The following is a 114,673-nucleotide window of genomic DNA, read 5'->3' as shown; positions in this document are numbered from 1 at the left end:
CCGACGCCCATTCATCAACGACTTGGTGTGCATGGCCCGAGGCTGAACGGCTTATGGCACTACCGGGGGCTGTTATGGCGGACGGATCGTTGGCAGCCGGCGTGCCGGAGAACACCCCATGTACCGTCTTGCCGAGGAAGCCGCCGATGCCTTCGCCGATCAATTCGCCGATCTCACCGCCGTACTGCTGGATCCGCTTGTTCTTGGTCAGGCCTCCCAACAGCTGCGTGCCGAGGTTCCCCATCGCACCGCCAAGCGCGGATCCGACTGCTTCAGCTTGGTCTTCGCCGCTGTCCTCAAGCAGGGCCAAGCCCAAGTTACCGATCAGCTTGGCGCCAGCTTTGCCAGCGCTCTCCCGCAGACCGCCAGCGAGTCTATTGCGCCGCTTACGTGGCAGACGCGAGTAAGCTTTATGGGCTTTGCGTCCGGCCATCGCGACCGCTGCGGTACCAACGAGGGCACCGCCTATGACCAATCCCCTGTTGATGCCTTCCCGGCTGCTTGTCTGCGGCCCCTGAGAAAACGCCCCTTGTTCCGCGGGTTGCTGCGATAAGGCCGGTGACGCCTGCACTGCGCTGTCGTCAGGCATCTCGTTGGCGCCCGCCGTGTCAGAAAACCAGCCTTGGAATGTCTTGCCGATAAAGCCGCCGACACCCTCGCCTATCAGCTCACCGATCTCACCGCCATGCATTTGGATCTGCTTGTTCTTGGTCAAGCCACCCAGTAGTTGCGCGCCCATGTTTCCGAGCGCACCGCCGAGAGCTGCACCCACCGCCTCGGCCTGGTCCTGGCCACTGTCCTCCAACGTCGCCAACCCCAGTTTGCTGACCAGCTTGGCGCCCGCCTTGCCAGCGCTCTGCCGAACGCCACGGGTGATCTCACGGCGCCTTTTAAGTGATTGGCGCTTATACATCCTGTGCGCAGCACGCCCAAGCGCAGCAGCGGCAACGCCTGCGCCGACGGTGGCCGTGCCGATCATGCCGGCCTTGACTACCGTCAGACCACTGTTCGCCGACTCCAGAGGGATGAATCCCTGTTCCGAGCTACGCGGCTCAGGCGAATCACTGCCCATAGGCCGCTGTACAGGCTTCATCACGACGCTCTGGCGCGGCGCCTGCGTGGAGCCAATCTCGCTTGCAGACAGGCAAAGCTTGCGCAGGCGCTCGATCTCATCGGCCAGGCGCCGCACCTGGTCGACCTGCGCCTTCAAGGCCCATGTCTGATCGCTGGCCAGCCGTCTTTGGGCCTGTGCCGTCTTGTCGACCTCCAACCCCAGACGGCTGATCTCGCTGATGTACGGCTCGACTTGCATGCCCTCAAGCGGCATGCGCAAGCGTTCGAATTGAGCGCGCAACGTATTGAAGGTACTGCCCAGTGCCCGATCGCTGGTGACGCCGACGGTGAGCACCGATGTGTTCTCCATAGGTTCCTCCTGATCACTCCGCCAGCCACCAGACCATGTCGCTGTACGACATGGTCATGATTTCGCTCGCGGAAAAGTTCAGCTCCTTGGCCAGCCGCCGGGCGGCGGCCTTCTGCCGGGCAGGGTCAAAGCTCGTCGTCCTGCACCAGGCGAAAGTAGCCGCTCTGAAGGCGGCTGTAGTCCTTCAGGGCCAGGCCTTCCAGATCCTTGACACCGACTTCGGCGAGGGAGGCGAACAAGTTCAGTTCGCGCTGCTCGTCGTCATGGGCGCCGCCTGCCTGGGCGTTACGGATGTCGCGCACCGTCGGGGCGCGCATCGACAGGCTGTCGACCTGCACGCCATTGGCCTCACTGGGGCGCGAAAGCCGCACGGTCACGCGGTCGGCACTGAGGGTCAGCCATTGCGGAAGCTTTTTCGCTTGAGCCATCGTCAGGCCTCCTTACAAGCCAAGGGCCGCGCGCTGGGCGGCCAGTTGATCGACACCGTTGATCACGCGCTTCATGCCCAGGGCGTCGATCTCGTAGACCGGGCGGCCATCGACTTCGAGCTTGTAGAAGGTCACGGCGATGCTGTGCTTGATCTCGGCTTTTTCAGCGGATTTCCAATCGCCCATCTCGACCTCCTTGAGCGCACCACGCAGAGTGACGACCACTGGGGTGATCTTGCCCTTCAGGCCCTTGAAGGCCCCGCGGAAAGTACCGTTGAAGGCGCTGGCATCGGCCAGGCCGAAGAACTTCAGCGCCTCGCGACGCACGCCGGTGGTGCTGAAGGCCGCTTCGAGTTTTTCCATGCCCAGGTCCATCTCGACCGGCATGTCCATGCCGCCTGGGCGGTGCTCCTCCATTTTCAGGGTGAGCTTGGGCAAGGTCAGGCTGGGGACATCGCCCTGGAAGCTGACGCCATCGACGAACAGGTTCAGGTTGGCCAGGGTTTCGGGAATCATTGCCATGTAATGCGCTCCTTAAGCAGCGGAATCGAGAACTTCGGTCAGCCACTGGTTGGTGACTTCGACGCGGAAGTTGGGGTTTTCGGCGGGCGGGACGTCGGTGAAGCGGATGTTCCAATACACCTTGCCCTGCTCCAGCTGGCTGGCGGTGTTCAGCTCGGGGTCGGCATAGACCTCGAAGTTGATGATCGCGCCTTGGTTCTTCAGGTCGCGCATGAAGGCCTGCAGGCCTTCGGTGACGTCCTTGACGTAGGTGGCGGTGATGGCACGATCGACGGCCCATTTGTGGCCGTACAGAATCGCGTCCATGACGATGTCCAGGGTCCGCACGCGGGTGACGAAGGCCCATTTCGGGTCGCTCGACAGCGTACGGTTGCCCCACAGACGGAAGCCGTCGTCGCGGATGATGGTGGCGACGTTGGCGTTGTTCAGCAGGTTGGCGCGGCAGCTGTCGTCGCCATCGAGGAACTCCACCGGGCGACCGGTGCCGGTGATGCCGACGAACTCCTTGTTCGAAGGCGAGGCCCAGAAGCCGTATTCGTTGTCGGTCCAGGCGAACAGGCCGGCGACCCAGGCCGAGCCCGGCGCGTCGACGGTGGCTTCGCTGTCGTTGTCCCAGTAACGCACGCCTGGGTCGACCATGAAGGCCCGCTTGGCGCCAAAGTTGCCGGCGTAGGCGATGGCCGCCTCGTCAGTGGTATTGGGGCCGTCGATGATGGCGATGCCGCGCAGCTTGTCGGCCAATGCCACCAGGGCCGTGCCGACTGCATCGGTGGCGCTGTGCTTGGGCGCCACCAGCAGGCGTGGCTGGGCATTGAAGCGGCTCTTGCCATCGAGCAATGCCTGAAGGCCGGTACGCTTGCCGTCGTTCTGGACAGTGCCGATGATGGCGGCGGTCTGCTCGGCAGCGTCTTCGACCTTGGCCACGCCGCAGGCGACGATCACCGCCTTGGCGCGGGTATAGACGGCGCGGCAGGCCTTGGTGATCGCCGCGTCCTTGCCGAATGCCGCGACCGCTTCGCGCTCGCTGGTGATCAGTACCAAGTCGTTGGCCTTGGCGGTGACACCCGGGCCTTCAGTGAAGGTGTCGACCAAGCCGATGATCGAAGACGACGGCAGCGCGATGCTGCGTGCGCCGGTGTCGACGTTGGTCACGGTGACGCCGTGGAAGAATCCAGTCATAGGTATTTTCTCCATTTAGATAAAGAAAAGGCCTTGCGTGGTGGCAAGGCCTTCAGGGTTGCGGGAGCATGGCGCCGAGGGTTTCATCAGGGCTGCTCGGCGCGAGTTTGGTCAGGGCTCGTCGGCCATTTGAAAGACAAGGGATAACCTGGTTGCTGGCTCACTCGGCTGAGGTCGATCCGATAGCGCTTCCAGGCCAGCAGAGTGGCCTGCTCTTCTTCGGACGCCTCACCGATATCTGCGGCGTCTTCCAGCGGCATGATGCGCACGGCAGCTTCGCTGAGCTTTCTGTCACACAACGCGATCGCTTCAGCCATAGCTTTGTCGTATTGGGCCTCAGCATCCGCGACCCACTGGCTTCCGTTCCAGATATGGAAAGGACCTGGATATGGCAAACGAGTCAATTCAGCCGGCAGAGGTCCTAACGTGAGATGATCGCGAGCCTCGCCGGTAGCAGTCAGATAAACCGTGCCACGGTTGTCTTCGACCAGCTCCCAGGCTTCGAGGAACTGGTTACGTACAATTGCGTAACCAGTACGTTGTTCTGGAAGCGCGTCGGTATAAGCGAAAGCCGGTATGAGCCATTTCCCTTCCTCGAGTGGGCTCGGATCGGCAAATCCGTTACCGATATACTCCAGCGTGTCCGGGTGAACATAGTAGATCGTAGGGGCGTCCATTGTTGCCTCGTCAGTATTTGATGCATGCGAGCAATGCCATGTTGCGCGGGCGCGCTTCGTTGCCGCCGTTCGCGGCAATCGTAACGACGTGCGTGTGATCGCCAGCAGCTGCGGCAGTACCGGAGATCGAATGAGTGTGGGCACCGGCAGCGTGGGTAGGGGCCGTGGTGCCATTGAGCAAATTCGCGGTGGTGAAGTTGGGTGAACCACCACCTACGTCGTTGTTCTGAGCACGAGGTGCAGTGTGGGTGTGCTCACCCGCAGTCAGCGCTGTACCGCTGATGGTGTGCGTATGAGCGCCAGCAGCGGCAGCAGAACCAGTATGGGTGTGGCTGAGGTTCTGCCCGGCTTGTATCGAGCCCAGGACCCGGCTGGGATCCATGCCACGACCATCATCCAGGCCACGGATAAACTCGCCACGCAAATCCGGTACGTTGAAGGTGGTACTACCATCGCCGCCCCCGAATGTCGTACCAATCTGGGCGAACAGGCCGGCATAGGCGACGCGTCCTACTGCTGCACCGTTCGCCTTGATGTAGCCCACCGGGGGTGTCGATCTGGCGACATAGATGATACTGCCAGGAGGTACGCCGTTATCGAGTCTCGCCCAAGCGGTCCACTGGCTTCCATAGAAGCTCCGCGCATAAACCGCATTCCCGCCGTTGTACTGAATCGCCAATTGCGCACGATTCGATGTAGCAGCAACTGCGACATAGAACGTCGTCGTGATGTGCCAGAAATAGGTCGGGTCCGGGGTGTTCGCATGGTTCGAGAGAATTACATGGTCGGCTGCAAGATTGGGGTCCTGGCCCGTGGATCCTTGGGCAAGACCATAGGCTGCATTCAAGGCAGCGGCCAGGCCCGAAATTTCAGCGATGGAATGACCATGCGATGCCTGCGCCGCACCTAAGGTGGCACGAGCCGCTGCGGCATCACCATCATCCAACAACGAACGGATGAACGCCGACAATGGCGTCGTCGCGAACTGGTCGGTGGCCGTGCTGTAGATCAACTGGTTCGCCGACGTGTTAACACCTGCCAACGCCGTCAAGGTCGCATCTAGTGGCTGCTTGCCCGCCAGCGCATTGGTCATGGTGGTGGCAAAGTTCGGGTCGTTGGCCAATGCTCCGGCCAGTTCCTTTAATGTATCGAGTGTCCCGGGTGCCGAATCGACAAGACCCGCAATTGCCCCCTGGACAAAGGCGGTCGTCGCCAGTTGCTGGGTATTTGTGCCCTTCACCGCAGTCGGGGCGGTAGGCGTTCCACGAAAGATCGGTGAATCGGTGAGACTCAGCTCGGCCCACGTCGACCAGTTACCTGAATAACACGAACGGCTGTACACGCGCCCATTGTTGTAGGTGATGTAGAGTTGCGTGCAGATAGTTGCGGAAGCGGCCTGCACCAATAAAGTACCCGCCACCGGCTCCGGGTAATTGAGGATTAGAGTGGCTTGGGCATTGGCTGTCTGTCCGTAAGAACCCGGCTTCGTCACACTGTTAAGATTGGTTCCGCTGGGTAGATTGCTACCGCTGATGCCACCCTCACCCCAACCAAACGCACCCAATAGCTGTCGAGCAAACTGAGTTGTGGCAATGCTCGTATCGTTACTGTTGATCGCCGGCGTGGGTGATTTCGGCGTGCCGCTCAGAGTCGGAGAAGCGAGATCGGCCTTGAGGTCCAGCGCCGTGTCAACTTGAGCCTTGGTGTAAACGTCGGTCAGGCCATAGCCTGCAACCGTGGTGGGGTTGGTAGCCGCTGCCACTCGGCCATATTTGTCCACGGAGACGCTACGATAGGTGCCCGCGAGAATTCCGGTACGGCCAAACGCCATTTCGAAGACCAACGCTGTCACGCCCAGCGAGATCACACCATCGGTGACCAGCTGCCATGCACTGTCACCGTTGACTGTCCCCTGCTCGACATGCACCAGAAGCCCTGGCGTAACCTTGGCGGACGTATTGGCATCTATGCAACGCGTCCAGGCGCCAGTAGCCATTTCATAAAGGCCGTTATCCTTCGCTTGCGCCTGGTTCTTCACCAGTACCCGCGCTCCTGCCACCAGCGTCACACCATCGATGGGTTGAACGCCACTGAGCGAGATATTCGCGGTGGTCGCCGCCTGCACTGAGTGTTTGAAGTCCTGCCTCGCAAGTTCCTCGGTCACCCACTCACGAGTGGCAAGCACCACGCTGGGGTCGATCTTCAACTGCACATTGGCAGCGCTACTGACTACAAGGTTCATGCGCACCACCTGGGTTCGCCCCGAGCCTTGGCTCAACAATGGCTTGAAGGTGGGCGCACAATTGGCCACGGCAATCATGTCGCCGTCTGCGTCGTAAAGTGCGATCTCACGAATCCAACGGCCGCCAACATCTGCCGGAATGACTTGTTCAGCAACAATGATGGCGCTGTTCTTATCATCCACTTTCAGCTGGTTCAGCGGAGCCCGACGCCACTCGTTGATTAACTTGGTCTGACTGGCGCTGGGAGTCGGGTCCGCCCCGTTGGCGTCACCGACTCCCATCTGAGTGATTTTCCATGGGATACCCAAGGCATCCGCATTTGCCTGTTTCGCTGCGCCCACATTGGTGAGAATCGCGTAGAACTGTGAATTCTGGTCAACCATGTGCAATATCCAAGGTATCGATTGTATGTTCACGGCCGCCGCGGCTGATCAGGCCGACGACCTCAAGATCGCGCTCTGCCAGCGGGTAGATGTCCAGTTCATCGCCGTCCTGGCATGCGCAGCCAAAATGGAACTCGCCACGGCTTTCAAGGCTGATGGTCAAGCCGGTCAGGTGGCGGCTGACAGGCCTGGCGTCGTCGATCAATGACGACAGCTGCTCATAGGTGTCTTCGTCGATGCCGGCATCGGACACTCCGATCATCAGGGCAAACGTACCGGGGACCTCCGGCGGCTCGGACTTCCACCATTCCTTGACCTCGATCAGATAACCGAATGGCTCGACCACCCTGCGCAACGCGCCGAGGGTGCCTTTGTGGGCATGGACGAAAAAAGCCGAGCGGATCACCGCACGCTTGATGGTGTCGCTCCAGCCGTCATCCCAGCGGTCTACCGACCAGGTCCAGGCCAGTTGATAAAGCAGGTGTGATGGACAGTTATCCGGGCTATAGAGCAGACGAAGATCGACACTCAGGTCTTCCTCGCCGGCCCGCTCGATGGCCCGTTCCAGAGGTGTTTGATTAAGGGGAAGCAGACTTGGCATGTCAGGCTCCCCGCTTCACATCGATTCCCGTGCACCAAGCCGCCTGGGCTTTGGTCGGGCGCAAATCAATCCATCCGCCCAACTCCACCCGGCTGACACCGTCGATATGCAACTGGGCATCGATGCCGGAACGTGCCACCTCCAGGCCCAAGCGACGACGCGGATTGACCCAGGCATTCAGGCGGCGCTTGCACTCGGCCAGAACGGCCTCAGATTCCGGCCCCTTGTCGGTCATGTAGACCACCGCATCGATGCGATACGGCAGCACCTGTGCACTGCGCACGTTGACCCTATCGGCCACCGGGCGGATGTCGTCGTCGTTGAGATACACCCTGACCTGCTCCAGCAGTTCAGCGCTGGCCACGCCGTCACCCTCAAGGCTCAGCACGGTGACATCTACCACCGCTGGAGACGGACTTTCAGCGGTCGCGTCAGCGACCAGCCCCGAAGCGTTGCGGGCATGCAAGATGTAGCTGTTGCGCGGGCCGGCGGTGGTCAGACCTTCGTAGACCAGTTGCACCCGCTCGCGCAGGGCGTCGTCGGCTTCCAACACCTGCGCCAGCGGTGGAACCGCCTGCAGGTCCTCGGCCTGGACCACCAGGCGCTGGAGATTGACGTTGGCCGCCAGTTGGTCGAGGTCGCTCCCTTGAGCGTAGGCCAGCAGCAGCGCCTTGGCCGCGTCGTTGATACGGGCGCGGTTGAGCAGCTTGCGGTAGGCCCCGACCTCCAGCAGCTTGGTTACCGGATCGCTTTCCAACTGGGCGGTCCAGCCGTCGCCCATCTGGGCGCGGAAGGTCTCCAGGTCGGCTTGGTACAGCGCCTCGTAGTCAAGGTCTTCGAGCAACTGAGGCGCAGGGAGTTTCGACAAGTCCACCTGGCTCATATGCTGACCTCCACCAGGGCGTCATCGCCCAGGTAACGGCCGCTGAGGGCGAGGTTGACCTGGCCGTCGAGCACCGACAGCACACGCACCCGCTCAAGCTTCAGACGCGGCTCCCAACGCCCCAAGGCGCGGGCGACTTCCGCTTGCACGGCGCTCTTCCAGCCGTCGTTGACGGGCAAGTCGACGTAGCGACGCAACTGGCTACCGTACTCGGGGCGCATGCGCCGGCTGCCTTGCGGGGTGGAAAGGATGTCCTCGATGGACTGACGAAGGTGGGCGATGCCGGCCAAAGGTTGGCCGGTGCGGCGGTCCATGCCGATCATGGTGCGCCTCCTGTTGCAAGGTGCGAGGTCCGTTGGTGGAATCGCATTTAAGAGTCTCTCCTGGTTAAGGCCTGCACCTGTTCGCGGCTAAACCCGCGATACAGACGCCACGGAGCAGGAAACCTGCTTGTCAGCGCCGGCATTTCCGATGCAGGGGGGCCTCAATCAATGCTTGTGGTTAGCGGTGTTGCCAGCGGTGTCGATGATCCTGCCGCCGCCGTTGATGTCGCCGCTGACGGTCAGCGGCCCGTTGATGGCGACCTGGCCGGTCAGGGTGATAGCCGTGGCGTCGAGCTCGATGGCACCCTCGCTGACGCGTAGGGTGCTGGCGCCTACCTTGATGCTGGCGTTGCCGGCAGGCAGGTGGATGTCGTAGCGCTTGGCCTGCCAGTCATAGGCGAGCGAGCCGCCGTCCTCGAACCGCCACACCTCCACATGGTCGCGGTTGTCCGGCGCGCTGCCGGCATTGCCGTAAAGACCCGGCACGAAAGTGCCCTGGGCCGGCTCACCGCTGGGGCTGATCAACACGCCCTGCTCGCCCAGGCTCGGTGCCCGCCAGTGACGTGCCTTACCGGCGGCCAGGCAATGCCAGCGCAACCAGGCACTGGTCCAGGCTCCATCGGATACCCGCACCCGAGCTGCGGCCAGGTCTACCGCAACAACGCGGCAAGGGATGACCAGGCTGGCCAGCATCCGGTCATGCATCGCGCTGGCGTAGCTCATGGGATGTCCTCTGCAGCGATATAGCGGTGCTCGTTGCCCGACCCGGTGTCCGGGTCGATGCCCAACATCAGCATGCCGGGCGGCTGATCAGGCCAGTGCCACTGGGGCTCGCCCAACAGCACCGGCTGCTCCCAACGGACAATCCAGTGGCCACCCTCGAACTGCGCCAGCGCATTGCGGCTGGCCTCGACAAAATCCAGGCCCCAATACTGCTGGCGCAGCAGGTCCATCAGTTGTGCGGCCAGCAGGCTTCCCTGCAGGCGTGCATCGGGGTCGCCGAGGTCGGGGGTGATATCCGCCTCGAAGGTGGTGACCAGCACCGAGCGCCCATCCCGTGGCGCGGCGTCCGCGGTCATGCGCACGATGCCATGGCGCAGCGACGGCAGGACGGTGCTGCTCTCGACATCAGAAGCGATATCGACTGACGCAAGTTCAGGAATCGCCTCACGAATCGTTGCGGTCAGGGCCGCATGCAAAGTGGCCAGTTCGCTCATTGCAATGCCTCCTATCGCTCATCGGCCTGGGGCACATCACGCAACCCCAGGCGTTTGGCCGCCCAGCGCTCGTAGAGCCCGATAGCTACGTCGGCGCCTGCCATGGCAGTCATGCAGCCAAAGGCGCTGGCGCTCCAGATCGACATGCCGCTGGCGTACAGCAGCATCACCGTCGAGACCCCGCAGACCATGCAAGCCCCGGATCGCAACGCCAGCCGGCGCACCAGCGCCCATCCTCGCGCGCCAGCCTTGTCGGCACGCCACATCTCACCGCTCAGGCCGCCCAGCAATGCCAGGACGATCACCAGCCAGAGCGGTATCTCCAGCAACGTCTGTTGCTCGTTCGTCACTGTCCTGCCTCCTGTATGAATGCCCGCCGGTGCTACCGGCGGGACGGTTGTGTATGAACTCGGCATTCCAAAAAGCCCGGGCTGCCAGGCTTTTCAGTAATGCGTTGTCGAACCGCCGGCCACATCTGGTGACGCCTGGCGGTTCCGCTTCGAATTGGTGTCTCCGACCGCGGCCACCTGCCCGCCGGATAACTGTTCGTGGTGCTTTACGCTGCACACCCGGGCCAGTTGCCAACCCTCTGAACAGTCGAGGCCTGTTCATCGCTGCCTGTGTAACAACCGGTGTCGACCGGCTTGAGACACAGATTATGCACTTATGCATATTCAGTCAATGCATAAATTCATATTTCTAACGAATAAAATTTGCTGAAATGCATGAAGGCTATGCACGACGTGGCTTGTAGGGATTTTCTGCGGACGAAAAAAAACCCGCCGAAGCGGGTTTTCTTGAAAAGGAGATGCCTCAGCGAGCGTACATGCCCCACCAGAACACATGGCCCAACAGGCTGATCTGCTCTTCCTGCATCTGCTGGAAGCTGTAGTCCTCGTCAGGGTGTTCATCGCGATTGAAGCTGCGCAAACGAATACCGGTGGGCAGACGGTAGACCTGTTTCACACGTAACTGGCCATTGTGGTTGATGGCGTAGAGGTCACCATCGATGATGTCGCCGATCGCGCATTTGCCGGTGTTGACTCCGACCGTCGCGCCATCACGCAGTACCGGCAACATACTGTTGCCGCGCACGGTCACACACTTGGCCTGGTCGAACTGGACGCCATTGTGGCGCAGGCTGCGCTTGCCGAAGCGCAGGCGGGCCTTCTCGCTTTCCTCGATGACGAATCTTCCTGATCCTGCTGCCAATTCAACCTCTCGAAGAAAAGGAACGGATACCTCGTCATCCTCGACGGGGGTTTCGTCGTCCCACAGGCTGATGTCGCTCAGGTCCGCATGGCCATGGGCCGGCTGCGCCGCCTCGCGGGACTCGCCCAGCTCGACGCGCCCGCGCAGTTGGTCGGTACTGACGCCGAAGTACTCGGCGATCTTCGACACATGCTTGTCGGACGGGTCGACGATCTTCTCGCTGAGGATGCGCGACAACGTGGATTGGGGAACGCCCGTGCGCCGGTGCAGCTCCGTCGGTGACAGGCCGTGGCGGTCGAGCAGTGCTTTGAGTACGGTGGCTACGTTGCGTTTTTGCATACCGTGCATAATGGATGTGCCGCAGCGCAAATGCAATCCGTGCGCGTGCTTTCTCTTATACCCATCGCCCGACCGTGGGGATTTCCTTGTACTCTCATGAGCCCTACACCGCGGGAAGACTCCCCGCGATAGCGAGGTCAAGACAACAATGATCGGCTTTACCTTTCGCCAGCTCGAGTACTTCGTCGCCACCGCCGAACAGGGCAGCGTCAGCGCCGCGGCGCGAGCCAAGCACATCTCCCAGCCCTCGGTGTCGCTGGCGATCTCGCAGCTCGAGGCCATCCTGGGCGAAAAACTGTTCCTGCGTCAGGCCAGCCGGGGCCTGGAGCTGAGCCCGGCGGGGCGGCAACTACTGGAGCAGGCACGCGAGATCCTGGCCATGGCGGCCGGCATACGCAGTGCGGGGGATGAGCCACAAGTGCTGCGCGGCAATCTCAGCCTGATCTGCTTCCAAGACCTGGGCCCGTGGTACGCGCCGCGCCTGCTCAGTGGCTTTCGCCAGCGCCACCCGGAAGTCGCCATGACTTTGTTCGAAACCGACCTTGCCGGGGTCAACCGGCGCTTGAACGAGGGCAAGGCAGAATTGGCGCTGACTTATGACGTGGGCCTGGACCCACAGATCGAGCGCCGAGTTCTGGCACAGGTGGCGCCGTATGCCCTGTTGCCGGCGGACCATCCCTTGGCCCGCCAGGAGCAGGTATCGTTGGCCGACCTGGCCGAGGAGTGCCTGATCCTCGAAGACATCGCGCGAACCCGCGAGTACTTCCTCTCGCTGTTCTGGGCCCACGACCTGCAGCCACGCGCCCAGCAACTGACCCAGACCTTCGAGATGCAGCGCGGGCTGGTCGCCCATGGCTATGGCGTGGCGCTCTCATGCACACGGCCTGCGGGCGACCAGAGCTACGATGGCCGGCCACTGGCGTGCCGGCCTCTGCGTGAAGCCGTCAGCCCGCAGTCGGTGGTACTGGCGCAATCGAGCGCCATGCGCCCCTCCCCTGCGGCCCAGGCATTCCTGCGCTGGGCCAGCGAGCTGTTTTCCGTCTGACTCAGGCGTTGACCGGCGCCTGGCGTGGCTGGCGCGCCACCCACAGCCAGTAGCCGACCGACAGCAGGGCCAACCAGCCCAGGCCGACGTACATCGCGGTGCGCGTATCCGGGAACCAGCCCAGCACGCCGAAGATGAACAACATGAACACGATCGCCAGGGCCGGCCCGACGGGCCACAACGGCACCGGGAAGTCCAGCGCGGCGATTTCCTCGCGGTTCATGCCACGACGCATGGCCACCTGAGACAGCAGGATCATCAACCACACCCAGACGATCGAGAAGGTCACCACGGCGGCAAGGATCAGGAACAAGTTCTCCGGCGCCAGGTAGTTCAGCACTACACCCAGCAAGAGTGCGACACCCATTACCAGCACGGTCATCCAGGGCACGCCGAAGCGCGACAAGCGGGAGAAGCCGACCGGTGCCTGGCCGTTCTGGGCCATGCCGTACATCATGCGTCCGGCGCTGAAGATGTCGCTGTTGATCGCAGATACCGCCGCTGAAATCACCACGATGTTGAGCAGGGTTGCCGCTGAATCTATGCCCAGACCACTGAAGATCTGCACGAACGGGCTGCCCTGGCTGCCGATGTTGGTCCAGGGGTAAATCGCCATCAGCACCACCAGCGTGAGCACATAGAACAGCAGGATACGCAGCGGCACCGAGTTGATCGCCTTGGGTAGCACGCGCTTGGGGTCCTTGGCTTCGCCGGCGGTGATACCGATCATTTCGACGCCGCCGAAGGCGAACATCACGACCGTGAAGGAGGCGATCATGCCGCCGATCCCATTGGGGAAGAACCCGCCATGAGTCCACAGGTTGGACAGCCCCGTGACCGTCTCGGCGCCGTTACCCAGCTGGATGCCGAACAGCAATACCGCGCCACCGGCCGCGATCATCGCGATGATTGCGGTGACCTTGAGCAACGAGAGCCAGAATTCCATCTCGCCGAACACCTTCACGCTGCACAGGTTCAGCGCGCCGATGAAGCAGACGATCCCCAGTACCCAGATCCAGCGCGGTGTGTCGGGGAACCACAAGCCCATGTACACCCCGAATGCCGTGACATCCGCCAGGCACACCACCAGCATGGAGAATGCATAGCTCCAGCCGGTCAGAAAGCCCAGGTAGCGCCCCAGGTATTGGCTGGTGTACTGCCCGAAGGAGCCGGACACCGGGTTGCGCACCGCCATTTCACCGAGGGCACGCATCATCATGTAGATCGCCGCGCCGCCGATCAGGTAGGCCAGCAGTACCGACGGCCCGGCCAGCTTGATCGCCGACGCCGAGCCGTAGAACAGCCCGGTGCCGATCGCCGATCCCAATGCCATGAAGCGGATATGCCGGGTACTCAGGCCTCGTCGCAAGTTGTTGTGATCGTTCATCCCAGGGACTCCTCATTGTTCTTGTTCTTGGCCGGCAGTCGCGCTGCCGTTGAAGGGTTCTCGCAAGGCCCGGAAAACGCAGGGCGCAGGGCTATTAACCGGCCAATCGCAGGGCAAGACAACAAGGTGGGGCATACAGAATAGCTATAGTGGCGCATAGGAATTCTGTGATTTACCCGGCCCTCGGCGGCACCCGATGCTGGTGCCACGACAACAACAACGAGAGGGCTGCCCCATGAATCCCCACATCGAAGATTTCCAGCGAGACGGCGCGGTGATCCTGCGCGGCGTGTTCAAGGACTGGATCGAACGCCTGCGCGAAGGCTTCGAGCAGAACCTGGCCGAACCCAGTGCCTTCGCCATCGAGAACGTCGGCTCCGGCGAGAGCGGCCGATTCTTCGAAGACTATTGCAACTGGCAGCGCATCCCGGCATTCACTGACTTCGTGCTGAACTCCCCGGCCGCAGGGCTTGCCGGCGAGTTGATGGGCTCGCAGCAGGTACAGGTGTTCCACGACCACATCCTGGTGAAGGAGCCCGGCACCGCCAAGCCCACCCCTTGGCACCAGGACCTGCCCTACTACTGTGTCCAGGGCCTGCAGACCGCCAGTTACTGGATCCCGCTGGACCCGGTTACCCGTCACAATACCTTGAGCGTGGTGCTCGGCTCGCACCGCTGGCCCAAGCCCGTACGCCCCAAACGCTGGGCCAGCAATCAGGACTTCTATGGTGCCACCGACGCCGATGGCCAGAACCTGTTCATGGACATGCCGGACGTCGAGAACGGCGAGTACCAGATCCTTTCCCCTGAAATGGAACCTGGCGATGCCATCGTTTTCGATTTCCGCACCGTGCATGGCGCCGCCGGCAACACAGGCACGAACCGGCGCCGCGCCTTTTCCACCCGCTTTTTGGGAGATGACGTACGCTACGTGCAGCGTCCGGGGCGCACTTCGCCACCCTTCCCTGGCATCAATTTGAGCGACGGCGAACGCATGCGCGAGGACTGGTTCCCGGTGGTCTGGCAGCGCCGCTAACCCCTACCTGACACGCTCAAGCCCCGCGCCTTGCTAGGCGGGGCTTGAGCGCTTTCAACGAGGCCGAAGTGGCCAAAGCGGCCTGTGCCCGGCTGACAAGAACCTGTAGACTTGGGCGTTTCGCATTTTGTCTGAGACAGCTTCAAGGCCTTGAATGTCTGACCTTTCCGCACACACACCAATGATGCAGCAGTACTGGAAGCTGAAAAACCAGCACCCAGACCAGCTGATGTTCTACCGCATGGGCGATTTCTACGAGATCTTCTACGAAGATGCCAAGAAAGCCGCCAAACTGCTGGATATCACCCTGACCGCCCGTGGCCAGTCCGCCGGCCAGTCGATCCCCATGTGCGGGATTCCCTTCCACTCGCTGGAAGGCTATCTGGCCAAGCTGGTCAAGCTGGGCGAGTCGGTGGTGATCTGCGAGCAGATCGGCGACCCGGCCACCAGCAAGGGCCCGGTGGAACGCCAAGTGGTGCGGATCATCACCCCCGGCACGGTCAGCGACGAAGCGCTGCTCGACGAGCGCCGCGACAACTTGATCGCCGCGCTGCTCGGGGACGAGCGTCTGTTCGGCCTGGCCGTGCTGGATATCACCAGCGGCAACTTCACCGTGCAGGAGATCAAAGGCTGGGAAAACCTCCTGGCCGAACTCGAACGCATCAACCCGGTGGAACTGTTGATCCCCGACGACTGGCCGCAAGGCCTGCCGGCCGAGAAACGCCCGGGCTGCCGCCGCCGCGCGCCCTGGGACTTCGACCGCGACTCGGCGCGCAAGAGCCTGTGCCAGCAATTCGCGACCCAAGACCTCAAAGGCTTTGGCTGCGACAAGCTGACCCTGGCCATCGGCGCCGCCGGCTGCCTGCTGACCTACGCGAAGGAAACCCAACGCACCACCCTGCCTCACCTGCGCAGCCTGCGTCATGAGCGCATGGATGACACCGTAATCCTGGATGGCGCCAGCCGTCGCAACCTGGAGCTGGACATCAACCTGGCCGGGGGGCGCGAAAATACCCTGCAATCGGTGATCGACCGTTGCCAGACCGCCATGGCCAGTCGCCTGTTGACCCGTTGGCTGAACCGCCCGCTGCGCGACCTCAAGGTGCTCAAGGCTCGCCAGGATTCGATCCGCTGCCTGCTCGACGGCTACCGCTTCGAGAAGCTGCAACCGCAGCTCAAGGAAATCGGCGATATCGAACGGATCCTCGCCCGCATCGGCCTGCGTAACGCCCGCCCACGAGATCTGGCGCGCCTGCGCGATGCCCTCGGCGCCCTGCCCGAGCTGCAGAACGCCATGGCCGAGCTCGAAGCGCCGCACCTGGCACGCCTGGCCGCCATCGCCGGCACCTACCCGGAGCTCGCCAGCCTGTTGGAACGGGCAATCCTGGACAACCCGCCAGCGGTGATCCGCGACGGCGGCGTGCTCAAGACCGGCTACGACACCGAGCTGGACGAGCTGCTGGCCATGAGCGAGAACGCCGGCCAGTTCCTCATCGATCTGGAAGCCCGTGAGAAGGCCCGCACCGGCCTGGCCAACCTCAAGGTCGGTTACAACCGCGTGCACGGCTACTTCATCGAGCTGCCCACCAAGCAAGCCGAGCAGGCGCCAGCCGACTACATCCGCCGCCAGACCCTCAAAGGCGCAGAGCGCTTCATCACACCCGAGCTCAAGGCCTTCGAGGACAAGGCGCTGTCGGCCAAGAGCCGCGCCCTGGCCCGGGAAAAGATGCTCTATGACGCCTTGCTCGAGACTTTGATCGGCCACCTGGCACCGCTGCAGGACAGCGCCGCCGCCCTGGCCGAGCTGGACGTGCTGAGCAACCTGGCCGAACGCGCCCTGAACCTGGACCTGAACTGCCCAAGCTTCGTCGACGAGCCGTGCCTGCGCATCGAGCAGGGTCGCCATCCGGTCGTCGAACAGGTACTCACCACACCATTCGTGGCCAACGACCTGGCGCTGGACAACAGCACACGCATGCTGATCATCACCGGCCCGAACATGGGTGGTAAATCCACCTACATGCGCCAGACCGCGTTGATCGTGCTGATGGCGCACATCGGCAGCTTCGTACCGGCGGCGCGCTGCGAGCTGTCGCTGGTCGACCGCATCTTCACCCGCATCGGCTCCAGCGACGACCTGGCCGGCGGCCGCTCGACCTTCATGGTCGAGATGAGCGAAACCGCGAACATCCTGCACAACGCCACCGACCGCAGCCTGGTGCTGATGGACGAAGTGGGCCGTGGCACCAGTACCTTCGACGGGCTTTCCCTGGCCTGGGCTGCGGCCGAGCGCCTGGCCCAATTGCGTGCCTATACCCTGTTCGCCACGCATTACTTCGAGCTAACCGTGCTGCCGGAGAGTGAGCCGCTGGTGGCCAACGTGCACCTGAACGCCACCGAGCACAACGAGCGGATCGTCTTCCTGCACCACGTCCTCCCGGGCCCTGCCAGTCAGAGCTACGGCCTGGCCGTGGCGCAGTTGGCTGGCGTGCCTTCCCCGGTGATCCAGCGTGCCCGTGAACACCTGGGCCGCCTGGAAACCACCAGCCTGCCCCATGAGCAGCCGATCAAGGCTGCCAAGGGCGAGCCGCAAGTGCCGCATCAGAGCGACCTGTTCGCCAGCCTGCCACATCCGGCCATCGAGAAGCTGGGCAAGCTGGACCTGGACAACATGACGCCGCGCCAAGCTATCGAAACGCTATATCAACTGAAAAACCTGTTATAACGGCGCCCACTACAAACTGGTAGAATCCGCCGCGGTTTGCTGGTGCTGCAGGTTATTAGCCTGGCCTGCAGCCAATGCCTGTAAACCGCGCGGCCCTGATGAGGAAGGGCCGCCGCCGTCGCCTGAGGAGAGAATTAGAAATGACCTTCGTCGTCACCGACAACTGCATCAAATGCAAGTACACCGACTGCGTGGAAGTCTGTCCGGTGGACTGCTTCTACGAAGGCCCGAACTTCCTGGTCATCCACCCGGACGAGTGCATCGACTGCGCCCTGTGCGAACCGGAATGCCCAGCTCAAGCCATTTTCTCGGAAGACGAAGTGCCTGCCGGCATGGAGAACTTCATCGAGCTCAACGCCGAACTGGCGGAGATCTGGCCGAACATCACTGAGCGTAAGGATCCCCTCCCTGACGCTGAAGAGTGGGATGGCAAGCCTGGCAAGATTGCAGATCTGGAACGCTGATAGCGTCCGGATACGAAAAGGCCCCAAACGGGGCCTTTTTCATTTCTGGAAATGCGCCATACAAACTGCCAAAGCCGGCGATGGACTGCAAAGCAGCCCAAGGGACAGGACCACTTCGTTCGAGGCCAAGCGGATATAGCCCCTGCACGCCACATGAAGCGCAGCCTCTGCCATTGAATTCAAGGCAAAAAAAAGGGGCGGTTTGACCCGCCCACATTTTTTCCGTAGTCCCTGCTTGTCCTAAACATCATCCTGATGAATCGCATCTTGCGATGTCCATGACCTTCATCCGTGAAGGCTGTGCCGGTCCGTCGACACAGTTCGAATACTAGCCACTCCAGCACGGCGAGCAAGGGCTAAACCTCTCAAAACGCTACAGCTGACACATCTTTTAATGCCTAAAAAGGCATTACTTTTCAGTTACTTACATAAATAGATAGCTTAGAAACGACAATGATTTACTGATCCTTACGGGGAAGTCTTACACCACGAGTAAGCGATCTCTTACACGCAAAGCAACGTAGGTAGCGAAATAAACAATCCTCTCAGATACAAAAACGCCCCGAGATTATCGGGGCGTTTTGTGTTGCGGTTGCGCTTACTGGAACAGCGACTCACTCGAGAGGCCGTTCTTTTCAAGGATTTCACGTAGACGCTTGAGCCCCTCGACCTGGATCTGCCGCACGCGCTCTCGGGTCAGGCCGATTTCCAGGCCTACATCCTCAAGGGTGCTGCTTTCGTGGCCCCGCAAGCCGAACCGACGCACCACCACCTCACGCTGCTTGTCGGTCAACTCACCCAACCATTGGTCGATGCTCTGGGAGAGGTCGTCGTCCTGCAGCAGCTCGCACGGGTCGGTCGGGCGATCGTCCGTCAGCGTGTCGAGCAGGGTCTTGTCGGAGTCCGGGCCGAGAGAAACGTCCACCGAAGAGACACGCTCGTTGAGCCCAAGCATGCGCTTGACCTCGGCCACGGGTTTTTCCAAAAGCCCGGCGATTTCTTCCGGGGAAGGCTCGTGGTCGAGCTTCTGGGTCAGCTCCCGCGCGGCACGCAGGTAGACGTTGAGCTCCTTGACCACGTGGATCGGCAGGCGGATGGTGCGGGTCTGGTTCATGATCGCCCGTTCGATGGTCTGGCGAATCCACCAGGTCGCATAGGTCGAGAAACGGAAACCGCGCTCCGGATCGAACTTTTCTACCGCGCGGATCAGACCGAGGTTGCCCTCTTCGATCAGGTCGAGTAGCGACAGGCCACGATTGACGTAGCGGCGCGCAATCTTGACCACCAGGCGCAGGTTGCTCTCGATCATGCGCTTACGGCCAGCCGGATCGCCTTTTTGCGACAGGCGTGCGTAATGCACTTCCTCTTCGGGGGAGAGCAGCGGAGAAAAGCCGATTTCGTTGAGATACAGCTGGGTGGCGTCGAGCGCCCGGCTGTAATCGATGTACTTGTGCTGTTTGAGCGATGAGCCTTGTTTGGCCTTGGTCCGAACCGAAGGTACAGCAGGTTCGTCTGACACCACATCCGTTTCCAAAACGATGCCCGTCTCCATCAACAGGAGGTCATCGTCGATGTCAAACTCCGGCACTTCTTTGCTGAGAGCCATTGTTATAGTCCTTTGCTGAGTTCGAACTCAGACTCGAGCGGCACCTGTTTCCCTGGCAGCGCTGGAGCCTGTCCCCTCTACGTCAGCAGGAACAGGCTGGGTGCAAAGATCAACGACGTGGCAAGAACTGGAGCGGATCGACGGGTTTGCCCTGGCGGCGAATCTCGAAATGCAGCTTCACCCGATCAGTGCCCGTGGACCCCATTTCAGCGATCGTCTGCCCTGCCTTGACCTGCTGCCCCTCCCGAACCAAAAGCCTGCGGTTATGACCGTAGGCACTGACGTAGGTATCGTTGTGCTTGATGATGATCAGCTCGCCGTAGCCCCTCAAGCCACTTCCGGCATACACCACTGAACCACCAGACGCAGCAAAAACAGGCTGTCCCAAATCACCGGCGATATCAATGCCTTTATTCAAACTACCGTTTGAAGCGAATTTTCCAATCAGCACACCATTGGCAGGCCAGCTCCAGCCCCCTACCGAACGCTCGGCGGCAGGTACCTGGGTAATCACTGGGGCAGTCGTCGTCGCAGGTGGGGTGACCGGTTTACCGCCATTGCTGGCAGGCGGCGTGGAGGTGCTTGCCACCGGGCGGCGGGTGACCGTGGTCTTGCTCGAGGAGGACGGGCTGGACACTACCGTGGTGCTGCCACCGCTGCCGCTGCTGAAGCGGATCGGCTGGCCGGGGCGAATGGTATAGGGCGCCGCGATGCCGTTGCGCGCGGCCAGCTCTTTGTAGTCCCAACCGTAGCGGAAGGCGATGGAATACAGGGTATCGCCGGGCTTGACCACATATTGGCCTGAGGTAACGGTCGGGCGCTTGGGCACGGTGTTGTTGCGATCCACCACGCGAGCGCCACTCGAACCGGTGCTGGAGCAGCCCGCCAGCGATGTCGCCATGGCCAGCGCAATCACCAGAAGCTTGAAAACCGACCGATCCTTGCGTTGCCGCATGATTGTGTGACCCACCCGCGCTCCCCTCATGGTGCCGAAAAACGATATGACGATACGAAATGCAATATTGTTGCAATTATAAACGAGACAGACCGGCTTGGGTGGCTGGCTCAGGTGCCGCGGCAAGCGCGACGAAACCCCGCACGATAGACAGGTTCGAGGCTGAAGAATTCGTCGACGACGCAAATATTCAGCGCGCCCTCACGCCACCGGACCGTTGAGCAGCGGTACGAAACGCACGGCGCCCAGCACACGACGGGAGAACCCATGTTCCTCGCGTACGATCAACATCAACTGTTGGGACTCGCCGGCAGCGCCCACTGGAATCACCATGCGTCCACCCGGCGCCAGCTGGTCCAGCAAGGCTTGGGGAACCTCCGGCGCCACGGCTGTCACGATGATGCCGTTGTAAGGCGCCAGCGCCGGCCATCCTTCACAGCCGTCGCCCCAACGAAACACCACGTTGCGCAGGTTGAGCTCGACCAGGCGCTCCTTGGCCCGGTCCTGCAGGACCTTGATCCGCTCCACCGAGAACACCCGCTCCACCAGTTGCGCGAGAATGGCGGTCTGGTAACCCGACCCCGTGCCGATCTCCAGGACCTTGTCCAACGGCCCGGCCTCCAGCAGCAGCTCACTCATGTGCGCCACCATGAACGGCTGGGAAATGGTCTGGTTATGCCCGATCGGCAGCGCGGTGTCCTCGTAGGCCCGGTGCGCCAGGGCCTCGTCGACAAACAGATGACGCGGGGTGCGACGGATGACCTCGAGCACCTGGGTGTTCGAGACGCCTTCCTCGTACAGACGCTGGATCAACCGCTCCCGGGTACGCTGGGAGGTCATGCCGATGCCTCGGCGCAGCAGATCGTCCTGTTCACGCATCAGAGCAGATCCTCCACCCAGCCATCGAGACGCTCGAAGGCTTCGTTGAAGGTGCGGTCCAGTTGCAGCGGGGTGATCGACACGTACCCCTGCATCACCGCGTGAAAGTCGGTCCCCGGCCCGCCGTCCTCGGCGTCACCGGCCACGGCGATCCAGTAGCCTTCCTTGCCACGCGGGTTGACCACCTTGGTCGGCGCCGCTGCCCGCGCCCGATGGCCGAGCCGGGTGAGCTGGATGCCACGAATGTGTTCCAGAGGCAGGTTTGGGATGTTCACGTTGAGCACGGTGCGAGGCGGCAGCTCCAGGCGCGACTGGGCTTCAACCAGGCGGCGGGCGATGTAGGCCGCGGTCGGCAGGTTGTCCGGCAGGCGCGACAACAGCGAGAACGCCAGCGATGTGCCGCCCAGGAAGCGCCCCTCCAGTGCCGCGGCGACCGTACCGGAATAGAGCACGTCATCCCCGAGGTTGGCTCCCAGGTTGATACCGGACACGACCATATCGGGTGTCTCGGGCAACAACCCGTTGAGCCCTAAATGCACGCAGTCGGTGGGCGTGCCGTTCAGGCTGATGAAGCCGTTGGCCAAGGTCTGCGGATGCAGCGGCCGGTCCAGTGTCAGTGAACTGCTCGCACCGCTTTTGTCTTGATCCGGGGCAATCACCACGCACTCGGCGTAGTCCGCCAGCGCAGCATGCAGCGCGGCAAGGCCGGGTGCGGTAACACCGTCGTCATTCGAAATCAGAATACGCATGGGCTGTCCGTCTGCCCTGCCGGCACCAGATCGACGAGCTCGCGCACCACCACGGTGGCGAAGCATCCGGCCGGAAGGACGAATTCCAGTTGCAGGATATCAGGCTCGGGATAATGCCACGTCAGCCCGCCAATAGGGAGCCGCAGGATGCGTCGTTCGTGATTCATGCCTGCTCGTGCCAACCACTGGCACAGCGCCAGATGCCGATCGCCGATGGCTGTTTCCAGCATAGACGTATCGCCGCGGGTCGGTGAGACGCCTTCGCCCCAGAGCGGCCCGGTGGGATGCAAGTCAAGAATCGCCAGTCGTGGATCGGTACATTCCTGCTCACCCGCCGGGAAGAAACTGCGGCTTTCTGTGAAGGCCAGCAAATCACCGACCTGCGCTGTGTTCCAGCTGCCATTGGCGACACGCGCGGCCAGTACCTGGTTGAACACGTAGCTGCGCGCGGCGGACAACAGCCGCGAGCGGACATTGCGCTGCTCCGGCAACGCGTTTCGCTCGGCCCACTGGCGGGCATCATGCACGTTGCCGCCCTCGTGGCCGAACCGTTGGCTGCCGAAGTAGTTGGGTACCCCGTGCTGCTTGAGTTGTTCCAGGCGCGCATCGAGGGCTTGGTGATCGGCCGCAAGGGCCGTGAGGCGCAAGGTGAAGCCGTTAGCCGAATGGGCCCCGCGCTGGAGCTTGCGCTGGTGACGCACCTGCTTGAGTACGCGCAGGCTTGCATCTTCGGCACGGGACAGGTCAGGGTCGGCCTTGCCCGGCAGGTGCAGACTGAACCACTGACGGGTCAGGGCCTGTCGGTCCTTGAGGCCGGCATAGCTGATCGAGCGAACCGGCACGCCGGCGGCACGCGCCAGGCGACGGGCCGCTTCCTCGGTGTTCAGGTCACGTTTTTCGACCCACAGCCAGAGGTGCTCGCCCTGGCCAGAAAGTGGAATGTCCAGCACTTCGTCGACCTGAAAGTCCTCAGCCACTGCCTTGAGCACCGCCTGGCCCAAGGAGCCCCCCCAGGCCCGTGGGCCCAGCAGTTCCAGTTCGGTCATGCTGGCAGCAACAGGGCCACCGCATGCACGGCGATGCCCTCCTCACGGCCGGTGAAACCCAGCTTCTCGGTGGTGGTGGCCTTGACGTTGACTTGGTCGAGTTCGACCTGCAGGTCTTCGGCGATCAACTGGCGCATGGTCGGGATATGCGGTGCCATCTTGGGTGCCTGGGCGACGATGGTGGTGTCGACGTTGCCGACCTTCCAGCCCTTGGCCTGAACGATGCCGACCACATGGCGCAGCAGCGCCCGGCTGTCGGCCCCTTTGAACTGAGGGTCGGTATCGGGGAAATGCTTGCCGATGTCGCCCAACGCCGCAGCGCCAAGCAGGGCATCGCTGAGCGCATGCAGCAGCACATCGCCGTCGGAATGGGCCAGCAGGCCGTATTTGTGGGGTATACGCACCCCACCCAGGGTAATGAAATCACCGTCGCCGAAACGGTGCACATCGTAGCCGTGGCCAATACGCATAAGAAAAAGCCCTGAATGAGTCAGGGCTGGATTCTACCTGCTTTGCTGGATATTGGGGCTGCTTTGCAGCCCCTTTACCGCAGCGACCCCGCTGGTGCGAAGCGGCCGCAAAGAAGCCCCTGGATCAGACCCTGCCCAACGCCACCGCGTGATGGCGCAGGTGTTCATCGATGAAGCTGGCGATGAAGTAGTAGCTGTGGTCATAGCCAGGCTGCAAACGCAGCGTCAGCTCATGCCCTCCCTTGCGCGCCGCCTGCTCCAGCGCCTGGGGCTTGAGCTGCTTCTCGAGAAAGTCATCCCGGTCACCCTGGTCGATCAGCAGCGGCGGGCATTGCCCGGCGGCTGTCTCGGCCAGCAGTACGCTGGCATCCCACTCGCGCCAGCGCGCCCGGTCGTCCCCCAGGTAACGGGAGAAAGCCTTTTCCCCCCACGGGCAATCCATCGGATTGCTGATCGGCGAAAAGGCCGACACCGAGCGATAGCGCCCAGGGTTGCGTAGGGCGCAAACCAAGGCACCGTGCCCACCCATGGAGTGGCCGCTGATACTGCGCAGGTCGGAGGCCGGAAAATGCGCCTCGACCAAGGTGGGCAGCTCCCGCACCACGTAGTCGTGCATGCGGTAGTGCTGAGCCCAGGGCTGCTGGGTGGCGTTGAGGTAGAAACCTGCGCCCAGACCAAAGTCCCAGGCGCCATCCGGGTCACCCGGCACCTGCTCGCCGCGCGGGCTGGTGTCGGGGGCAACGATGATCAGGCCAAGCTCTGCGGCCAGGCGCTGGGCGCCGGCCTTTTGCATGAAGTTCTCGTCCGTGCACGTCAGGCCACTGAGCCAGTACAACACCGGCAGTTTCTCGCCCTGCTCGGCCTGCGGCGGCAGGTAGACGGCGAACACCATGTCGCAACCCAGGACCTTGGAGGCGTGCCGGTAGCGCTTGTGCCAGCCGCCGAAGCTTTTCTGGCAGGAGATGTTTTCCAGGCTCATGGGCAAACCTCAGAAATGGATCACGCTGCGGATGCTCTTGCCTTCATGCATCAGGTCGAAGGCTTTGTTGATGTCCTCCAGGCCCATGGTGTGGGTGATGAAGGTATCCAGCGGGATCTCGCCTTTCTGCGACATTTCCACGTAGCTTGGCAGCTCGCTGCGACCACGCACACCGCCGAATGCCGAACCACGCCAGACTCGGCCGGTCACCAGCTGGAACGGACGGGTGGAGATTTCCTGCCCGGCGCCGGCGACACCGATGATCACCGACTCACCCCAACCTTTGTGGCAGCACTCCAGCGCCGCACGCATCAGCTGGACGTTGCCTACGCATTCGAAGGAGTAGTCCACACCACCGTCGGTGAGATCGACGATGACTTCTTGGATCGGACGGTCATAGTCCTTCGGGTTCACGCAGTCGGTGGCGCCAAGCTGGCGAGCGATCTCGAACTTGGCCGGGTTGATGTCCACGGCGATGATGCGCGAAGCCTTGGCCTTCACCGCACCGATGATCGCCGACAGACCGATGCCGCCCAGACCGAAGATGGCGACGGTGTCGCCAGCCTTGACCTTAGCGGTGTTGAGCACGGCACCGATACCGGTGGTGACACCGCATCCGAGCAGGCAGACCTTCTCCAGCGGCGCATCCTTGGCGATCTTGGCCACGGAGATTTCCGGCAACACGGTGTACTCGGAGAACGTCGAGGTGCCCATGTAGTGGAACAGTTGCTGGCCTTTATAGGAAAAACGGGTGGTGCCGTCCGGCATCAGGCCCTTGCCCTGAGTGGCGCGGATGGCCTGGCACAGGTTGGTCTTGCCCGAGCGGCAGAATTTGCATTGGCCGCATTCGGGGGTGTACAGCGGGATCACGTGGTCGCCGACAGCGACCGAGGTGACACCCTCGCCCACGGCTTCGACGATCGCACCGCCCTCGTGGCCCAGGATCGAGGGGAAGATACCTTCCGGGTCGGCGCCCGACAGGGTGTAGGCATCGGTATGGCAGACACCGCTGGCCACCACACGCAGGAGCACTTCACCCGCTTTGGGCATGGCCACGTCGACTTCGACGATTTCCAGGGGTTTCTTGGCCTCGAAGGCAACAGCGGCGCGGGACTTGATCATCAACGGAACTCCAGACAAGGGATGATTGCTTCGGCTCAGTGTAATTCAAGCACTTTTGATGAATAATCCGGCGCAAGTAAAAACATTATTGCCACACAGGGATAATCAATGAGCAGTCGCTGGGAAGGCATCGACGAATTCGTCGCGGTGGCCGAGTCAGGTCAGTTCACCGCCGCCGCCGAACGTCTGGGTGTTTCGTCCTCGCACATCAGCCGACAAATCGCTCGTCTGGAAGAGCGCTTGCAGACACGGCTTCTGTACCGCAGTACCCGCCGGGTGACCCTGAGCGAGGCAGGGCAGACCTTCCTGCAACATTGCCAGCGCTTGCAGGACGGACGCGAAGAAGCCCTGCGCGCCATGGGCGACCTTGCCAGCGAGCCCAAAGGGCTGTTGCGCATGACCTGCGCGGTGGCTTATGGAGAACGCTTCATCGTCCCCTTGGTGACGCGCTTCATGGCCCTGTATCCGCAACTGCGCGTTGAGGTGGAACTGAGCAACCGCACCTTGGACTTGGTGCATGAGGGAATGGACCTGGCGATACGCCTCGGGCGTCTGCAGGACTCACGCCTGGTGGCTACGCGCTTGGCTCCCCGGCGCATGTACCTGTGCGCCTCCCCCGCCTACCTTGAGCGCTATGGTCGCCCCCACAGCCTGTCGGAACTGACTCGGCACAACTGCCTGATCGGCAGTTCCGACCTCTGGGTGTTGCAGCAGGATGGGCGGGAGTTGAGTCAGCGGGTGCAGGGCAACTGGCGCTGCAATAGCGGGCAGGCCGTGCTGGATGCAGCATTGTTGGGCATGGGGTTGTGCCAGTTGCCGGACTATTACGTACTTGAGCACCTCAACAGCGGTGCGCTGGTATCGCTGCTCGAAGCGCACCAGCCACCGAACACGGCTGTGTGGGCGCTGTACCCGCAGCAAAGGCACTTGTCACCGAAAGTGCGGCGGCTGGTGGACTTTCTGAAGGAGGGGCTGGCGGGGCTGCCAGAGTATCGGCAAAACTGAGGATTCCGATGACCTCTTCGCGGGAGCACTTGCGAAGAGGTGGACGCAGGCGTTCGGTTTCAGCGACGGGCGGCCCAGCGCTGGCGCAACCATTCCAGGTCTTCCGGGCGGGTGACTTTTATGTTGTCGCTGCGCCCTTCAATCAAGCGCGGCGCCTGACCGGACCATTCGATGGCCGAGGCCTCGTCCGTGACCACCACATCGGAGACCAGGCATTCGGCCAGGGCCCGGTGCAAGGCCCCCAGGCGGAACATCTGCGGCGTGTAGGCCTGCCAGATGGTGCTGCGATCCACCGTGGCACTGACCCGTCCATTGGCATCGGCACGCTTGAGCGTGTCGCGAGCAGGCACCGCAAGTAAACCTCCGACAGGATCGTCGGCCAACTCCGACAGCAACCGATCCAGGTCGCTGCGCGCCAGGTTCGGTCGCGCCGCGTCATGCACCAGCACCCAGTCGCTGTCCGCCGCCCCTTGGGCATGCAAAAGCAATAATGCATTGAGCACCGAGTCGGCCCGCTCACGCCCCCCGGCCGCACGCTGTATGCGTGGGTCGTTGGCACAGCGTAGGCCAGGCCAGTAGGGATCATCGGCGGCAATGCTGACCACCACGCCCTTGAGCGAGGGGTGGTCGAGAAAACAGTCGAGGCTATGCTCGAGAAGGGTCTGCCCGCCCAATTGCAGATACTGCTTGGGACGATCGGCAGCCATGCGGGCACCGACGCCCGCGGCGGGAATCACGGCCCAGAAAGCCGGTAGCGTCTGCGTCATTTCTGCGGCAACTGGTAGAGGGTTTCACCCTCCTTGACCATCCCCAATTCGTGACGAGCCCGCTCTTCGACGGTCTCCATACCTTTTTTCAACTCCAGAACTTCAGCATCCAGCACGCGATTACGCTCGAGCAGCCGCTCGTTCTCGGCATGCTGTTCTGCGATCTGCTGCTTGAGCTCGGCCACTTGCGCCAGGCTGCCGTTACCCACCCAAAGGCGGTACTGCAGGCCGCCGAGCAGCAGGAGCAGGACGAGAAACAACCAATAGGGACTGCGCATCAAGATATCCAGAGGTAAAAGGCCGCCGCAGCGAGCTTCCAATAGCACGAAGCCTGGCCGAGGCCAGGCTTCGTCGACAGAAACCCGTAAGAGGCGTCTGACAGCTCAGTACGAACGTTCAGACGGCCTCGGCTGCTGCCTTTTTACCATCTCTTGCTCAGCCGCGAAACTCGGCACGACCGCGGTACACGGCCTTGGCGCCCAGTTGCTCTTCGATACGCAGCAGCTGGTTGTACTTCGAGACGCGGTCGGAACGGCACAGCGAACCGGTCTTGATCTGGCCAGCAGCGGTACCGACGGCCAGATCGGCGATGGTGGAGTCCTCGGTTTCACCCGAACGGTGGGAGATGACCGCGGTGTAGCCGGCAGCCTTGGCCATCTGGATGGCTTCCAGGGTTTCGGTCAGCGAGCCGATCTGGTTGAACTTGATCAGGATCGAGTTACCGATGCCCTTCTCGATGCCTTCCTTGAGGATCTTGGTGTTGGTCACGAACAGGTCGTCGCCGACCAGCTGTACCTTGGCACCGATCTTGTCGGTGAGGATCTTCCAGCCAGCCCAGTCGGACTCGTCCAGGCCATCTTCGATCGAGATGATCGGGAAGCGCTCGGTCAAGCCCTTGAGGTAATCGGCAAAGCCTTCGGCATCGAACGACTTGCCTTCGCCAGACAGGTTGTACTTGCCGTCTTCGTAGAACTCGGAAGCCGCGCAGTCCAGGGCCAGGGTCACGTCGGTGCCCAGCTTGTAGCCGGCCTTCTCGACGGCCTCGGCGATGGCGCCCAGGGCGTCTTCGTTGGAGGTCAGGTTTGGCGCGAAGCCACCTTCGTCACCCACAGCGGTGTTCAGGCCACGAGCCTTGAGCACGGCTTTGAGGTGGTGGAAGATTTCGGTACCCATGCGCAGGGCATCGGAGAAGGTCTTGGCGCCAACCGGCTGAACCATGAACTCCTGGATGTCGACGTTGTTGTCGGCGTGCTCGCCGCCGTTGATGATGTTCATCATCGGAACCGGCATGGAGTACTGGCCTGGGGTGCCATTGAGGTTGGCGATGTGTGCGTACAGCGGCAGGTCCTGATCCTGGGCAGCAGCCTTGGCGGCAGCCAGGGAGACGGCCAGGATGGCGTTGGCGCCCAGCTTGGCCTTGTTCTCGGTACCGTCCAGTTCGATCATGGCGCGGTCCAGGGCCTTCTGGTCGGCCGGGTCCTTGCCCAGCAGCAGGTCGCGGATCGGGCCGTTGATGTTGGCAACAGCCTTCAGCACGCCCTTGCCCAGGTAACGGCTCTTGTCGCCATCACGCAGCTCCAGCGCTTCACGCGAGCCGGTGGAAGCACCGGACGGCGCGCAGGCGCTGCCGATGATGCCGTTGTCGAGCAGAACATCGGCTTCCACGGTGGGGTTGCCACGCGAATCGAGAACTTCACGACCTTTGATGTCGACGATTTTTGCCATTGTTGTAAGCACTCCAGAATTGACGAAAACAACGCAGCTAAGGAAATCTGGGCGTTCGCCAGGCAGTTCGGAAACGGGCAGGCCTGGCGAAGGCGACCCCTGACCGTTCGGTCAGGGGTGAGGGCGGTACTTTACCGGAGAAATGAGCTTTACGCGGTCTCTACCGTCGGAAAACTTTTCACCAGGTCGTCCAGTTGCTTGAGCTGGGCCAGGAACGGCTCCAGCTTGTCCAGGCGCAGGGCGCAAGGACCATCGCACTTGGCGTTGTCCGGGTCCGGGTGGGCTTCCAGGAACAGCCCGGCCAAGCCTTGGCTCATGCCGGCCTTGGCCAGGTCGGTGACCTGGGCGCGACGACCACCGGCGGAATCGGAGCGACCGCCCGGCATCTGCAGGGCATGGGTCACATCGAAGAACACCGGATACTCGAACTGCTTCATGATGCCGAAGCCGAGCATGTCCACGACGAGGTTGTTGTAGCCGAAGCTCGAACCACGCTCGCAGAGGATCAACTGGTCGTTACCGGCTTCTTCGCACTTGGTCAGGATGTGCTTCATTTCCTGAGGCGCGAGGAACTGAGCCTTCTTGATGTTGATCACGGCGCCGGTCTTGGCCATCGCCACGACCAGGTCGGTCTGGCGCGACAGGAAGGCTGGCAGCTGGATGATGTCGCACACCTTGGCGACGGGCTCGGCTTGGTAGGGCTCGTGCACGTCGGTGATCACCGGCACCTTGAAGGTCTGCTTGATCTCTTCGAAGATCTTCAGCCCTTCTTCCATGCCCGGACCACGATAGGAGTTGATCGACGAACGGTTGGCCTTGTCGAAGCTGGCCTTGAACACGTAAGGGATACCGAGCTTCTCGGTGACCCGCACGTAGGCTTCGCAGACCTTCAGGGCCAGGTCACGGGACTCCAGGACGTTCATGCCGCCGAACAGGACGAACGGCTTGTCGTTGGCGATCTCGATGCTACCGACGCGAATGATCTTCTGGGTCATGGATCAGGCCTTGTTCTTCTGGGCCAGGGCCGCCTTGACGAAACCACTGAACAGCGGGTGGCCGTCACGTGGGGTCGAGGTGAACTCGGGGTGGAACTGGCAAGCGACGAACCATGGGTGGTCCTTGGACTCGACCACTTCAACCAGCGCACCGTCCTCGGAACGACCGGATACCACCAAGCCTGCCTCGACCAGCTGTGGCAGCAGGTTGTTGTTCACTTCGTAGCGGTGGCGGTGACGCTCGGTGATCACATCCTTGCCATAGCAGTCATGGACCTTGGAGCCGGCCGCCAGCTGGCAGTCCTGAGCACCCAGGCGCATGGTGCCGCCCAGGTCGGAAGCTTCGGAACGGGTCTCGACCGCGCCGGTGGCATCGGCCCATTCGGTGATCAGGCCGACGACCGGGTGGCCGCTGTTGCGGTCGAACTCGGTGGAGTTGGCGTCTTTCCAGCCCATCACGTTACGTGCGAACTCGATGACCGCGACCTGCATGCCCAGGCAGATGCCCAGGTACGGCACCTTGTTTTCGCGCGCGTACTGGACAGCGGTGATCTTGCCTTCGACGCCGCGCAGACCGAAACCGCCCGGGACGAGAATGGCATCGGCGCCTTCGAGCAGGCTGGTGCCCTGGTTCTCGATGTCTTCGGAGTCGATGTAGCGCAGGTTGACCTTGGTGCGGTTCTTGATGCCCGCGTGGCTCATGGCCTCGATCAGCGACTTGTACGCATCCAGCAGTTCCATGTACTTGCCGACCATGGCGATGGTGACTTCATGCTCAGGGTTCAGCTTGGCATCGACGACCTGGTCCCACTCGGACAAATCGGCGCTGCTGCACTGCAGGCCGAAGCGCTCGACGACGAAATCATCCAGGCCCTGGGCATGCAATACACCTGGGATCTTGTAGATGGTATCGACGTCTTGCAGAGAGATCACCGCACGCTCTTCGACGTTGGTGAACAGGGCGATCTTGCGGCGCGACGACGCATCGACCGGGTGGTCGGAACGGCAGATCAGCACGTCCGGCTGCAGGCCGATGGAGCGCAGTTCCTTGACCGAATGCTGGGTCGGTTTGGTCTTGGTCTCGCCGGCAGTGGCGATGTAAGGAACCAGGGTCAGGTGCATCAGCATGGCGCGCTTGGAACCCACTTCGACGCGCAGCTGGCGGATCGCCTCGAGGAACGGCTGCGACTCGATGTCGCCGACGGTGCCACCGATCTCGACCAGGGCAACGTCGGCATCGCCGGCGCCCTTGATGATGCGACGCTTGATCTCGTCGGTGATGTGCGGGATGACCTGGATGGTCGCGCCCAGGTAGTCGCCACGGCGCTCCTTGCGCAGCACATGCTCGTAGATACGGCCGGTGGTGAAGTTGTTGTTCTGGGTCATGGTGGTGCGGATGAACCGCTCGTAGTGGCCCAGGTCGAGGTCGGTCTCGGCGCCATCGTGGGTGACGAACACTTCACCATGCTGGAACGGGCTCATGGTGCCGGGGTCGACGTTGATGTACGGATCCAGCTTGAGCATGGTGACCTTGAGCCCCCGCGCCTCCAGGATGGCCGCCAAGGAAGCCGAGGCAATGCCTTTCCCCAATGAAGAAACAACACCGCCCGTGACGAATATGTAGCGCGTCATGAAAAACCCTAGAAGTCTGCGTTAAAGCGGTCAGCGCCGCCGGAGAAAGCGAAGGAAGGCCGAAGCCCCCGATCACCTGCGTCAATCACAGTGCATCTCGAACAACTGCCGCGTCTGTACAAACCAGGGATATCCCCGGCATGGAGCTCGCTCGTCATTTTAAGAATCAGCCCAGCAAAAAACTGCTTGGTAATCGGCAACTGCTGTGTTTTCGAGGAACCCACAGAAGCTGTATCAAGAAGGGAGGGTAGTCTACCGGAATGTACCCTTCAGCTCAAACCTTGCACGCTCGTCGGCGGCCGCCAATGCAACTGGATACCGCCCTGCCCTGCCAGCGGCAGGTTGGCCACTGCCAGCAGGCGCTCGCCCTGCCACAGCAGTGGTAAACGCGAGCGCACGAAATGCGGGACTTGCAGCTCGTTCAGCAAGCGCTTGAGGTCACGACGGCCCCGTCCTGGCACCTCGAGCATCTCGCCGCCCTGACGGTAGCGCACCTGCACCTCACCTGGCGGACAATCACCCTGCACGGACACGCAACCATTACCGGGTAACGTCAGAGGCACGCTTGGGTCCGCCCAGGCCAGAACGCCCTTGACCGGCACCAGCCACTGCCCCTTCAACCACCAGATGCGCCCATGACTGCGCTGCAACTCACCATCGCCCAGCCGCCACACCGGCTGGGCATCGACGACTGCGTCACGCAGGCTGTCCCAGCCGGCCCAATGACGGGCGTCGGGTAACCGAGTCCGACGGCTCAACCAATATTGCAGGGCATTTCGCTGGCGCGCTGGCGATAATGCCTCAAGCGCGGCCAGATCGAGAGAGTCCAGGCCGAGCCAGGCAAACGGTGCCTCTTGTGCGGCTCCCGCCAGATCATCTGCCGCCAGCTCGTCCAGCAAGCCCAGGGCCTCGCCCAAATGCCCAGCACTGCGGGCAAGATTGCTCGCGGCCTGAGGCCAACGATGATTCAGCACAGGGAATACCTCGCCGCGCAGGTAGTTTCGGGCATAGGTGGTATTGGCGTTGGAGGGATCCTCGATCCAGCAAAGCCCCTGTGCATTGGCCTGCGCGAGCAACTGCGCCCGCCCGACCGCCAGCAGGGGCCGGGCCAGCCACCCCTGCCCCAGGGGGCGTGCTGCCGGCATGGCCGCCAGCCCGCGCAGTCCGGCACCGCGCAACAGACGAAAGAGCAAGGTCTCGGCCTGGTCCTCGCGGTGCTGACCTGTGAACAGCACCTCCCCAGCCCCGAGCACTTGCGCGAATGCGGCATAGCGGGCATCCCGGGCCGCCTGTTCCAGGCTGGCACCGGGCGTGACCTGAACATGGATGACCTGGAGCTCGAGACCCAGCCCATCACAGATCGACTGGCAATGTTGCGGCCAATCATCAGCAGCGGCTTGCAGGCCATGATGGATGTGCACGGCGCGCAGTGGCGGGGCGCGATGACGACGGGCGTAATCGGCCAGCAGCTGCAGCAGGACGGTGGAGTCGAGGCCGCCGGAGAAAGCGACGTACCAGGCGGGGGCATTGAGCCAGGGGGAAAGTTGAGCGGTGAGGTTGATCATCAGGACCTCACATGACGGAGGATCATCGCAGATGCTTCGCGCCCCTTTCGCGAGTGAACCCGCTCCCACAATAGCACTGCGATCTAAAGCAATGCCGTCGTGGAAGGAGCGGGTTTATCCGAAGATAGGCGCGACGCCCCCGAATGGGTCAGACGCCGTAGCTCATCAGGCGATCGTAACGACGGGCCAGCAGCGCATCGTGATCGAACTTGCCCAGCATCTCGAGCTGCTCGACCAGGTCGGCACGGATGCTTTCGGACATCTTCGCAGGGTCACGGTGGGCGCCGCCCAGAGGCTCGCTGATGACCTTGTCGACGATGTTCAGGCTCTTCAGGCGCTCGGCGGTGATGCCCATTGCCTCGGCAGCATCGGCAGCCTTGTCGGCAGTCTTCCACAGGATCGAGGCGCAGCCTTCCGGCGAGATCACCGAGTAGGTGGAATACTGCAGCATGTTCAATTGGTCGCACACGCCGATGGCCAGCGCACCACCGGAACCGCCCTCACCGATGACGGTGGCGATGATCGGGGTCTTCAGGCGTGCCATTACCCGCAGGTTCCAGGCGATGGCCTCGCTCTGGTTGCGCTCCTCGGCGTCGATACCAGGGTAGGCACCCGGAGTATCGATGAAGGTCAGGATAGGCATCTTGAAGCGCTCGGCCATTTCCATCAGGCGGCAGGCCTTGCGGTAGCCTTCCGGACGCGGCATGCCAAAGTTGCGGCGCACCTTTTCACGCACTTCACGGCCCTTCTGGTGACCGATGACCATGACCGGCTTGCCGTCCAGGCGCGCGGTACCGCCGACGATCGCAGCATCGTCAGCGAAGTGACGGTCGCCGTGCAGCTCTTCGAACTCGGTGAAGATGTGGTCGATGTAGTCCAGGGTATAGGGACGACGAGGGTGACGGGCCAGACGGGCGATTTGCCAGCTGGTCAGGTTGCCGAAGATGCTTTCGGTCAGGGTATTGCTCTTGTCTTGCAGACGGGCAATTTCATCGCTGATGTTCAGCGAATTGTCGTTGCCCACCAGGCGCAGCCCTTCGATCTTGGCTTGCAGGTCGGCAATCGGCTGTTCGAAATCGAGGAAATTCGGGTTCATAGGCATCCGTCTTGGGTCTACGGCCAGGCGGCCGGCCGGTTGATCCGTTTGGCGCCCTACCTTAAGGGATCAGGCGCATTCAGGTCGAGATTAAAATTCGTCGGTTCAGCGGTATTGCAGGAAGACGTTCTCACGTCCGAACTGGTCACGCAGCGCTTGAATCAGGCCGTCGGCGGGATCGATCGACCACTCGTCGCCAAACTGCAGCATCGCCCGCGCCTCGCTCCCGGTGTACTCCAGGGTGATCGGGCAGCCACCGCGATGACGGGTGATCAGCTCGCCCAGCCAGGCCAGTCGGTCGCCCTTGAGGGCCTCGTGGGCCACCTTCAGGCGCAGACTCTCGGCCAGCTTGGTGCGGGCATCCTCCATGGTCATCACCTGCTTGACCCGCAGGCGCAGGCCGCCGGAAAAGTCGTCGTGACTGACCTCTCCCTCCACCACCACCATCGCATCCGTCTGCAACAGGGCCTGAGCCGCCATGAACGCATCGGCAAATAAAGAAGCCTCGATACGCCCGGAACGGTCGTCGAGGGTGACGAAGCCCATCTTGTCGCCTTTCTTGTTCTTCATCACCCGCAGCGCAATGATCATGCCTGCCACGGTCTGGGTGTCGCGGGACGGCTTGAGATCAATGATGCGCTGGCGCGCGAAGCGGCGAATCTCGGTCTCGTACTCGTCGATCGGGTGGCCGGTCAGGTACAGGCCCAAGGTGTCCTTCTCGCCCCGCAGACGCTCCTTCAGGGTCAGCTCGCGCACCTTGCGGTGGTTGGCGTAGACGTCGGAGTCCTGTTCGACGAACAAGCCGCCGAACAGATCCACGTGACCGCTGTCGGCAGTACGAGCGATCTGCTCGGCAGCCTTGATCGCCTCCTCCAGGGCCGAAAGCAGCACCGCACGGTTGCGGTCGATGTTGGCCTGATAAGCCTTGATTTCGTCATGGAAGTACGGGCCCAGGCGGTCAAGCGCGCCACTGCGGATCAGCGCATCGAGCGTTCGCTTGTTGATACGCTTGAGATCGACGCGCTCGCAGAAGTCGAACAGGTCCTTGAATGGCCCGCCCTCGGCACGCGCTTCGACGATGGCCTCGACCGGGCCCTCACCGACGCCCTTGATCGCCCCGAGCCCATAAACGATGCGGCCATCGTCGTTGACCGTGAACTTGAAGTCGGAGTTGTTCACATCCGGCGCGTCCAGGCGCAGCTTCATGCTGCGCACTTCTTCGATCAGCACCACCACCTTGTCGGTGTTGTGCATATCCGCCGACAGGACCGCAGCCATGAAAGGCGCCGGGTAGTGGGTCTTGAGCCAGGCTGTCTGATAGGACACCAGGCCATAGGCGGCCGAGTGGGACTTGTTGAAACCGTAACCTGCGAATTTCTCCACCAGGTCGAAGATGTTGCCCGCCAGGTCTGCATCGATACCGTTGTTGGCGCAACCTTCGATGAAGCCGCCGCGCTGCTTGGCCATTTCCTCGGGTTTTTTCTTACCCATGGCGCGACGCAGCATGTCGGCGCCGCCCAAGGTATAGCCGGCCATGACCTGGGCGATCTGCATCACCTGTTCCTGGTACAGGATGATGCCGTAGGTCGGCGCCAGTACCGGCTTGAGGCCTTCGTACTGGTAGTCCGGGTGCGGGTAGGCCAGCTCGGCGCGGCCGTGCTTACGGTTGATGAAGTCATCCACCATGCCCGATTGCAGCGGGCCGGGGCGGAACAGCGCCACGAGTGCGATGAGGTCTTCCAGGCAGTCGGGCTTGAGCTTCTTGATCAGCTCCTTCATACCGCGCGATTCGAGCTGGAACACGGCCGTGGTCTCGGCCTTTTGCAAAAGCTCGTAGGTCTTCTTGTCGTCCAGCGGGATGAAGTCGATGTTGACGTCGGGCAGGTTCTTCTTGGCCTGCTCGCGGTTGATCGTCTCCATCGCCCACTTGATGATGGTCAGGGTACGCAGGCCGAGGAAGTCGAACTTCACCAGGCCCGCAGCCTCGACGTCATCCTTGTCGAACTGGGTCACCAGGCCGCCACCCTCTTCATCACAGGCGATCGGTGAGAAGTCAGTGAGCTTGGTCGGCGCGATCACCACGCCCCCGGCGTGCTTGCCGGTGCCTCGGGTAACGCCTTCGAGCTTCAGGGCCATGTCCCAGATTTCGCGGGCATCCTCGTCGCTCTTGAGGAAGTCGCGCAGGATTTCTTCCTGCTCGTAGGCCTTCTCCAGAGTCATGCCCACTTCGAACGGGATCATTTTCGACAGGCGGTCGGCCAGACCATAGGACTTGCCCTGGACTCGGGCCACGTCCCGCACCACCGCCTTGGCCGCCATGGTGCCGAAGGTGATGATCTGGCTGACTGCATTACGCCCGTAGGCCTCGGCCACGTAGTCGATCACCCGGTCGCGGCCATCCATGCAGAAGTCGACGTCGAAGTCGGGCATGGAAATACGTTCTGGGTTGAGGAAGCGCTCGAACAGCAGGTCATAGGCCAGCGGGTCGAGGTCGGTGATCTTCAACACATAAGCCACCAGCGAGCCCGCACCCGACCCTCGGCCAGGCCCCACCGGCACCCCGTTGTTCTTGGCCCACTTGATGAAGTCCATAACGATCAGGAAGTAACCGGGGAAGCCCATCTGGATGATGATATCCAGCTCGAACTTCAGGCGGTCCAGATAGACCTGGCGCTTCTCTTCGTAATTGGGCGTGGTCTCCTTGGGCCAGAGCACCGCCAGGCGCTCTTCCAGGCCTTCGTGGGAGACGTGACGCAGGTAGTCGTCGATGCCCATGCCGTTGGGCGTCGGGAAATCGGGGAGGAAGTACTTGCCCAACTGCACGGTGATGTTGCAGCGCTTGGCGATTTCCACGGTGTTGGCGATGGCGTCCGGCAGGTCGCTGAACAGCTCGGCCATTTCCTCGGCGGACTTGAGGTACTGCTGGTCGCTGTAGGCACGGGGCCGGCGCGGATCGTCGAGGGTCCAGCCCTCGCCGATGCAGACGCGGGTCTCGTGGGCGTCGAAGTCGGACTGCTTGATGAAACGCACATCGTTGGTCGCCACCAAGGGCGCACCGAAGCGGTCGGCCAGCGCCACGGCGGCATGCACGTACTCTTCGTCACCGCTGCGATTGGTCCGCTGCACCTCGACGTAGAAACGGTCGGGGAACATGCCCATCCAATCGCCAAGCAGCGCCTGAGCCTCGTCCTGGCGCCCCGCCATGAGCGCCATGCCGATGTCGCCTTCCTTGCCAGCGGACAGCGCGATCAGCCCTTCGCTGGCGGGGGCGATCCACTCGCGCTGGATGATCACCAAGCCGTTGCGCTGGCCTTCGGTCCAGCCGCGGGAAATCAATTCCGTGAGGTTGCGATAGCCCTTGGGGTTCATGGCCAGGAAGCAGATCCGCGAGAGCGGCGCTTCCGGGTCGCTGCCAGCCAGCCACAGGTCGGCACCACAGATCGGCTTGATGCCGGCGCCCATGGCGGTTTTGTAGAACTTCACCAGGGAGCACATGTTGCTCTGGTCGGTAATCGCCACCGCCGGCATGTTCATTCCGGCCAGTGCCTTGGCCAGCGGCTTGATCCGCACCAGGCCGTCGACCAGCGAAAATTCGGAGTGCACGCGAAGGTGAACGAAGGAAACCGACATGGAAAATCCTATAGCAGTGCCAGACAACAAGAGCGGGATTGTAGCGTAAAAGCCATGAAAGTTTGGGGCCGCAAAGCGGCCCCAATCGATCAGATCAAAGAGTCGGTGATGCCCTCACGGGCCTCCCACGCCGCGCGCACCGGGGCGAAGGAACGCCGATGTATCGGCGTCGGCCCCAGACGCGCCAACGCCTCAAGGTGCACAGGCGTCGGATACCCTTTGTGCCCGCCGATCCCGTAGCCCGGATAGATCAGCTCGAACGCGCTCATCTCACGATCACGGGTGACCTTGGCCAGGATCGAGGCAGCCGCGATGGCCGGCACCTGGGCGTCCCCTTGAATCACAGGCGCCGCCGGCACCGCCAGCTTGGGGCAGCGGTTGCCATCGATCAGGGCGAGCTTGGGCGTGATGCTCAGCCCCTCGACCGCACGTTGCATGGCCAGCATCGTGGCCTGGAGAATGTTCAGTCGGTCGATTTCCTCGACCTCCGCCCGGGCGATGCAAAAGCTCAAGGCTTTTTCGCAGATCTCGTCGAACAGCGCTTCACGCTTGGCCTCGGTGAGCTTCTTCGAATCGTTGAGGCCAAGAATCGGCCGCTGCGGATCGAGAATCACTGCCGCGGTGACCACCGCCCCGCAGAGCGGGCCGCGACCAACTTCATCGACACCGGCGACCAACTCCTCGACCAGGTTGAAATCCAGCCCCATTTGCATCCTATCGGTCTCCCAGCAAGGCCAGCACCGCCTCGGCCGCCTGGTTGGAGGCGTCACGACGCAGGGTGCGGTGGATCTGGTCGAAACTTTCGGTCTGCTGCGCGCCGTTGCTGATCAGCGGTGCCACGGTCTGGGCCAAGGCTTCACTGGTGGCGGCGTCCTGCAGCAGCTCCGGCACCAGCAGGCGCTGGGCCAGCAAGTTGGGCAGCGACACGTAGGGGCTCTTCACCATGCGCTTGAGAATCCAGTAGGTCAGCGGTGCCAGGCGATAGGCGACCACCATAGGCCGCTTGTACAGCAGCGCCTCCAGGGTCGCGGTACCTGAAGCGATGAGCACCGCGTCGCAGGCTGCCAGGGCCTGGTGCGAGCGGCCATCGAGCAGGGTCACCGGCAGGTCGCGGCCCTGCAGCATCTGCTCGAGCTGGGCGCGTCGCGCCGGGTTGGCGCAGGGCGAGACGAAACGCACGCCCGGCACCAGCTCACGCAGACGCTGGGCCGTATCGAGGAACAACTCGCCCAGCCGGCCGACTTCACCACCACGACTGCCCGGCATCAAGGCCACCAATGGCCCCTCGCCCGCGCCTATGGCCTCACGGGCGGCCTGACGGTCGGCTTCGAGCGGGATCGTGTCCGCCAGCGGATGGCCGACGAAGCGCACCGGCACGCCCTTCTCTTCGTAGAATTTCGCCTCGAAGGGGAACAAGGTGAGCATCAGGTCGCAGCCTTCGCGGATCTTGAGCACACGCTTCTGCCGCCAGGCCCAGACCGAAGGGCTGACGTAATGCACGGTCTTGATCCCGGCCTGACGCAGCTTCAGTTCGATATTGAGAGTGAAATCCGGCGCATCGATGCCGATGAACACGTCGGGCTTTTCGGCGATGAGGGTGCTGATCAGTTCCTTGCGGCGCTTGAGCAGCTCGCGCAAGCGCCCGAGCACCTCGACCAACCCCATGACCGCCAGGCGCTCCATGGGAAAGTAGGACACCAGACCCTCGGCCTCCATCAAGGGACCGCCGACGCCAATGAAACGCACATCGGGATGGCGCGCCTTTAGCGCGCGCATCAGACCGGAGCCGAGAATATCGCCGCTGGCCTCACCCGCGACCAGCGCCACGCAAAGCTGGGCCATGTCAGCGGGTGATGCCGCGGGCGGAACTGAGAATCGACTGACGGAACAGTTCGACCTCGGGGTATTGGGAAGCAAGCTCGCCCAGCTCGTTGAGCGCATCTTCCACGGTCAGGCCGTGGCGATAGACGATCTTGTAGGCGCGGCGCAGGGCGTGGATGACTTCGTCACTGAAGCCCCGACGGCGCATGCCCTCGAAGTTCATGCTGCGTGCCTCGGCAGGGCTGCCGAACACCGTGACGAAAGCTGGCACGTCCTTGCCGATGGCCGTCCCCATGCCAGAGAAGGCATGGGCACCGATATGGCAGTACTGATGGACCAGGGTATAGCCGGACAGGATCGCCCAGTCACCCACGTGCACATGGCCGGCCAACGCAGTGTTGTTGACCAGGATGCAGTGGTTGCCGATGACGCTGTCATGCCCGATATGGGCATAGGCCATGATCAGGTTGTGGTCGCCCAGCGTGGTTTCCGAGCGGTCCTGAATGGTGCCTCGGTGAATGGTCACGCCTTCGCGGATCACATTGTGGTCCCCGATCACCAGACGCGTGGGTTCGCCCTTGTACTTGAGGTCAGGGGTATCTTCGCCGATGGAAGAGAACTGGAAGATACGGTTGTGCTTGCCGATGCGGGTCGGACCTTTGAGCACCACATGAGGTCCGATGACGGTGCCCTCGCCAATCTCCACGCCTGGGCCTACGATCGACCAGGGGCCCACCTCGACACCGTCGGCAATCTTGGCCGACGGATCGATGATCGCCCGAGGATCAATCGAACTCATAGGGAGCGTTCCGCGCAAGTGATCTCTGCCGAGCAGACCGGCTTGCCGTCGACCAGGGCGCGGCACTCGAACTTCCAGATCATGCTCTTACGGCTGAGGAACTTGGCTTCCAGCACCAGCTGGTCGCCTGGCAGCACCGGCTGGCGGAAGCGCAGCTTGTCGGAGCCGACGAAATAGTAAAGAGTGCCGTCCGCCGGCTTGGCATCGAGCATCTTGAATCCGAGAATCCCGGCCGCCTGGGCCATCGCCTCGATGATCAGCACGCCCGGCATGATTGGATGCGCCGGGAAGTGGCCATTGAAGAACGGCTCGTTGATGCTGACATTCTTGTAGGCACGAATGCTCTGGGCCTCGAAATCCAGATCCGTGACCCGGTCCACCAGCAGGAACGGGTAACGGTGAGGCAGGTATTCGCGAATCTCGTTGATGTCCATCATTTCGGGGGGAAGCCTGTAATAAGAATAGGGAGCGCAGGTGCTGACCACACGCTCCTTTTGCAATCCAAAGAGGAGCCAGCTAGCGTCTGTTCACTCTTGCTCAGGGAATGGTATCAGCCTTCTGATGTCGGCTGGCCACCTGAGGTCACGGTATCGACACGTTTTTCCAACTGCTGGAGACGCTTGGACATTTCATCCAACTGGCGGATACGCGCGGCGCTCTTGCGCCATTCGGCCAGAGGCTGCATGGCCGTGCCGGAAGAATAGCCGCCCGGCTCGGTGATCGAACGGGTGACCATGGTCATACCGGAAACGAATACGTTGTCGCAGACATCGATGTGACCCACCATGCCGACGCCACCGGCGATCATGCAATGCTTGCCGATGCGCGTGCTGCCGGAGATCCCGACACAGGCCGCCATTGCCGTGTGGTCACCGACCTGCACGTTGTGGGCGATCTGGATCTGGTTGTCGAGCTTGACGCCATTGCCGATACGAGTGTCCGACAGTGCACCGCGGTCAACGGCGGTGTTCACACCGATCTCAACGTCGTCACCCAGCGTCACACCGCCGATCTGGGCGATCTTCTGCCAGACGCCCCTCTCGTTGGCAAAGCCAAAGCCTTCCCCACCGATCACGGCACCGGACTGGATCACCACCCGCTTGCCGATGGTCACGTCGTGGTACAGCGTGACCCGCGGAGCGAGCCAACCACCCTCACCGATCACGCAACGTGCGCCAATAAAACAATGGGCGCCGACCGTCACGTTCGCGCCGATCCGCGCGCCGCTTTCGATCACGGCGAACGGGCCAATGCTGGCGCTGGCATCGACCTGTGCATCCTCATGTACCACGGCGCTGGGATGAATTCCCGCCACAGCCTTGGGCTTTGGATCGAACAGGTGCGAAATGCGGGCATACGCAAGGTATGGGTCCGCCACGATCAGTGCGTTGCCGGCGAAGCCTTCGGCGTCCTCGGCCTTGAGCAACACCGCGCCTGCCTGGGAATCGTCCAGGTACTTGCGGTACTGCTTGTTGGCAAGGAAGCTCAACTGCCCGGCGGTGGCCTCCTGCAAGGTGGCCAATCCGGTGATTTGCAGCGCCTCGGGGCCTTTTAGCTGCGCCCCGAGGGCCTCGGCCAATTGGCCGAGCGTCATGGTCACGGTCATATCAACGGGCTTGGTTCATGCGCTCGATGACCTGGCGGGTGATGTCGTACTGCGGCTTGACATCGATTACCGCGCCGCGCTCGAGCACCAGGTCATAGCCACCTTTCTTGATCACTTCCTCGACAGCACCATCCAGCTTGGGCTTGAGCTGCTTGAGCATGTCACGGTCAGCAACGGCCTTGGCTTCGTTCAGCTCCTTGGACTGGAACTGGAAGTCGCGGGCCTTTTGCTTGAACTCGAGCTCCAGGCGCTCACGCTCCTGCTGCTGCATCTTGTCGCCACCCTTGATCAGGCGGTCCTGGATGCCTTTGGCACTGCTTTCCAGGTTCTTGAGCTTGGTCAGTTGTGGACCGAACTTCTTCTCGGCATCGACGGCGTACTTCTTGGCCGCGTCGGATTCGAGCAGCGCCATCTGATAGTTCAGCACGGCGACCTTCATTTCGGCGAAAGCCGGGGTGGCGACCAGCGCCGCGGCCATCACGGCCAGTTGGGTCAACTTACGCACGATGCACTCCTGGATAAACCGTTGTCGTTAAGCAAGGGCCGACCTTAGAAGGTCTGGCCCAGAGAGAATTGGAACACCTGGGTATCGGCGTCGTCCGGCTTCTTCACCGGCATCGCCAGGCTGAAGCTCAGCGGACCCAGCGCAGTGATCCAAGTGACGCCCAGACCGACAGAGCTTGCCATGCCCGAGAAACCGACCTTTTCGCAATCAGGCTTGTTGCCGCAATTGGTGTCGAACACGTTACCCACGTCCCAGAACACGGAAGTACGCAGGGAGCGCTGGTCTTTGACGAACGGCAGCGGGAACAGCAACTCGGCACCGCCCTGGACAAGGACGTTACCACCGAATGGCAGCGGATCCTGGTCCGGGTCCTTGATGGTGCCCGGCTTGGTGCCCTGGCTCGGCGTACTGCGGGGACCCAGACTGCTGTCCTTGAAGCCACGCACCGAGTTGAAGCCACCCGCGAAGTAGTTCTCGTAGAACGGCAGGCCGTCGGTGGAGCCGAAACCATCACCATAGCCCAATTCGGTGTGCAAGCGCAGGGTGTAGTCGTTGGTGATTGGCTTGAACAGCTGGCCGCGGTAGTCGATCTTGAAGAACGACAGGTCGCTGCCTGGAGTGGTTACCTCGGCGCTCAGGCTCTGGGAGTGACCACGGGTCGCCAGCACGCCCTTGTTGAGGGTCGATTCCGACCAGCCCGCCGAAGCCTTGAAGTTCAGGAAGCTGTCATCGCCTTCCTTATCCAGGAAGTCGAAGATCTCGTCGACGGTGTACTTGCCGGTCTTGATCTTGTCCTGCTGTACGTTCAGGCCGAAGGTCAGGCGCGAGGTTTCGCTGATCGGGTAACCGACGCTGACGCCAGCGCCCAGGCTGTCCACCGCATAGCTGGCCACGTCGACATCGAGGTCGTCATAGTCGGTGCTGCGGTAGAAGGCGTTGTAACCCAGGCTGACGCCGTCGGCGGTCCAGTAGGGGTCTACGAAGCCGAAGTTGTAGCGGGTCTGGTATTCCGAACGGGTCAGACCAACGGAAACCTTGTTACCGGTACCCAGGAAGTTGCTCTGGCTGATCGAACCACCGAGGATCAGGCCTGCGCTCTGGGCGAAACCGACGCTGGCGGTGATCGAGCCGGAGGCCTGCTCTTCAACGCTGTAGTTGACGTCGACCTGGTCGTCGGTGCCCGGCACCGGCGGGGTCTCGACGTTAACTTCCTTGAAGAAGCCCAGGCGCTCCAGACGGGTCTTGGACTGGTCGATCAGGTAGGTCGAGGCCCAGCCGCCTTCCATCTGGCGCATTTCGCGACGCAGCACTTCGTCTTCGGTCTTGGTGTTGCCGCGGTAGTTGATACGGTTGACGTAGGCACGCTTGCCCGGATCGACCACGAACATGATGTCGACGGTATGGTCTTCGTCGTGCGGCTGCGGCACGCCGTTGACGTTGGCGAAGGTGTAGCCTTCGTTACCCAGACGACGGGTGATCAGGTCGGAGGTGGTGGTCATCACCTTGCGCGAGAACACCTGGCCTGGCTGCACCAGCAACAGCGACTTGACCTGGTCTTCCGGCACCTTGAGGTCACCGGAGAGCTTCACGTCGCGTACGGTGTACTTCTCGCCTTCGTTGATGTTGACGGTGATGTAGACGTGCTTCTTGTCCGGGGTGATGGACACCTGGGTGGAAGCGATGTCCATGTTGATGTAGCCGCGGTCCAGGTAGTAGGAGCGCAGACGCTCCAGGTCACCGGAGAGCTTCTCGCGGGCATACTTGTCGTCGTTCTTGAAGAAGGACAGCCAGTTGGTGGTCTTGAGCTCGAACAGCTGGCTCAGTTCCTCGTCATCGAAGACATTGTTGCCAACGATGTTGATGTGCTGGATGGCAGCGACGGTGCCTTCGTTGATCTTGATCTTCAGGCCGACACGGTTGCGTGGTTGCGGTACCACTTCAGCGTCGACTTCGGCCGAGTAGCGGCCCTGGGCCACGTACTGGCGCTGCAGTTCGTTACGCACACCTTCGAGGGTGGCGCGCTGGAAGATTTCGCCTTCGGCCAGGCCGGACTGTTTCAGGCCCTTCATCAGGTCTTCGGTGCTGATCGCCTTGTTGCCTTCGATCTCGATGCTCGAAACCGATGGGCGCTCGACCACGTTGATGATCAGGACATTGCCGTCGCGGCTCAGCTGGATGTCCTGGAAGAAGCCGGTCTTGAACAGGGAGCGCGTGGACTCGACCAGGCGGCGATCGTCGGCCTGGTCACCCACGTTCAAGGGCAAGGCACCGAACACGCTGCCCGCGGAGACCCGCTGCAGACCATTGACGCGAATATCGGAGATGGTGAAGGACTCGGCGTGAACTTCAGCGATCATCAGTGCGGAGAGGACCGCAGTTAGCAGCAGACGTTTCATGAAGTCCTTTTATTCCAACTGGCAATAAACAACCCGCCGCGATAAGGCGGCAGGTTCGTTCGCAATTGAGCGAAGCTTTTTATAGTCGACCCAGATCGTTGATCAGGGCGAGCAACATCACCCCGATGACCAAACTGATACCGATCTGGACCCCCCAACCTTGCACCCGATCCGAGAGCGGACGACCGCGCGCCAGCTCGATCAGGTAAAACAGCAAATGCCCCCCATCCAGTACTGGAATGGGCAGCAGGTTAAGAACCCCCAGGCTTATGCTCAGGTAGGCCAGGAAATTCAGGAAATCCCCCACGCCCGACTGGGCTGAAGCGCCCGCCACTTTAGCAATGGTTATCGGTCCGCTCAAGTTTTTTACCGAGAGCTCCCCGAACAGCATTTTCTTCAGCGATTCAAGGGTCAGGACGCTCATGCTCCAGGTGCGAGAGAGGCTCTCGCCCACCGCCTCCAACGGCCCGAAGCTCACTTCGCGGAGCATTTCGGCAGGCCATTCGACTCCCTTGACGCCAGCCCCGAGGTAACCCCCAGAGGCCTGCCCTTCCCCGCGCCGCGCAAGGGTTACCGGGACCTCCAGCTGTGCACCATCACGCTCGACGCGCAACTGCACCTTGGCCTCGGGACGTGCGCGAACGCTGTCCACGACCTGCTGCCAGTCCGCCAGGGCAACTCCGTCCAGCGCAAGCAACGTGTCGCCGGTCTTGAGCCCGGCCGCAGCCGCAGGCCCCTTGGGGTCGATCTCGGCGAGAACGGGAGGGATGGCTGGACGCCAGGGGCGCAGGCCAAGGGACTGGATCGGGTCCGGCTCGTCGACGCCCTTGAGCCAGTGATCGAGATTGATTTCATGCTGACGCTCGAGGGTAGCGCCCTCATCGCGCACCCCGACCCGCAAGGTGCCGGTCTCACCAAGGCGGCGCACCAACTGCAAATTGACGGCTGACCAGCCGTTGGTCGGCTTGCCGTCGATCGACACCACTTCCTGGCCCGCGACCAGCCCAGCGGAAGCCGCCAGGCTGCCCGACTCCACCGCACCGATGACCGGACGGACTTGCTGGGTTCCGAGCAGCGCCACGACCCAGAAGAACAGGATCGCCAGGAGGAAGTTGGCGATGGGGCCCGCCGCGACGATAGCGATGCGCTGGCCAACCGGCTTGCGGTTGAAGGATTGACCAAGCAGCGCAGGGGGTACCTCTCCCTCACGCTCATCGAGCATCTTGACGTAACCACCCAGGGGAATCGCCGCCACCACGAACTCGGTGCCATGGCGGTCGTGCCAGCGCACCAGCGGCGTACCGAAACCTACGGAGAACCGCAACACCTTGACGCCGCAGCGCCGGGCGACCCAGAAATGGCCGAATTCATGGAAAGTGACCAATACACCCAGGGCTACCAGGGTGCCGATTATCATGTAGAGCGCTGTCATAACCATCTCCGAATGACGTTCAGCCCATCCCTGGAACTCGCGGCCTGCAAGGCGTGAGCATGCAGGCCACCAGCATCAGTAACCGTGGCGCCTCAACCATTCCCGGGAAAGCTCCCGGGCCCGCTGGTCGGCGGCGAATACCGCATCCAGCGTTGGCAGCGCCACCACCGGTTCCTGGTCAAGCACCTGTTCGATCATACCCGCGATCTCGGGGAAGCGGATACGCCGCTGGAGAAATGCCTCCACAGCCACTTCGTTGGCGGCATTGAGCACGGCAGGGGCACTGTTGCCGGCCTCGGCAGCCTGACGCGCCAGACGCAGGCAGGGGAAGCGCTGTTCATCGGGGGCCTGGAAGTCCAGACGGGCGATCGCGAACAGATCCAACGGCGCGACACCGGAATCAATACGTTCAGGCCAAGCCAGGGCATTGGCGATCGGCGTACGCATGTCCGGATTGCCCAACTGGGCAAGCACCGAACCATCGACGTAATCCACCAGGGAGTGGATGACGCTCTGTGGATGGACCACCACTTCCACTTTGGCCGGAGCTGCATCGAACAACCAGCAGGCTTCGATGAGTTCCAGCCCTTTGTTCATCATGCTCGCCGAGTCGACAGAGATCTTGCGCCCCATGGACCAGTTGGGATGGGCGCAGGCCTGCTCGGGAGTGACATCCGCCAGCGCGGCGACGGGCGTTTCGCGGAACGGCCCGCCCGAGGCGGTCAGCAGGATACGACGCACGCCCACCTGGGCCAGGCCCCGTCCATGGTCGGTCGGCAGGCACTGAAAGATCGCATTGTGCTCGCTGTCAATCGGCAATAGCACCGCGCCGCTGCGCCGCACCGCATCCATGAACAGCGCACCGGACATCACCAGCGCTTCCTTGTTGGCCAGCAATACCTTCTTGCCCGCCTCGACGGCAGCCAGGGTCGGGCGCAGGCCCGCAGCGCCGACGATGGCCGCCATCACGGCATCCACTTCAGATGCACAGGCGACCTGACAAAGACCCGCCTCCCCTTCCAACACTTCGGTGGGGCAACCGGCAGCGCTCAGACCGTCACGCAGGCGCGCAGCGGCATCAGCGCTGGGCACCACCGCATAGGCCGGGCGATGCCGCACACAAAGAGCCAGCAGCTCATCGAGACGGGAGTAGCCGCTCAGGGCGAATACCTGGTAACGCTGAGGATGACGCGCGATGACATCCAGTGTGCTGAGACCGATCGACCCGGTGGCTCCCAGCACTGTGATACGTTGCGGACGACTCACATGACACCCCATTCGGCCGCCCAGAGCAGCACGGCGAACATGGGGATCGCCGCGGTCAGGCTATCGATGCGATCAAGCACGCCACCGTGCCCCGGCAGCAGGTTGCTGCTGTCCTTGATGCCTTCGCGGCGCTTGAACATGCTCTCGGTCAGATCACCGATCACCGAAGACATCACCACGACGACGGCGCCCAGCAGCCCAAGCAGTACTTGCCCGAAGCTCCAGTCGCGAACCAGGCCCACTGCAAGGGCGATCAGCAGGCTGACGGTCATACCGCCATAGACACCTTCCCAGCTCTTGCCCGGACTGACCTGCGGCGCCAGCTTGCGCTTGCCGAAAGCACGCCCGGCGAAGTAGGCCCCGATATCAGCCGCCCAGACCAGAACCATCACCGCCAGGATCAGCCAGTTGCCCAGCTGCCAATGTTTGAGCAGCACCAACCCCTGCCAGGCCGGCAACAACACCAGCAGCCCGATCAGCAGGCGACAGGCGGCACTGGCCCACAGGTCGCTGGTACGAGGATAGGTAAGGACCAGCCAGGTGGCCAGCGCCCACCAGATCACCGACGCCCCCAAGACCCAGGGTGCGAGATCCGGCATCAGATAGAGCAGCATCAACGCCCCGGCCACCACAGCGGCATAAGCCAGGCGCAGCGGTTGGGCCACCAGCCCTGCCAGCCGCGCCCACTCCCAGGCGCCAATGGTCACCACCAGGCCGATGAACAAGGCGAACTCCCCACCGTTGAGCAGGAAGAAACCACCCAGCGCGATCGGCAGCAGGATCAGCGCGGTAATGATGCGTTGTTTAAGCATTAAGCACGAGCTCCAGCCTCGACCTGCTCGCTGGTCTTACCGAAGCGGCGCTGGCGCGAAGCGAAATCGGCCAGGGCGTTGCGCATGGCCTCGTGTTTGAAGTCCGGCCAGTACAGGTCGGAGAAGTACAGCTCGGCATAAGCCAGCTGCCACAGCAGGAAGTTGCTGATGCGATGCTCGCCCCCGGTGCGGATGCACAAGTCGGGAAGCGGCAGATCACCGGTGGCCAGGCACGTCTGCAGCAGATCGGGCGTGATGTCCTCGGGGCGCAGATGGCCCGCCTGGACTTCACGCGCCAGGCGCTGCGCAGCCTGGGCGATATCCCACTGGCCGCCGTAGTTGGCGGCGACCTGCAGGATGAAGCGGTCATTGCCGGCGGTCAGGGCCTCGGCTTCGCGCATTGCAGCCTGCAACTCCGGATGGAAGCGCGAACGATCGCCAATGATCCGCAAACTGATCTTGTTCTCGTTGAGGCGCTTGGCTTCACGGCGCAGGGCCGTGAAGAACAGCTCCATCAGCGCACCGACTTCATCGGCCGGACGCTGCCAGTTCTCACTGGAGAAAGCGAACAAGGTCAGCACCTCGACCCCGGCCTCGGCACAGACTTCGATCACCGCACGCACGGCATCCACGCCAGCCTTGTGCCCGGCGACGCCGGGCAGCAGGCGTCGCTTCGCCCAGCGATTGTTGCCATCCATGATGATCGCGACGTGACGCGGCACCGAAGGCGATGCCGCTGACTTGGTCTTTTCCATGAGAGAAACCCCTGGCCTCAAACGGCCATCAGGTCCTTCTCCTTGATTTCCAGAGCCTTGTCGACTTCAGCGATGAACTTGTCGGTCAGCTTCTGCAGCTCGTCGGCGGCGCGACGCTCTTCGTCTTCGCTGATTTCCTTGTCCTTGGCCAGCTTCTTGAGATCGGCCAGGGCATCGCGACGCACGTTACGCACCGAAACCTTGGCATCTTCGGCAACGCCACGGGCCTGTTTGGTGTAACCCTTACGGGTTTCCTCGGTCAGGGCTGGCATCGGCACACGAATGGTGGTGCCAGCGCTCGACGGGTTCAGGCCCAGGTCGGAAGTCAGGATGGCCTTCTCGATGGCGGCGCTGAGGTTCTTGTCGTGGGCCACGATCTTCAGGGTACGGGCGTCCTCGACGGTGATAGCAGCCACCTGGTTCAGCGGCATCTCGCTACCCCAGGCCGGCACCTTGACGCTATCCAGGATGCTCGGGTGGGCGCGACCGGTGCGGATCGCCGCCAGGTTGCGGCCCAGGGCCTCGATGGACTTGCCCATGCGCTCCTGAGCGTCTTTCTTGATGTCGTTGATCATGCTTCGCCTTCCTCGATCAGAGTACCTTCAGCGCCACCCACCACGATGTTCAGCAGGGCGCCAGGCTTGTTCATGTTGAATACCCGCAATGGCATCTTGTGGTCGCGGCACAGGCAGATTGCGGTCAGGTCCATGACACCGAGCTTGCGATCCAGGACCTCATCGTAGGTCAGGTGATCGAACTTCTCGGCGTGCGGGTCCTTGAATGGATCGGCAGTGTAGACACCATCGACCTTGGTCGCCTTCAGCACCACATCAGCATCGATTTCGATGGCACGCAGGCAGGCTGCGGAGTCGGTGGTGAAGAACGGGTTGCCGGTACCGGCGGAGAAAATTACCACATCCCCGGAGTTGAGGTGACGAATAGCTTTGCGACGGTCGTAATGATCGGTGACACCGACCATGGAAATGGCGGACATGACCAAGGCCGGGATGTTCGAGCGCTCCAGCGCGTCGCGCATGGCCAGGGCGTTCATCACGGTCGCCAGCATCCCCATGTGGTCACCGGTGACGCGGTCCATGCCGGCTGCGCTGAGCGCTGCGCCGCGGAACAGGTTGCCCCCACCGATCACCAGGCCGACCTGGACACCGATACCGACCAGCTGACCGACTTCCAGGGCCATGCGATCAAGTACTTTCGGGTCGATCCCGAATTCTTCCGAGCCCATCAGGGCCTCGCCGCTAAGTTTGAGCAAAATGCGTTTATAGCGAGGTTGGCGACCACTCACCTGCTGGGCCATTGCGAGTCTCTCCTGCGGCGTCTTAAGTAAATTCTGCGCGGGCTGGGTAACAGCCTGCTAACTGTAGCGTGGCACTGCTTCAGCGCCAGCGGAGCCTGGCCGGATAAACCCGGCTCCGGTTTGACAAAGAGGCTGCGCGCGTGAGCGGGCAGCCTCTTTGGGGCGACAGACGAGTCCGTCTTACTGCTTGGCGGCAGCTACCTGGGCGGCAACTTCTTCAGCGAAGTTGTCGACAGGCTTCTCGATGCCTTCGCCGACCTTGAAGTAGGTGAAGGAAACGATTTCAGCACCGGCCTTCTTGGCCAGCTCGCCGACTTTGACTTCCGGGTTCATGACGAACGCCTGCTCGACCAGCGAGGCTTCGGCCAGGAACTTCGAGATACGACCTTTGATCATGTTCTCGACGATGTTTTCTGGCTTGCCAGCGATCTTGTCAGCGTTCAGCTGCAGGAAGACGCCCTTCTCGCGCTCGATGGCTTCGGCCGAGACTTCCGACGGCAGCAGGAACTCTGGGTTCGAAGCTGCAACGTGCATGGCGATGTTCTTGGCCAGCTCGACGTCGCCGCCTTTCAGGACGACAGCGGCACCGATCTTGTTGCCGTGCAGGTAAGCACCGACAACGTCACCTTCAACGCGCGCCAGGCGACGGATGTTGACGTTCTCGCCGCACTTGGCGACCAGGGCTTCACGAGCGGCTTCGCGCGAGGCGATCAGCGGGGCTGCGTCGGTCAGCTTCTGGGCGAAGGCTTCTTCGATGCTTTCAGCAACGAAATTCTTGAAGTCGTCTTGCAGAGCCAGGAAGTCGGTCTGCGAGTTCACTTCCAGCAGGACGGCGGATTTGCCGTCGGTCTTGACGGCGATAGCGCCTTCAGCGGCAACGTTACCAGCCTTCTTGGCAGCCTTGATGGCGCCCGAAGCGCGCATGTCATCAATGGCTTTCTCGATGTCGCCGCCGGCCTTTTCCAGGGCCTTCTTGCAATCCATCATGCCTTCGCCAGTACGCTCACGCAGTTCTTTTACCAGCGCTGCAGTAATTGCTGCCATTTCAAAATCCTCTTGGAAAGTTTTTCAACCATTCCACCCGCTCATCACGGGCGTTCAATTCTGGAAATCCACTGTCTTGATGTCAGCGCACTACAGGATGCGACGGGATGCTGACAGGAGGATTTCAGGTGGCAAAAAGGGGGCCAAGCCCCCTTTTTGCGTGCCAAGTAGACGCAGGCGTCAATTACTCGGCAGCTGGTGCCGCCGCTTCTTCAGCGTAGACTTCGGTGCCGCCAGCAACGTTGTTGCGGCCACGGATGACGGCGTCAGCCATCGAAGTCATGTACAGCTCGATGGCGCGTATGGCGTCATCGTTACCTGGGATGATGTAATCAACACCTTCAGGGCTGCTGTTGGTATCGACAACGCCGATGACCGGGATGCCCAGCTTGTTGGCTTCGGTGATCGCGATGCGCTCGTGATCAACGTCGATGACGAACAGTGCGTCAGGCAGACCGCCCATGTCCTTGATGCCGCCCAGGCTGCGATCCAGCTTTTCCAGGTCGCGGGAGCGCATCAGGGCTTCTTTCTTGGTCAGCTTGGCGAAAGTGCCGTCTTCGGCCTGGGTTTCCAGGTCGCGCAGACGCTTGATCGAAGCGCGGATGGTCTTGTAGTTGGTCAGCATGCCGCCCAACCAGCGGTGGTCAACGTATGGCGAACCGCAACGAGCAGCTTGCTCGGCGACGATCTTGCCAGCGGAACGCTTGGTGCCGACGAACAGGATCTTGTTCTTGCCCTGGGCCAGGCGCTCTACGAACGACAGAGCGTCGTTGAACATCGGCAGGGTTTTTTCCAGGTTGATGATGTGGATCTTGTTACGCGCGCCGAAAATGAACTTGCCCATTTTCGGGTTCCAGTAACGGGTCTGGTGGCCGAAGTGCACACCGGCCTTCAGCATATCGCGCATGTTGACTTGGGACATGATAGTTCCTTGATAAGTCGGGTTGGGCCTCCACGTATCCCAATGACCAACCCACGAGCCCATCGGACTCGGAGCACCCAGGCCATCGTGTCGACACGTGTGTGGGTTTGAGCTTCCGGAGGACCTCCCCCGAAAGCGGCGCATTTTATACCACAGACCGCGAGCGAACGGAACCCAGTCAGAACAGTTCGAATCGACAAGCGACAAGCAAAAGCAAATCGCATGCAGACGGCTGCAGCTTGCAGCTCAATGCTAGGTTTGAAGCCACCCTCTGATAGAATATGGCCTTTCCCGTTTGTTCGCGCCCTCGCGGCGCCGTAGAGAGCCCGTAATGACCGTCACCATCAAGACCGCAGAAGACATCGAGAAGATGCGCATCGCCGGCCGCCTGGCCGCCGAAGTCCTCGAGATGATCGAGGAACACGTCAAGCCCGGTGTCACCACCGAAGAACTGGACCGCATCTGCCACGACTACATCGTCAATGTCCAGCAGGCCATTCCGGCACCGCTCAACTACAAAGGCTTCCCCAAGTCGATCTGCACCTCGATCAATCACGTCGTCTGCCACGGAATCCCCAACGAGAAGCCGCTCAAGGACGGTGACACCATCAACATCGACGTCACCGTGATCAAGGATGGCTACCACGGCGATACCAGCCGTATGTTCCATGTCGGCACCGTCGCCCCGTGGGCCGAGCGTCTGTCCAAGGTGACCCAGGAGTGCATGTACAAGGCCATCGAGCTGGTCAAGCCGGGTTGCCGCCTGGGCGACATCGGCGAGGTCATCCAGAAGCACGCCGAGAAGAATGGCTTCTCCGTGGTCCGCGAGTTCTGCGGTCATGGCATCGGCAAGGTGTTCCATGAAGAGCCGCAAGTGCTGCACTACGGCCGCGCCGGCACCGGCATGGAACTCAAGGAAGGCATGACCTTCACCATCGAACCGATGATCAACCAGGGCAAGGCCGACACCAAGGTGCTGGGCGACGGCTGGACCGCCATCACCAAGGACCGCAAGCTCTCGGCACAGTGGGAACACACCATTCTGGTGACCGCTACCGGCTACGAGATCTTCACCCTGCGCAAGGACGACACCCTCCCGCGCACCTCGGCCTGACGGGGCCAATCACACAGGAACGCGACTCGATGACCCAGGTGGATCCCGAGCTGTTCGACCGCGGCCAGTTCCAGGCGGAACTGGCCCTCAAGGCTAGCCCCATCGCTGCCTTCAAGAAGGCCATCCGCCAGGCGGGCACGGTGCTCGACCGGCGCTTTCGGGAAGGCTGCGAGATCCGCCCTCTCATCGAGGCGCGCGCCTGGTTCGTCGACAACATCCTGCAACAGGCCTGGAACCAGTTCGACTGGCGCGACCAGGCCGGCATCGCCCTGGTGGCCGTCGGCGGCTACGGCCGTGGCGAGCTGCACCCCTGGTCGGACATCGACCTGCTGATCCTGCTCGACAGCGCCGAGCATGAGCAGTACCGCGACGCCATCGAGCGCTTCCTGACGCTGCTCTGGGATATCGGGTTGGAGGTCGGCCAGAGCGTACGCACGGTCGATGAATGCGCCGAACAGGCCCGCGCCGACCTGACGGTCATCACCAACCTGATGGAAAGCCGCACCATCGCCGGCCCTGAAGCCCTGCGCCAGCGCATGCTGGATGTAACCAGCACCGAGCACATGTGGCCGAGCAAGGAGTTCTTCCTGGCCAAGCGCGCCGAACTCAAGGCCCGTCACCACAAGTACAACGACACCGAATACAACCTCGAGCCCAACGTCAAAGGCTCTCCGGGCGGTCTGCGCGACATCCAGACCGTCCTCTGGGTGGCCCGCCGCCAGTACGGCACCCTGAACCTTCATGCCCTGGCCGGCGAAGACTTCCTGCTGGAAAGCGAGAACGAGCTGCTGGCTTCGTCCCAGGCGTTCCTGTGGCGCGTGCGCTATGCCCTGCACATGCTTGCAGGGCGCGCCGAGGACCGCCTGCTGTTCGACCATCAGCGCAGCGTCGCCGCTCTGCTCGGTTACAGCGACGAGAACCCCAAGCGGGCCATCGAACAGTTCATGCAGCAGTACTACCGGGTGGTGATGAGCATCAGCCAGCTGTGCGACCTCATCATCCAGCACTTCGAGGAAGTCATCCTCGCTGACGAAGACAGCGGCACCACCCAGCCGCTCAATGCTCGCTTCCGCCTGCACGATGGCTACATCGAAGCGGTCAACCCGAACGTGTTCAAACGCACGCCGTTCGCCATGCTGGAGATCTTCGTGCTGATGGCACAGCACCCGGAGATCAAGGGCGTGCGCGCCGACACCGTGCGCCAGTTGCGCGAACACCGTCACCTGATCAATGACAAGTTCCGCAACGATATCCGCAACACCAGCCTGTTCATTGAGCTGTTCAAGTGCGAAATCGGCATCCATCGCAACCTGCGGCGCATGAACCGCTACGGCATTCTGGGCCGCTACCTGCCGGAATTCGGCCTGATCGTCGGGCAGATGCAGCACGACCTGTTCCACATCTATACAGTCGATGCCCATACCCTCAACCTGATCAAGCACTTGCGCAAACTCCAGTACACCCCGGTGTCGGAGAAATTCCCGCTGGCCAGCAAGCTCATGGGCCGCCTGCCCAAACCCGAGCTGATCTACCTCGCCGGCCTGTATCACGACATCGGCAAGGGACGCCAGGGCGACCATTCAGAGCTGGGCGCGGTCGATGCCCAGGCGTTCTGCAAGCGCCACCAATTGCCGGCGTGGGACAGCAAACTGATCGTCTGGCTGGTGCAGCAGCACCTGGTGATGTCCACCACCGCCCAGCGCAAGGACCTCTCGGACCCGCAGGTGATCAACGACTTCGCGCTGCTGGTGGGCGACGAGACGCGCCTGGATTACCTCTACGTACTGACCGTGGCCGATATCAACGCCACCAACCCCAGCCTGTGGAACTCCTGGCGCGCCAGCCTGCTGCGCCAACTCTACACCGAGACCAAGCGCGCCCTGCGCCGGGGCCTGGAAAACCCGCTGGACCGCGAGGAGCAGATCCGCCAGACGCAGACCGCGGCGTTGGATATCCTGGTCCGCGAAGGCACCGACCCGGACGACGTGGAGCAGCTCTGGGCTCAGTTGGGCGACGACTACTTCCTGCGCCACACCGCCGCCGACGTCGCCTGGCACAGCGACGCGATCCTCCAGCAGCCAGCCGATGGCGGCCCCCTGGTACTGATCAAGGAAACCACCCAGCGCGAGTTCGAAGGCGGCACGCAAATCTTCATCTATGCGCCGGACCAGCACGACTTCTTCGCCGTGACCGTAGCCGCGATGTCCCAGCTCAACTTGAACATTCACGATGCGCGGATCATCACCTCCAGCAGCCAGTTCACCCTCGATACCTATATCGTCCTGGACAACGACGGCGGCTCGATCGGCGACAACCCGCAGCGGGTCAAGCAGATCCGCGATGGCCTGACCGAAGCCCTGCGCAACCCTGAGGACTACCCGACCATCATCCAGCGTCGGGTGCCACGACAACTCAAGCACTTCACCTTCGCTCCCCAGGTGACCATCCACAATGACGCCCAGCGGCCGGTGACCATCCTCGAGATCACCGCGCCCGATCGACCTGGCCTGCTGGCCAGGGTCGGCAGGATCTTCCTGGAGTTCGACCTGTCGCTGCAGAACGCCAAGATCGCCACACTGGGCGAACGCGTGGAAGACGTGTTCTTCATTACCGATGCCGACAACCAGCCGCTGTCCGACCCGCAACTGTGCCTTCGTCTGCAGGAGGCCATCATCAAGCAGTTGCAGGCTGGCCAAGCCAGCGACGCCAGCCCGACCCGCGTGACCTTTTAACGATTAGATTGACGAGACCTTGCGCCGATGAACCATGCCCTGACCCAGCTTCAGCCCTACCCGTTCGAAAAACTCCGCGCCCTGCTGGGCAGCGTGAAGCCTGCGGCGGACAAGCGTGCCATCGCCCTGTCGATCGGCGAGCCGAAGCACGAATCGCCGGCGTTCGTCGCCCAGGCCATGGCCGACAACCTCGACAAGCTGGCGGTGTATCCAAGTACGATCGGCCTGCCAGCCCTGCGCCAGGCCATCGGCCAGTGGTGCGAGCGACGCTTCGGTGTACCGGCCGGCTGGCTCGATGCCGACCGTCATATCCTGCCGGTCAATGGTACCCGCGAGGCGTTGTTCGCCTTCACCCAAGCCGTGGTCAACCGCGCCGATGACGGCCTGGTGGTCAGCCCCAACCCGTTCTACCAGATCTACGAAGGCGCGGCCCTGCTGGCGGGCGCTACGCCGCATTACCTGCCATGCCTGGAAAGCAACGGTTTCAACCCTGACTTCGACGCTGTGCCGGTCGAGGTCTGGAAGCGTTGCCAAATCCTCTTCCTGTGCTCGCCCGGCAATCCCACCGGCGCCCTGGTGCCAATGGAGACCCTGAAAAAGCTGATTGCCTTGGCCGACGAGCATGACTTCGTGATTGCCGCGGACGAGTGCTACAGCGAGCTGTACTTCGACGAAGAGGCGCCGCCACCCGGTCTGCTCAGCGCCTGTGCCGAGCTGGGCCGCAGCGACTTCGCCCGCTGCGTGGTGTTCCACAGCCTGTCCAAACGCTCCAACCTGCCGGGCCTGCGCTCCGGTTTCGTGGCGGGCGATGCCAAGATCATCAAGCCATTCCTGCTCTATCGCACCTACCACGGCTGTGCCATGCCGGTGCAGACCCAACTGGCGAGCGTGGCGGCCTGGCAGGACGAAGCCCACGTGCGCGAGAACCGCGACCAGTACCGGGCCAAGTACGACGCAGTGCTGGACATTCTCCAGCCGGTGATGGACGTTCAGCGTCCCGACGGCAGCTTCTACCTGTGGGCCAAGGTGCCCGGCTGCGATGCCGACTTCACCCGCGACCTGTTCGAAGCCGAGCATGTGACTGTGGTGCCAGGCTCCTATCTGTCTCGTGAGGTGGACGGGGTCAACCCTGGCGCTGGCCGCGTGCGCATGGCGCTGGTCGCACCCTTGGCCGAGTGCATCGAGGCGGCAGAACGGATTCGCGCCTTCCTGGCTCGTTGAGAGGCGACGCGTCGGGCAGCGAACTGTCGGTGAGCAATAAGTACCGCAAATAGCCACCGGCAACAGGTAAAGCTCCGCATCTTTGACCTAGCGGAGCTTTTCCCTTGACCTCATTGATCTTTCCTCGTCGGCGCGCACCTCTGGACATGCGCCAAGCACATGCCCTGGCGATCGCCGAAAACCCTCGCAACGCTGGCAATGCACCGTTGGCCAACCGCCGTAAACGCGCCCTTGGCGTGCATGGCAAGCTCTGGCGTCCGGGCCGTACCCTTTGGGTCTCGTTCCTAGGCTCGACTGACCGGCGCCTGAAAACCGATATCTTCGACCTGGCCAGCCAATGGCTGGACGAATCCGACGCCAACCTCTCGCTCGACCTTGCGCTGGATGACGACCCACGTGCACAGATCCGTGTACGTGCCCACCCATCGCTGATACACAACGAATCGCTCGTGGGCACAGACGCGCTGACGACCAGGGGCGAAACCATGAACCTGAACGTTGTACCGGCGCAGGCAAGTTTCGAACACGTCGTGCTGCATGAATTCGGCCACGCCCTGGGCGCGGAGCACGAACATCAGCACCCTGGCGCAAACATTCCCTGGAACCTGCCCGAAGTGCTGAAAAGCGTCACCGCGATGCCCGGCTGGACGCACCAGCACGTCATGGAGGAAATGATCGGCACACGTGACGACGTCGGCCTGGTAAAGACCGACTACGACCCCGACTCAGTCATGCACTACCCAATTCCCCAGGCCTACACCTTGGGGGACTGGGAAGTTGGGCTGAACAGTCAGCTGAGCGGAAAAGACCTGGCATTCATGCGCCTGGCCTATCCCCATGACTGATGTCCTCAGCGCACTTGGCCCAGGTTCGCCTCGCTGAGGTCTAGCTCGCCCAACACCTGGCGCACCACTTCATCGCCCACCAAGTGCTGGCGATGCAGGTTGTACAGTTCAAGCCGCTGGGCGCGCAGCGCACGTAGACGCAGGCGACGTTCCAACAGGTCCATCTGCTCGGCCAGGGCCCGGGCCTCTGCCGAGTCGTTGTAGCTGTCCAGCTCATCACGGTATTCGGCCATCAGACGCGCCTTCAACTCGGTGGCCATGGTGGCTTGGGTTGCATCCTGAGCGGCGTTGGCATCAATCACTTCTTCCGCCTCCAGCGCGTGGATCGCCGCTTCTGCCGTGCGTCGCCAAGCCTCTTGGACTTCCTGGCGCAAGCGATCATCCGGGCTGCGGGTAACGCCGCGCAGCAGGATCGGCAAGGTGATCACCGCGCAAATCAGTGACAGCAGGATCACCCCAGCGGCAATGAAGATGAGCAGGTCGCGCTCGGGGAAGGCCTTGCCGGCCCCCATCAGCAAAGGTATCGACATCACACCGGCCAGGGTCACGGCGCCGCGCACCCCGCCCAAGGTCAGCAACCAGCAGGAGCGAGCCGTCGGCAGCAGCACCAGTTCAGGCTTGCCGCGCCAGCGCCGCACGACCCCAATGGCGCGCCAGATGCTCTGCACCCAGACAAAACGCAACAGGATCAATGCCGCGAAAATCGCGACCACGTCCAGGCAGCGCCAAGCCAGGGTCGGCCACACCGTGGCTTCATCGGTGACCACGGCCTTGACGATGTCCGGCAACTGCAACCCGAGCAACAGGAAGATCAGGCCATTGAAGGCAAACTCCAGCAGGGACCAGACGCTGCGGTTAAGCAGACGTGTGCTGGTCTGGCGCGGTAACAGATCGAGCCAGCTCTGCATCATGCCCGCCGCCACCGCCGACAGGATGCCCGACACTCCCAGGCGCTCGGCCAGCACATAAGCGGCGAACGGCAGCAGCAGCATGAACACCACATGGGTCGCTGGGTCATCCCAGCCCCGGGCGATCATCCACATGCGCAGGCGCCCGACCAGCCAGCTCAATACCACCCCCACGCCCAGCCCACCCAGAGCGACCAGCACGAACGTGAGGCTGGCATCGGCCAAGGAAAACACGCCAGTGATAGCTGCGACGAGGGCAAACTTGAAGGTCACCAGGCCCGAGGCGTCGTTCATCAGCGCCTCCCCCTGGAGCATGTGCATCAACGGCGTGGGCAGGCGGTCCTGGGTGATGGCCGACACCGCCACCGCATCGGTAGGCGACAGCACCGCCGCCAAGGCGAACGCCACCGGCAGGGGAATGCTGGGCAGCAGCCAGTGGATGAAGTAACCCGCACCGACCACGGTGAACAGCACCAGGCCCACTGCCAGCGCCACCACCGGACCACGGATGCGCCAAAGCTCACGCTTGGGCATGCGCCAGCCATCGGCGAACAGCAAGGGCGGCAGGAACAGGAACAGGAACAACTCCGGATCCAGCGCAACGTGCAGCCCGAGGGTCGGCCAGGCCAGCAAAGCGCCGGCGCCGATCTGCACCAGCGGAAGCGGCAGCGGAATCACCCGCCCCACCAATTTCGACAAGCTCACCAGCATCAGCAGGATTAGGACGGTATAGGCTGACTGCATCGGCAAAGCTTCCTCTTTGAACGGACAAACGACAGCGCAGGCGAGATAGCCTTTGAAACAATATGTTAGCGGTGCTCCGCTACCTAGAGCCGCTGCACGATAGTCGCAGCTGCCCTGCCAATATGTAACACAATGCTACTCCTCTCGATGCGACAACCCTGCGCGACCACAGCCGTGGCGCTCAATGGAACGATGCCGCATAATCCGGCGACTGACTTTCGGGAGAACATGGGGAGGATTGGGGAAGCCAACGATCCCCGATGAATTCAATGGCTTACACTCTCTACGGCATCAAAGCCTGCGACACCATGAAGAAGGCCCGTACCTGGCTTGACGAAAAGGCCGTCAGCTACGCCTTCCATGACTACAAGACTCAGGGCATCGACCGCGACAGCCTGAACCGCTGGTGCGAGGAGCACGGCTGGGAAGTGATCCTAAATCGCGCCGGCACCACCTTCCGCAAGCTGGACGACGCCAGCAAGGCCGATCTCGACCAGGCCAAGGCCGTCGACCTGATGCTGGCCCAGCCTTCGATGATCAAGCGCCCGGTGCTCGATCTCGGTAACCGCACCCTGGTGGGTTTCAAGCCCGACCTGTACGCCGCGGCACTGGCCTGAACCGCCTTCGCTTCAACCCCTTATTCGCATGAGGTAATTGCATGTCCACTACCCTGTTCAGCCTGGCCTTCGGTGTCGGCACCCAGAACCGCCAGGGCACCTGGCTGGAAGTCTTCTACGCTCAGCCTGTCCTCGCCCCGAGCGCTGAGCTGGTCGCAGCCATCGCGCCGATCCTCGGCTACGAAGGCGGCAACCAGGCCATTGCCTTCAGCAACGCCCAGGCCGCCCAGTTGGCTGAAGCCGTCAAGGGCGTGGACGCCGCCCAGGCCGCACTGCTGACCCGCCTGGCCGAAAGCCACAAGCCGCTGGTCGCCACCGTGCTGGCTGAAGACGGCGCCCTGACCTCCACGCCAGAGGCGTACCTGAAGCTGCACCTGCTTTCGCACCGCCTGGTCAAGCCACACGGCGTGAGCCTGGCCGGTATCTTCCCGCTGCTGCCGAACGTCGCCTGGACCAACCAGGGCGCGGTCGACCTGAGCGAGCTGGCCGAATTGCAACTGGAAGCGCGCCTCAAAGGCGAGCTGCTGGAAGTGTTCTCGGTGGACAAGTTCCCGAAGATGACCGACTACGTGGTTCCAGCTGGCGTGCGTATCGCCGACACCGCCCGTGTACGCCTGGGCGCCTACATCGGCGAAGGCACCACCATCATGCACGAAGGCTTCGTCAACTTTAACGCTGGCACCGAAGGCCCAGGCATGATCGAAGGCCGCGTCTCCGCAGGCGTGTTCGTCGGCAAGGGCTCGGACCTGGGCGGCGGCTGCTCGACCATGGGTACCCTGTCCGGCGGCGGCAACATCGTCATCAAAGTCGGCGAAGGTTGCCTGATCGGCGCCAATGCCGGTATCGGTATCCCGCTGGGCGACCGCAACACCGTGGAAGCTGGTCTGTACATCACTGCCGGTACCAAAGTGAACCTGCTGGACGAGAACAACCAACTGGTCAAGGTAGTCAAGGCGCGCGACCTGGCCGGCCAGACCGACCTGCTGTTCCGTCGCAACTCGCTCAACGGCGCGGTGGAGTGCAAGACCCACAAGTCGGCCATCGAGCTGAACGAGGCGCTGCACGCCCACAACTGAGAACCTGCCCGGGTTTGAAGTGATAAGATCGGGGCTGACGTCATGTCAGTCCCGATTTTTCATTCCAGGCCCCGCGATCATGTTCCAGCCCTCCCCCTGGCGTGCCGACTTCCCCGCCATCGCCGCCCTGCAACGCCAGCACCAGACCTACCTGGACAGCGCCGCCACCACGCAGAAACCTCAAGTTTTGCTCGATGCCCTGAGCCATTACTACGGCCATGGCGCAGCCAACGTGCATCGTGCCCAGCACCTGCCTGGCGCGTTGGCGACCCAGGCCTTCGAGGCTAGCCGCGACAAGGTAGCCGCTTGGCTCAACGCCGCAGATTCCCGGCAGATCGTGTTCACCCATGGCGCCACCTCGGCCCTCAACCTGCTGGCTTATGGCCTGGAATACCGCTTCGAAGCAGGCGATGAGATCGCAATCAGCGCCCTGGAACACCACGCCAACCTGTTGCCCTGGCAGCAACTGGCGCGACGGCGCGGTGTGCGCCTGGTAGTGCTGCCACTGGACGAACATGGCCGCATCGATCTGGACCAAGCCCTGCAACTGATCGGCCCGCGCACCCGGTTGCTGGCGGTCAGCCAGCTATCCAACGTGCTGGGCACCTGGCAGCCACTGCCGGCCCTGCTCTCCCACGCACGCGCCCAAGGCGCGCTGACGGTGGTCGACGGTGCCCAAGGCGTTGTGCATGGCCGCCATGACGTGCAGCAACTGGGCTGCGACTTCTACGTATTTTCCAGCCACAAACTCTATGGCCCCGAAGGCGTCGGTGTGCTCTATGGCCGTCTGCAGGCACTGGAGCAGCTGCGTCACTGGCAATTTGGCGGTGAGATGGTGCAACTGGCCGACTACCAAAGCGCCAGTTTCCGTCCGGCACCGCTGGGTTTCGAGGCCGGCACGCCGCCGATCGCCGGAGTCATTGGCCTTGGGGCGACCCTCGACTACCTGGCCAGCCTCGACGCCACCGCCGTGGCCCACCATGAGACCAGCCTCCATCACTCCCTGCTGCGCGGCCTGGGCGATCGCGAAGGCATCCGCATCCTGGGCACGCCACAAGCGGCCCTGGTGAGCTTTGTGGTAGAGGGTGTGCACAATGCCGATATCGCTCATCTGCTCACCGAGCAAGGTATTGCCGTACGCGCCGGCCACCACTGCGCCATGCCACTGCTCAAAGGGCTGGGCCTGGAGGGGGCGATTCGCGTGTCCCTGGCCTTGTACAACGACAGCGACGACCTGCAGCGGTTCTTCGATGCCCTGGATCAAGGCCTGGAGCTGCTGCGATGAGCTTGCCTACCGCCGCCAGCCAGGCGCTGGAGCACTTCGAACAGGCCCGGGGTTGGGAGCAGCGGGCGCGGTTACTGATGCAATGGGGCGATCGCCTGGAGCCGCTGACAGAAACACAGCAAACCGATGAGCATCGTGTGCACGGCTGCGAAAGCCTGGTGTGGCTGGTGGCCGAGCACGTCGACGGCCAGTGGCACTTCAAGGCCAGTAGCGACGCGCGTCTGCTGCGCGGGCTGTTGGCGCTGTTGCTGGTGCGGGTGCAAGGCTTGCCCAGCGCGGAGCTGGCGCAGGTCGATCTGCGCGGCTGGTTTACCCAGTTGGGGCTGGAACGTCAGCTCTCGCCGTCACGCTCCAATGGCCTTCATGCGGTATTGCAGCGAATGGCTGAATTGGCGGGCCGTCAGTGACTGGGGGCTCTTCGCCGGTAAGCCTGTGAAAGGGCTCCTCAGGCCACTGTCATCCCTGGCCCCTCGGCCCGATGGGGCAGGCGGCGAGCAATCACTGGCTTACTCGGCCTTGACCCGCTCCGAAGGCCGTCGGGCACCGCCCACCAGTTTTTCCACCGCCTTGCTCGCCGCGACCATGCCGAAGGTTGCGGTGACCATCATCACTGCCCCGAAGCCGCCCGCGCAGTCCAGGCGCACGCCCTCGCCCACGAAGCTCTTTTGCAGGCACACGCTGCCATCACCCTTGGGGTAGCGCAGCTGCTCGCTGGAGAACACACAGGGCACACCGTAGTTGCGCGATACATTGCGCGAGAAGTTGTAGTCGCGCCGCAGGGTCGAGCGTACCCGCGAGGCCAGCGGGTCATTGAAGGTCTTGTTCAGATCGCCGATCTGGACCTGGGTCGGGTCGATTTGCCCGCCCGCGCCGCCGGTGGTGACGATGGCGATCTTGCGACGACGACACCAGGCGATCAGTGCGGCCTTGGCCATCACGCTGTCGATGCAGTCGATGACGCAATCGAGATTTTCAGTGATGTACTCGATCATGGTATCGCGGGTAACGAAGTCAGCCACCGCATGCACGGTACAGGCCGGGTTGATCGCCCGCAGGCGCTCGGCCATGACCTCGACCTTGGGCCGTCCGACTTGCCCTTCCAAGGCATGAGCCTGGCGGTTGGTGTTGCTCACGCAGACATCATCCAGGTCGAACAGGGTGATCTCGCCAACACCACTGCGGGCCATGGCTTCGGCGGCCCAGGACCCGACCCCACCGATACCGACGATCGCCACGTGGGCCCGGCGCAGGCGCTCCAGGCCTTGCTCGCCATACAGCCGGGCAACGCCGGCGAAGCGTGGATCTTCTGTGCTCATGATCACCCCCTGAAAAAACGGCGCGCATTATAAGCCAACAGGCGGGCCCTGGGGCTTTCGTGCTACCCGCTCACCGCACCTGGCAGCCCTTGCGAGGCGCTGGTTAGTAAAGCCCCTACAAATCCTGCTTTAATATCCCACTTATCGCAGTGGTCCTGAGCAATAGCCGAGCGGCTTCAGAACTTCATCTCCGGCGGGAAATCCAAGCCATTGCCCGCCCCCGCTCTCCTTTCGGAATCTGAAACATCTATGTCATCACGCAAATTCGGTCTCAACCTGGTAGTGGTCCTGGCCATTGCCGCGCTGTTCACCGGTTTCTGGGCGCTGATCAACCGTCCAGTGTCTGCCCCCGCCTGGCCGGAGCAGATCTCTGGTTTCTCCTATTCGCCGTTCCGCCTCGGGCAAAGCCCGCAAAAGGGGCAGTACCCCAGCGACGAAGAGATCCGCCAAGACCTAGAACAGATGAGCAAGCTGACCGACAGTATCCGCATCTATACCGTCGAGGGCACCCAGGCCGACATACCGCGCCTTGCCGAAGAACTTGGTCTACGCATCACCCTGGGGATCTGGATCAGCCCGGACCTGGAACGCAACGAACGCGAAATCGCCAAGGCGATCGAACTGGCCAATACCTCCCGCAGCGTGGTCCGGGTCGTGGTGGGCAACGAGGCGCTGTTCCGCAAGGAGGTCACGCCCGAGGCGCTGATCGGGTACCTGGACCGGGTGCGTGCTGCGGTCAAGGTGCCGGTCACGACCAGTGAACAGTGGCACATCTGGAAGGAAACCCCCGAACTGGCCAAGCATGTCGACCTGATCGCCGCACACATCTTGCCCTATTGGGAATTCGTGCCGATGAAGGACTCGCTACAGTTCGTTCTCGACCGCGCCCGCGAACTCAAGCATCAGTTCCCCCGCAAACCCCTGCTGCTTTCCGAAGTCGGCTGGCCAAGCAACGGCCGCATGCGCGGCGGGGCCGACGCGACCCAGGCCGACCAGGCCATCTACCTGCGCACACTGGTCAACACGCTAAACCGACGGGGCTACAACTACTTCGTCATCGAGGCTTACGACCAACCCTGGAAAGCCAGCGACGAAGGCTCGGTGGGTGCCTACTGGGGCGTGTACAACGCCGCGCGCCAGCAGAAGTTCAACTTCGAGGGGCCGGTCGTGGCCATCCCGCAGTGGCGCGCCCTGGCGGTGGCGTCTGTAGTACTGGCGATGATTGCCCTGACCGTACTGCTGATCGACGGCTCGGCACTGCGCCAGCGCGGTCGCACCTTCCTCACGTTCATTACCTTCCTGTGCGGATCGGTGCTGGTGTGGATCGCCTATGACTACAGCCAGCAATACAGCACCTGGTTCAGCCTGACCGTCGGCGTGCTCCTGGCCTTGGGCGCATTGGGCGTGTTCATCGTGCTGCTGACCGAAGCCCATGAACTGGCCGAAGCGGTCTGGATCCACAAGCGCCGGCGCGAGTTCCTGCCGGTGCAAGGCGATTCGGCCTATAGGCCAAAGGTGTCGATCCATGTGCCGTGCTACAACGAACCGCCGGAAATGGTGAAACAGACTCTGGATGCCCTCGCCGCCCTGGACTATCCGGACTACGAAGTGCTGGTGATCGACAACAACACCAAGGATCCGGCCGTCTGGGAGCCGCTCAAGGCCCACTGCGAACGCCTGGGCGAACGCTTCCGCTTCTTCCACGTCGCACCGCTGGCCGGTTTCAAGGGTGGCGCGCTGAACTACCTGATCCCTCATACGGCCAAGGACGCCGAAGTGATCGCGGTGATCGACTCGGACTACTGTGTCGACCGCAACTGGCTCAAGCACATGGTGCCGCACTTCGCCGACCCGAAGATCGCCGTGGTGCAGTCGCCCCAGGACTACCGCGACCAGCACGAAAGCGCTTTCAAGAAGCTGTGCTACAGCGAATACAAGGGCTTCTTCCACATCGGCATGGTCACTCGCAACGACCGAGACGCGATCATCCAGCACGGCACCATGACCATGACCCGACGCTCGGTCCTGGAAGAGCTGGGCTGGGCCGAATGGTGCATCTGCGAGGATGCCGAGTTGGGTCTGCGGGTGTTCGAGAAGGGGCTTTCGGCCGCCTACGCCCACAACAGTTATGGCAAGGGCCTGATGCCCGACACCTTCATCGACTTCAAGAAACAGCGTTTTCGCTGGGCCTATGGCGCCATCCAGATCATCAAGCACCATGCCGCCGCGCTGTTGCGGGGCAAGGGCAGCGAACTGACCCGTGGCCAGCGCTACCACTTCCTCGCCGGCTGGCTGCCGTGGATCGCCGACGGCATGAACATCTTCTTCACTGTCGGTGCCCTGCTCTGGTCGGCGGCGATGATCATCGTTCCACAGCGGGTCGACCCACCGCTGATGATCTTCGCCATCCCGCCACTGGCGCTGTTCTTCTTCAAGGTCGGCAAGATCATCTTCCTCTATCGCCGCGCAGTCGGCGTGAACCTCAAGGATGCCTTCGCCGCCGCGTTGGCCGGGCTTGCTCTGTCGCACACCATCGCCAAGGCGGTGCTGTACGGCTTCTTCACCAGCAGCATGCCGTTCTTCCGCACCCCGAAGAATGCCGACAGCCATGGCTTGCTGGTGGCGATTTCCGAGGCGCGCGAGGAGTTGTTCATCATGCTGCTGCTCTGGGGCGCTGCGCTGGGCATCTATCTGGTCCAAGGCCTGCCGGGGGCGGACATGCGCTTCTGGGTGGCGATGTTGTTGGTGCAGTCGCTGCCTTACCTGGCGGCGCTGGTGATGGCAATGCTGTCATCCTTGCCGAAGCCTGGGGATGAGGCCGTCGAGGCCAAGGCTACCTGACACAGGGGCTGGCCGGGTCACGCCCTGTGGGAGCGCCTCCAGGGTTAGCGATGACTTCTGTCGGAGCGGCCTTGTGTCGCGAAGGGGCCGCAGCGCGGCCCCATTCCCAGTGCCCGTCTTATTCGTTTGATATAAGATAACGCCCCTGTTTTCCCGCCCGCCTTGCCCCGGAGTCCTTCATGACGGCCCCAGCCGAGCTTTCGCCTACCCTTCAACTGGCCTGCGACCTGATCCGTCGCCCCTCGGTCACTCCCGTCGATGCCGACTGTCAGGCCCAGATGATGCAGCGCCTGGGTGCCGTCGGTTTCGAACTCGAGCCGATGCGTATCGAGGACGTCGACAACTTCTGGGCCACCCACGGCAACCAGGAAGGCCCCGTGCTGTGTTTTGCCGGCCACACCGACGTGGTCCCCACCGGCCCGGTGCAAGCCTGGCAACATGAGCCTTTCGAAGCCCTGATCGATGCCGATGGCATGCTCTGCGGCCGTGGCGCCGCGGACATGAAAGGCAGCCTCGCCTCGATGGTGGTGGCCAGCGAACGCTTCGTGCGGGACTACCCGAACCACCGCGGCAAGGTCGCCTTCCTCATCACCAGCGACGAGGAAGGCCCGGCGCACCATGGCACCAAGGCCGTGGTCGAACGCCTCAAGGCACGCAACGAGCGTCTGGACTGGTGCATCGTCGGTGAACCTTCCAGCACCAGCCTGCTGGGCGATGTCGTGAAGAACGGCCGTCGCGGCTCGCTCGGCGCCAAGCTGACCGTACGCGGCAAGCAAGGCCACGTGGCCTATCCGCACCTGGCGCGCAACCCGATCCACCTGGCCGCGCCGGCCCTGGCGGAACTGGCCGCCGAACACTGGGACGAAGGCAATGCGTTCTTCCCGCCGACCAGTTTCCAGATCTCCAACCTCAATTCCGGTACCGGCGCCACCAACGTGGTGCCGGGTGAGCTGACCGCGCTGTTCAACTTCCGCTTCTCCACCGAATCCACGGTCGAGGGCCTGCAGGCTCGCGTGGCAGCAATCCTCGACAAGCATCAGCTGGAGTGGAGCATCGACTGGGCGCTGTCTGGCCTGCCATTCCTCACCGAGCCGGGCGAGCTGCTCGATGCGGTTTCGGCCAGCATCAAGGGCGTGACCGGTCGTGATACCCAGCCCTCCACAAGCGGTGGTACCTCCGACGGGCGCTTCATCGCGACCCTCGGCACCCAGGTGGTCGAGCTCGGCCCGGTCAACGCGACCATTCACCAGGTCGACGAACGCATCCTGGCCAGCGACCTCGACCTGCTGACCGAGATTTACTACCAGACCCTGGTACGGTTGCTCGCCTGATGCTCGCCTGCCCGCTCTGCCAGGCCGCCCTGACGCGGCTCGACAACGGCGTGGTGTGCCCCGCCGGGCATCGCTTCGACCGTGCCCGCCAGGGCTACCTGAACCTGCTGCCGGTGCAGCACAAGAACAGCCGCGATCCAGGCGACAACCAAGCGATGGTCGAAGCCCGCCGCGACTTCCTTGATGCTGGCCACTACGCGCCTGTCGCCCGGCGCTTGGCTGAACTGGCCGCCGAACGCCAGCCCGGCGCCTGGCTCGACATCGGTTGCGGCGAAGGCTATTACACCGCGCAGATCGCCCAAGCGTTGCCGCAAGCCCAAGGCTATGCGCTGGATATCTCCCGCGAGGCGGTCAAGCGCGCGTGCCGCCGGGCCCCGCAGGTGACCTGGATGGTCGCGAGCATGGCTCGCGTGCCGCTGCTCGATGCCAGCTGCCAATTCATCGCCAGCGTGTTCAGCCCGCTGGACTGGCAGGAGGCCAAGCGCCTGCTCAGCCCCGGCGGCGGGCTGATGCGGGTGGGGCCGACCAGCGGCCATCTGATGGAACTGCGCCAGGTGCTCTACGATGAAGTACGGCCTTACGCCGATGACAAGCACCTGGCCCTGATTCCCGAGGGCATGCATCACGCCCATGGCGAAGTGCTCGAGTTCCGCCTGAGTCTGGCCGAGCCCAAGGCTCGCGCCGACCTGCTGGCCATGACACCGCACGGCTGGCGCGCCAGCGCCGAAAGACGCGCACGAGTGATCGACCAGCCCGAGCCGTTCGACGTGACGGTTTCCATGCGTTATGACTATTTCGTGCGCCAAGACTGAGCACACCCGGAGCCTTTTTATGCGCCAACCCGATATCGAGATCTACCTCAAGGACACCGACGTCGACCACAAGCAAGTGGCCGAATGGCTCAGCCAGGCATTGGGTACTTGTAGCGAATGGCAGCAGCGTGGCCAAACCTGGAAATGCATGGCCGGTAACATTCCGGTCACCTGGGTACCCAAGGCTGTAGGGAAATGGAACAGCCTGTTCCTCGAAAGCGACCAGACGCCATGGGACGACGACATCGCCTGTGCTCGCGCTGCCTATGCCGCGCTGGGCGTCGAAGTGCGCTGCGCACCCGGCAGCTGGGCCGAAGAAGATGGTGAAGAAGATGCCGATCGCTGGATCCGCATCAGCGCCGACGGTGAACAGGAAATCACCTGGCGCACCCACTGAGGCTACTGCCGACACGCCGCAGCTTCACGTTGGATCGCATCAGGCTGCAAGCTCCACGGACAGCTTGCAGCTTGAAGCTTACTGCTCCAGACGGCGGTCAGAGACCGACGACGTCCTCAGCCTGCAGGCCTTTCTGGCCTTGCACAAGGGCGTACTCCACCTGTTGTCCCTCGACCAGGGTACGATGCCCCTCACCGCGGATAGCACGATAGTGGACGAAGACATCCGCCCCACCTTCACGCTGAATGAAGCCATAACCCTTGGCATCGTTGAACCACTTCACATTCCCAGTCTCACGAGACGACATCTGAACTACTCCGGATTTTTATTTTGAAGATCGCCTTGCAAGCACGAGGTCACCACCCCGTGCCGACGCAGCTCGCAGAAATATCTTGCAAGCTGCGGACCGAGTATATGACAGCGAACAAAAAAATTTCATGACTGGGCGTCGATTTGGCGAATTTTGCCGAACTTGCGCAGATACGGCAGACTAACTGCCTGGAATATCACTTAAAAATCTCTCCCAGGGCACACACCCATGACCCGTTCCCCCCTGCGCCGACTGATTTTCGGCGCCTTGCGTCGCCTGTTGTACCTGTGGGTGCGCTCCGAAACCATCAACCAGTCATCTCTGTCTCTGAAGCTCGATCGCAGCCGTCCCGTGTTCTACGCCCTGCCTTCGCCTTCGCTGACGGACCTGGCCGTCGTCGATCGCGAATGCACCAAGGCGGGGCTACCGCGTCCTGTGCTGCCGGTCAGTGTCGGTTCGCTGCAGGAGCCTGCGGCTTTCTTCTACCTGACGCCCGATCCGGACTGGCTCGGCCGTCATGACAAACGCGGCGCGCCCCCTACCCTGGAGCGTCTGGTCGGCGCAGTGAGCCAGCATCCGGAAGAGGACGCGCAGATCATTCCGGTCAGCGTGTTCTGGGGCCAGTCGCCCGCCAGTGAGTCCAGCCCCTGGAAACTGCTGTTCGCCGACAGCTGGGCGGTTACCGGCCGCCTGCGCCGTCTGCTGACCATACTGATCCTGGGCCGCAAAACCCGTGTGCAGTTCTCAGCGCCTATTCACCTACGCGAGCTGATCCAGCACAACAAAGGCCACGAGCGCACCGTGCGCATGGCCCAGCGCATCATGCGCGTGCACTTTCGCAACCTCAAAACCGCCGTCATCGGCCCGGACATCTCCCACCGACGCAACCTGGTCAAGGGCCTGGTCCATGACCCACTGGTGCGCCAGGCAATCAGCGACGAGGCCGAACGCGAGAAGATCCCTTACGCCAAGGCAGAAGCCCAGGCCCTGCGTTACGGCAACGAGATCGCCTCGGACTACACCTATACGGCGATCCGCTTCCTCGAAGTGGTGCTCAGCTGGTTCTGGAACAAGATCTACGACGGCATCAAGGTCAACCACATCGAGCAGGTGCAAGGCATCGCGCCAGGGCACGAGGTGATCTACGTGCCATGCCACCGCAGCCATATCGACTACCTGCTGCTCTCGTACCTGTTGTTCCGCAACGGCCTCACGCCCCCGCACATCGCCGCCGGCATCAACCTCAACATGCCGGTGATCGGCGGCCTGCTGCGCCGTGGCGGCGCCTTCTTCATGCGCCGGACCTTCAAGGGCAACCCGCTGTACACGGCGGTATTCAACGAATACCTGCACACCTTGTTCACCAAGGGCTTCCCGGTGGAGTACTTCGTCGAAGGTGGGCGCTCGCGCACCGGGCGCATGCTGCAACCGCGCACCGGGATGCTGGCCATCACCTTGCGTAGCTTCCTGCGCTCCTCGCGCACACCGATCGTCTTCGTGCCGGTGTACATCGGCTATGAGCGCGTGCTCGAAGGCCGTACCTACCTGGGCGAGCTGCGCGGGGCGAGCAAGAAGAAAGAGTCGATCTTCGACATCTTCAAGGTCATCGGCGCACTCAAGCAGCGTTTTGGCCGGGTCTATGTCAATTTCGGCGAACCGATCCGCCTCAATGCCTTCCTCGACCAGCAGCAACCCGGTTGGCGCGAGCAAGCCCTGGGCCCGCAATTCCGCCCGGCCTGGCTGAACGAAACCACCACCCGCCTGGGCGAGACCGTGGCACGTCACCTGAACGAAGCGGCGGCGATCAATCCGGTCAACCTGGTGGCCCTGGCACTGCTGTCCACCAGCCGCCTGGCACTGGACGAACGCGCCCTGACCCGCGTGCTGAACCTGTACCTGGCCTTGCTGCGGCAGGTCCCCTACTCCCCTCACACCACCCTGCCGGAGGGTGACGGTCCGGCCTTGATCGAACATGTCAGGGGCATGGACCTGCTCTCGGAGCAAAAGGACGCCCTGGGCCGCATCCTCTACCTGGATGAAGCCAACGCAGTGTTGATGACCTACTACCGCAACAACATCCTGCACATCTTCGCCCTGCCGGCGTTGCTGGCGAGCTTCTTCCTGAGCAGCTCACGCATGAGCCGCGAACTGGTCGGCCAGTACGTCAAGGCGTTGTATCCGTACCTGCAGGCTGAACTGTTCCTGCGCTGGACACCCGAGCAATTGGACGAGGTCATCGACCAATGGCTCGACGCATTGGTAGCACAGGGTCTGCTGCGCTTCGAGAACGGCGTCTATCTGCGCCCGGCCCCAAGTTCGCGGCAGTTCGTCCTGTTGACCTTGCTGGCCCGGAGCATCACCCAGACGTTGCAACGCTTCTACATGGCCACGTCCCTGCTGCTCAACAGCGGCCAGAACACCCTGAGCGCCGAGGAGCTGGAAGACCTGTGCGTGATGATGGCCCAGCGCCTGTCGATCCTGCATGGCCTGAATGCCCCGGAGTTCTTCGACAAGACGCTGTTCCGCCATTTCATCCAGACCTTGATCGACCAGGATGTACTGCGCCCCGACGGTCAAGGCAAGCTGGGCTATCACGACAAGCTCGGCGAACTCGCCGAGGGCGTGGCCAAGCGCGTGTTGTCGGCGGAGCTGCGCTTGTCGATCCGCCAGGTAGCGCTGCACCGCGATGAGCCGGTGGAGGTAGCACCCGCCTGAGATAAGCCCGGACGCAGTAGCCCCAACGCTGAAGACTCCGGAAAAATCCGCTAAAGTCCCTGAGGTTGGCCAAAAGCCAACCCCAAGGACACCGGAGATTCCATGAAAAAACTCTTCATGCTGTGCGGCGTATCCCTGCTCGCAGCCTGCACCAGCAACACACCCTCCCACCAGGCCAGCCTGGATGGCGAAGTCTACTATCTGCAACGCATGGCTCTGCCACCGGCTGCCACCCTGAGCGTGAGTTTGCAAGACGTCTCGCTGATGGACGCCCCGGCGGTGACCTTGGCCAACCAGGCCGGCCCGGTGAAGGGCAATGTGCCGCTGCCGTTTCACCTCACCTACGACCCGACCCAGATCAAAGCCGGCCACCGCTACGCAGTCAGCGCACGCATCGAGCTGGACGGCAAGTTGCTGTTCATCAACACCGAACACCACGGCGTGAACCTCGACGGCAGCGATCCGCAGCCTGTGCGCATCAAGGTCGACCCGGTGCGCTGAGCCCGCCCTCTCCCAGCTATAAGGAAATACCCAGCATGATTCGCACCTCCCTGCGCTTCACCACCCTGTGCGCCGGCCTGCTGCTGTCGGCAAGCGCCCTGGCCTTGTCGCTCGGCGACCTGAGCCAGAAAGATGCCACCGGCGGCCTGAAGGACGCCCTGACCCAGGGCGCTCAGATCGCCGTCAAGCAACTGAGCACGCCTGGCGGCTTCAGCAACAACCCGGATGTGCGCATCGAATTGCCAGGCAACCTGGGCAAGGCCGCCAAGGCCATGAAGATGTTCGGCAAGGGTGAGCAGGTCGAAGCCCTGGAAAACAGCATGAACAAGGCGGCCGAAGCAGCGGTTCCGCAGGCCCAGGCGATTCTGGTCGATGCGGTCAAGAAGATGACCGTGACCGACGCCAAGGACATCCTCAACGGCGGCCAGGATTCGGCAACCCAGTACCTGAACAAGAGCAGCCGTGAAGAAATCCGCGCCAAGTTCCTGCCGATCGTCAAGCAAGCCACCGACAAGGTTGGCCTGGCGCAGCAGTACAACAACTTCGCCGGCCAAGCCGTGGCCCTAGGCGTGGTAGACGCCAAGAGCGCGAGCATCGAGAACTACGTGACCGAGAAAGCGCTCGATGGCCTGTTCGAGATGATCGGCAAGCAGGAGCAGAACATTCGCCAGAACCCAGCCCAGGCCGCGACCAGCCTGGCCAAGAAGGTGTTCGGCGCGCTTTGAAGCGCGCGGCTGCAAGCTGTAAGTTTCAAGCGGTAAGCCACAAGCAAGACGCGAGGCCTGCGTGGCTCGTCCCCCTTGTGGCTTGCCGCTTGCCGCTCCCAGCTAGCCGCTTTTCCTCACTCTGAACCACGCCGCATACAACGCTGGCAGGAACAACAGCGTCAGCACGGTCGCTACGATCAACCCGCCCATGATGGCCACCGCCATCGGCCCGTAGAACACGCTGCGCGACAGCGGGATCATTGCCAATACCGCCGCCAGGGCGGTGAGCACGATCGGTCGGAAGCGCCGCACCGTAGCTTCGATGATCGCCTGCCAGCGATCCAGCCCCGCCGCAATGTCCTGTTCGATCTGGTCGACCAGGATCACCGAGTTACGCATGATCATCCCCGCCAGTGCGATGGTGCCGAGCATGGCGACAAACCCAAAAGGCTGCCGGAACACCAACAGGAACAGCGTCACGCCGATCAGCCCCAAGGGCGCGGTGAGAAACACCATCACCGTGCGCGAAAAACTGCGCAACTGCACCATCAGCAACGTCAGCACCACCACGATGAACAGTGGCATGCCGGCGTTCACCGAACGCTGGCCGCGCTCGGCATCTTCCACGGCGCCACCGACTTCCAGCAGGTAACCCTCGGGCAAGGTATCGCGCACCGTTTGCAAGGTTGGCAGGATCTGCTTGACGAGCGTAGCCGGCTGCTCCTTGTCATAGATGTCGGCCCGCACGGTCACCGTGGGCAGGCGGTTGCGGTGCCAGATCACGCCTTCTTCGAAGCCGTACTCCAAGGTCGCCACCTGGGACAACGCCACGCTCTGGCCGTTGTCGGTGGGCAGCGCGAGGCTGCCGAGGTTGCCCAGCTCACGGCGTTCCTGGCCGGTGCCGCGTAGCAGGATCTCGATCAGTTCGTTGTCTTCGCGGTACTGGCTGACCGTGGTGCCGGTCAGCGAGCTTTGCAGGAAGCTCGACAGATGCGCGGTGCTTACGCCCAAGGCCCGGGCGCGGTCCTGGTCGATCTCCAGGAACACCGCCTTGCTCGGCTCCTCCCAATCGAGGTGCACGTTCACCACATGGGGGTTCTCGCGCACCTTGACCGCTACCTCCCGCGCCAGGGCACGAACCTTCTCGATATGCTCGCCCGTCACCCGGAACTGCACCGGATAGCCCACCGGCGGACCGTTCTCCAAACGGGTGACCCGTCCACGCAGCTCGGGGAATTGCGCATCCAGCGTGGCGATCAACCAGCTGCGCAGGGCTTCACGATCCTCCAGGCTCTTGGCCAGTACCACGAACTGGGCAAAGCTCGCCGCCGGCAATTGCTGGTCCAACGGCAGGTAGAAACGCGGCGACCCCGTGCCGACATAGGCCACATAGTTGGCGATGCCATCCTGCTGCTTGAGCAGTGCCTCCAGTCGCTTGACCTGCTCGGTCGTATTGGCCAGCGATGCACCTTCGGTGAGTTTGAGGTCGACCATCAGTTCGGGCCGGCCCGAGGCCGGGAAGAACTGCTGGGGCACGAAGCGGAACAGCAGGATGCTGCCAACGAAAGCCGCGACCGTCAGCACGATCACTGTCTTGCGCCGGCGTACGCACCACTCCACGACGCGGCGCACACGCTGGTAGAACGGCGTGCCATAAGGATCCGGACCGTGCGCGCCCTCGGCGTGACGCTTGGCCAGGTCTGGCAACAGGCGGTCGCCCAGGTAAGGCACGAAGACCACCGCGGCCACCCAGGACGTCAGCAAGGCAATGGTCACCACCTGGAAGATAGAACGTGTGTATTCGCCAGTACTGGAGGCCGCCGTGGCGATCGGCAGGAAGCCCGCCGCCGTGATCAAGGTGCCAGTGAGCATCGGGAATGCCGTGCTGGACCAGGCATAGCTCGCCGCCTTGAGCCGGTCGAACCCCTGCTCCATCTTGATCGCCATCATCTCCACGGCAATGATGGCGTCGTCCACCAGCAGCCCAAGCGCCAGCACCAGTGCGCCAAGGGAGATCTTGTGCAGGCCGATGCCGAAGTAATGCATCGTGGCGAAGGTCATGGCCAACACCAGTGGAATGGCCAGGGCCACCACCAGGCCGGTGCGAAGGCCCAGGGAGAAAAAACTCACCAGCAGCACGATGGCCAGGGCTTCGACCAGGACCTGGACGAACTCCCCTACCCCTGCCTTCACCGCAGCGGGCTGGTCCGAAACCTTGCGCAACTCCATGCCCGCCGGCAGGTTGCGCGCCAGGCGGGCGAACTCGCCTTCCAGGGCCTTGCCCAGCACCAGGATGTCGCCACCGTCCTTCATCGAGACCGCCAGGCCGATTGCGTCCTCGCCCATGAAGCGCATGCGTGGCGCAGGTGGGTCGTTGAAGCCGCGATGGACCTCGGCCACATCCCCGATACGGAAGGTGCGATCACCTACGCGGATCGGGAACTGGCGAATCTGCTCGACGCTGTCGAAACGTCCGCTGACACGCAACTGCAAACGCTCGCTGGGGGTCTCGAAGAAACCTGCGGTGCTCACCGCGTTCTGCTCGCTCAGCGCCTGCTGCACCGCCTGCAACGGCACGCCGAGGGTGGCCAGCTTGAGGTTCGAGAGCTCGATCCAGATTTTTTCGTCCTGCAGGCCGATCAGCTCGACCTTGCCCACGTCCTTGACCCGCTGCAGTTGGATCTGGATACGGTCGGCGTAGTCCTTGAGCACGGCGTAATCGAACCCGGGACCTGTCAGTGCATAGATGTTGCCAAAAGTCGTGCCGAACTCATCGTTGAAGAACGGCCCCTGAATCTCGGGCGGCAAGGTATGGCGAATGTCCGCGACCTTCTTGCGGATCTGGTACCACAGCTCGGGGATGGCATCGGAGTGCATGGAGTCCCGGGCCATGAACGTCACCTGGGACTCGCCTGGACGCGAGAACGACACGATCCGCTCGTACTCGCCGGTTTCCATCAGTTTCTTTTCGATGCGCTCGGTGACCTGCCGGGAGACCTCCTCGGCGGTAGCACCCGGCCATATCGTGCGGATGACCATGGCCTTGAAGGTGAACGGTGGATCCTCGCTTTGCCCCAGCTTTGTGTAGGACATCGCGCCAATCGCGCCCAGGAGGATCATCAAGAACAGCACGATCTGCCGGTTGCGCAAGGCCCAGGCGGAAAGGTTGAAACCCATCGGGAATTACTCCTTGGTCGCCAGGTTCACATCACGGTTGGAACGGTCCACGGGCCGGACCTGCTGGCCCTCGCGCAACACATGGCCACCTGCGGCCACTACCCAGTCATCCGCCTTCAGCCCTTCGAGCACCGGCACGCTGTCATCGCCATAAGGGCCCAGGCGCACCACCGCGCGTTCGAGGCGGTTGTCCTTGCCGATGCGCCAGACGTAGGCTTGCCCCTGTTCGGCCGTAACCGCCGAAAGCGGCACCGACAGCGGCGCGCGTTCAGCGTGGGCAATGAACACTCGCGCGCTTTGCCCCAGCTCGGCCGGCGTGCTGGAGGTGGTGAAGGCAATCCGCGCAGCGAAGGTACGCGAGCGAGGATCGGCCGCCGGAGACAGCTCACGGATGCGCCCCGGATAACGCGCGTTCGGGTGCGACCACAGCTCCACACTCACCGTTTGCCCCACGCCAAAGCGGGCGAATTGCTGCTCCGGCAGGCCGATGAGCACTTCTCGCTCACCATCGGCGGCCAGGGTGAACACGGTCTGCCCTGGCGCCACAACCTGACCCACCTCGACCTGACGCTTGGCGATCACGCCTGCTTGAGGTGCCCGGAGCACGGCGTACTCCGCCTGGTTGCCGGCCACGTCGAATTCCGCCTTGGCCTGCTTGAGACGCGCCTGGCCTGCGCGATAGAGGTTCTCGGCGTTGTCGTACTGGGAACGGCTGACCATCTGCCGCTCCAGCAGCTTCTGGTAGCGATCGCGCTCAGCCCGCACCAGGGCCAGGTTGGCTTCGGCGGCAGCGAGCTGGGCGCGGTTGGCCTCCAGTTGCAGACGGACATCCTGTGGGTCGAGCTCGGCCAGCGGCTGGTCGGCCTTGACCCGCTGCCCCTCCTCCACCAGGCGCTTGCTCACCTTGCCGCCAATGCGAAAGGCCAGCTCAGGCTCGAAGCGAGCCCGCACCTCGCCGGGATAACTGTCGGCCGAAGCACCCGTTGGCTGGGGCTGAACCACCAACGCCGGGCGCGGCACAGCAGGGGCCGCGGCCTCCTGACCGCAAGCGACCAGCAGAAACGCCAAGGTGGCGGGTAAAACGATGGGCACGGCATGACGCAACATGATGGATGTCCTTTCGCGAGGAGCGCCTCGAATATTTATACTGGTGAGTATATTAAGTCAGGACACCAGGGTCGGGAAGCGGGTAACACAGAGAAAAACGTATTAACGATCCACGCCTTTAGCAGCCGGATGCGCTGCGACCCGTTAAGATGGGGGACTTTTCATCATGATGCGGATTCCCATGTCCAACGACGCACCCACTGGCCCTGGCCGGCCCAAGGACCTGGCCAAGCGCGAGGCCATCCTCGAAGCCGCCAAGACCTTGTTCCTGAGTCTTGGCTATGCGAACACCAGCATGGATGCGGTCGCTGCGGCGGCAGGTGTTTCAAAACTCACGGTCTACAGCCATTTCAACGACAAGCAGACGCTGTTTGGTTCGGCCGTCATGGCGACGTGTCAGACCCAACTGCCTGACCTGATCTTCGAGCTGCCCGAAGGCGTTCCGCTGGAACAGGTGCTGCTGAATATTGCCCGGGGGTTTCAGGCGTTGATCAGCAGTGACGAGTCGGTCAAGTTGAGCCGGTTGATCATTGCCTTGGGGAACCAGGACCCTGGCTTTGGCGAGTACTTCTGGGAGGCGGGGCCCAAGCGGGTGCTGGCCGGGATGGAAGCGCTGCTGGCCAGTGTCGCGCAGCGGGGGTTGCTGGCGATCGACAATCCCTTGCGGGCGGCTGAGCATTTCTTCTGCTTGGTGAAGGGGGCGCCGGATTATCGGTTGCTGCTGGGGTGTGCGCCGGCGTTGACGGTGGAGGAGGCGGAGGTGCATGTGCGGGAGGTGGTTGGGTTGTTCATGCGGGGGTACCGGGTTTAAGGGCTTGGGCTTTGAGGCTGTGTGAATATCCGGTGTTTGTGGTGGCGCCACCGGCGCTTTTCGCCTTTACGGCGACCTACTTTTGCTCTTGGGCAAAAGTAGGCAAAAACCGCTGCCTCCCACATCCGGCCCCTGCGCTGCGCTCCGGGGTTCCCTGCGCTCCGCCGCCTTTCGGGGCTTCGCGGCCTCCGGTTTGCTGCGCAAGCCTCCATCTCGCAACTTCGGCTGCGCCGAAGGGCGCTGCGCGCCTGCCCCTACAGGCACCTCCACTCGGCCTCCTGAGGTCGCGATGGGTGGCGCCTGGACTATCGAGCATCAAAAGCAACAGCAACGGCAAACAAGCTGATTAAGTTGTTGTTTGTGCCGGTCTTTTCGCGGGTTTACCCGCGATGGGCGGAACATACCCCACAAAAACCACTGAACGAAACAACGCCAGCCCAGACGCCGCCCGTAACTTGCGCCCCATCAGCAGGCCGAGCGGAGGTGTCTGTAGGGGCAGGCGCGTAGCGCCCTTCGGCGGTAGCCGAAGTCGCGAGATGGAGGCTGGCGCAGCCAGCCGGAGGCCGCGAGGCCCCGTAAGACACCGCAGCGAGGGAACCCGGTGCGAAGCGCCGGGCCGGATGCAGGGGCGCGCGGCTTTTGGTTACTTTTGGCCAAGACCAAAAGTGACCCGCCGTAAGGGCGGAAAGGTGACTAAGCGTCACCCCAAAAAACGGATAAGCCCACAAACCTCAAAACCACAACCCAGCCCCAGCCCCAGCCCCAAACCTAATCAAGCCTTGAGCGCCTTCTTGGGATAAATGTCATACCGACTCGATTTCCCCTCCAGACTGTGGCTCGGCTTGGGCCCATCGATAATGGGCGCCTTGCGTGGCCGCTTGACCACAACCCGGTGGGAAGCCAACGCCAACGCCGCCTCCAACAACGCCGGCGCATCCAGGTCATCACCGACCAAGGGCCGGAACACCCGCATTTCCTTCTTCACCAGCGCGCTCTTGTCCCGATGCGGGAACATCGGATCGAGATAGATCACCTGGGGTGGCTCTCCCTCCCAGGCGCGCATGCGCTCGATGGCGTTGCCGGTCAGCAGGTGCATGCGCTCGACGATCGCTCCCACCTCGTCATCCCCACGCGCCCGCGCCAGCCCATCCTCGAGCAAAGCGGCAATCAGCGGCTGGCGCTCGATCAGGGTCATCTGGCAGCCCAGGCTGGCCAGCACGAACGCATCCTTGCCCAAGCCTGCAGTGGCATCGAGCACCTGGGGGCGGACGCCTTGGGCGATGCCGACGGCCTTGGCGATCATCTGTCCGTTACCCCCGCCATAGAGCCGTCGATGCGCCGCCTGTCCTTCGACGAAGTCCACCCGCACCGGTCCCGGCGCCTGCGGCCCTAGCTGCTGGATCTGCAACCCATCAGGCCCGACCTGCACGGCAAACCCCGCCTCGTCATCCACCAGCGGCACACCCAGGCGCTCGGCCCACACTTGTGCCTGGGCCTGGAACTCAGCCGACAACGCCTCGACCCTGATACCCATGCCCTGCTCTAGCTCCACCATCGGTTCGCGCACTCGAAAAAATTAATGAAATCCCGGCCACCGCCGATACACGCAGTATCCGCTATTCTGCCAGAGCACAACGCGCGCGACTGCCATGTCAGAAACCCTTCCCATCGGCTTGACCTACCTGTCGCCTGTCGGCAACTACGGTCGACAGAACACCCAGGCACTCGGGGGCGTAAGCCACCTGTGGCAGGATTTCTTCGCCCGCGCGTTGGCCGAGCAGCAAGGGACAGAAGCGGACCCGGTCAGCCAAGCCATCGCCAAGCAGGTCGACAAGGAAAGCGGTGAACCGCTGGGCGGTGTGCGCACCCTGGCGCAGATCTATGTCCAGCGTAGCTGCGATGTCCACGACACCGAGGTCAAACCGCCCGAGCCGCTGTTCCTGCCAAAGGCCGAATTCGAGACCGAATTGCTGGAGAACGCACCCGAGCCGTTCAGCACCGCCGAACTGATCGAACAACAGCGCCAGCTCGACTTGAGCAACAGTTGGTTGCGCCCAGTGGTCATGAGTCAGGGCCATCCGCTTCCCGAGCCTGGCCCGGCGCCGTCGCCGCGGGCGTTGTTCCTGCCCATCGCCGAGTTCGAAACGGATCTGTTGGAAAACGCCCCCGAGCCCTACGACGAACCCACCTTGGCCAAACAGCAGAACGATCTGGAGTTCGACCTTCACTGGGCGCGCCCGGTAGTGCTGAACAACGTGCGCACGCACGCCTGAGCTCAGCGGCAGACCTGCCAGAGCCCCATGTCCAGGTGAAAGTGGTTGTGGTGCGCCGCGTTGTAGTCCGGCCCCAGCACCGTATTGAAACTGTTGCAGGCCGCGTCATGGACCTCCCGTAAAAACGCCGCCTTCTCCCCGCCCTTCTGCCAATCCCTCGCCAGCACGATGTGTTGTCCATCCTTGAGGCGAAAACCCGTGATATCCAATGCATTGGCGCTGGCATGCTGGCTGAGCCGACCTTGTTTACGGTGGTACACATTTCGGCAGGCAAAGCTGCCCAAATGCTCGACCTGGGCCACGGGCTGGCCAAAAATTCGTTGCGCGGCGGGCTGCAGTCCATGCTTTTCGAACAACGCGTAGGCCACCGCCAATGGGCAAGACGCCAGGAAGCTGCTGCTAAGGCGCGCTTCGCCAGTTTCGATTCGCCACACGTTGCGCAGCGGGCAATTGGCCGTGGGCGCGCTGTCGGCCTGTGGCCGGTAGCGCAAGGCCGATGTCTGCAAAGCCTGCAGGCACAAACGTGGGTTCTCGCGCAGGCGCGCGAGCTTGTAGGGCGTCAGGAAGTTGGGCGGCTGGCGCACGTCCAGCACCGCCCAGGGGTTCCAGGCGGCAGGTGGTCGCCAGCCCAGATACCACGCCAGGGCCGCCATTGCCATCAGGCCGACAACCAGCAGCGTGGCAACACGCACGGGCGCCTCAGCGACGGAACAGGTCGTTGAGCTCGGCAAACGGCAGGGCCTGCGCGCTGTAGCCGAACGAGCCCTGATCACGGATCTCCAGCGCCGCCCGCTGCAACGCTCCCAGCGCGGCGCGTGCGAGCGAGGAGCCTACGCTGATGCGCTTCACCCCCAGGTCCTGCAACTGATTCACGCTAAGCGGCACACCAGCCAGCCCCATCAGCACGTTGACAGGCTTGGGCGCGACCGCCTGCACCACGGCGCGGATTTCTTCGACGTCGCGCAGGCCTGGGGCATAAAGCACATCGGCACCCGCCTCGGCATAGGCTTGCAGGCGCCGGATGGTGTCATCCAGGTCCAGGCGCCCGTGCAGCAGGTTCTCCGCGCGGGCGCAGAGGGTGAAGGGAAACGGCAGCGCACGAGCAGCCTGCACGGCGGCGCGCACCCGCTCCACCGACAAGCCGAAGTCGTAGATGGGGTCGTCGCAGCGACCGCTGGCGTCTTCGATCGAGCCGCCCACCAGCCCTACCTGGGCCGCGCGCCGGATCGTCTCGGCACAATCCTGTGGCAGGTCACCGAAGCCGTTCTCCAGATCGGCGGCCACAGGTAACGGAGTCGCATCGACGATCGACCGGGCGTTACTCAGGGTTTCCTCCAGACTCAAGGCGCCTTCGGCATCCGGCCGCCCCAGGCTGAACGCCAAACCTGCACTGGTGGTGGCCAGGGCCTCGAAGCCGAGGCTTGCCAGCAGGCGGGCAGAACCTGCGTCCCAGGGGTTGGGAATGACGAAAGCGCCCTCACGCTCATGCATGGCCTTGAAGGCTTCGGCTCGCAGGGTTTGCACATCCATGGTCTCAACCTCGGCAGATAGTCAGGAGTCGTCAGAGTAGTCCCAGTTGTTCGACCTCGGGCGCACGCGGCAATTCCGGCAAAGGGTCAAGACCCGGCAAACGCGCCATCAGACGCTCATGAAAACGCAGGGCCAGGGCTGCGGCCTGCAGGTTGTCGGCGGTATGCAAAAAGACATAGGGACTGCGTCCTTCTTCGATCCAGGCGCCAACCTTTTCCACCCAGGGCGTGAGAAAGCTCTCGTTGGCCTCCAGCACCGGATGCCCGATGAATCGCACCTGAGGGTGCTGGCTGAATGCAGCCGGACGTGGCGGGACCCGTGGTTTCTTGGACTGTGCATGCAATACACCCGGCTCGCGCGAGGTGCAACTGAACAGCGCCCGTGGGTCCAGGCAGATGCGCTCGACACCCCGCTCGTGCAACAGCCGGTTGAGCTGGCGCTCCTCTTCGCCCCGGGCGAAAAACGCCTCGTTGCGCACCTCGACCGCCACCGGCACGCCGATTAGGTCGAGAAAATGACACAGCTCGCCAAGCCGCGAAGGGCCGAACTGGGCCGATAGCTGCAACCAGTACGGCGAAACCCGCTCGCCCAACGGCGCCATCAGCCGGGTGAATGCAAGCGCGGACTCCAGATGCTCACGCAGGTCACCCTCATGGGTCACATCACCCGGAAACTTGGCGGTGAAGCGAAAATGCGTGGGCATGACCTGCGCCCAACGCTCCACCGTGGCAGGCGCGGGACGAGCATAGAAGGTGGTGTTGCCTTCGACGGCATTGAACACCCGGCTGTACAGGCCGAGAAATTCAGCAGGACGGGCGTCGGCGGGATAGAGGTAGTCGCGCCAGGCGTTTTCGCTCCAGGACGGACAACCGAGAAAGTAAGGCAGGGGCGATGGATTCATCCATCAAATGTACAGGTCCAACCCCAGCACTTCCATCTCCCAGTCGGTGAAACCGGCGGTGGCCAGGTAGCTGGCCAGAGCGGTAGCGGTGCGTCGATCACGGGCACGAGGAAAGATCATGTCTTGCTGGCGGGCTGGCAGACCACCGGAACGGCGGTTGGTGCGGGGCTCCTGAGGGGCTTCGACGTCCTCGACCAGTTCGGCATCGTCGATGGTCTCGTCGCGCACCGGTGCCTTGCGCGGGGTGCGCTTGATCGGATAGGACTGGGAGGAGAAACCATCGATACGCATGGACAAGGCACTCAGGATCAATGATGGCAATTTAGCAGCATCAGAGATCCCTCGCTAATGCCCAATTGATAACTGGACCACAGTTCGCACAAAAGGTTGCGACGTCGCTGCGCCGACTGACGAGAGGCTCAGCGCGCCTTGGGTGTCGCTACGTTGTCGCGCAGGTACACAGGTTGCGCCTGCTCGGCCGGGATGGCCTCGCCGCGTGCCCAAGCGAAGCGGGCCAGCTCGAGGATGTCCAGGGCGTTGGGCAGCGAACTGGCATCGCTTGCGCTCACCGGCACGGCCAGCCGTTCGCCATAACCCCATCCGGTGCCGGCGCCGAACCACTCGCCGATGCAGGCCTCCGGTAGCTGCACACGTTCTGGCGGCAACACCGCCTCGCGCCCTACCAGGCGCATCTCGCCGTCATGGGCTTGATAGCAGCCCCAGTACACCTCGTCCATACGGGCATCAATGGCGGCGGCGACCTGCTGCACCCCGCGCTCACGCAGCGCACCCTGGGCCAGCGCCGCCAGGTTGGAGACCGGCAGCACCGGGCGCTCGAGAGCGAAGGCCAGGCCCTGGACCACACCGATGGCGATCCGCACCCCGGTGAACGCCCCGGGGCCACGACCGAAAGCAATGGCATCCACGTCGCTGAGCGCCACGCCTGACTCGGCCAGCAACTGCTTGATCATCGGCAGCAGCTTTTGCGCGTGCATGCGCGGGATCACCTCGTAATGGCTGGTCACCTTGCCGTCATGCAGCAGAGCGACGGAACAGGCTTCGGTAGCGGTATCCAGGGCCAGCAGGGTGGTCATCGAACGAGGTATCCAGGCAACGGGGAAAAGAGCGGCAGTATAAACGACAACGGCCCGCAAGCGGGCCGTCGTGACGCACGGAGATGGATCAGCTCAGGGCTGCCAGCACCTTGGCAGTGATCGCCTCGACCGAGCCGACACCTTCGATGTGGCTGTACTTCGGCTTGCCGTTGTTGGCGGCCGAGAGTTTCTGGTAGAAGTCAACCAGCGGCTTGGTCTGGCTGTGGTATACCGACAGGCGGTGACGCACGGTCTCTTCCTTGTCGTCGTCGCGCTGGATCAAGTCTTCGCCGGTGACATCGTCCTTGCCTTCCACTTTCGGCGGGTTGTGCTGAATGTGGTAGGTACGGCCCGAAGCCAGGTGCACACGGCGGCCGGCCATGCGGCCGACAATCTCTTCGTCGTCAACGGCGATTTCGATCACGGCGTCGATGTCGACACCTGCGGCGACCATGGCCTCGGCCTGGGGAATGGTGCGCGGGAAGCCATCGAACAGGCAGCCCTTGGCGCAATCCGGCTGGGCGATGCGCTCCTTGACCAGGCTGATGATCAGCTCGTCGGAAACCAGCTGGCCGGCATCCATGACTTTCTTGAGTTCAAGGCCCAGCGGGGTGCCGGCCTTGACGGCGGCACGCAGCATGTCACCGGTGGAGATCTGTGGAATACCGAACTTCTCGGTGATGAACTTTGCCTGAGTACCTTTACCGGCCCCGGGAGCTCCCAGCAGAATTACGCGCATCTTGTGCTCCTCATATTTTTCTATGTAAATCAACGGATTCGGCGCAGAAGGCCAAGTCCGAAAAATCGGGTGAGACCGAAAATCGGTCAAAAGGCTGCTCAAGATACACAGCGCCCAGCAACCAGACAAGCGTCCCAAAGTTGCAGGAAATCGCCACTTGGGCCCGTTTCACAGCGCGGTTGCGCCCGGCGCAACCTGCCAGCACAACCTCGGCCGAGGGGCCTGCGGCCCCCAGCCAAGGTCAGCCGCCGAACGCCTCAACCGGTATTGCGAAGACCAGCGGCGATACCCGCCACCGTGACCAGCAGGGCCTGCTCCAATGGGCTGTCCAGAGCGGCTTCCCGGCTCCGAGAGCGCGCCAGCAATTCGGCCTGCAGGCGATGCAGCGGGTCCAGATAGGTATTGCGCAGGCTGATGAACTCCAGGGTCTCGGGGCTGTGAGCCAGTAGCACCGATTGCCCGGTCAACCCCAGCACCACCTGGCACGACTGCGACAATAGGTCGCGCAGATGTGCCCCCAGGGAAAGCAAGTGCGGTTGCACCAGACGTTCGTCGTAGGCCTTGGCAATCTCGGCATCGGCTTTCGCCAGCACCATCTCCAGCATGTCGATTCGGGTGCGGAAGAACGGCCACTGTTCACGCATCTGTCCCAACAGCTCGCCCTGCCCACGCGCCAGGGCATTGCTCAGGGCCGTCTCCCAGCCCAGCCAGGCCGGCAGCATCAGGCGCGTCTGGGTCCAGCCGAAGATCCACGGAATAGCACGCAGGCTCTCGATGCCGCCGGCACGGCGCTTGGCCGGACGGCTGCCCAGCGGCAGGCGTCCGAGCTCCTGCTCCGGCGTGGACTGGCGGAAGTACTCGACGAAGTCGGGGTTTTCCCGCACCACGGCGCGATACGCCTTGACGCCGTCGGCAGCAAGCTGGTCCATCAGCTCGCGCCAGGCGGGCTGCGGGGGTGGCGGCGGCAACAGGGTCGCCTCGAGCACGGCGGCCAAATATAGGTTGAGGTTCTGCTCGGCGATGCCGGGCAGGCCGAACTTGAAGCGGATCATTTCGCCCTGCTCGGTGGTGCGGAACCGCCCGCCCACCGAGCCGGGTGGCTGCGACAGGATCGCCGCGTGGGCTGGCCCGCCGCCTCGGCCGACAGTGCCACCACGGCCATGGAACAACAGCAGCTCGACCTGATGCTCTCGACAGATGCGCACGAGGTTTTCCTGAGCCCGGTACTGGGCCCAGGCCGCCGCTGTGGTACCTGCGTCCTTGGCGGAGTCGGAATACCCGATCATCACCTCCTGCGGTCCATGCAAGCTGGCACGATAGCCCGGCAGGCCCAGCAGGCGCGCCATCACCGGCCCGGCGTTGTCCAGGTCGGCGAGGGTCTCGAACAGCGGCACCACGCGCATGGGCCGGGTCAGGCCGGCCTCCTTGAGCAGCAATTGCACAGCCAGCACATCGGATGCGGCCCCGGCCATGGAGATGACATAGGACCCCAGCGAAGCCGCCGGCGCGGCGGCAATCTCGCGGCAGGTGGCAAGCACTTCGGCAGTCTCGGCGTCGGGCTTGAAGTGCGCAGGCAACAACGGCCGGCGGTTTTTCAGTTCCGCCTGAAGGAACGCGATGCGCTGTTCCTCGTCCCAGTCGGCATAGCGCCCCAGGCCCAGGTAGTCGGTGATTTCGGTCAGCGCGTCGCGGTGCCGGGCGGCATCCTGACGCACGTCCAGGCGCACCAGGAACAAGCCGAAGGTCACGGCCCGGCGCAAGGTGTCGAGCAGCGGGCCGTCAGCGATGACACCCATGCCGCATTCATGCAGGGACTGATAGCACAGCTCAAGCGGCTCGATCAGCTCGCGGTTGCTGGTCAGCACATCGGCCCCAGGTGCCTGGGCGCTGCTCAGCGCCGCGTGGGCCCAGGCACGGGTGGCGCGCAGGCGTTCGCGCACTTGCTTGAGCAAGGCGCGATAAGGCTCGGCACTGTCACCCACGCGCTCGCGCAGGGCATTGTTGGCCTGCTGCATCGACAGCTCGGCAGCCAGGTAGTCGATGTCACGCAGGAATAGGTCAGCCGCCATCCAGCGGGCCAGCAGCAGCACTTCGCGGGTCACCACCGCGGTGACATTGGGGTTGCCATCGCGATCGCCGCCCATCCAGGAGGCGAAACGGATCGGCGCGGATTCCAGCGGCAAGCGCAGACCGGTCGCTTCGAATAACGCGTGATCTACCTTGCGCAGGTGGTTAGGGATCGCCTGCCACAAGGAATGCTCGATCACCGCGAAGCCCCACTTGGCCTCGTCCACCGGCGTCGGCCGGGTGCGCCGGATTTCCTCGGTGTGCCAGGCCTCGGCGATCAGACGCCGTAAGCGCTCACGCACCTGTTGGCGCTCAGCAGGTGTCAGGTCACGGTGATCCTGCGCAGCCAACTGGCCGGCGATGGCATCGTATTTCTGGATCAGTGTACGGCGGGCCACTTCGGTGGGGTGGGCGGTGAGCACCAGCTGGATGTCCAGCTTGGCCAACTGCCTGGCGAGGGCATCGTCCGAATGACCGGCCTGCTTCAGCCGGGTCAGTAATTCCGGCAGCACGCGCGCTTCGAAAGGCTCGGGTTGGCCAACATCGCGACGGCGGATCAACTGGTACTGTTCGGCGATGTTCGCCAGGTTGAGAAACTGGTTGAACGCCCGAGCCACCGGTAGCAGGTCGTCGTCGGCCAGATCGCCCAAGGTCGAACTCAGTTGCTCTGCAGCGCCACGGCGGTCGGCCTTGGCACTGTGGCGGATGTCTTCGATCTTCTGCAGGAACGCCTCGCCATGCTGCTGGCGAATGGTCTCGCCCAGCAGTTCACCCAACAGATGGACATCCTCACGCAAGCGTACATCGATATCGGTCATTGGCCTTCTCTCCGGCGCGGCTCACCGCGCATCCGCTCAGGAACATTGCCCAAGAGTGCCCATGGCAAGGCCGTACTGGCAAGCCGGTTCGGCACCGAGCAACTAAAGTGAATGCAAGGCATCCGAAGTCATGCCCACTTCAGGTTTCGAGCGAGGAGTTTTCCATGGACACCTTCAGGCACATGCTGGACAGTTGGGAATCCAAGGCCCGCGAGAACTGCGAACGCGTCGAATACACCCTTACCCTGCACAAGCAGGACTTGGTCAAGATCAAGGCATTCGCGCAGGCCTACGGGCTGGACGAGGCCTTCGTCACGGAGAGCCTGTTGCAATCCGCCATCAAGGAGGCGGAAAAGGCCATCCCCTACGTCAAAGGCTCGCAGGTGATCCGTGTCGAGGAGGGCGAGGAGATCTACGCCGACATCGGCAAGACACCCGCCTACGTGCAGGCCGAACAGGCACTGTCGAAAAGTCATTCGAGTTGACACTTGCCCCCGCGTTGGCGGGGCACGGGACTGCTGCCCCGCCTCGCCCCGTTCGCCTTGTCGCACAGTCTTGATTTGCCACCGATCCCCTTCCACGGCCCCTGCACGTCTGCACAGGCTCGGCATTTTTTTCTGAACTATCGGAAAAAAGCCCAAGTCACAGCCTGTAGCCATCACGCTAAAACCCTGCACACACGCCGTTGTGCACAGTTCGGCCGAAATGCGCGCAGATGACAGGGAAAAAGCGATGGACTGCTAAGGATACCGTCGTAAACAGGAGTGATCCCATGGAGCTGACCATCATGAAGACCCGCACACCTCACCCCTCCTCCACGCCGCTGCGCGGGCTCAAGCTCGCCGCGCTGGCGCTGGGCGGCAGCCTGCTGCTGGCCGGTTGTGCCGGAAAACCGCCCTCCGAGCAATACGCCGTCACCCAGTCCGCGGTCAATTCCGCGGTCAGCGCCGGTGGCACCGAGTTTGCCGCCGTGGAAATGAAGGCTGCCCAGGACAAGTTCAAGCAGGCCGAGATCGCCATGCATGACAAGCAGTACGACGAAGCCAAGCGCTTGGCTGAACAAGCCGAGTGGGATGCACGCGTGGCCGAGCGCAAGGCTCAGGCCGCCAAGGCGCAGAAGGCCCTGCAGGACAGCCGTGAAGGTGTCCAGGACCTTCGCGAGGAAGGCCTGCGCAGCGCCGAATGAGCGCTGCCCTGCCCCGTTTGAGCCTTCGTCATTGATCAAAGGATGAACACTATGCGCAATTACCTCATGATCCCCACCCTGCTGGCCCTGTGCGTAGGCCTTGCTGCCTGCGCCCATGATCCGAACCCCAATCTCGAGTCCGCCCGCACCAACTTCTCCAGCCTGCAAAGCGATCCGCAGGCCAGCAAGCTGGCGGCCCTCGAGACCAAGGACGCCCAGGACTGGCTGAACAAAGCCGACAAGGCATTCATGGAGCGAGAGGACGACAAGACAGTCGACCAGTTGGCCTACCTGACCAACCAGCGCGTGGAAGTGGCCAAGCAGACCATCGCCCTGCGCTCGGCTGAAAACGAGTTGAAGAACGCCTCCGCACAACGCGCTCAGGCCCGCCTGGACGCCCGTGACGCACAGATCCGCAAGCTGCAGGAAAGCCTCAACGCCAAGCAGACTGATCGAGGCACCCTGGTGACCTTCGGGGATGTACTGTTCGACTTCAACAAGGCCGAGCTCAAGAGCAGCGCCTACCCCAACATCACCAAGCTGGCCCAGTTCCTCCAGGAAAACCCTGAGCGCAAGGTCATCGTCGAGGGATACACCGACAGCGTCGGCTCGGCGAGCTACAACCAAGGCCTGTCGGAACGACGCGCCAACAGCGTGCGCATGGCCCTGGTACGCGCAGGTGTCGACCCGGCACGCATCGTCGCCCAGGGTTACGGCAAGGAGTACCCGGTCGCCGACAATGGCAGCAACACTGGCCGCGCCCAGAACCGTCGGGTGGAGGTGACCATCTCCAATGACAACCAGCCGGTGCAGCCGCGTTCGGTAAGCCAGATCCAACAGTAAGGCTGGCACAATGAAACAAGAAAGCCCCGCGATCGTCGCGGGGCTTTTCTTTGTCTGTCCTGGCTCTTCGCGGCTTTCGCCGCGAAGGCATCCAGAATGCAGGTCATTGCAGCTGTTGCGGGGTCTCCTGCCCCATACAGCGAATGGCACGCTTGCGGTTGTCCACCAGCACGCCAGTCAGGCCCTTCTGCTGGGTGTCGAACAGCACCAGCACGCCATCGACGCACTGCGCCACCTGGGGCGCCGGGTCGAGGGAGACTTTGTAGTCCTCGCCGGGGAGGGTCTTGAGCATGGTGTAGTCCTGCAGCAACAGGGCGTCCTCGGGCTTGGCGAAATGCAAGTAACCGTAATACCACAGGGTCCCTACCGTCACGATGATGGTACCCACGGCGGTCAGGATCATCGGGATGGCGTTGCGTTCTTCACTCATTGCGCGTTCTTCTCATCAGGGTAGTTGGGCACTTCGGCTAGGCGCCGAAGGCCATCGAAATGGCTGGGGTCGTCGAGGAAGCGCAGCATCACCTGGCGCCACGTCGGGTCGGCGAAGGTCTGCACATGCCCGCCTCGGGTCAGTTGCAGCACCCGAGGTGGCGGGGCGTGCTGGTACAGACGGATGCCGCTGTCCATGGGCACCAGGTCGTCGTCGATGCTGTGGAAAAACAGCTTGGGCGGGGTGTCCAGGCGCTCGATCGAGCGGATCGCGCTGTCGCCGTCCGGCACCAGCCAGGACAATGGCACCTGCAACGGCCAGGTCAGCCATGACGTACTCAGGGCAAAGCGCCCCACTTCCCGATAGCTGGCGGGTACACCGTCGAATACCAGCGCACTGAAGCGTTGACGTTGCTCAGGATGGGCCGCCAGGTAGTGAATGGCCATGGCGCCGCCGAGGCTCTGGCCCAGCAGCACCAAGGGCTTGCCTTGGACCTGCGGGGCGTTGTCCAGCCAATCCATGGCCGCCTCGATGTCTTGGTAAACCGCCGGCAGGCTCGGCTTGCCCTGGGAGAGGCCATAGCCGCGATAGTCGATCATCAGCACCTGGTAGCCCTGCTCTGGAAGCCAATAGCTGCCGCCCAGATGCCAGGCCAGGTTGCCGCCATTGCCATGCAGGTGCAATACCGTGCCCTTGACCTGGACCCCTGGCTTGACCGGCATCCACCAGCCGTGTAGACGCGTACCGTCGGCGGCGATGAGGGTCACGTCACGAAATTCGAGCTTCGCCTTCTGCGGGGTGAACGGCAGGCCCGGCTCCGGGAAGAACAACAAGCTGCTACACCCCGACAATCCCAGCACGAGCAAGCCCAGGATGAGGCGGCGACAGGCTTCAGAGAATGTTCGCGTAGTCGGCTTCAATACGATCCAGGCTCAGGTGGTTGAGGAAGTTGGAGAAGCACATCCACGCAGACAGGGCGTTGAGGTCGCGGAACTGTTCCGGCAGGTACTTGGGCGGCTCCACCAGGCCCTCCTCGACCAGCTGACGCAAGGTGCGCATGTCTTCCAGGGTGGTCTTGCCGCAGAACAACAGCGGGATCTGCTCGAGCTTGCCTTTCTTCACGGCCAACTGAATGTAGTTGTAAACCATGATGAAACCCTTGAGATAGGACAAATCCTTGGTAAATGGCAGTCCGTTGGGCACCGACCCGCGAAATACCCGGCTGGCATTGCTGTAGCTCTGGGCCATCTCGAAGCCCTGGCCGCGGAAGAACTCGTAGACCTGCAAGAAGTCCGCCCCCTCCTCCACCATGTGGATGGCCCGGGTGCGGTTGGTGAGCTTGCGCAGGCGGCTGGGGTAGGAGGCGAAAGCGATCACCTCCATGAGAATGGCCAACCCTTCCTGGGTCACGGTCGACGAGGGAGGCCCCTTCGCCAGGAACGTGCAGATCGGCTGGTTGAGGCCATTGAGCGTGGTGCCCACGTGCACCAGGCCTTCGTGGACCTCCAGTGCGCGCACGTCTCGGCTGTTGAACATCGCGTCGGCACGCACCTTGATGTAATCGGCACCGGCCGCAGCGTCGGCCACGATACCGTCGGACTCGAACACGCGGATGGTCTCCTCGGCCTCGCCGAAGACCTTGTTCAAGCGCCGCTGAAGGATCGCTACGGCTTCCTTGGCGGTAAGGTTCTTCGGCTCGTCCTTCAGGTCGCCCCGGCCGTCGATGTTGTTCAGATAATCGGACAGCATCAGGCCCAGGTCGGCCAGGGTCGGGTCGCCGGCATGGAAGGCGTCGGAGGCCGCGCCATACAGCTCCTGGGAAATCAGGCCGAAATCCTCGGTGCCACGGGCTTCGAGCATGCGCACCACCATGCGGTACTCCTTGCACATGCGCCGCATGATCTGCCCGACCGGGTTGAACTGACCGAGCTGGCGAGTGATGTCACGCTCGATGCTCTGGAACTCGGCCTTCACCGAGTTGGAATCGAACGACAGCGGTCGCCCCTGGTAATAGGCACGGTCCACGGCCGGGGGCTCCTTGCCCTTGGCCTTGAGAAAGCCGTTGCGGATATTGTCGTCCCACTTCACCGCATCGAGCACGCGGATGGGCGTCTGCGCCGCGACGATGCGGTCGGAGAGCGCGCGTATGGTCTGCTGGTACTCGTCCACCCCGGACTCCTTGTTGAATCAAGCTCGTGGTCGGCCCCTTCGCGGGCAGACCCGCTCCCACAGGTACAGCGTGAACGCCCGCGAAGAGGCCAGCCAAGCCAGCGATAGTGCGCTATTTGCCACTTCGCTGGAAGCGTGCCACCTCGACGAACAGGTCGGAGTTGGCCGGATCGTCCAGATAGGCCAGCACCCGCGCCGACGGGCTGTCGATCAGCACACCTTCGCCGTTGTCCTCCGGCACCTCGGTGCTGCGTCCGGTCAACTCCTTCTTCTTGACCGCCTGCTGCACTTGGTCGACATCGAGGTTGTAGAGCACAAGCTCCTTGCCATCGACGACCTCGAAGCCGCCGATCAGGAAGTTGCCGCCCAGGCGCTTGGGCACACCGGCCGACAGATACCAGCGATTGCCATGCTGGGACACGGTAAAGACATATTCTTCCGGCGCCTTGCCCTTGGCCGTGGCCACCGCTTTATAGGCATCCCCGCCCACACGGCTGATGCTGAGCTTGAGCGGCTCGCCCCAGGCGTCCTTGCTGCTCCACTTGCCAAGCAGAGCCTTGGGCGCTGCCTGGTTGCTGGGCAGAGGCTCATGGAAGGTCACCAGACATCCACCGAGCAGCAGGAATGACAAAGTCAACAACACCAGACGCCAGGCTTTCATCAGGTTCTCCTTGAAAAGATCGATCGCCCCTCGGGCCGGTCGTGGCCTAGGCCGATGCCAGCACCAGGTGCAGGTATCGGGTAAGGATAGCGAGCATCTGCCCATCGGCTTGCGCATTCGCATCCTTGAGCAGGCCCTGATATTCCATCTGCTCGATTATGGCCGTCAACATCTGAGCATCCTGCTCGGGCTGACGCGACCCCACCACCTGCAGCATTTGCCGTGCGCCGTGCAGGAGGATCTGCTCGTGGGCGCTGACCAGTTCAGCCAGACGCGGGCACAGCAAGGCCTCCTGGCGGAAGGCTTGCTCGGCCATGATGAAGTCACGCCGAGTGTGCAACTGACGGCTGACATAATCGGCCATCATGCGCGCCACCTCGTCCGCCAGGCGTGCCCGGGCCTCGGGGCTGCCGTCGCCCTGGGCGAGCAACTGGCGCAGCACCACTTCGGAACTGGCCCAGAGCTTGGCCATGTAGGCGGCGCTGCGCTCGACGTACTGAGCGAAGGTGTCGGTCAGCAGGTCTTCGATGTCCTTGAAGTAATAAGTGGTCGCCGACAGCGGAACGCCGGCCTCGGCGGCCACCGCTCGGTGACGTACACCGCGCACGCCGTCACGCACGATGATGCGCATTGCCGCGTCGAGAATTTGCTGCCGGCGCTGCTCGCTGCCTTGGCGGGCTGTCTTGCGCCCCTGGTATTGCACGCTTTCGGCGACGGCGCTTGCCACGCCTGCCGCGCCTTGTTGGGCCATTGCGGGAGTCACGATGAATACCTCGTTGAATCTCGGTGAGGGTCGATCCCCTCTGCTTTGAGTAAAGACGGTTGTAGCTTGTTGCGGCCCAATTACGATCAAGGCCACGCCTGATAGGTTCGGTGGTGCTTCAAAAGCGACTCGGCACCTGCGCCGTGACCAATCAGTCACTTTCGAACCGCAGGCATGAAAAAGCCGCCCCGAAAGGCGGCTTGTTCAGGATGCTCAGGCCTGTGGACGCATGTGCGGGAACAGGATCACATCACGGATCGACGGCGAATTGGTCAGCAGCATGACCAGGCGGTCGATGCCGATGCCTTCACCTGCGGTAGGTGGCATGCCGTATTCCAGAGCGCGAACGAAGTCGGCATCGTAGTGCATGGCCTCGTCGTCACCGGCGTCCTTCTCGGCCACCTGGGCCAGGAAACGCTCAGCCTGGTCTTCGGCGTCATTGAGCTCGGAGTAGGCGTTGGCAATCTCGCGGCCACCGATGAACAGCTCGAAGCGATCGGTGACGGCAGGGTTCTCGTCGTTGCGACGGGCCAGCGGCGACACTTCGAACGGGTACTCGGTGATGAAATGCGGCTGCTCCAGCTTGTGCTCGACCAGCTCTTCGAAAATCATCACCTGCAGCTTACCCAGGCCTTCATGGCCGAGCACCTTGGCGCCGGCCTTCTTGGCGATCTCACGGGCGCGGTCGACGTCCTGCAGGTCGGCGGCGGTGAGCTCAGGGTTGTACTTGAGGATCGACTCGAACACCGACAGGCGGGCGAACGGCTCGCCGAAGTGGAACACCTTGTCGCCGTACGGCACATCGGTGGTGCCCAGAACCAGTTGCGCCAGCTCGCGGAACAGCTCTTCGGTGAGGTCCATGTTGTCGCGATAGTCGGCGTAGGCCTGGTAGAACTCGAGCATGGTGAACTCGGGGTTGTGCCGGGTCGAGACGCCTTCGTTACGGAAGTTGCGGTTGATCTCGAACACTTTCTCGAAGCCACCCACAACCAGCCGCTTGAGGTAAAGCTCCGGCGCGATACGCAGGAACATGGCCATGTCCAGGGCGTTGTGGTGGGTTTCGAACGGCTTTGCCGCCGCGCCACCTGGAATGGTCTGCAGCATCGGAGTCTCGACTTCGAGGAAGTCGCGTTCGATCAGGAACTTGCGGATGTGCGAGATGACCTGGGAACGGACACGGAAGGTGTGGCGGGTTTCCTCGTTGACCATCAGGTCGACATAGCGCTGGCGGTAGCGCTGCTCGGTGTCGGTCAGGCCGTGGTGCTTGTCCGGCAGCGGGCGCAGCGACTTGGTCAGCAGGCGCACGTTGGTCATCTCGACGTACAGGTCGCCCTTGCCCGAACGGGCCAGGGTGCCTTCGGCACTGATGATGTCGCCCAGGTCCCAGGTCTTGACAGCGGCCAGGGTCTCTTCGGGCAGGGTCTTGCGGTTGACGTAGACCTGGATGCGACCAGTCATGTCCTGGATGACCATGAACGAGCCACGGTTGAGCATGATGCGACCGGCTACCTTGACCGGAATCGCGGCTGCTTCCAGCTCTTCCTTGGTCTTGTCCGCGTACTGCTTCTGCAGGTCGTTGCAATAGCTGTCGCGACGGAAGTCGTTGGGGAAGGCGTTGCCCTTGGCACGCTCGGCGGCAAGTTTTTCCTTGCGCAGTGCGATCAGGGCGTTTTCTTCCTGTTGCAGGTCTTGCGATTCGGTCTTGAGGTCGCTCATGTCGTCATTGTTTCCATCAGGTGTTCGTTGCCCCTGTCGGGCAGGGCACGCGATACGGGGCGGGCCTCGTATCGCGGCGGTCGTGTGCGGTTTACAGCCCCTGCTTGAGGCTCGCTTCCAGGTACTGGTCGAGGTCGCCGTCCAGGACCTTCTGGCAGTCGCTGCGCTCGACGCCGGTACGCAGGTCCTTGATGCGCGAGTCATCGAGCACGTAGGAGCGGATCTGGTGACCCCAGCCGATGTCCGACTTGCTGTCTTCCAGAGCTTGCGAGGCGGCATTGCGCTTTTGCATTTCCAGCTCGTACAACTTGGCCCGCAGCATCTTCATGGCGGTGTCCTTGTTGGCGTGCTGGGAACGTTCGTTCTGGCAGGCCACCACGGTGTTGGTCGGCACGTGGGTGATACGGACCGCCGAATCGGTGGTGTTCACGTGCTGACCACCTGCACCGGAGGAGCGGTAGGTGTCGATGCGAAGGTCGGCCGGGTTGATCTCGATCTCGACCTTGTCGTCGATCTCGGGCGAGACGAACACCGCCGAGAACGAGGTGTGGCGACGGGCTCCGGAGTCGAACGGGCTCTTGCGCACCAGGCGGTGCACACCGATCTCGGTACGCAGCCAGCCGAACGCGTATTCGCCCTTGATGTGTACGGTCGCGCCTTTGATGCCGGCGACTTCACCCTCGGAGAGCTCGATGATGGTGGCATCGAAACCACGCTTGTCGGCCCAGCGCAGGTACATGCGCAGCAGGATATTGGCCCAGTCCTGCGCCTCGGTGCCACCGGAACCGGCCTGGATGTCCAGGTAGGCGTTGTTCATGTCCATCTCGCCGCTGAACATACGACGGAACTCAAGCTGGGCCAGGTTTTCTTCCAGGCCTTGCAGCTCGGTCACAACGTCGTTGACGGCGCCTTCGTCGTTTTCCTCGACGGCCATGTCGAGCAGGTCCTTGCAGTCGGACAGGCCATTGGACAGTTTGTCCAGGGTCTCGACGACCTGCGCCAGCATGGCGCGCTCACGGCCCAAGCCCTGAGCGTACTCGGGCTTGTTCCAGACGGCAGGGTCTTCCAGTTCGCGATTGACTTCGATCAGGCGATCAGCTTTTTGATCGTAGTCAAAGATACCCCCGAATGGACTGGGAGCGTTCGGTGAGGTCCTTGATGGTGTTCAGGATCGGTTGGATTTCCATGGGCGGGCTACTCGTGCGAATTCGGTGAAAAGCCCGCGAGTATAACGCAGTCCTCGCCCCGACGGCAGACCCGCCGGGCGGTAACCGCGAGGGCCGCCGCTAATGGTGTGGACGCTGGCGGCAGACCCTAAGAGCGTCAGGCAACGCCCACCTGATTGCGACCATTGTTCTTGGCCAGATACAGCCCCTTGTCCGCAGCCGAGATCAGCTGCCGGCTGTGGCTGCCAACGCTGGGCGTGAGGGTCGCAAGGCCTATGCTCACTGTCAGGCGCGCGTCTGCCTCGGGCGCGGTATGGGGGATGTTCAGACCCAGGACGGTCTGGCGCAGTTTCTCGGCGATCAGCCGCGCACCGCCGGGCGAGGTATTGGGCAGCACCAAGGAGAACTCCTCGCCCCCATAGCGCGCCGGCAAGTCGGTGGGACGCGAGCAGGAACCGCGGATGGCCTCGGCGACCTGGCGCAGGGCCTCGTCGCCGGCCAAATGGCCGAAGCTGTCGTTGTAGGCCTTGAAGTAGTCGACGTCGATCATCAGCAGCGACAACTGTTGTTGCTCGCGTATCGCCCGTCGCCATTCAAGCTCCAGGTACTCGTCGAAATGGCGCCGATTGGACAGCCCGGTGAGGCCATCGGAGTTCATCAACCGCTGCAGCATCAGGTTGGTGTCGAGCAACTGCTGCTGGCTGACCCGCAGCGCGCGATAGGCTTCATCACGTTGCAGCAGGGTCAGGTAGGAGCGGGAGTGGTAGCGGATCCGCGCCACCAGCTCGATGGTGTCCGGCAGCTTGACCAGGTAGTCGTTGGCCCCGGCGGCGAAGGCCGCGCTCTTGACCAGCGGGTCCTCCTTGGTCGACAGGACGATGATCGGAATATCCTGGGTGGCCGGGTTGTTGCGGTATTCGCGCACCAACGTCAGGCCGTCCAGCCCCGGCATGATCAGGTCCTGGAGGATCACCGTAGGTTTGATCCGCATGGCCTGGGCCACCGCCTGGTGGGGATCGGCGCAGAAATGGAAGTCGATGTTCTCCTCGTGGGCCAGCCCACGGCGCACCGCCTCGCCGATCATCGCCTGATCGTCGACCAGCAGGACCATCGCCGCACTTTCGTTGATGGTCGTGAAACCTTCGATCGGTAGATCATTCATGCCTATTCACCAGGTCACTGCCGGCCAGGCGGCGTGACTCAATACATATCGTCATTTCGAAAAGATTTCCATCAGTCGGCCCGCGATGCGTTCCAGCGGCCGTATCTCCACCGCAGCCTCGATCGCCGCAGCCGCCTTGGGCATGCCGTAGACCGCCGAACTCTGCTGGTCCTGGGCGATGGTGAGGAAACCACGCTGGCGCATCTGTTTCAGGCCCTGGGCGCCGTCGCGGCCCATGCCGGTGAGCAAGACGCCCACGGCATCGCCCGTCCAGAAACGCGCCACACTCTCGAAGAACACGTTGATCGAGGGGCGGTAGATTTCACCGACAGGCTCGGCCGTATAGCTAAGCTGGCCGCCCTGCAGCAGGCGGATGTGATGATTGGTGCCGGCCAGCAGCACTTGCCCTGGCTGGGGTGGCTCGCCCTCTCGCGCCAGGCGCACCGGCAAGCCCGAGACCCCGCTGAGCCATTCGGCCATGCCACTGGCGAATACCTGATCAACGTGCTGCACCAGCACGATCGACGCGGGAAACTCGCGCGGCAAGCCTTTGAGCAGGACTTCCAGCGCCGCTGGACCGCCCGCCGAAGAGCCGATGGCCACCAGGCCACGACGCTGGGACGCCCCCACCAGTGGAGCGGACACAGCGCGGGGCGCCGCGGAGCGTTGCTGGCCGATCAGCCAGCCTATATTGAGGATCTTGCGCAACAGCGGGGCTGCCGCTTCCCGTGCATCCCCCGCGCCCAGCGAAGGCGTATCCACCACGTCCAGGGCGCCATGGCCCATGGCTTCGAATACCCGATGCACATTCTGCTTGCGGTCGACCGTGACAATGACGATGGCACAGGGTGTTTCGGCCATGATCCGCCGGGTCGCCTCGACGCCATCCATCACCGGCATGATCAGGTCCATGAGAATCAGGTCAGGGGTGAACTCGGCGCACCGGGCCACGGCTTCGGCGCCATCGCTGGCCACCCAGACCACCTGGTGCTCGGGCTCGAAGGCCAAGGCCCGGCGCAGCGCCTCCACTGCCATGGGCATGTCGTTGACGATGGCGATCTTCATCCCTGGGCACCCCCGATCAACTCCACCACGGCGTCCAGCAACGCATCGTCATGGAAACTGGCTTTAGCCAAATAGTAGTCGGCACCGGCGTCCAGTCCACGTCGCCGGTCTTCTTCACGATCCTTGTAGGACACCACCATGACGGGCAGCGATTGCAGGCGCTGGTCTCGACGCACCAAGGTGACCAGTTCGATGCCGTCCATGCGCGGCATGTCGATATCGGTGATCAGCAGATCGAAATCATCGGCGCGCAGGGCATTCCAGCCATCCATGCCGTCCACCGCCACGGCCACGTCGTAGCCCTGGTTGCCCAATAGTTTGCGCTGCAGCTCACGGACGGTGAGCGAGTCGTCGACCACCAGGATGCGCTTGCGCACCATGGCGCGACCGCCCCGGGCACCGCGCTCGATGCGCTCCAGCCGGCCGGTGCTGAGCAGTTTCTCGACCGAGCGCAGCAAATCCTCGACGTCGATGATCAGCACCACCGAACCATCATCGAGCAAGGCCCCGGCGGAAATGTCCTGGACCTTGCCCAGGCGCGCATCCAGCGGCATCACTACCAGCACCCGCTCGCCGATCAACCGCTCCACAGCCACGCCGTACAGTTGGTCACGCTCACGAATCACCACCACGGGCAGGCTGCGCTCGTCATCCTGCCCGGTCGGACGGTTGAGCAACTGGCTGGCCGAGACCAGCCCGACATGCCGTCCTTCGTGCCAGAAGTGCTGGCGCCCTTCGATCTGCACGATGTCCTCGGCAGCCACCGCCAGGGTGCGCTCGATGTGCGCCAGCGGGAAGGCATAGGCTTCGCCCCCCACCTCTACCACCAGGCTGCGCACCACCGACAGCGTCAGCGGCACCTCCAGATGGAAGCAGCACCCCTGGCCGGACACCTGGGTCAGCTCGATCGAGCCACGCAGCTCGCGCACCATGTGCTGAACCGCATCAAGGCCGACGCCTCGGCCCGACACCTCGGTGACCTTGTCACGCATGCTGAAGCCAGGAAGGAACAGGAACGTGAGCAGCTCCGACTCGCTCATTTGCGCTACGGTCTCGGCCGGTGACAAAGCCCGTTCGACGATGCTACGCCGCAACCGATCAAGGTCGATGCCGGCGCCATCGTCGGTCAGTTCGAGGATCAGCAGGCCTGCCTGGTGCGAGGCGCGCAGACGAATCGTGCCGTCGACGGGCTTGCCTGCCAGCAGGCGCCGCTCGGGCAGCTCGATACCGTGATCGACGGCGTTGCGCAGCAGATGGGTCAAGGGCGCTTCGAGCTTTTCCAGTACGTCACGGTCGACTTGGGTTTTCTCACCTTCGATCTGCAACTGCACCTGCTTGCCCAGCGATCGTCCAAGGTCGCGGACCATGCGGCTCTGACCGGTCAGGACATCGGCGAACGGCCGCATGCGGCAGGCCAGCGCGGTGTCGTAGAGATGCTGGGCGCGCTGGCTGGCCTGCCAGCCGAACTCGTCGATATCGGCAGCCTGTTGCTGCAGGATCTGCTGGGTTTCGCCCAGCAGGCGTTGAGTCTGGGCCAAGGCCTCGAGCACTTCGTGGCTCTGGCCGCTGCCTTCGAGCTGTTGCTTCAGGCCATCGAGGGCCCGCATGCCCTGGCCATGCATGCGCTTGAGCCGCTGCAGGCTGGCCAGGTAGGGCTTGAGTCGCTGGGTTTCCACCAGCGACTTGCTGGAAAGGTCGAGCAGGCTGTTCAAACGATCGGCGGTGACCCTGAGCACCCGTTCGCCACCCTCGCCACCGCGCTTGCCGACCTTGCGAGGCAGGCTGGGCTCAGGCTCGGCCTCGGGCTCTGGCTCTCCCACCACCGGTTCGACCTGCGTGGTCTGCAGTGGTGCAGGTTCGACAGGTGCGGCAGGCTCAGGCACGGGCGCTGCCGTGGGGTCGAGCAGATTAGCCATCTGCACCAGGAACGCCGGCACCGCGGCTTCGCCATCACGGTCATTGGGTGTTGCGATGCGCATCAACAGGTCAGTGCCGTGCAGCAAGGCATCGATATGCTCGGGGCGCAGTCGCAGGCGCCCTTCCTGGGCCGCCACCAGACAGTCTTCCATGACGTGGGCGACGCTGACACCGGCATCGATGCCAACGATCCGTGCAGCCCCTTTCAGGGAATGGGCCGCGCGCATGCAGGCTTCGAGCTGGTCGGCCTGGGTCGGGTTGCGCTCGAGCGCCATGAGCCCGGCACTGAGCACCTGGGTCTGGGCCTCGGCCTCCAGGCTGAACAGTTCGAGCAGCGAGGCGTCGCGCATTTGCTCAGGGGTCATGACAGGCTCCGCTTCACGGCCGACAGTACATGTTGTTCATCCAGCACCCGCACGCTGCGTCCACGCCATTGCAGTACCGCTGCGGTGAAGTGCGCAGCGTCCTGGCCATCGGCCAGGCGTGCCGGATCCAGGCGATGGATACCGTCGATCTCGTCCACCGCCATCACCACCGGGCCGCCCTCCGCGGCGAGGATCAGCATGCGCGGCATCACGCGCCCGGTACGCTCCTGGGCCGGCAACACCTCGACGCCCAGCAAGCCCGCCAGCGACAGGCAGGGCACCAGCGCGCCACGCACATTGGCCACGCCCTGCAATACCCCGGAGCGCTGGTGCGGCAGCGAATGCACCGACTGCAGCGGCGCGATTTCGGCCAGACAGGCACAGGCCAGCGCCAGCCACTCCTCGCCCAGGCGGAACAACAGCATCGAGCGCCCGACGCTGTCTTCGTCCGGCGGCGGCGCCTCGACCTGCTCGTCCTGCAACAGCGCATAGCGATCGAGCAGCCGCGTGGCCGCACTGGCGTAGACCTGGCAGTTGCGGCAATGAATGTGACGTTCGAGCAATGGGCACTGCTTGTCGCCGTGCACACCGATACGGTTCCAGCAATCGTCGATGAGCTCATCGTCCCGTGCGATCAGGTGCATGGTTTCACTCATCGTTCAGACTCCCGTCCCACACGTGCCGCCCGCTCCTGCATACGCCGCGCGCCCGCCTCGTCGCCCTGGGAGGCCAGCAATGCCGCCAAGTGCATCAAGGCCTCGGCATGTTGCGGCTCCAGGTACAGTGCCTTGCGATACTGGCTGATGGCCTCCTGGCTGTCGCCTTCGGTGTCGCTGAGCAGACCGAGCCAGTAGAACACCTGCGCTTTCGGCGCGAACTGCTGCAGGTAGCGCTGGCAGCTGGCGCGGGCCTGCGCGCTTTCACCGGCGTTGGCCTGACGGGCGATGGTGGCCAGCAGCTCGCTCTCACCTTGGGCGTGCGACGGCGAGCGCGGTGGCGACGAAAGGGGGCGCGACAGGCGCACCGGACGGCTGGCAGGCCGTGGGGCCTGGGGAGGCACGGAGGGGGGACGACTGATTGGTGCAACTTGCCCGACGGGTGCAGGCGCCGGGGCTGGCGCCTCCTGGCGCACATAGGCGAACGACTGGGGGATGCCCAATGGACGCATGCCCAGGCGGGCCAGCAGGCTGCCCTCGGCAGGGCCGATGAACAGCACGCCCTGGGCATGGGTCAGGTGCTTGAGCACTTCGAACACTCGGCGCTGGGTCGGGACGTCGAAGTAGATCAGCAAATTGCGGCAGAACACGAAGTCGTACAGCCCTTGCTGACTCTTGAGTGCAGGATCGAGCACGTTGCCGACTTGCAGATCGACCTGGCGTCTTACCCGCTCGTCCAATTGGTGGCCTTCGTCGGTTTCGCTGAAATGCCGGTCGCGGAACGCCAGCTCGCTGCCCCGGAAAGAGTTGCGCCCATAGATGGCCTGTTTCGCGCGGGCAATGGAACTGGGGCTGATGTCCATGGCGTCGACACGAAATGCAGCCGGGTCCAGACCACCCTCGAGCAGCGCCATGGCGATCGAGTAGGGCTCCTCGCCCGTGGAGCATGGCAGGCTGAGGATTCGCAGCGGTCGCAGACCGGCAAGTTCGGTCAGGCGCTTGTGGGCCAACCCCACCAGCGCGGTGAAAGATTCGGGATAGCGGAAGAACCAGGTTTCCGGGACGATCACCGCCTCGATCAGTGCCTGCTGCTCACTGGCCGATTGCTGCAGGCGCGACCAGTAATCGTCCAGGCCATCGGCCTGCACGGCAGCGCAGCGCTGGCGCAAGGCACGTTCGACCATGGGCGCGCCGACCGACTCGACGTCCAGGCCGATGCGCTCCTGCAGGAAACGGAAGAAGTGCTGTTCGATCATGCCGGCACCTGCCCTGGCGGCTCGGGGAACAGCAGATCGCGGACATCGTCCGGCAGCAAGTCGTCCACCTCGATCCGCTGCAGCAGCCCCCAGGCATCCTGGCGCACCGGCCCCAGGTAAGGCGCATCGGCGTTGTCCAGGCCATAGGGCTGGAACTCATCGGGCCGGCATCGCAAGGTGTCGGTGGCCTGCTCCAGAATCAACCCCAGATGCCGGTCGCCGCCATAGTGCACCAGCACAAGCCGGGTGCTGGTACGCAAGGGGGCCGGGGTGGCGAAGCTCAGCGCCGAGAGATCGATCACCGGTACCAAGGTGCCGCGATGGGCCAGGATACCGGCGACCCACGCAGGCGCCTGGGCGATGGGCTTGAGCGTGCGCCGTGGCAATACCTCGATCACCTCGCGCACGTCCAGGGCAAAGCGCTGCTCGCCGATGCAGAACTGCAGATACAGCGCTGCCTTGGCACCGTCGGCCTGCTCCTGATGGGGTTGCACGTCGTTCATCGCCGTCAGACTTTGAAGCGCGACACACCGCCGCGCAGCCCGGCAGCCACCTGGCTCAACTCGTCGATGGCGAAGCTCGCCTGGCGCAAGGACTCCACGGTCTGGGTGCTCGCATCGCTGAGCTGGGCCAGGGCCTGGTTGATCTGCTCGGCACCGGTGGCCTGGGCCTGCATGCCTTCGTTGACCATCAGCACCCGCGGCGCCAGTGCCTGGACCTGGTGGATGATCTGGGTGAGCTGTTCGCCCACCTGCTGGACCTCGAACATGCCCCGCCGCACTTCCTCGGAGAACTTGTCCATGCCCATGACCCCGGCCGAGACGGCGGACTGGATTTCCCGCACCATTTGCTCGATGTCGTAGGTTGCCACGGCGGTCTGGTCGGCCAGGCGACGCACCTCGGTGGCCACCACGGCGAAACCACGGCCGTACTCACCGGCCTTCTCCGCCTCGATGGCGGCATTGAGCGACAGCAGGTTGGTCTGGTCGGCCACCTTGACGATGGTCACGACCACTTGGTTGATGTTGCTGGCCTTCTCGTTGAGGATCGCCAGCTTGGCGTTGACCAGGTCGGCGGCGCCCATCACCTGGTGCATGGTCTCTTCCATGCGTGCCAGGCCCTGCTGGCCAGAGCCGGCAAGGACCGAGGCCTGGTCGGCGGCGGAGGTCACCTCGGTCATGGTACGGACCAAGTCACGGGAGGTAGCGGCGATCTCTCGCGAAGTGGCACCGATCTCGGTGGTGGTGGCGGCGGTTTCGGTGGCAGTCGCTTGTTGCTGCTTGGACGTGGCGGCGATTTCAGTGACCGAAGTGGTCACCTGCACCGACGAACGCTGGGCCTGGGCGACCAGGTCGGCCAGCGCCACGGCCATTTCGTTGAAGCCGGTCTCGATGCTACCGAACTCATCCTTGCGGGCCAGGCTCAGGCGCATGCTCAGGTCACCCGAACGCAGCTTGTCCAAGGCATGGACGATGCGCTGCACGGGCGCGGTGATGGCACGCAGCAATAGCAGACCGCAGATACCGGCAGCCAGGATTGCCAGCAGCAACGAGACGATCATGCTGCCCTTGGCCGTGGCTACGGCAGAGACGATGTCGTTGGTGGCCGCTTCGGCGGATTCGCGATTGCTTTCAATGACCCGGTTCAGGTGCTGGCGGCCGTTGATCCAGGCCGGGGTGAGGGATTCGTTGATCAGACGCTCGGCTTCGGCATAGCGCTTCTGCTGGTAGGCTTCGAGCACCTGGTCGACGAGCTTCATGTAGTCGGCTTCAAGCACCCTGAACGCATCGAGCGCGGCCTGATCGTCCGGATTATGGATCGTCGCCTGGTAGCTGGCCATCTCCTGTTTGAGGCGCTCATCGAAGCTCTTGAACTCGGCCAGGTCCGCCGGGGTGATTTCCCGGCGACCGGACAACCCCACCAACTGCTGGCTGGTGACGTAGCTGTCGACCCAGGCGCTGCGAAGCATCGAGCTGTAGTAGAAGCCAGGAATGCTGTCCGAGCCTACTGCCTCTTCACTGGCCTCGATCGCCACCAACCGCGAGTATGCGGCGACGATCATCAGCAGCATGATGGCGATGATCACGGCGAAACTTGCCAGGATCCGTTGGCGCAAGGTCCAGTTCTTCACGTTCAGCCCTCAGGAATTCATTACGAGCGGGGAAAAATCGCCAGAGTATAGCCTAGGCGCCCCGCCCGTTCGCGGCTGATTTTGCAGGCTGTGGAGGCGTCCCTTACCTGAGTGGAAGGACGCCCCGTGGCTTACCCGGCAGCGAGGCGGACCTGATCCTCGAGCGCCTGGCGCAGGCCAGGATCCAGACGCAACTGGCGGGCCAGTTCATCCAAATAAGCGCGTTCCATGAAGTTTTCCTGATCGACCATCATCACGCTGGCCAGGTACATTTCAGCCGCCATCTCGGGCGTCTGCGCGGCAGTGGCCACTTCGGCGGGGTCCAGCGGTTTGTTCAGTTCGGCGTGCAGCCAATGCTGGAGCTCGCGGTCGCTGTCCAGGCGGACGAACTCACCTTCGATCAAGGCGCGCTCGCGCTCATCGATATGCCCGTCCGATTTGGCCGCCGCCACCAGAGCGCGCAGCACCGCCTGGCTGTGCTGCTCGGCCTGGGCCGCAGGCAGGCGATCGAGGGTACGAGGCTCGTGGGCCGCGGTCTGGCCCTGGCGCGCCTGCCAGTTGCCGTAGGCCTTGTACGCCAGTACACCAAGCGCAGCCAGGCCACCGTAGGTGAGCACTTTGCCGCCATACTTGCGGGCCTTCTTGCTGCCCAGAAGCAGGCCCATGGCACCTGCCGCCAGGGCACCGCCACCGGCACCGGAGAGCAAGCTGCCCAGCCCGCCCTTGCCTGACTGGCCGCCCAGCAGATCAGCCACGCCCGCTCCCTTGGCGCCGCCGCCCTTGCCTTGCTGGTTTTGCAGCAGCTCCTGGCCGGATTTGAGCAGTTGATCGAGCAAGCCACGGGTGTTCATCTGGCATTACCTCTTGCTGAAAAGGAAAGCCCCAGATTAGGCCTGTGGACTGAACTCACGCTTAATGCATTTGCATCCGGATGTTGCGTAACCACCGGCAAAAAACGAACTAGACTCGACATCGCATGCGCCTGCCCGAACCGGCCGCAGGTGCGCGACAAGCGCACTACGCTTATCCCATCGCTTCGCTGCTTTCTTGATGACTGCCCCGATCAAAAATTCCAAAAGAGGGAACACCATGTCAGTGCACAAGACCGCATTGTCCAGCGCCGTGATCGGCGCCCTGCTGGCCAGCGCCAATCTGCAGGCCGCAGGCCTGCCCCAGAGCATCGGCGATGGCGAGGGGCGCCTGGATATCGTCGCCTGGCCCGGCTACATCGAACGCGGCGAAAGCGACAAGGCCTACGACTGGGTCACCGGATTCGAGAAAGAGACCGGCTGCAAGGTCAGCGTGAAGACCGCCGCGACCTCCGACGAAATGGTCAGCCTGATGACCAAGGGCGGCTACGACCTGGTGACCGCCTCGGGCGACGCCTCGCTGCGGCTGATCGCTGGCAAGCGGGTACAGCCGATCAACACGGCGCTGATCCCCAACTGGAAGAACATCGACCCACGCCTGCAGAACGGCGGCTGGTACGTGGTCGATAAGCAGATTTACGGCACGCCTTACCAATGGGGCCCGAACGTGCTGCTCTACAGCACCGCAGTGTTCAAGCAACCGCCCACCAGCTGGAGTGTGGTCTTCGAGCCCCAGAACCTGCCGGACGGCAAACCGAACAAAGGTCGGGTACAGGCCTACGATGGCCCGATCTACATCGCCGACGCTGCGCTCTACCTGAAATCCACCAAGCCTGAGCTGGGCATCCAGGACCCCTACGAGCTCAGCGAAACCCAGTACAAGGCCGTACTCGACCTGCTGCGTCAGCAACAGCCGCTGATCCACCGCTACTGGCACGATGCGACCGTGCAGATGAGCGATGTGAAGAACGAAGGCGTGGCCGCCTCCAGTTCCTGGGGTTACATGGTCAATGGCCTGAAGGCCGACAAACAGCCGGTCGCCTCGACCATCCCAAAGGAAGGCGCCACCGGCTGGGCCGACACCACCATGCTGCACAGCGAAGCCAAGCACCCCAACTGCGCCTACAAATGGATGGACTGGTCATTGCAACCGAAGGTCCAGGGCGACGTCGCGGCCTGGTTCGGCTCGGTGCCGGCTGTGCCCGCCGCCTGCACCGGCAGCGAGCTGCTGGGCGCCGAGGGCTGCAAGGTCAACGGGATCGACAACTTCGACAAGATCGCGTTCTGGAAGACGCCGCAGTCCAGCGGCGGCAAATTCGTCCCTTATAGCCGCTGGACCCAGGACTATATTGCGATCATGGGCGGACGCTGACAGATCGACTGATTGTTGTTCCGGCTTCTTCGCGGGTGAACCCGCTCGGTACGGCGTGATCGCCATGGGAGCAGGTTCATCCGCGAAAGGGTTCACGCAGTAGATAAAATGCACGGAGCCAGCGCAATGCCCCTAGCAGTCCAGCTCACCGAGGTATCCCGTACGTTCGGCGACGTCAGGGCCGTCGACCGTGTCAGCATCGACATCCAGGAAGGCGAGTTCTTCTCCATGCTCGGCCCCTCGGGCTCGGGCAAGACCACCTGCCTACGCCTGATCGCAGGCTTCGAACAACCGAGCAGCGGCTCGATCCGTCTGCATGATGTAGAGGCTGCCGGACTGCCGCCTTACCAGCGTGACGTGAACACGGTATTCCAGGACTACGCCCTGTTTCCGCACATGAACGTGCGCGACAACATCGCCTATGGCCTGAAGGTCAAGGGGGTGGCCAAGGCCGAACGCTACAGCCGTGCCGAAGAGGCCCTGGCGATGGTCGCCCTGGCAGGCTATGCCGAGCGCAAGCCGGCGCAGCTCTCCGGCGGCCAGCGCCAGCGCGTTGCCCTGGCCCGCGCCCTGGTCAATCGGCCACGGGTGCTGTTGCTCGACGAACCACTCGGTGCCCTGGACCTGAAGCTGCGCGAACAGATGCAAGGCGAGCTGAAGAAACTGCAGCGGCAATTGGGCATCACCTTCATCTTCGTCACCCACGACCAGACCGAAGCCTTGTCGATGTCCGATCGCGTCGCGGTGTTCAACCGGGGCCGCATCGAACAGGTCGATAGCCCACGCAACCTGTACATGAAACCGGCGACCACCTTCGTCGCCGAATTCGTCGGGACCTCCAACGTGATCCGCGGCGAGCTGGCCCAGCAGCTCACCGCAGACGTCTCGCCTTTTTCCATACGCCCCGAACACATCCGCCTGGCAGAGCACGCGGCAATCGCCGAGGACATCCAGGTCAGCGGCTTGCTGCACGACATCCAGTACCAGGGCAGTGCCACGCGCTACGAAGTGCGGCTGGACAACGGCCTGCTGCTGACCGTCAGCCAGGCCAATGACCGTTGGCAGGAGCGCCCCCAGCCCTGGCAACTGGGACAGCGTGTGCAGGCCCATTGGCCCCGCGCGGCAATGAGGCGCTTGCGCGAAACCATCCTGGACGAGGGCCAGGCCAGATGACCCTGGCGATGCAAAGCCCGTCACTGGTCAGACGGCTCGGCACTCTGCTCTACCGGCGTCCGAACCTGTACTTGTTGCTGTTGTTGATCCCGCCGTTGACCTGGTTTGGCGCGATCTATCTGGGCTCGCTGCTGAACCTGCTCTGGCAGGGGTTCTACACCTTCGACGACTTCACCATGGCGGTGACGCCGGACCTGACGCTGGCCAACTTCGCGGCCCTGTTCGCCCCGGCGAACTTCGACATCATCCTGCGCACCTTGGCCATGGCGCTCGCCGTGTCAGTGGCCAGCGCAGTGCTGGCGTTTCCGATCGCCTATTACATGGCCCGCTACACCTCGGGGCGGACCAAGGCATTTTTCTACATCGCCGTCATGATGCCGATGTGGGCCAGCTACATCGTCAAGACCTATGCCTGGACACTGCTGCTGGCCAAAGGTGGCGTGGCCCAGTGGTTCATCCAGCAGATGCACCTGCAGGCTGTGTTGCAGGCGATCCTCGCCGTGCCCGGGGTGGGTGGCAGCACCCTGTCCACCTCGCACCTTGGACGGTTCCTGGTGTTCGTCTATATCTGGCTGCCGTTCATGATTCTGCCGATCCAGGCCTCGCTGGAGCGCTTGCCGCCCTCGCTGCTACAGGCCTCGGCCGACCTGGGCGCCCGGCCGAGCCAGACCTTTTTGCTGGTGGTGCTGCCACTTGCGGTACCGGGTATCGCCGCGGGGTCGATCTTCACGTTTTCCCTGACCCTCGGCGACTTCATCGTGCCGCAACTGATCGGCCCGCCGGGCTATTTCATCGGCAGCATGGTGTATGCCCAGCAAGGGGCGATCGGCAACATGCCCATGGCCGCGGCATTTACCCTGGTGCCCATCGTGCTGATCGCCATCTACCTGTCGATCGTCAAACGGTTGGGGGCCTTCGATGCACTCTGAAAAAGCCTCGCTGGGCCTGCGCCTGGCGGCCTGGGGCGGGTTGGTGTTCCTGCACTTTCCGATCCTGATCATCTTGCTCTATGCGTTCAACACCGAAGATGCGGCATTCAGCTTTCCTCCGCGCGGATTCACCCTCAAGTGGTTCGCCGTGACCTTCGCCCGCCAGGATGTACTGGAGGCGATCAAGCTGTCGCTGCAGGTAGCCTGTCTGGCCACGGTGATCGCCTTGGTGCTTGGCACCCTGGCCGCGGCGGCGCTGTACCGGCGCAGCTTCTTTGGCAAGGAGAGCATCTCGCTGATGTTGATCCTGCCCATCGCCCTGCCCGGCATCATCACTGGCATCGCCCTGCTCTCGGCCTTCAAGACCCTGGGCATCGAACCTGGGCTGCTCACCATTGTGGTGGGCCACGCCACGTTCTGCGTGGTGATCGTCTACAACAACGTCATCGCCCGCCTGCGCCGTACATCCCAGAGTCTGATCGAAGCCTCGATGGACCTGGGCGCCGATGGCTGGCAGACCTTCCGCTACATCATCCTGCCCAATCTCGGCTCGGCGCTGCTCGCGGGTGGCATGCTGGCATTCGCCCTGTCGTTCGATGAGATCATCGTCACTACCTTTACCGCCGGCCATGAGCGCACACTGCCGATCTGGTTGCTCAATCAGCTCAGCCGCCCGCGCGACGTGCCAGTCACCAACGTGGTCGCCATGCTGGTGATGCTGGTGACCATGCTGCCGATACTCGGCGCCTATTACCTGACCCGTGGCGGCGAGAGCGTCGCGGGCAGCGGCAAATGACCTAGGAGGAGTCCCGATGCAAACCCGAATGCTGATCAACGGTCGCCTGGTCGCAGGCGAAGGCCCCGCCTGGACCGTGCTCAACCCTGCCCTTGGCAGTGCCTTGGCGCAGATCAACGAAGCGACCGAAGCCCAGGTCGATGCCGCCGTGCGCGCGGCAGACCTGGCCTTCGACGCCTGGTCGCAAACCACTCCGAAGGAGCGCTCAGCGGCGTTGCTGGCCCTGGCCGACACCATCGAACAGCATGGCGAGGAATTGGCCAGGCTGGAGTCGCAGAACTGCGGCAAGCCCTTTGCCGCCGCGCTGGGTGACGAGATTCCGGCCATCGCCGATGTGTTCCGCTACTTCGCCGGCGCCGCGCGCTGCCTGGGTGGTTCGGCGGCGGGTGAGTACCTGCCGGGACACACCTCGATGATCCGCCGCGACCCACTGGGTGTGGTTGCCTCCATCGCCCCATGGAACTACCCGCTGATGATGCTGGCCTGGAAGATTGCCCCGGCCCTGGCGGCAGGCAACACCGTGGTGCTCAAACCTTCGGAGATGACCCCGCTCACAGCCCTGCGCCTGGCGGAGCTGGCCCAGAACCTGCTGCCGGCCGGGGTACTCAACATCGTCTTTGGCCGTGGCCAGACGGTCGGCGCGCCGCTGGTCACCCATCCAAAAGTGCGCATGGTCTCGCTGACCGGTTCCATCCCCACCGGCGCACGTATCGTAAGCTCCACCGCTGACAGCGTGAAACGCATGCACATGGAGCTGGGCGGCAAAGCGCCGGTGCTGGTCTTCGACGACGCCGACCTCGACGCGGCCATCGAGGGGATACGCACCTTCGGCTTCTACAACGCCGGCCAGGACTGCACCGCCGCCTGTCGCCTCTATGTACAGGACGGCATCTACGATCGCTTCGTCGAACGTCTGGGCGAGGCAGTGGCAAGCCTCAAACCTGGTCTTCAGGATGCGCCTGACACCGAGCTCGGCCCGCTGATCAGCGCCCAGCACCGCGACAAAGTCGCAGGCATGGTAGAGCGTGCCATCGCCCAGCCGCACATTCGTCTGGTCACCGGCGGCAAGGTCATTCCGGGAGAAGGGTTCTTCTTCGAACCAACCGTGCTCGCCGATGCCCTGCAGGACGATGAAATCGTGCGCCATGAAGTCTTCGGGCCGGTGGTCTCGGTGACGCGTTTCAGCGACGAAGCCCAGGCCCTGGCATGGGCCAACGATTCGGACTACGGGCTGGCCTCGTCGGTCTGGACCCGCGACACCGGCCGAGCGCACCGCCTGGCCGCACGCCTGCAATATGGCTGCACTTGGGTCAACACCCACTTCATGCTGGTCAGCGAAATGCCTCATGGCGGCCAGAAGCATTCGGGCTATGGCAAGGACATGTCGATGTATGGGCTAGAGGACTACACCTGCGTACGGCATGTGATGATCAAGCACTGAGCCAGAGGCGAACGGATCGAGGCTGCTTGCAGCCTCGGTTTGTTTCCGAACCACCGTGTGAGAGCAACTGTGGCGTTTATCCGCGAATGCGTCAGTGAACTCGCCGTCCATTCGCGGATGAACCTGCTTGTGGGATGAAACGCGAAGCGGTGGGCTTCAATCCCTCAAGTCCGACTCATGGATCGGGTTGGCCCGGCTGGTCGCGCGCTGATACTGGGCCGGCCAGGTGGCCTTGTTGCCGCCCAGGTCATCGTCGGCGTGCAAGGGCCAGTAGGGGTCGCGTAGCAGTTCGCGGGCGAGGAAGATGATGTCTGCCTGACCGGTTCGCAGGATGTGTTCGGCCTGGGCCGGTTCGGTAATCATGCCTACCGTGCCGGTGGCGATTTCCGACTCCTTGCGTACACGCTCGGCGAAACGAGTCTGGTAGCCAGGCCCCGTGGGAATCTCGGCGTTGACCGAGGTACCGCCTGAAGACACGTCGATCAAGTCCACGCCGAGGGTGCGCAGGCGCCGGGCGAGTTCGACGGTTTCATCCGGGTTCCAGCCGTCTTCCACCCAATCGGTGGCCGACACACGCACGAACAGCGGCAACTCCTGAGGCCACACATTGCGTACCGCCTCGGTCACCTCCAAGGTCAAGCGGATACGGTTCTCGAAGCAACTGCCGTAGCGGTCCCGGCGCTGGTTGCTCAGCGGCGAAAGGAACTGGTGCAGCAGATAACCGTGGGCGGCATGCACTTCGACTACCTTGAAACCCGCGACCAATGCCCGACGGGCGGCATCGGCAAAGGATTGGACGATCCCGGCGATCTCGTCCTCAGAGAGCTCGCGGGGCACGGTGTGCTCTGGATCGAAGGCGATCCGGGACGGGCCGACCGGCTGCCAACCGCCCTCTTCGACCGTGACGCTGCCATGCTTGCCCAGCCAGGGGCGATGGGTGCTGGCCTTGCGTCCGGCGTGGGCAAGCTGGATGCCCGGCACAGCGCCTTGGGCAGTGATGAAGCGGGTGATGCGTTGCAGGGGTGGGATCTGTGCGTCATTCCACAGGCCCAGGTCCTCGGCACTGATACGGCCGTCAGGGGTCACCGCCGTCGCTTCGGTGATCACCAGGCCAGCACCGCCAACGGCGCGGCTGCCCAGGTGCACCAGGTGCCAGTCATTGGCCAGACCATCTACAGCGGAGTACTGGCACATGGGGGAAACGGCGATGCGGTTGGGCAGGGTCAGCTGACGCAGGGTGTAAGGCTCGAGCAGCAGGCTCATGAGGGCACCTCCCAGGGACTCCAATGGTTTGGCCGGTCCGGGCACTTGTGTGGGGCCTTGGTCCGGTATCGGTCTTTTTCAGACTAGACCAGATAGGGGGTGGTGGTTTTTTTGTGTTGGGTTTGGGTTATCAGGTTGTGTGAATATCCGGTGTTGGTGGTGGCGCCACCGGCGCTTTTCGCCTTTACGGCGACCTACTTTTGCTCTTGGGCAAAAGTAGGCAAAAACCGCTGGCTCCCACATGCGGCCCCTGCGCTGCGCTCCGGGGTCCCCTCGCTGCGGTGTCTTGCGGGGCTCCGCGGCCTCCGGCTGGCTACACCAGCCTCCATCTCGCGACTTCGGCTCACGCCGAAGGGCGCTGCGCGCCTGCCCCT

104 protein-coding genes and 1 pseudogene (1 of these 105 cut by a window edge) are annotated in these 114,673 nt (G+C 62.9%); 30 read left to right on the top strand and 75 right to left on the bottom strand.

All coding sequences use genetic code 11. The features are described from left to right. The 14 genes and pseudogenes from DQ397_RS24790 to DQ397_RS20580 form a co-directional block, all read right to left on the bottom strand. Positions 1-1,423, bottom strand: the 5' portion of a protein-coding gene (locus tag DQ397_RS24790) for a hypothetical protein (protein WP_043208773.1). It extends 767 nt beyond the left edge of the window; only the first 1,423 of its 2,190 coding nucleotides appear in the window; its start codon is at positions 1,421-1,423; its stop codon lies off the left edge, out of view. A gap of 125 nt (positions 1,424-1,548) precedes the next feature. Then, positions 1,549-1,851 (bottom strand): phage tail assembly protein, encoded by a 303-nt coding sequence (locus tag DQ397_RS20640; RefSeq protein WP_043208777.1) that lies wholly within the window; start codon positions 1,849-1,851, stop codon positions 1,549-1,551. A gap of 12 nt (positions 1,852-1,863) precedes the next feature. Further along, positions 1,864-2,373, bottom strand: a complete 510-nt coding sequence (locus DQ397_RS20635; RefSeq protein WP_043208778.1) for a phage major tail tube protein — start codon at positions 2,371-2,373, stop codon at positions 1,864-1,866. 12 nt (positions 2,374-2,385) lie between these two features. Beyond that, positions 2,386-3,552, bottom strand: a complete 1,167-nt coding sequence (locus tag DQ397_RS20630) for a phage tail sheath family protein (RefSeq protein WP_043208780.1) — start codon at positions 3,550-3,552, stop codon at positions 2,386-2,388. Between the two features lie 86 nt (positions 3,553-3,638). After that, entirely contained in the window at positions 3,639-4,229 is a 591-nt protein-coding gene (locus DQ397_RS20625) for a tail fiber assembly protein (RefSeq protein WP_043208782.1), read from the bottom strand. Positions 4,230-4,239: 10 nt separating this feature from the next. Continuing rightward, positions 4,240-5,322 carry a phage tail protein gene (locus tag DQ397_RS20620; RefSeq protein ID WP_148921619.1) on the bottom strand — a complete coding sequence of 361 codons (1,083 nt, stop codon included), beginning with the start codon at positions 5,320-5,322 and terminating at the stop codon, positions 4,240-4,242. Positions 5,323-5,745: 423 nt separating this feature from the next. Further along, positions 5,746-6,855, bottom strand: a pseudogene (locus DQ397_RS20615) (phage tail protein); the annotation flags it as partial. Further along, positions 6,848-7,456: a phage tail protein I gene (locus DQ397_RS20610; protein WP_043208784.1), complete on the bottom strand. Its 609-nt coding sequence runs from the start codon at positions 7,454-7,456 to the stop codon at positions 6,848-6,850. The pseudogene DQ397_RS20615 and the gene DQ397_RS20610, both read right to left, overlap by 8 nt. 1 nt (position 7,457) lies before the next feature. After that, entirely contained in the window at positions 7,458-8,339 is an 882-nt protein-coding gene (locus tag DQ397_RS20605) for a baseplate J/gp47 family protein (protein WP_043208786.1), read from the bottom strand. Beyond that, a complete protein-coding gene (locus DQ397_RS20600) occupies positions 8,336-8,662 on the bottom strand; it encodes a GPW/gp25 family protein (RefSeq protein ID WP_043208788.1) in 327 nt (108 codons plus the stop codon). The genes DQ397_RS20605 and DQ397_RS20600 overlap by 4 nt, the downstream gene beginning before the upstream one ends. A gap of 165 nt (positions 8,663-8,827) precedes the next feature. Next, positions 8,828-9,385 (bottom strand): phage baseplate assembly protein V, encoded by a 558-nt coding sequence (locus tag DQ397_RS20595; protein WP_043208791.1) that lies wholly within the window; start codon positions 9,383-9,385, stop codon positions 8,828-8,830. Continuing rightward, complete coding sequence (locus tag DQ397_RS20590) at positions 9,382-9,879, bottom strand: hypothetical protein (protein WP_043208792.1); 498 nt, start codon at positions 9,877-9,879, stop codon at positions 9,382-9,384. The genes DQ397_RS20595 and DQ397_RS20590 overlap by 4 nt, the downstream gene beginning before the upstream one ends. 11 nt (positions 9,880-9,890) lie before the next feature. Next, positions 9,891-10,229, bottom strand: coding sequence for a phage holin family protein (locus tag DQ397_RS20585; protein WP_043208794.1), 339 nt, complete (start codon positions 10,227-10,229; stop codon positions 9,891-9,893). Positions 10,230-10,692: 463 nt separating this feature from the next. After that, entirely contained in the window at positions 10,693-11,439 is a 747-nt protein-coding gene (locus DQ397_RS20580; RefSeq protein ID WP_043208797.1) for an XRE family transcriptional regulator, read from the bottom strand. Between the two features lie 139 nt (positions 11,440-11,578). Here DQ397_RS20580 and DQ397_RS20575 point away from each other — a divergent pair, with 139 nt between their 5' ends. Then, positions 11,579-12,475 (top strand): LysR substrate-binding domain-containing protein, encoded by an 897-nt coding sequence (locus tag DQ397_RS20575; protein WP_043208800.1) that lies wholly within the window; start codon positions 11,579-11,581, stop codon positions 12,473-12,475. Between the two features lies 1 nt (position 12,476). Here DQ397_RS20575 and DQ397_RS20570 read toward each other — a convergent pair whose 3' ends face one another. Then, on the bottom strand, positions 12,477-13,862 hold the full coding sequence (locus DQ397_RS20570; RefSeq protein WP_043208802.1) for an amino acid permease: 1,386 nt from the start codon (positions 13,860-13,862) through the stop codon (positions 12,477-12,479). Positions 13,863-14,097: 235 nt separating this feature from the next. On the opposite strand from DQ397_RS20570, the gene DQ397_RS20565 reads away from it, so the two are divergent. The 3 genes from DQ397_RS20565 to fdxA all read left to right on the top strand — a co-directional run bounded on the left by DQ397_RS20565 (position 14,098) and on the right by fdxA (position 18,087). Beyond that, positions 14,098-14,898 carry a phytanoyl-CoA dioxygenase family protein gene (locus DQ397_RS20565; RefSeq protein ID WP_043208804.1) on the top strand — a complete coding sequence of 267 codons (801 nt, stop codon included), beginning with the start codon at positions 14,098-14,100 and terminating at the stop codon, positions 14,896-14,898. A gap of 154 nt (positions 14,899-15,052) precedes the next feature. Beyond that, on the top strand, positions 15,053-17,623 hold the full coding sequence (gene mutS / locus DQ397_RS20560) for a DNA mismatch repair protein MutS (protein WP_043208806.1): 2,571 nt from the start codon (positions 15,053-15,055) through the stop codon (positions 17,621-17,623). 140 nt (positions 17,624-17,763) lie between these two features. Next, positions 17,764-18,087, top strand: coding sequence for a ferredoxin FdxA (gene fdxA, locus DQ397_RS20555; RefSeq protein WP_043208808.1), 324 nt, complete (start codon positions 17,764-17,766; stop codon positions 18,085-18,087). Between the two features lie 598 nt (positions 18,088-18,685). Here fdxA and rpoS read toward each other — a convergent pair. The 8 genes from rpoS to DQ397_RS20515 form a co-directional block, all read right to left on the bottom strand. Then, a complete protein-coding gene (gene rpoS / locus DQ397_RS20550) occupies positions 18,686-19,693 on the bottom strand; it encodes an RNA polymerase sigma factor RpoS (RefSeq protein ID WP_043208809.1) in 1,008 nt (335 codons plus the stop codon). Between the two features lie 109 nt (positions 19,694-19,802). After that, positions 19,803-20,663 carry a peptidoglycan DD-metalloendopeptidase family protein gene (locus DQ397_RS20545; protein ID WP_043208810.1) on the bottom strand — a complete coding sequence of 287 codons (861 nt, stop codon included), beginning with the start codon at positions 20,661-20,663 and terminating at the stop codon, positions 19,803-19,805. Positions 20,664-20,849: 186 nt separating this feature from the next. After that, on the bottom strand, positions 20,850-21,488 hold the full coding sequence (locus tag DQ397_RS20540; protein WP_167358117.1) for a protein-L-isoaspartate(D-aspartate) O-methyltransferase: 639 nt from the start codon (positions 21,486-21,488) through the stop codon (positions 20,850-20,852). 38 nt (positions 21,489-21,526) lie between these two features. After that, a complete protein-coding gene (gene surE / locus DQ397_RS20535; protein ID WP_043208815.1) occupies positions 21,527-22,276 on the bottom strand; it encodes a 5'/3'-nucleotidase SurE in 750 nt (249 codons plus the stop codon). After that, the gene (gene truD, locus DQ397_RS20530) at positions 22,264-23,322 is read right to left on the bottom strand and encodes a tRNA pseudouridine(13) synthase TruD (protein ID WP_043208817.1); all 1,059 of its coding nucleotides are present in this window, start codon (positions 23,320-23,322) and stop codon (positions 22,264-22,266) included. The genes surE and truD overlap by 13 nt, the downstream gene beginning before the upstream one ends. After that, entirely contained in the window at positions 23,319-23,792 is a 474-nt protein-coding gene (gene ispF, locus DQ397_RS20525; RefSeq protein ID WP_043208819.1) for a 2-C-methyl-D-erythritol 2,4-cyclodiphosphate synthase, read from the bottom strand. Before ispF ends, truD begins: the two co-directional genes overlap by 4 nt. 124 nt (positions 23,793-23,916) lie before the next feature. Next, positions 23,917-24,771: an S-formylglutathione hydrolase gene (gene fghA, locus DQ397_RS20520; protein ID WP_043208822.1), complete on the bottom strand. Its 855-nt coding sequence runs from the start codon at positions 24,769-24,771 to the stop codon at positions 23,917-23,919. 9 nt (positions 24,772-24,780) lie between these two features. After that, complete coding sequence (locus tag DQ397_RS20515) at positions 24,781-25,893, bottom strand: S-(hydroxymethyl)glutathione dehydrogenase/class III alcohol dehydrogenase (protein WP_043208823.1); 1,113 nt, start codon at positions 25,891-25,893, stop codon at positions 24,781-24,783. A gap of 108 nt (positions 25,894-26,001) precedes the next feature. On the opposite strand from DQ397_RS20515, the gene DQ397_RS20510 reads away from it, so the two are divergent. Then, a complete protein-coding gene (locus tag DQ397_RS20510; protein ID WP_043208825.1) occupies positions 26,002-26,898 on the top strand; it encodes a LysR substrate-binding domain-containing protein in 897 nt (298 codons plus the stop codon). Between the two features lie 59 nt (positions 26,899-26,957). Here DQ397_RS20510 and ispD read toward each other — a convergent pair whose 3' ends face one another. The 23 genes from ispD to rpsB form a co-directional block, all read right to left on the bottom strand. Continuing rightward, positions 26,958-27,665, bottom strand: coding sequence for a 2-C-methyl-D-erythritol 4-phosphate cytidylyltransferase (gene ispD, locus DQ397_RS20505; protein WP_043208827.1), 708 nt, complete (start codon positions 27,663-27,665; stop codon positions 26,958-26,960). Then, entirely contained in the window at positions 27,662-27,943 is a 282-nt protein-coding gene (gene ftsB / locus DQ397_RS20500; RefSeq protein WP_043208829.1) for a cell division protein FtsB, read from the bottom strand. Before ftsB ends, ispD begins: the two co-directional genes overlap by 4 nt. Before the next feature lie 157 nt (positions 27,944-28,100). Continuing rightward, a complete protein-coding gene (gene eno / locus DQ397_RS20495) occupies positions 28,101-29,390 on the bottom strand; it encodes a phosphopyruvate hydratase (RefSeq protein WP_043208831.1) in 1,290 nt (429 codons plus the stop codon). A gap of 149 nt (positions 29,391-29,539) precedes the next feature. Beyond that, positions 29,540-30,385 carry a 3-deoxy-8-phosphooctulonate synthase gene (gene kdsA / locus DQ397_RS20490; RefSeq protein ID WP_043208834.1) on the bottom strand — a complete coding sequence of 282 codons (846 nt, stop codon included), beginning with the start codon at positions 30,383-30,385 and terminating at the stop codon, positions 29,540-29,542. Positions 30,386-30,388: 3 nt separating this feature from the next. Then, positions 30,389-32,017, bottom strand: a complete 1,629-nt coding sequence (locus DQ397_RS20485) for a CTP synthase (RefSeq protein WP_043208837.1) — start codon at positions 32,015-32,017, stop codon at positions 30,389-30,391. Positions 32,018-32,286: 269 nt separating this feature from the next. Next, a complete protein-coding gene (gene tilS / locus DQ397_RS20480) occupies positions 32,287-33,582 on the bottom strand; it encodes a tRNA lysidine(34) synthetase TilS (protein ID WP_043208839.1) in 1,296 nt (431 codons plus the stop codon). Positions 33,583-33,730: 148 nt separating this feature from the next. Further along, a complete protein-coding gene (locus tag DQ397_RS20475) occupies positions 33,731-34,678 on the bottom strand; it encodes an acetyl-CoA carboxylase carboxyltransferase subunit alpha (protein WP_043208841.1) in 948 nt (315 codons plus the stop codon). A 105-nt stretch (positions 34,679-34,783) separates the two neighbouring features. Next, on the bottom strand, positions 34,784-38,308 hold the full coding sequence (dnaE, locus tag DQ397_RS20470) for a DNA polymerase III subunit alpha (RefSeq protein WP_043208844.1): 3,525 nt from the start codon (positions 38,306-38,308) through the stop codon (positions 34,784-34,786). Positions 38,309-38,397: 89 nt separating this feature from the next. Further along, the gene (rnhB, locus tag DQ397_RS20465) at positions 38,398-39,021 is read right to left on the bottom strand and encodes a ribonuclease HII (protein WP_043208846.1); all 624 of its coding nucleotides are present in this window, start codon (positions 39,019-39,021) and stop codon (positions 38,398-38,400) included. Between the two features lies 1 nt (position 39,022). After that, positions 39,023-40,150, bottom strand: coding sequence for a lipid-A-disaccharide synthase (gene lpxB, locus DQ397_RS20460; RefSeq protein ID WP_043208848.1), 1,128 nt, complete (start codon positions 40,148-40,150; stop codon positions 39,023-39,025). A gap of 1 nt (position 40,151) precedes the next feature. Continuing rightward, the gene (lpxA, locus tag DQ397_RS20455; RefSeq protein WP_043208850.1) at positions 40,152-40,928 is read right to left on the bottom strand and encodes an acyl-ACP--UDP-N-acetylglucosamine O-acyltransferase; all 777 of its coding nucleotides are present in this window, start codon (positions 40,926-40,928) and stop codon (positions 40,152-40,154) included. Continuing rightward, positions 40,925-41,365 (bottom strand): 3-hydroxyacyl-ACP dehydratase FabZ, encoded by a 441-nt coding sequence (gene fabZ, locus DQ397_RS20450; RefSeq protein WP_003252314.1) that lies wholly within the window; start codon positions 41,363-41,365, stop codon positions 40,925-40,927. The genes lpxA and fabZ overlap by 4 nt, the downstream gene beginning before the upstream one ends. Before the next feature lie 113 nt (positions 41,366-41,478). Then, entirely contained in the window at positions 41,479-42,534 is a 1,056-nt protein-coding gene (lpxD, locus tag DQ397_RS20445) for a UDP-3-O-(3-hydroxymyristoyl)glucosamine N-acyltransferase (RefSeq protein ID WP_043208853.1), read from the bottom strand. A gap of 1 nt (position 42,535) precedes the next feature. Then, entirely contained in the window at positions 42,536-43,039 is a 504-nt protein-coding gene (locus DQ397_RS20440; protein ID WP_043208855.1) for an OmpH family outer membrane protein, read from the bottom strand. A 44-nt stretch (positions 43,040-43,083) separates the two neighbouring features. Beyond that, positions 43,084-45,435, bottom strand: a complete 2,352-nt coding sequence (gene bamA, locus DQ397_RS20435) for an outer membrane protein assembly factor BamA (RefSeq protein ID WP_043208857.1) — start codon at positions 45,433-45,435, stop codon at positions 43,084-43,086. Positions 45,436-45,514: 79 nt separating this feature from the next. Further along, positions 45,515-46,867, bottom strand: a complete 1,353-nt coding sequence (gene rseP, locus DQ397_RS20430; RefSeq protein ID WP_090346076.1) for an RIP metalloprotease RseP — start codon at positions 46,865-46,867, stop codon at positions 45,515-45,517. A gap of 75 nt (positions 46,868-46,942) precedes the next feature. Next, positions 46,943-48,133, bottom strand: a complete 1,191-nt coding sequence (ispC, locus tag DQ397_RS20425) for a 1-deoxy-D-xylulose-5-phosphate reductoisomerase (protein ID WP_043208860.1) — start codon at positions 48,131-48,133, stop codon at positions 46,943-46,945. Continuing rightward, on the bottom strand, positions 48,130-48,945 hold the full coding sequence (locus DQ397_RS20420; RefSeq protein ID WP_043208863.1) for a phosphatidate cytidylyltransferase: 816 nt from the start codon (positions 48,943-48,945) through the stop codon (positions 48,130-48,132). The genes ispC and DQ397_RS20420 overlap by 4 nt, the downstream gene beginning before the upstream one ends. Next, complete coding sequence (uppS, locus tag DQ397_RS20415; protein WP_043208866.1) at positions 48,945-49,700, bottom strand: polyprenyl diphosphate synthase; 756 nt, start codon at positions 49,698-49,700, stop codon at positions 48,945-48,947. Before uppS ends, DQ397_RS20420 begins: the two co-directional genes overlap by 1 nt. Before the next feature lie 17 nt (positions 49,701-49,717). Next, a complete protein-coding gene (gene frr, locus DQ397_RS20410) occupies positions 49,718-50,275 on the bottom strand; it encodes a ribosome recycling factor (protein WP_043208868.1) in 558 nt (185 codons plus the stop codon). Beyond that, on the bottom strand, positions 50,272-51,015 hold the full coding sequence (gene pyrH / locus DQ397_RS20405; RefSeq protein ID WP_043208871.1) for a UMP kinase: 744 nt from the start codon (positions 51,013-51,015) through the stop codon (positions 50,272-50,274). The genes frr and pyrH overlap by 4 nt, the downstream gene beginning before the upstream one ends. Positions 51,016-51,195: 180 nt before the next feature. Beyond that, on the bottom strand, positions 51,196-52,059 hold the full coding sequence (gene tsf, locus DQ397_RS20400) for a translation elongation factor Ts (RefSeq protein WP_043208875.1): 864 nt from the start codon (positions 52,057-52,059) through the stop codon (positions 51,196-51,198). Between the two features lie 184 nt (positions 52,060-52,243). Then, positions 52,244-52,981, bottom strand: coding sequence for a 30S ribosomal protein S2 (rpsB, locus tag DQ397_RS20395; protein WP_043208878.1), 738 nt, complete (start codon positions 52,979-52,981; stop codon positions 52,244-52,246). Between the two features lie 331 nt (positions 52,982-53,312). Here rpsB and map point away from each other — a divergent pair, with 331 nt between their 5' ends. From map to DQ397_RS20375, 4 genes are all read left to right on the top strand, one after another. Then, positions 53,313-54,095, top strand: a complete 783-nt coding sequence (gene map / locus DQ397_RS20390; protein ID WP_043208882.1) for a type I methionyl aminopeptidase — start codon at positions 53,313-53,315, stop codon at positions 54,093-54,095. Positions 54,096-54,124: 29 nt separating this feature from the next. Continuing rightward, complete coding sequence (locus DQ397_RS20385) at positions 54,125-56,827, top strand: [protein-PII] uridylyltransferase (protein WP_043208884.1); 2,703 nt, start codon at positions 54,125-54,127, stop codon at positions 56,825-56,827. 27 nt (positions 56,828-56,854) lie between these two features. Further along, the gene (gene dapC / locus DQ397_RS20380) at positions 56,855-58,048 is read left to right on the top strand and encodes a succinyldiaminopimelate transaminase (protein WP_043208888.1); all 1,194 of its coding nucleotides are present in this window, start codon (positions 56,855-56,857) and stop codon (positions 58,046-58,048) included. Positions 58,049-58,152: 104 nt separating this feature from the next. Then, positions 58,153-58,893, top strand: coding sequence for a peptidase M12 (locus DQ397_RS20375; protein WP_148921607.1), 741 nt, complete (start codon positions 58,153-58,155; stop codon positions 58,891-58,893). Between the two features lie 5 nt (positions 58,894-58,898). Here the strand turns inward: DQ397_RS20375 and DQ397_RS20370 are convergent, their stop codons facing one another. Continuing rightward, complete coding sequence (locus DQ397_RS20370; RefSeq protein ID WP_043208891.1) at positions 58,899-60,545, bottom strand: Na+/H+ antiporter; 1,647 nt, start codon at positions 60,543-60,545, stop codon at positions 58,899-58,901. A gap of 269 nt (positions 60,546-60,814) precedes the next feature. Between DQ397_RS20370 and DQ397_RS20365 the strand changes: the two genes are divergently transcribed. From DQ397_RS20365 to DQ397_RS20350, 4 genes are all read left to right on the top strand, one after another. Beyond that, on the top strand, positions 60,815-61,162 hold the full coding sequence (locus DQ397_RS20365; protein WP_043208893.1) for an ArsC family reductase: 348 nt from the start codon (positions 60,815-60,817) through the stop codon (positions 61,160-61,162). A gap of 41 nt (positions 61,163-61,203) precedes the next feature. Continuing rightward, positions 61,204-62,238 carry a 2,3,4,5-tetrahydropyridine-2,6-dicarboxylate N-succinyltransferase gene (gene dapD, locus DQ397_RS20360; protein ID WP_043208895.1) on the top strand — a complete coding sequence of 345 codons (1,035 nt, stop codon included), beginning with the start codon at positions 61,204-61,206 and terminating at the stop codon, positions 62,236-62,238. A gap of 79 nt (positions 62,239-62,317) precedes the next feature. Then, a complete protein-coding gene (locus DQ397_RS20355) occupies positions 62,318-63,523 on the top strand; it encodes a cysteine desulfurase (protein ID WP_043208898.1) in 1,206 nt (401 codons plus the stop codon). After that, on the top strand, positions 63,520-63,930 hold the full coding sequence (locus tag DQ397_RS20350; protein ID WP_043208900.1) for a SufE family protein: 411 nt from the start codon (positions 63,520-63,522) through the stop codon (positions 63,928-63,930). The genes DQ397_RS20355 and DQ397_RS20350 overlap by 4 nt, the downstream gene beginning before the upstream one ends. Positions 63,931-64,029: 99 nt before the next feature. Here the strand turns inward: DQ397_RS20350 and tcdA are convergent, their stop codons facing one another. Then, positions 64,030-64,839 (bottom strand): tRNA cyclic N6-threonylcarbamoyladenosine(37) synthase TcdA, encoded by an 810-nt coding sequence (gene tcdA / locus DQ397_RS20345; protein WP_043208901.1) that lies wholly within the window; start codon positions 64,837-64,839, stop codon positions 64,030-64,032. A gap of 249 nt (positions 64,840-65,088) precedes the next feature. Between tcdA and DQ397_RS20340 the strand changes: the two genes are divergently transcribed. From DQ397_RS20340 to DQ397_RS20325, 4 genes are all read left to right on the top strand, one after another. Further along, on the top strand, positions 65,089-67,680 hold the full coding sequence (locus DQ397_RS20340) for a glycosyltransferase (RefSeq protein ID WP_102082214.1): 2,592 nt from the start codon (positions 65,089-65,091) through the stop codon (positions 67,678-67,680). Between the two features lie 179 nt (positions 67,681-67,859). After that, positions 67,860-69,011: a succinyl-diaminopimelate desuccinylase gene (dapE, locus tag DQ397_RS20335; RefSeq protein WP_070572389.1), complete on the top strand. Its 1,152-nt coding sequence runs from the start codon at positions 67,860-67,862 to the stop codon at positions 69,009-69,011. Continuing rightward, complete coding sequence (locus DQ397_RS20330) at positions 69,011-69,823, top strand: putative RNA methyltransferase (protein ID WP_043215786.1); 813 nt, start codon at positions 69,011-69,013, stop codon at positions 69,821-69,823. The genes dapE and DQ397_RS20330 overlap by 1 nt, the downstream gene beginning before the upstream one ends. A gap of 19 nt (positions 69,824-69,842) precedes the next feature. Beyond that, entirely contained in the window at positions 69,843-70,220 is a 378-nt protein-coding gene (locus DQ397_RS20325) for a hypothetical protein (RefSeq protein WP_043215785.1), read from the top strand. 97 nt (positions 70,221-70,317) lie between these two features. Here the strand turns inward: DQ397_RS20325 and DQ397_RS20320 are convergent, their stop codons facing one another. Continuing rightward, positions 70,318-70,527 carry a cold-shock protein gene (locus tag DQ397_RS20320; RefSeq protein ID WP_011535295.1) on the bottom strand — a complete coding sequence of 70 codons (210 nt, stop codon included), beginning with the start codon at positions 70,525-70,527 and terminating at the stop codon, positions 70,318-70,320. Between the two features lie 231 nt (positions 70,528-70,758). Between DQ397_RS20320 and plsB the strand changes: the two genes are divergently transcribed. The 3 genes from plsB to DQ397_RS20305 all read left to right on the top strand — a co-directional run bounded on the left by plsB (position 70,759) and on the right by DQ397_RS20305 (position 74,471). Beyond that, the gene (gene plsB, locus DQ397_RS20315) at positions 70,759-73,245 is read left to right on the top strand and encodes a glycerol-3-phosphate 1-O-acyltransferase PlsB (protein WP_043215784.1); all 2,487 of its coding nucleotides are present in this window, start codon (positions 70,759-70,761) and stop codon (positions 73,243-73,245) included. Positions 73,246-73,347: 102 nt separating this feature from the next. Next, entirely contained in the window at positions 73,348-73,746 is a 399-nt protein-coding gene (locus tag DQ397_RS20310; RefSeq protein ID WP_043215782.1) for a YbaY family lipoprotein, read from the top strand. Between the two features lie 35 nt (positions 73,747-73,781). Beyond that, positions 73,782-74,471 carry a DUF4197 domain-containing protein gene (locus tag DQ397_RS20305; RefSeq protein WP_043215781.1) on the top strand — a complete coding sequence of 230 codons (690 nt, stop codon included), beginning with the start codon at positions 73,782-73,784 and terminating at the stop codon, positions 74,469-74,471. Positions 74,472-74,573: 102 nt separating this feature from the next. On the opposite strand, the gene DQ397_RS20300 is transcribed toward DQ397_RS20305, so the two are convergent. Continuing rightward, entirely contained in the window at positions 74,574-77,630 is a 3,057-nt protein-coding gene (locus DQ397_RS20300; RefSeq protein ID WP_070572398.1) for an efflux RND transporter permease subunit, read from the bottom strand. A gap of 6 nt (positions 77,631-77,636) precedes the next feature. Then, the gene (locus DQ397_RS20295; RefSeq protein WP_043215914.1) at positions 77,637-78,737 is read right to left on the bottom strand and encodes an efflux RND transporter periplasmic adaptor subunit; all 1,101 of its coding nucleotides are present in this window, start codon (positions 78,735-78,737) and stop codon (positions 77,637-77,639) included. A 169-nt stretch (positions 78,738-78,906) separates the two neighbouring features. On the opposite strand from DQ397_RS20295, the gene DQ397_RS20290 reads away from it, so the two are divergent. Beyond that, a complete protein-coding gene (locus tag DQ397_RS20290; protein WP_043215915.1) occupies positions 78,907-79,548 on the top strand; it encodes a TetR/AcrR family transcriptional regulator in 642 nt (213 codons plus the stop codon). A 772-nt stretch (positions 79,549-80,320) separates the two neighbouring features. On the opposite strand, the gene DQ397_RS20285 is transcribed toward DQ397_RS20290, so the two are convergent. Beyond that, a complete protein-coding gene (locus tag DQ397_RS20285; RefSeq protein WP_372240779.1) occupies positions 80,321-81,082 on the bottom strand; it encodes a class I SAM-dependent methyltransferase in 762 nt (253 codons plus the stop codon). Between the two features lie 115 nt (positions 81,083-81,197). Between DQ397_RS20285 and DQ397_RS20280 the strand changes: the two genes are divergently transcribed. Further along, positions 81,198-81,821 (top strand): hypothetical protein, encoded by a 624-nt coding sequence (locus DQ397_RS20280; protein WP_043213793.1) that lies wholly within the window; start codon positions 81,198-81,200, stop codon positions 81,819-81,821. A gap of 2 nt (positions 81,822-81,823) precedes the next feature. Here DQ397_RS20280 and DQ397_RS20275 read toward each other — a convergent pair whose 3' ends face one another. The 7 genes from DQ397_RS20275 to ppc all read right to left on the bottom strand — a co-directional run bounded on the left by DQ397_RS20275 (position 81,824) and on the right by ppc (position 88,970). After that, positions 81,824-82,480 (bottom strand): extensin family protein, encoded by a 657-nt coding sequence (locus DQ397_RS20275; protein WP_043213799.1) that lies wholly within the window; start codon positions 82,478-82,480, stop codon positions 81,824-81,826. A gap of 40 nt (positions 82,481-82,520) precedes the next feature. Continuing rightward, positions 82,521-83,351, bottom strand: a complete 831-nt coding sequence (locus tag DQ397_RS20270; protein WP_043213791.1) for an oxaloacetate decarboxylase — start codon at positions 83,349-83,351, stop codon at positions 82,521-82,523. 31 nt (positions 83,352-83,382) lie between these two features. Next, positions 83,383-84,252, bottom strand: coding sequence for a DUF72 domain-containing protein (locus tag DQ397_RS20265; protein WP_043213788.1), 870 nt, complete (start codon positions 84,250-84,252; stop codon positions 83,383-83,385). 3 nt (positions 84,253-84,255) lie between these two features. Continuing rightward, positions 84,256-84,543 (bottom strand): hypothetical protein, encoded by a 288-nt coding sequence (locus tag DQ397_RS20260; RefSeq protein WP_043213786.1) that lies wholly within the window; start codon positions 84,541-84,543, stop codon positions 84,256-84,258. Between the two features lie 128 nt (positions 84,544-84,671). Then, a complete protein-coding gene (gene tsaB, locus DQ397_RS20255; protein ID WP_043213784.1) occupies positions 84,672-85,346 on the bottom strand; it encodes a tRNA (adenosine(37)-N6)-threonylcarbamoyltransferase complex dimerization subunit type 1 TsaB in 675 nt (224 codons plus the stop codon). A gap of 88 nt (positions 85,347-85,434) precedes the next feature. Next, a complete protein-coding gene (gene adk / locus DQ397_RS20250) occupies positions 85,435-86,085 on the bottom strand; it encodes an adenylate kinase (protein WP_043213782.1) in 651 nt (216 codons plus the stop codon). A gap of 257 nt (positions 86,086-86,342) precedes the next feature. After that, a complete protein-coding gene (gene ppc / locus DQ397_RS20245; protein ID WP_043213780.1) occupies positions 86,343-88,970 on the bottom strand; it encodes a phosphoenolpyruvate carboxylase in 2,628 nt (875 codons plus the stop codon). 164 nt (positions 88,971-89,134) lie between these two features. Here ppc and DQ397_RS20240 point away from each other — a divergent pair, with 164 nt between their 5' ends. The 3 genes from DQ397_RS20240 (at position 89,135) to DQ397_RS20230 (ending at position 90,999) form a co-directional block, all read left to right on the top strand. Beyond that, positions 89,135-89,455 (top strand): hypothetical protein, encoded by a 321-nt coding sequence (locus tag DQ397_RS20240; RefSeq protein ID WP_043213777.1) that lies wholly within the window; start codon positions 89,135-89,137, stop codon positions 89,453-89,455. Positions 89,456-89,742: 287 nt separating this feature from the next. Beyond that, a complete protein-coding gene (locus DQ397_RS20235; protein ID WP_043213775.1) occupies positions 89,743-90,156 on the top strand; it encodes a DUF4398 domain-containing protein in 414 nt (137 codons plus the stop codon). Between the two features lie 51 nt (positions 90,157-90,207). Continuing rightward, a complete protein-coding gene (locus DQ397_RS20230) occupies positions 90,208-90,999 on the top strand; it encodes an OmpA family protein (RefSeq protein WP_043213773.1) in 792 nt (263 codons plus the stop codon). Between the two features lie 103 nt (positions 91,000-91,102). Here the strand turns inward: DQ397_RS20230 and DQ397_RS20225 are convergent, their stop codons facing one another. The 15 genes from DQ397_RS20225 to DQ397_RS20155 all read right to left on the bottom strand — a co-directional run bounded on the left by DQ397_RS20225 (position 91,103) and on the right by DQ397_RS20155 (position 107,307). Further along, positions 91,103-91,429, bottom strand: a complete 327-nt coding sequence (locus DQ397_RS20225; protein ID WP_043213771.1) for a hypothetical protein — start codon at positions 91,427-91,429, stop codon at positions 91,103-91,105. After that, positions 91,426-92,349 carry an alpha/beta hydrolase gene (locus tag DQ397_RS20220; protein WP_043213769.1) on the bottom strand — a complete coding sequence of 308 codons (924 nt, stop codon included), beginning with the start codon at positions 92,347-92,349 and terminating at the stop codon, positions 91,426-91,428. The genes DQ397_RS20225 and DQ397_RS20220 overlap by 4 nt, the downstream gene beginning before the upstream one ends. Continuing rightward, positions 92,321-93,598: a flavohemoglobin expression-modulating QEGLA motif protein gene (locus DQ397_RS20215; protein WP_043213767.1), complete on the bottom strand. Its 1,278-nt coding sequence runs from the start codon at positions 93,596-93,598 to the stop codon at positions 92,321-92,323. Before DQ397_RS20215 ends, DQ397_RS20220 begins: the two co-directional genes overlap by 29 nt. A gap of 112 nt (positions 93,599-93,710) precedes the next feature. Next, the gene (locus DQ397_RS20210; protein ID WP_043213765.1) at positions 93,711-94,259 is read right to left on the bottom strand and encodes a hypothetical protein; all 549 of its coding nucleotides are present in this window, start codon (positions 94,257-94,259) and stop codon (positions 93,711-93,713) included. A 46-nt stretch (positions 94,260-94,305) separates the two neighbouring features. Continuing rightward, positions 94,306-95,010 carry a TetR/AcrR family transcriptional regulator gene (locus DQ397_RS20205; RefSeq protein ID WP_043213763.1) on the bottom strand — a complete coding sequence of 235 codons (705 nt, stop codon included), beginning with the start codon at positions 95,008-95,010 and terminating at the stop codon, positions 94,306-94,308. Positions 95,011-95,235: 225 nt separating this feature from the next. Beyond that, positions 95,236-96,738 carry a lysine--tRNA ligase gene (gene lysS, locus DQ397_RS20200; protein ID WP_043213762.1) on the bottom strand — a complete coding sequence of 501 codons (1,503 nt, stop codon included), beginning with the start codon at positions 96,736-96,738 and terminating at the stop codon, positions 95,236-95,238. 91 nt (positions 96,739-96,829) lie between these two features. Further along, positions 96,830-97,925 (bottom strand): peptide chain release factor 2 gene (gene prfB / locus DQ397_RS20195; RefSeq protein WP_102082206.1). Its coding sequence is split into 2 segments (ribosomal slippage): positions 96,830-97,852 and positions 97,854-97,925, totalling 1,095 coding nucleotides; the frame shifts between segments, so codons are not numbered across the junction. A 136-nt stretch (positions 97,926-98,061) separates the two neighbouring features. Next, positions 98,062-99,066, bottom strand: coding sequence for a PleD family two-component system response regulator (locus DQ397_RS20190; protein WP_043213758.1), 1,005 nt, complete (start codon positions 99,064-99,066; stop codon positions 98,062-98,064). 51 nt (positions 99,067-99,117) lie between these two features. Further along, entirely contained in the window at positions 99,118-100,131 is a 1,014-nt protein-coding gene (locus DQ397_RS20185) for a chemotaxis response regulator protein-glutamate methylesterase (RefSeq protein ID WP_043213756.1), read from the bottom strand. Beyond that, positions 100,128-102,413 carry a hybrid sensor histidine kinase/response regulator gene (locus DQ397_RS20180; protein ID WP_148921606.1) on the bottom strand — a complete coding sequence of 762 codons (2,286 nt, stop codon included), beginning with the start codon at positions 102,411-102,413 and terminating at the stop codon, positions 100,128-100,130. The genes DQ397_RS20185 and DQ397_RS20180 overlap by 4 nt, the downstream gene beginning before the upstream one ends. Continuing rightward, positions 102,410-103,069, bottom strand: a complete 660-nt coding sequence (locus DQ397_RS20175; RefSeq protein WP_043213753.1) for a chemotaxis protein CheW — start codon at positions 103,067-103,069, stop codon at positions 102,410-102,412. Before DQ397_RS20175 ends, DQ397_RS20180 begins: the two co-directional genes overlap by 4 nt. Continuing rightward, positions 103,066-104,325, bottom strand: coding sequence for a protein-glutamate O-methyltransferase CheR (locus tag DQ397_RS20170; protein ID WP_043213751.1), 1,260 nt, complete (start codon positions 104,323-104,325; stop codon positions 103,066-103,068). Before DQ397_RS20170 ends, DQ397_RS20175 begins: the two co-directional genes overlap by 4 nt. Then, complete coding sequence (locus DQ397_RS20165) at positions 104,322-104,828, bottom strand: chemotaxis protein CheW (protein WP_043213748.1); 507 nt, start codon at positions 104,826-104,828, stop codon at positions 104,322-104,324. Before DQ397_RS20165 ends, DQ397_RS20170 begins: the two co-directional genes overlap by 4 nt. 5 nt (positions 104,829-104,833) lie before the next feature. Continuing rightward, positions 104,834-106,456, bottom strand: coding sequence for a methyl-accepting chemotaxis protein (locus DQ397_RS20160; protein WP_043213746.1), 1,623 nt, complete (start codon positions 106,454-106,456; stop codon positions 104,834-104,836). Positions 106,457-106,587: 131 nt separating this feature from the next. Further along, a complete protein-coding gene (locus DQ397_RS20155; RefSeq protein ID WP_043213745.1) occupies positions 106,588-107,307 on the bottom strand; it encodes a tellurite resistance TerB family protein in 720 nt (239 codons plus the stop codon). Positions 107,308-107,545: 238 nt separating this feature from the next. On the opposite strand from DQ397_RS20155, the gene ydcS reads away from it, so the two are divergent. From ydcS to DQ397_RS20130, 5 genes are all read left to right on the top strand, one after another. Next, positions 107,546-108,697, top strand: coding sequence for a putative ABC transporter substrate-binding protein YdcS (gene ydcS / locus DQ397_RS20150; RefSeq protein WP_043213743.1), 1,152 nt, complete (start codon positions 107,546-107,548; stop codon positions 108,695-108,697). A 126-nt stretch (positions 108,698-108,823) separates the two neighbouring features. After that, positions 108,824-109,870 carry an ABC transporter ATP-binding protein gene (locus tag DQ397_RS20145; protein WP_043213740.1) on the top strand — a complete coding sequence of 349 codons (1,047 nt, stop codon included), beginning with the start codon at positions 108,824-108,826 and terminating at the stop codon, positions 109,868-109,870. Continuing rightward, positions 109,867-110,799, top strand: coding sequence for an ABC transporter permease (locus DQ397_RS20140; protein ID WP_043213739.1), 933 nt, complete (start codon positions 109,867-109,869; stop codon positions 110,797-110,799). The genes DQ397_RS20145 and DQ397_RS20140 overlap by 4 nt, the downstream gene beginning before the upstream one ends. Beyond that, positions 110,789-111,595, top strand: coding sequence for an ABC transporter permease (locus tag DQ397_RS20135; RefSeq protein WP_043213737.1), 807 nt, complete (start codon positions 110,789-110,791; stop codon positions 111,593-111,595). Before DQ397_RS20140 ends, DQ397_RS20135 begins: the two co-directional genes overlap by 11 nt. A 16-nt stretch (positions 111,596-111,611) precedes the next feature. Then, the gene (locus tag DQ397_RS20130; RefSeq protein ID WP_043213735.1) at positions 111,612-113,036 is read left to right on the top strand and encodes a gamma-aminobutyraldehyde dehydrogenase; all 1,425 of its coding nucleotides are present in this window, start codon (positions 111,612-111,614) and stop codon (positions 113,034-113,036) included. A gap of 156 nt (positions 113,037-113,192) precedes the next feature. Here DQ397_RS20130 and DQ397_RS20125 read toward each other — a convergent pair whose 3' ends face one another. Further along, positions 113,193-114,299: an NADH:flavin oxidoreductase/NADH oxidase gene (locus tag DQ397_RS20125; protein ID WP_043213733.1), complete on the bottom strand. Its 1,107-nt coding sequence runs from the start codon at positions 114,297-114,299 to the stop codon at positions 113,193-113,195. Positions 114,300-114,673 lie beyond the last annotated feature (374 nt).

This window comes from Pseudomonas sp. CK-NBRI-02 (assembly GCF_008124495.1).
Taxonomy (GTDB): domain Bacteria; phylum Pseudomonadota; class Gammaproteobacteria; order Pseudomonadales; family Pseudomonadaceae; genus Aquipseudomonas; species Aquipseudomonas guariconensis.
The sequence above is the reverse complement of the archived record's forward strand: the minus strand, read 5'-3'. Positions and strand labels throughout refer to the sequence as shown.

Excerpts from the sequence above, each read along its gene's own strand:
- DQ397_RS20640 (WP_043208777.1), bottom strand. The coding sequence starts at position 1,851 with ATGGCTCAAGCGAAAAAGCTTCCGCAATGGCTGACCCTCAGTGCCGAC.
- DQ397_RS20635 (WP_043208778.1), bottom strand. The coding sequence starts at position 2,373 with ATGGCAATGATTCCCGAAACCCTGGCCAACCTGAACCTGTTCGTCGAT.
- DQ397_RS20630 (WP_043208780.1), bottom strand. The coding sequence starts at position 3,552 with ATGACTGGATTCTTCCACGGCGTCACCGTGACCAACGTCGACACCGGC.
- DQ397_RS20625 (WP_043208782.1), bottom strand. The coding sequence starts at position 4,229 with ATGGACGCCCCTACGATCTACTATGTTCACCCGGACACGCTGGAGTAT.
- DQ397_RS20620 (WP_148921619.1), bottom strand. The coding sequence starts at position 5,322 with ATGACCAATGCGCTGGCGGGCAAGCAGCCACTAGATGCGACCTTGACG.
- DQ397_RS20610 (WP_043208784.1), bottom strand. The coding sequence starts at position 7,456 with ATGCCAAGTCTGCTTCCCCTTAATCAAACACCTCTGGAACGGGCCATC.
- DQ397_RS20605 (WP_043208786.1), bottom strand. The coding sequence starts at position 8,339 with ATGAGCCAGGTGGACTTGTCGAAACTCCCTGCGCCTCAGTTGCTCGAA.
- DQ397_RS20600 (WP_043208788.1), bottom strand. The coding sequence starts at position 8,662 with ATGATCGGCATGGACCGCCGCACCGGCCAACCTTTGGCCGGCATCGCC.
- DQ397_RS20595 (WP_043208791.1), bottom strand. The coding sequence starts at position 9,385 with ATGAGCTACGCCAGCGCGATGCATGACCGGATGCTGGCCAGCCTGGTC.
- DQ397_RS20590 (WP_043208792.1), bottom strand. The coding sequence starts at position 9,879 with ATGAGCGAACTGGCCACTTTGCATGCGGCCCTGACCGCAACGATTCGT.
- DQ397_RS20580 (WP_043208797.1), bottom strand. The coding sequence starts at position 11,439 with ATGCACGGTATGCAAAAACGCAACGTAGCCACCGTACTCAAAGCACTG.
- DQ397_RS20575 (WP_043208800.1), top strand. The coding sequence starts at position 11,579 with ATGATCGGCTTTACCTTTCGCCAGCTCGAGTACTTCGTCGCCACCGCC.
- DQ397_RS20570 (WP_043208802.1), bottom strand. The coding sequence starts at position 13,862 with ATGAACGATCACAACAACTTGCGACGAGGCCTGAGTACCCGGCATATC.
- DQ397_RS20565 (WP_043208804.1), top strand. The coding sequence starts at position 14,098 with ATGAATCCCCACATCGAAGATTTCCAGCGAGACGGCGCGGTGATCCTG.
- mutS (WP_043208806.1), top strand. The coding sequence starts at position 15,053 with ATGTCTGACCTTTCCGCACACACACCAATGATGCAGCAGTACTGGAAG.
- fdxA (WP_043208808.1), top strand. The coding sequence starts at position 17,764 with ATGACCTTCGTCGTCACCGACAACTGCATCAAATGCAAGTACACCGAC.
- rpoS (WP_043208809.1), bottom strand. The coding sequence starts at position 19,693 with ATGGCTCTCAGCAAAGAAGTGCCGGAGTTTGACATCGACGATGACCTC.
- DQ397_RS20540 (WP_167358117.1), bottom strand. The coding sequence starts at position 21,488 with ATGACCTCCCAGCGTACCCGGGAGCGGTTGATCCAGCGTCTGTACGAG.
- surE (WP_043208815.1), bottom strand. The coding sequence starts at position 22,276 with ATGCGTATTCTGATTTCGAATGACGACGGTGTTACCGCACCCGGCCTT.
- truD (WP_043208817.1), bottom strand. The coding sequence starts at position 23,322 with ATGACCGAACTGGAACTGCTGGGCCCACGGGCCTGGGGGGGCTCCTTG.
- ispF (WP_043208819.1), bottom strand. The coding sequence starts at position 23,792 with ATGCGTATTGGCCACGGCTACGATGTGCACCGTTTCGGCGACGGTGAT.
- fghA (WP_043208822.1), bottom strand. The coding sequence starts at position 24,771 with ATGAGCCTGGAAAACATCTCCTGCCAGAAAAGCTTCGGCGGCTGGCAC.
- DQ397_RS20515 (WP_043208823.1), bottom strand. The coding sequence starts at position 25,893 with ATGATCAAGTCCCGCGCCGCTGTTGCCTTCGAGGCCAAGAAACCCCTG.
- DQ397_RS20510 (WP_043208825.1), top strand. The coding sequence starts at position 26,002 with ATGAGCAGTCGCTGGGAAGGCATCGACGAATTCGTCGCGGTGGCCGAG.
- ispD (WP_043208827.1), bottom strand. The coding sequence starts at position 27,665 with ATGACGCAGACGCTACCGGCTTTCTGGGCCGTGATTCCCGCCGCGGGC.
- ftsB (WP_043208829.1), bottom strand. The coding sequence starts at position 27,943 with ATGCGCAGTCCCTATTGGTTGTTTCTCGTCCTGCTCCTGCTGCTCGGC.
- eno (WP_043208831.1), bottom strand. The coding sequence starts at position 29,390 with ATGGCAAAAATCGTCGACATCAAAGGTCGTGAAGTTCTCGATTCGCGT.
- kdsA (WP_043208834.1), bottom strand. The coding sequence starts at position 30,385 with ATGACCCAGAAGATCATTCGCGTCGGTAGCATCGAGATCGCCAACGAC.
- DQ397_RS20485 (WP_043208837.1), bottom strand. The coding sequence starts at position 32,017 with ATGACGCGCTACATATTCGTCACGGGCGGTGTTGTTTCTTCATTGGGG.
- tilS (WP_043208839.1), bottom strand. The coding sequence starts at position 33,582 with ATGATCAACCTCACCGCTCAACTTTCCCCCTGGCTCAATGCCCCCGCC.
- DQ397_RS20475 (WP_043208841.1), bottom strand. The coding sequence starts at position 34,678 with ATGAACCCGAATTTCCTCGATTTCGAACAGCCGATTGCCGACCTGCAA.
- dnaE (WP_043208844.1), bottom strand. The coding sequence starts at position 38,308 with ATGTCGGTTTCCTTCGTTCACCTTCGCGTGCACTCCGAATTTTCGCTG.
- rnhB (WP_043208846.1), bottom strand. The coding sequence starts at position 39,021 with ATGCAAATGGGGCTGGATTTCAACCTGGTCGAGGAGTTGGTCGCCGGT.
- lpxB (WP_043208848.1), bottom strand. The coding sequence starts at position 40,150 with ATGGCCCAGCTTTGCGTGGCGCTGGTCGCGGGTGAGGCCAGCGGCGAT.
- lpxA (WP_043208850.1), bottom strand. The coding sequence starts at position 40,928 with ATGAGTTCGATTGATCCTCGGGCGATCATCGATCCGTCGGCCAAGATT.
- fabZ (WP_003252314.1), bottom strand. The coding sequence starts at position 41,365 with ATGATGGACATCAACGAGATTCGCGAATACCTGCCTCACCGTTACCCG.
- lpxD (WP_043208853.1), bottom strand. The coding sequence starts at position 42,534 with ATGACCGTGACCATGACGCTCGGCCAATTGGCCGAGGCCCTCGGGGCG.
- bamA (WP_043208857.1), bottom strand. The coding sequence starts at position 45,435 with ATGAAACGTCTGCTGCTAACTGCGGTCCTCTCCGCACTGATGATCGCT.
- rseP (WP_090346076.1), bottom strand. The coding sequence starts at position 46,867 with ATGACAGCGCTCTACATGATAATCGGCACCCTGGTAGCCCTGGGTGTA.
- DQ397_RS20420 (WP_043208863.1), bottom strand. The coding sequence starts at position 48,945 with ATGCTTAAACAACGCATCATTACCGCGCTGATCCTGCTGCCGATCGCG.
- uppS (WP_043208866.1), bottom strand. The coding sequence starts at position 49,700 with ATGGAAAAGACCAAGTCAGCGGCATCGCCTTCGGTGCCGCGTCACGTC.
- frr (WP_043208868.1), bottom strand. The coding sequence starts at position 50,275 with ATGATCAACGACATCAAGAAAGACGCTCAGGAGCGCATGGGCAAGTCC.
- pyrH (WP_043208871.1), bottom strand. The coding sequence starts at position 51,015 with ATGGCCCAGCAGGTGAGTGGTCGCCAACCTCGCTATAAACGCATTTTG.
- tsf (WP_043208875.1), bottom strand. The coding sequence starts at position 52,059 with ATGGCAGCAATTACTGCAGCGCTGGTAAAAGAACTGCGTGAGCGTACT.
- rpsB (WP_043208878.1), bottom strand. The coding sequence starts at position 52,981 with ATGTCCCAAGTCAACATGCGCGATATGCTGAAGGCCGGTGTGCACTTC.
- map (WP_043208882.1), top strand. The coding sequence starts at position 53,313 with ATGACCGTCACCATCAAGACCGCAGAAGACATCGAGAAGATGCGCATC.
- DQ397_RS20385 (WP_043208884.1), top strand. The coding sequence starts at position 54,125 with ATGACCCAGGTGGATCCCGAGCTGTTCGACCGCGGCCAGTTCCAGGCG.
- dapC (WP_043208888.1), top strand. The coding sequence starts at position 56,855 with ATGAACCATGCCCTGACCCAGCTTCAGCCCTACCCGTTCGAAAAACTC.
- DQ397_RS20370 (WP_043208891.1), bottom strand. The coding sequence starts at position 60,545 with ATGCAGTCAGCCTATACCGTCCTAATCCTGCTGATGCTGGTGAGCTTG.
- DQ397_RS20365 (WP_043208893.1), top strand. The coding sequence starts at position 60,815 with ATGGCTTACACTCTCTACGGCATCAAAGCCTGCGACACCATGAAGAAG.
- dapD (WP_043208895.1), top strand. The coding sequence starts at position 61,204 with ATGTCCACTACCCTGTTCAGCCTGGCCTTCGGTGTCGGCACCCAGAAC.
- DQ397_RS20355 (WP_043208898.1), top strand. The coding sequence starts at position 62,318 with ATGTTCCAGCCCTCCCCCTGGCGTGCCGACTTCCCCGCCATCGCCGCC.
- DQ397_RS20350 (WP_043208900.1), top strand. The coding sequence starts at position 63,520 with ATGAGCTTGCCTACCGCCGCCAGCCAGGCGCTGGAGCACTTCGAACAG.
- tcdA (WP_043208901.1), bottom strand. The coding sequence starts at position 64,839 with ATGAGCACAGAAGATCCACGCTTCGCCGGCGTTGCCCGGCTGTATGGC.
- DQ397_RS20340 (WP_102082214.1), top strand. The coding sequence starts at position 65,089 with ATGTCATCACGCAAATTCGGTCTCAACCTGGTAGTGGTCCTGGCCATT.
- dapE (WP_070572389.1), top strand. The coding sequence starts at position 67,860 with ATGACGGCCCCAGCCGAGCTTTCGCCTACCCTTCAACTGGCCTGCGAC.
- DQ397_RS20330 (WP_043215786.1), top strand. The coding sequence starts at position 69,011 with ATGCTCGCCTGCCCGCTCTGCCAGGCCGCCCTGACGCGGCTCGACAAC.
- DQ397_RS20325 (WP_043215785.1), top strand. The coding sequence starts at position 69,843 with ATGCGCCAACCCGATATCGAGATCTACCTCAAGGACACCGACGTCGAC.
- DQ397_RS20320 (WP_011535295.1), bottom strand. The coding sequence starts at position 70,527 with ATGTCGTCTCGTGAGACTGGGAATGTGAAGTGGTTCAACGATGCCAAG.
- plsB (WP_043215784.1), top strand. The coding sequence starts at position 70,759 with ATGACCCGTTCCCCCCTGCGCCGACTGATTTTCGGCGCCTTGCGTCGC.
- DQ397_RS20310 (WP_043215782.1), top strand. The coding sequence starts at position 73,348 with ATGAAAAAACTCTTCATGCTGTGCGGCGTATCCCTGCTCGCAGCCTGC.
- DQ397_RS20305 (WP_043215781.1), top strand. The coding sequence starts at position 73,782 with ATGATTCGCACCTCCCTGCGCTTCACCACCCTGTGCGCCGGCCTGCTG.
- DQ397_RS20300 (WP_070572398.1), bottom strand. The coding sequence starts at position 77,630 with ATGGGTTTCAACCTTTCCGCCTGGGCCTTGCGCAACCGGCAGATCGTG.
- DQ397_RS20295 (WP_043215914.1), bottom strand. The coding sequence starts at position 78,737 with ATGTTGCGTCATGCCGTGCCCATCGTTTTACCCGCCACCTTGGCGTTT.
- DQ397_RS20290 (WP_043215915.1), top strand. The coding sequence starts at position 78,907 with ATGCGGATTCCCATGTCCAACGACGCACCCACTGGCCCTGGCCGGCCC.
- DQ397_RS20285 (WP_372240779.1), bottom strand. The coding sequence starts at position 81,082 with ATGGGTATCAGGGTCGAGGCGTTGTCGGCTGAGTTCCAGGCCCAGGCA.
- DQ397_RS20280 (WP_043213793.1), top strand. The coding sequence starts at position 81,198 with ATGTCAGAAACCCTTCCCATCGGCTTGACCTACCTGTCGCCTGTCGGC.
- DQ397_RS20275 (WP_043213799.1), bottom strand. The coding sequence starts at position 82,480 with ATGGCAATGGCGGCCCTGGCGTGGTATCTGGGCTGGCGACCACCTGCC.
- DQ397_RS20270 (WP_043213791.1), bottom strand. The coding sequence starts at position 83,351 with ATGGATGTGCAAACCCTGCGAGCCGAAGCCTTCAAGGCCATGCATGAG.
- DQ397_RS20265 (WP_043213788.1), bottom strand. The coding sequence starts at position 84,252 with ATGAATCCATCGCCCCTGCCTTACTTTCTCGGTTGTCCGTCCTGGAGC.
- DQ397_RS20260 (WP_043213786.1), bottom strand. The coding sequence starts at position 84,543 with ATGCGTATCGATGGTTTCTCCTCCCAGTCCTATCCGATCAAGCGCACC.
- tsaB (WP_043213784.1), bottom strand. The coding sequence starts at position 85,346 with ATGACCACCCTGCTGGCCCTGGATACCGCTACCGAAGCCTGTTCCGTC.
- adk (WP_043213782.1), bottom strand. The coding sequence starts at position 86,085 with ATGCGCGTAATTCTGCTGGGAGCTCCCGGGGCCGGTAAAGGTACTCAG.
- ppc (WP_043213780.1), bottom strand. The coding sequence starts at position 88,970 with ATGACCGATATCGATGTACGCTTGCGTGAGGATGTCCATCTGTTGGGT.
- DQ397_RS20240 (WP_043213777.1), top strand. The coding sequence starts at position 89,135 with ATGGACACCTTCAGGCACATGCTGGACAGTTGGGAATCCAAGGCCCGC.
- DQ397_RS20235 (WP_043213775.1), top strand. The coding sequence starts at position 89,743 with ATGGAGCTGACCATCATGAAGACCCGCACACCTCACCCCTCCTCCACG.
- DQ397_RS20230 (WP_043213773.1), top strand. The coding sequence starts at position 90,208 with ATGCGCAATTACCTCATGATCCCCACCCTGCTGGCCCTGTGCGTAGGC.
- DQ397_RS20225 (WP_043213771.1), bottom strand. The coding sequence starts at position 91,429 with ATGAGTGAAGAACGCAACGCCATCCCGATGATCCTGACCGCCGTGGGT.
- DQ397_RS20210 (WP_043213765.1), bottom strand. The coding sequence starts at position 94,259 with ATGAAAGCCTGGCGTCTGGTGTTGTTGACTTTGTCATTCCTGCTGCTC.
- DQ397_RS20205 (WP_043213763.1), bottom strand. The coding sequence starts at position 95,010 with ATGGCCCAACAAGGCGCGGCAGGCGTGGCAAGCGCCGTCGCCGAAAGC.
- lysS (WP_043213762.1), bottom strand. The coding sequence starts at position 96,738 with ATGAGCGACCTCAAGACCGAATCGCAAGACCTGCAACAGGAAGAAAAC.
- DQ397_RS20190 (WP_043213758.1), bottom strand. The coding sequence starts at position 99,066 with ATGAATGATCTACCGATCGAAGGTTTCACGACCATCAACGAAAGTGCG.
- DQ397_RS20185 (WP_043213756.1), bottom strand. The coding sequence starts at position 100,131 with ATGAAGATCGCCATCGTCAACGACATGCCCATGGCAGTGGAGGCGCTG.
- DQ397_RS20180 (WP_148921606.1), bottom strand. The coding sequence starts at position 102,413 with ATGACCCCTGAGCAAATGCGCGACGCCTCGCTGCTCGAACTGTTCAGC.
- DQ397_RS20175 (WP_043213753.1), bottom strand. The coding sequence starts at position 103,069 with ATGAGTGAAACCATGCACCTGATCGCACGGGACGATGAGCTCATCGAC.
- DQ397_RS20170 (WP_043213751.1), bottom strand. The coding sequence starts at position 104,325 with ATGATCGAACAGCACTTCTTCCGTTTCCTGCAGGAGCGCATCGGCCTG.
- DQ397_RS20165 (WP_043213748.1), bottom strand. The coding sequence starts at position 104,828 with ATGAACGACGTGCAACCCCATCAGGAGCAGGCCGACGGTGCCAAGGCA.
- DQ397_RS20155 (WP_043213745.1), bottom strand. The coding sequence starts at position 107,307 with ATGAACACCCGTGGCTTGCTCGATCAACTGCTCAAATCCGGCCAGGAG.
- ydcS (WP_043213743.1), top strand. The coding sequence starts at position 107,546 with ATGTCAGTGCACAAGACCGCATTGTCCAGCGCCGTGATCGGCGCCCTG.
- DQ397_RS20145 (WP_043213740.1), top strand. The coding sequence starts at position 108,824 with ATGCCCCTAGCAGTCCAGCTCACCGAGGTATCCCGTACGTTCGGCGAC.
- DQ397_RS20140 (WP_043213739.1), top strand. The coding sequence starts at position 109,867 with ATGACCCTGGCGATGCAAAGCCCGTCACTGGTCAGACGGCTCGGCACT.
- DQ397_RS20135 (WP_043213737.1), top strand. The coding sequence starts at position 110,789 with ATGCACTCTGAAAAAGCCTCGCTGGGCCTGCGCCTGGCGGCCTGGGGC.
- DQ397_RS20130 (WP_043213735.1), top strand. The coding sequence starts at position 111,612 with ATGCAAACCCGAATGCTGATCAACGGTCGCCTGGTCGCAGGCGAAGGC.
- DQ397_RS20125 (WP_043213733.1), bottom strand. The coding sequence starts at position 114,299 with ATGAGCCTGCTGCTCGAGCCTTACACCCTGCGTCAGCTGACCCTGCCC.